Annotated in this window: 105 protein-coding genes, 9 tRNA genes and 2 pseudogenes (1 of these 116 only partly in view); 74 read left to right on the forward strand and 42 right to left on the reverse strand. The window is 59.1% G+C overall.

Annotated features, from left to right (window positions below; genetic code table 11):
- From ltaE to IEQ42_RS17295, 8 genes are all read left to right on the forward strand, one after another.
- Positions 1-470, forward strand: the final stretch of a protein-coding gene (ltaE, locus tag IEQ42_RS17260; protein ID WP_210704269.1) for a low-specificity L-threonine aldolase. It extends 535 nt beyond the left edge of the window; 470 of the gene's 1,005 nt are visible here — the last part of the coding sequence; its start codon lies off the left edge, out of view; it ends in the stop codon at positions 468-470.
- A gap of 146 nt (positions 471-616) precedes the next feature.
- Complete coding sequence (alaS, locus tag IEQ42_RS17265; protein WP_210704270.1) at positions 617-3,235, forward strand: alanine--tRNA ligase; 2,619 nt, start codon at positions 617-619, stop codon at positions 3,233-3,235.
- Positions 3,236-3,325: 90 nt separating this feature from the next.
- Positions 3,326-4,567, forward strand: a complete 1,242-nt coding sequence (locus IEQ42_RS17270) for an aspartate kinase (RefSeq protein ID WP_042560536.1) — start codon at positions 3,326-3,328, stop codon at positions 4,565-4,567.
- A gap of 187 nt (positions 4,568-4,754) precedes the next feature.
- Positions 4,755-4,943, forward strand: a complete 189-nt coding sequence (gene csrA, locus IEQ42_RS17275) for a carbon storage regulator CsrA (RefSeq protein ID WP_002554426.1) — start codon at positions 4,755-4,757, stop codon at positions 4,941-4,943.
- Between the two features lie 62 nt (positions 4,944-5,005).
- Positions 5,006-5,096 (forward strand) — tRNA-Ser (locus IEQ42_RS17280).
- A gap of 107 nt (positions 5,097-5,203) precedes the next feature.
- Positions 5,204-5,280: transfer RNA gene (locus tag IEQ42_RS17285), tRNA-Arg, on the forward strand.
- A gap of 71 nt (positions 5,281-5,351) precedes the next feature.
- Positions 5,352-5,428 (forward strand) — tRNA-Arg (locus tag IEQ42_RS17290).
- Between the two features lie 72 nt (positions 5,429-5,500).
- A tRNA-Arg gene (locus IEQ42_RS17295) sits at positions 5,501-5,577 on the forward strand.
- Positions 5,578-5,596: 19 nt separating this feature from the next.
- Here the strand turns inward: IEQ42_RS17295 and IEQ42_RS17300 are convergent.
- Complete coding sequence (locus IEQ42_RS17300) at positions 5,597-6,115, reverse strand: cell envelope protein SmpA (RefSeq protein WP_210704271.1); 519 nt, start codon at positions 6,113-6,115, stop codon at positions 5,597-5,599.
- A gap of 321 nt (positions 6,116-6,436) precedes the next feature.
- On the opposite strand from IEQ42_RS17300, the gene mgtE reads away from it, so the two are divergent.
- Positions 6,437-7,879, forward strand: a complete 1,443-nt coding sequence (mgtE, locus tag IEQ42_RS17305) for a magnesium transporter (protein WP_210704272.1) — start codon at positions 6,437-6,439, stop codon at positions 7,877-7,879.
- Between the two features lie 121 nt (positions 7,880-8,000).
- Here mgtE and IEQ42_RS17310 read toward each other — a convergent pair whose 3' ends face one another.
- Positions 8,001-8,327, reverse strand: coding sequence for an Arc family DNA-binding protein (locus IEQ42_RS17310; RefSeq protein ID WP_003178899.1), 327 nt, complete (start codon positions 8,325-8,327; stop codon positions 8,001-8,003).
- Positions 8,328-8,396: 69 nt separating this feature from the next.
- Here IEQ42_RS17310 and IEQ42_RS17315 point away from each other — a divergent pair, with 69 nt between their 5' ends.
- Both IEQ42_RS17315 and phnN read left to right on the forward strand, forming a co-directional pair.
- Positions 8,397-8,594, forward strand: a complete 198-nt coding sequence (locus tag IEQ42_RS17315; RefSeq protein ID WP_210704452.1) for a hypothetical protein — start codon at positions 8,397-8,399, stop codon at positions 8,592-8,594.
- 120 nt (positions 8,595-8,714) lie between these two features.
- Positions 8,715-9,284 carry a phosphonate metabolism protein/1,5-bisphosphokinase (PRPP-forming) PhnN gene (gene phnN / locus IEQ42_RS17320; protein ID WP_210704444.1) on the forward strand — a complete coding sequence of 190 codons (570 nt, stop codon included), beginning with the start codon at positions 8,715-8,717 and terminating at the stop codon, positions 9,282-9,284.
- On the opposite strand, the gene IEQ42_RS17325 is transcribed toward phnN, so the two are convergent.
- Complete coding sequence (locus IEQ42_RS17325) at positions 9,259-9,438, reverse strand: PA3371 family protein (protein ID WP_042560533.1); 180 nt, start codon at positions 9,436-9,438, stop codon at positions 9,259-9,261. The two genes, phnN and IEQ42_RS17325, sit on opposite strands and share 26 nt — an antisense overlap.
- Before the next feature lie 20 nt (positions 9,439-9,458).
- Positions 9,459-9,695 carry a hypothetical protein gene (locus IEQ42_RS17330; protein WP_210704273.1) on the reverse strand — a complete coding sequence of 79 codons (237 nt, stop codon included), beginning with the start codon at positions 9,693-9,695 and terminating at the stop codon, positions 9,459-9,461.
- Positions 9,696-9,990: 295 nt separating this feature from the next.
- Here IEQ42_RS17330 and IEQ42_RS17335 point away from each other — a divergent pair.
- Both IEQ42_RS17335 and IEQ42_RS17340 read left to right on the forward strand, forming a co-directional pair.
- Positions 9,991-10,067 (forward strand) — tRNA-Arg (locus IEQ42_RS17335).
- A gap of 140 nt (positions 10,068-10,207) precedes the next feature.
- A complete protein-coding gene (locus IEQ42_RS17340) occupies positions 10,208-10,594 on the forward strand; it encodes a c-type cytochrome (protein WP_210704274.1) in 387 nt (128 codons plus the stop codon).
- 66 nt (positions 10,595-10,660) lie between these two features.
- On the opposite strand, the gene IEQ42_RS17345 is transcribed toward IEQ42_RS17340, so the two are convergent.
- A complete protein-coding gene (locus IEQ42_RS17345; protein WP_210704275.1) occupies positions 10,661-12,037 on the reverse strand; it encodes a lysozyme inhibitor LprI family protein in 1,377 nt (458 codons plus the stop codon).
- Positions 12,038-12,246: 209 nt separating this feature from the next.
- Between IEQ42_RS17345 and IEQ42_RS17350 the strand changes: the two genes are divergently transcribed.
- From IEQ42_RS17350 to IEQ42_RS17365, 4 genes are all read left to right on the forward strand, one after another.
- Complete coding sequence (locus IEQ42_RS17350; protein WP_115146189.1) at positions 12,247-13,851, forward strand: tetratricopeptide repeat-containing response regulator; 1,605 nt, start codon at positions 12,247-12,249, stop codon at positions 13,849-13,851.
- On the forward strand, positions 13,848-14,540 hold the full coding sequence (locus tag IEQ42_RS17355) for a sensor histidine kinase (RefSeq protein WP_210704276.1): 693 nt from the start codon (positions 13,848-13,850) through the stop codon (positions 14,538-14,540). The genes IEQ42_RS17350 and IEQ42_RS17355 overlap by 4 nt, the downstream gene beginning before the upstream one ends.
- Positions 14,541-14,740: 200 nt before the next feature.
- Positions 14,741-15,982: a glutamine synthetase family protein gene (locus IEQ42_RS17360; protein WP_210704447.1), complete on the forward strand. Its 1,242-nt coding sequence runs from the start codon at positions 14,741-14,743 to the stop codon at positions 15,980-15,982.
- A gap of 69 nt (positions 15,983-16,051) precedes the next feature.
- A complete protein-coding gene (locus tag IEQ42_RS17365) occupies positions 16,052-17,446 on the forward strand; it encodes an MFS transporter (protein ID WP_210704277.1) in 1,395 nt (464 codons plus the stop codon).
- A 65-nt stretch (positions 17,447-17,511) separates the two neighbouring features.
- On the opposite strand, the gene IEQ42_RS17370 is transcribed toward IEQ42_RS17365, so the two are convergent.
- The 4 genes from IEQ42_RS17370 to flgA form a co-directional block, all read right to left on the reverse strand.
- Positions 17,512-18,258: a flagellar brake protein gene (locus IEQ42_RS17370; RefSeq protein ID WP_115146191.1), complete on the reverse strand. Its 747-nt coding sequence runs from the start codon at positions 18,256-18,258 to the stop codon at positions 17,512-17,514.
- A gap of 92 nt (positions 18,259-18,350) precedes the next feature.
- Positions 18,351-18,818 carry a flagella synthesis protein FlgN gene (locus IEQ42_RS17375; protein ID WP_210704278.1) on the reverse strand — a complete coding sequence of 156 codons (468 nt, stop codon included), beginning with the start codon at positions 18,816-18,818 and terminating at the stop codon, positions 18,351-18,353.
- 48 nt (positions 18,819-18,866) lie between these two features.
- Positions 18,867-19,193, reverse strand: coding sequence for a flagellar biosynthesis anti-sigma factor FlgM (gene flgM, locus IEQ42_RS17380; RefSeq protein WP_042560523.1), 327 nt, complete (start codon positions 19,191-19,193; stop codon positions 18,867-18,869).
- A 161-nt stretch (positions 19,194-19,354) separates the two neighbouring features.
- Positions 19,355-20,116 (reverse strand): flagellar basal body P-ring formation chaperone FlgA, encoded by a 762-nt coding sequence (flgA, locus tag IEQ42_RS17385; RefSeq protein WP_210704279.1) that lies wholly within the window; start codon positions 20,114-20,116, stop codon positions 19,355-19,357.
- A gap of 81 nt (positions 20,117-20,197) precedes the next feature.
- Between flgA and IEQ42_RS17390 the strand changes: the two genes are divergently transcribed.
- The 6 genes from IEQ42_RS17390 to flgE all read left to right on the forward strand — a co-directional run bounded on the left by IEQ42_RS17390 (position 20,198) and on the right by flgE (position 25,340).
- Complete coding sequence (locus IEQ42_RS17390) at positions 20,198-21,130, forward strand: chemotaxis protein CheV (protein WP_042560522.1); 933 nt, start codon at positions 20,198-20,200, stop codon at positions 21,128-21,130.
- Positions 21,131-21,176: 46 nt separating this feature from the next.
- Complete coding sequence (cheR, locus tag IEQ42_RS17395) at positions 21,177-22,004, forward strand: CheR family methyltransferase (protein WP_210622761.1); 828 nt, start codon at positions 21,177-21,179, stop codon at positions 22,002-22,004.
- 369 nt (positions 22,005-22,373) lie between these two features.
- Entirely contained in the window at positions 22,374-22,784 is a 411-nt protein-coding gene (gene flgB, locus IEQ42_RS17400; RefSeq protein ID WP_042560520.1) for a flagellar basal body rod protein FlgB, read from the forward strand.
- A 3-nt stretch (positions 22,785-22,787) separates the two neighbouring features.
- On the forward strand, positions 22,788-23,231 hold the full coding sequence (gene flgC, locus IEQ42_RS17405) for a flagellar basal body rod protein FlgC (RefSeq protein ID WP_042560519.1): 444 nt from the start codon (positions 22,788-22,790) through the stop codon (positions 23,229-23,231).
- Between the two features lie 15 nt (positions 23,232-23,246).
- Positions 23,247-23,975, forward strand: coding sequence for a flagellar hook assembly protein FlgD (flgD, locus tag IEQ42_RS17410; RefSeq protein ID WP_210704287.1), 729 nt, complete (start codon positions 23,247-23,249; stop codon positions 23,973-23,975).
- Between the two features lie 30 nt (positions 23,976-24,005).
- Positions 24,006-25,340 (forward strand): flagellar hook protein FlgE, encoded by a 1,335-nt coding sequence (gene flgE, locus IEQ42_RS17415; protein WP_200612072.1) that lies wholly within the window; start codon positions 24,006-24,008, stop codon positions 25,338-25,340.
- Positions 25,341-25,737: 397 nt separating this feature from the next.
- Here flgE and IEQ42_RS17420 read toward each other — a convergent pair whose 3' ends face one another.
- Positions 25,738-28,632 (reverse strand): ribonucleoside-diphosphate reductase subunit alpha, encoded by a 2,895-nt coding sequence (locus IEQ42_RS17420; protein ID WP_150604258.1) that lies wholly within the window; start codon positions 28,630-28,632, stop codon positions 25,738-25,740.
- A 771-nt stretch (positions 28,633-29,403) separates the two neighbouring features.
- Here IEQ42_RS17420 and IEQ42_RS17425 point away from each other — a divergent pair.
- Together IEQ42_RS17425 and IEQ42_RS17430 are read left to right on the forward strand one after the other, a co-directional pair.
- The gene (locus IEQ42_RS17425) at positions 29,404-30,126 is read left to right on the forward strand and encodes a response regulator (protein ID WP_150597780.1); all 723 of its coding nucleotides are present in this window, start codon (positions 29,404-29,406) and stop codon (positions 30,124-30,126) included.
- Complete coding sequence (locus IEQ42_RS17430) at positions 30,123-31,733, forward strand: ATP-binding protein (protein ID WP_210704289.1); 1,611 nt, start codon at positions 30,123-30,125, stop codon at positions 31,731-31,733. Before IEQ42_RS17425 ends, IEQ42_RS17430 begins: the two co-directional genes overlap by 4 nt.
- A 202-nt stretch (positions 31,734-31,935) precedes the next feature.
- Here the strand turns inward: IEQ42_RS17430 and IEQ42_RS17435 are convergent, their stop codons facing one another.
- Both IEQ42_RS17435 and IEQ42_RS17440 read right to left on the reverse strand, forming a co-directional pair.
- Positions 31,936-32,661: a 4'-phosphopantetheinyl transferase family protein gene (locus tag IEQ42_RS17435; protein WP_210704291.1), complete on the reverse strand. Its 726-nt coding sequence runs from the start codon at positions 32,659-32,661 to the stop codon at positions 31,936-31,938.
- 149 nt (positions 32,662-32,810) lie between these two features.
- Positions 32,811-33,602, reverse strand: a complete 792-nt coding sequence (locus IEQ42_RS17440; protein WP_210704293.1) for a dienelactone hydrolase family protein — start codon at positions 33,600-33,602, stop codon at positions 32,811-32,813.
- 140 nt (positions 33,603-33,742) lie between these two features.
- On the opposite strand from IEQ42_RS17440, the gene IEQ42_RS17445 reads away from it, so the two are divergent.
- The 3 genes from IEQ42_RS17445 to IEQ42_RS17455 all read left to right on the forward strand — a co-directional run bounded on the left by IEQ42_RS17445 (position 33,743) and on the right by IEQ42_RS17455 (position 36,520).
- The gene (locus IEQ42_RS17445; protein ID WP_210704295.1) at positions 33,743-34,348 is read left to right on the forward strand and encodes a hypothetical protein; all 606 of its coding nucleotides are present in this window, start codon (positions 33,743-33,745) and stop codon (positions 34,346-34,348) included.
- 151 nt (positions 34,349-34,499) lie between these two features.
- Positions 34,500-35,177: a response regulator transcription factor gene (locus IEQ42_RS17450; RefSeq protein WP_042560510.1), complete on the forward strand. Its 678-nt coding sequence runs from the start codon at positions 34,500-34,502 to the stop codon at positions 35,175-35,177.
- Entirely contained in the window at positions 35,174-36,520 is a 1,347-nt protein-coding gene (locus IEQ42_RS17455; RefSeq protein ID WP_210704297.1) for an ATP-binding protein, read from the forward strand. Before IEQ42_RS17450 ends, IEQ42_RS17455 begins: the two co-directional genes overlap by 4 nt.
- A gap of 576 nt (positions 36,521-37,096) precedes the next feature.
- Here the strand turns inward: IEQ42_RS17455 and IEQ42_RS17460 are convergent.
- Together IEQ42_RS17460 and IEQ42_RS27770 are read right to left on the reverse strand one after the other, a co-directional pair.
- Entirely contained in the window at positions 37,097-38,161 is a 1,065-nt protein-coding gene (locus tag IEQ42_RS17460) for a S8 family peptidase (RefSeq protein ID WP_210704299.1), read from the reverse strand.
- Between the two features lie 299 nt (positions 38,162-38,460).
- Positions 38,461-38,553 (reverse strand): annotated as a pseudogene (locus tag IEQ42_RS27770) (hypothetical protein); the annotation flags it as partial.
- 221 nt (positions 38,554-38,774) lie between these two features.
- On the opposite strand from IEQ42_RS27770, the gene IEQ42_RS17470 reads away from it, so the two are divergent.
- Positions 38,775-39,233 (forward strand): hypothetical protein, encoded by a 459-nt coding sequence (locus IEQ42_RS17470; RefSeq protein ID WP_210704301.1) that lies wholly within the window; start codon positions 38,775-38,777, stop codon positions 39,231-39,233.
- 220 nt (positions 39,234-39,453) lie between these two features.
- Here the strand turns inward: IEQ42_RS17470 and IEQ42_RS17475 are convergent, their stop codons facing one another.
- A complete protein-coding gene (locus tag IEQ42_RS17475) occupies positions 39,454-40,452 on the reverse strand; it encodes an AraC family transcriptional regulator (RefSeq protein ID WP_210704302.1) in 999 nt (332 codons plus the stop codon).
- A 349-nt stretch (positions 40,453-40,801) separates the two neighbouring features.
- Between IEQ42_RS17475 and IEQ42_RS17480 the strand changes: the two genes are divergently transcribed.
- Together IEQ42_RS17480 and IEQ42_RS17485 are read left to right on the forward strand one after the other, a co-directional pair.
- Positions 40,802-42,136: a dicarboxylate/amino acid:cation symporter gene (locus IEQ42_RS17480; protein ID WP_115146197.1), complete on the forward strand. Its 1,335-nt coding sequence runs from the start codon at positions 40,802-40,804 to the stop codon at positions 42,134-42,136.
- A gap of 144 nt (positions 42,137-42,280) precedes the next feature.
- Positions 42,281-43,462: a CaiB/BaiF CoA transferase family protein gene (locus tag IEQ42_RS17485; RefSeq protein WP_210704303.1), complete on the forward strand. Its 1,182-nt coding sequence runs from the start codon at positions 42,281-42,283 to the stop codon at positions 43,460-43,462.
- A gap of 134 nt (positions 43,463-43,596) precedes the next feature.
- On the opposite strand, the gene IEQ42_RS17490 is transcribed toward IEQ42_RS17485, so the two are convergent.
- Positions 43,597-44,091 carry a SprT family zinc-dependent metalloprotease gene (locus IEQ42_RS17490; protein ID WP_115146199.1) on the reverse strand — a complete coding sequence of 165 codons (495 nt, stop codon included), beginning with the start codon at positions 44,089-44,091 and terminating at the stop codon, positions 43,597-43,599.
- Between the two features lie 148 nt (positions 44,092-44,239).
- Entirely contained in the window at positions 44,240-44,842 is a 603-nt protein-coding gene (locus tag IEQ42_RS17495; RefSeq protein WP_042560502.1) for a Yip1 family protein, read from the reverse strand.
- A 272-nt stretch (positions 44,843-45,114) separates the two neighbouring features.
- On the opposite strand from IEQ42_RS17495, the gene ttcA reads away from it, so the two are divergent.
- The gene (ttcA, locus tag IEQ42_RS17500; RefSeq protein ID WP_150592982.1) at positions 45,115-45,939 is read left to right on the forward strand and encodes a tRNA 2-thiocytidine(32) synthetase TtcA; all 825 of its coding nucleotides are present in this window, start codon (positions 45,115-45,117) and stop codon (positions 45,937-45,939) included.
- Between the two features lie 134 nt (positions 45,940-46,073).
- Positions 46,074-46,748: a DNA-3-methyladenine glycosylase I gene (locus tag IEQ42_RS17505; RefSeq protein WP_210704304.1), complete on the forward strand. Its 675-nt coding sequence runs from the start codon at positions 46,074-46,076 to the stop codon at positions 46,746-46,748.
- Between the two features lie 113 nt (positions 46,749-46,861).
- Here the strand turns inward: IEQ42_RS17505 and IEQ42_RS17510 are convergent, their stop codons facing one another.
- From IEQ42_RS17510 to arsC, 3 genes are read right to left on the reverse strand one after another with little or no spacing between them, the layout of a single operon-like run.
- The gene (locus IEQ42_RS17510; RefSeq protein ID WP_042560499.1) at positions 46,862-47,287 is read right to left on the reverse strand and encodes a DUF2069 domain-containing protein; all 426 of its coding nucleotides are present in this window, start codon (positions 47,285-47,287) and stop codon (positions 46,862-46,864) included.
- 1 nt (position 47,288) lies between these two features.
- A complete protein-coding gene (wrbA, locus tag IEQ42_RS17515) occupies positions 47,289-47,885 on the reverse strand; it encodes an NAD(P)H:quinone oxidoreductase (RefSeq protein WP_210704306.1) in 597 nt (198 codons plus the stop codon).
- The gene (gene arsC / locus IEQ42_RS17520) at positions 47,882-48,235 is read right to left on the reverse strand and encodes an arsenate reductase (glutaredoxin) (RefSeq protein WP_042560497.1); all 354 of its coding nucleotides are present in this window, start codon (positions 48,233-48,235) and stop codon (positions 47,882-47,884) included. The genes wrbA and arsC overlap by 4 nt, the downstream gene beginning before the upstream one ends.
- Positions 48,236-48,348: 113 nt before the next feature.
- On the opposite strand from arsC, the gene IEQ42_RS17525 reads away from it, so the two are divergent.
- Complete coding sequence (locus tag IEQ42_RS17525) at positions 48,349-48,816, forward strand: TlpA disulfide reductase family protein (protein ID WP_210704307.1); 468 nt, start codon at positions 48,349-48,351, stop codon at positions 48,814-48,816.
- 206 nt (positions 48,817-49,022) lie between these two features.
- On the opposite strand, the gene IEQ42_RS17530 is transcribed toward IEQ42_RS17525, so the two are convergent.
- Together IEQ42_RS17530 and IEQ42_RS17535 are read right to left on the reverse strand one after the other, a co-directional pair.
- Complete coding sequence (locus IEQ42_RS17530) at positions 49,023-49,427, reverse strand: META domain-containing protein (protein ID WP_047302660.1); 405 nt, start codon at positions 49,425-49,427, stop codon at positions 49,023-49,025.
- Entirely contained in the window at positions 49,427-49,861 is a 435-nt protein-coding gene (locus IEQ42_RS17535) for a hypothetical protein (RefSeq protein WP_210554061.1), read from the reverse strand. The genes IEQ42_RS17530 and IEQ42_RS17535 overlap by 1 nt, the downstream gene beginning before the upstream one ends.
- A gap of 133 nt (positions 49,862-49,994) precedes the next feature.
- Between IEQ42_RS17535 and IEQ42_RS17540 the strand changes: the two genes are divergently transcribed.
- On the forward strand, positions 49,995-50,441 hold the full coding sequence (locus IEQ42_RS17540; RefSeq protein ID WP_210704309.1) for a hypothetical protein: 447 nt from the start codon (positions 49,995-49,997) through the stop codon (positions 50,439-50,441).
- Positions 50,442-50,453: 12 nt separating this feature from the next.
- Here the strand turns inward: IEQ42_RS17540 and IEQ42_RS17545 are convergent, their stop codons facing one another.
- Both IEQ42_RS17545 and IEQ42_RS17550 read right to left on the reverse strand, forming a co-directional pair.
- Positions 50,454-51,443 (reverse strand): 2-hydroxyacid dehydrogenase, encoded by a 990-nt coding sequence (locus IEQ42_RS17545; protein ID WP_210704311.1) that lies wholly within the window; start codon positions 51,441-51,443, stop codon positions 50,454-50,456.
- An 81-nt stretch (positions 51,444-51,524) separates the two neighbouring features.
- Entirely contained in the window at positions 51,525-54,278 is a 2,754-nt protein-coding gene (locus IEQ42_RS17550) for a response regulator (RefSeq protein WP_210704449.1), read from the reverse strand.
- A gap of 219 nt (positions 54,279-54,497) precedes the next feature.
- Here IEQ42_RS17550 and IEQ42_RS17555 point away from each other — a divergent pair, with 219 nt between their 5' ends.
- From IEQ42_RS17555 to IEQ42_RS17585, 7 genes are all read left to right on the forward strand, one after another.
- Positions 54,498-55,220: a response regulator transcription factor gene (locus tag IEQ42_RS17555; RefSeq protein WP_200616890.1), complete on the forward strand. Its 723-nt coding sequence runs from the start codon at positions 54,498-54,500 to the stop codon at positions 55,218-55,220.
- Positions 55,207-56,631, forward strand: a complete 1,425-nt coding sequence (locus IEQ42_RS17560; protein WP_210704313.1) for a sensor histidine kinase — start codon at positions 55,207-55,209, stop codon at positions 56,629-56,631. Before IEQ42_RS17555 ends, IEQ42_RS17560 begins: the two co-directional genes overlap by 14 nt.
- Before the next feature lie 195 nt (positions 56,632-56,826).
- Positions 56,827-57,729, forward strand: coding sequence for a cysteine synthase CysM (gene cysM / locus IEQ42_RS17565; protein ID WP_200616896.1), 903 nt, complete (start codon positions 56,827-56,829; stop codon positions 57,727-57,729).
- Positions 57,729-59,129 carry a 23S rRNA (uracil(1939)-C(5))-methyltransferase RlmD gene (gene rlmD / locus IEQ42_RS17570; protein ID WP_210704321.1) on the forward strand — a complete coding sequence of 467 codons (1,401 nt, stop codon included), beginning with the start codon at positions 57,729-57,731 and terminating at the stop codon, positions 59,127-59,129. The genes cysM and rlmD overlap by 1 nt, the downstream gene beginning before the upstream one ends.
- A 76-nt stretch (positions 59,130-59,205) precedes the next feature.
- Entirely contained in the window at positions 59,206-61,449 is a 2,244-nt protein-coding gene (gene relA, locus IEQ42_RS17575) for a GTP diphosphokinase (protein WP_042560488.1), read from the forward strand.
- Between the two features lie 134 nt (positions 61,450-61,583).
- On the forward strand, positions 61,584-62,417 hold the full coding sequence (mazG, locus tag IEQ42_RS17580; RefSeq protein ID WP_210704450.1) for a nucleoside triphosphate pyrophosphohydrolase: 834 nt from the start codon (positions 61,584-61,586) through the stop codon (positions 62,415-62,417).
- Between the two features lie 25 nt (positions 62,418-62,442).
- Positions 62,443-62,985, forward strand: a complete 543-nt coding sequence (locus IEQ42_RS17585) for a DUF2058 domain-containing protein (protein WP_210704328.1) — start codon at positions 62,443-62,445, stop codon at positions 62,983-62,985.
- Positions 62,986-63,054: 69 nt separating this feature from the next.
- On the opposite strand, the gene IEQ42_RS17590 is transcribed toward IEQ42_RS17585, so the two are convergent.
- The 7 genes from IEQ42_RS17590 to IEQ42_RS17620 form a co-directional block, all read right to left on the reverse strand.
- Positions 63,055-63,243 (reverse strand): hypothetical protein, encoded by a 189-nt coding sequence (locus IEQ42_RS17590; protein WP_008079144.1) that lies wholly within the window; start codon positions 63,241-63,243, stop codon positions 63,055-63,057.
- Between the two features lie 72 nt (positions 63,244-63,315).
- Positions 63,316-63,615: a hypothetical protein gene (locus IEQ42_RS17595; RefSeq protein ID WP_210704329.1), complete on the reverse strand. Its 300-nt coding sequence runs from the start codon at positions 63,613-63,615 to the stop codon at positions 63,316-63,318.
- A gap of 21 nt (positions 63,616-63,636) precedes the next feature.
- Complete coding sequence (gene fabB / locus IEQ42_RS17600) at positions 63,637-64,857, reverse strand: beta-ketoacyl-ACP synthase I (RefSeq protein ID WP_042560485.1); 1,221 nt, start codon at positions 64,855-64,857, stop codon at positions 63,637-63,639.
- Positions 64,858-64,868: 11 nt separating this feature from the next.
- Complete coding sequence (gene fabA / locus IEQ42_RS17605) at positions 64,869-65,384, reverse strand: 3-hydroxyacyl-[acyl-carrier-protein] dehydratase FabA (RefSeq protein WP_042560484.1); 516 nt, start codon at positions 65,382-65,384, stop codon at positions 64,869-64,871.
- Between the two features lie 247 nt (positions 65,385-65,631).
- Positions 65,632-67,533, reverse strand: coding sequence for a response regulator (locus IEQ42_RS17610; protein ID WP_210704330.1), 1,902 nt, complete (start codon positions 67,531-67,533; stop codon positions 65,632-65,634).
- A complete protein-coding gene (locus IEQ42_RS17615) occupies positions 67,530-68,462 on the reverse strand; it encodes an ABC transporter substrate-binding protein (RefSeq protein WP_210704331.1) in 933 nt (310 codons plus the stop codon). Before IEQ42_RS17615 ends, IEQ42_RS17610 begins: the two co-directional genes overlap by 4 nt.
- Position 68,463: 1 nt before the next feature.
- A complete protein-coding gene (locus IEQ42_RS17620; RefSeq protein ID WP_210704337.1) occupies positions 68,464-70,587 on the reverse strand; it encodes a TonB-dependent receptor plug domain-containing protein in 2,124 nt (707 codons plus the stop codon).
- A 196-nt stretch (positions 70,588-70,783) separates the two neighbouring features.
- Here IEQ42_RS17620 and IEQ42_RS17625 point away from each other — a divergent pair, with 196 nt between their 5' ends.
- The 5 genes from IEQ42_RS17625 (at position 70,784) to IEQ42_RS17645 (ending at position 74,935) form a co-directional block, all read left to right on the forward strand.
- Positions 70,784-71,809 carry an NAD(P)H-dependent glycerol-3-phosphate dehydrogenase gene (locus IEQ42_RS17625; protein ID WP_042560480.1) on the forward strand — a complete coding sequence of 342 codons (1,026 nt, stop codon included), beginning with the start codon at positions 70,784-70,786 and terminating at the stop codon, positions 71,807-71,809.
- Between the two features lie 31 nt (positions 71,810-71,840).
- On the forward strand, positions 71,841-72,188 hold the full coding sequence (locus IEQ42_RS17630; protein ID WP_210704338.1) for a DUF4389 domain-containing protein: 348 nt from the start codon (positions 71,841-71,843) through the stop codon (positions 72,186-72,188).
- Positions 72,185-72,637: a phosphohistidine phosphatase SixA gene (gene sixA / locus IEQ42_RS17635; RefSeq protein WP_210704339.1), complete on the forward strand. Its 453-nt coding sequence runs from the start codon at positions 72,185-72,187 to the stop codon at positions 72,635-72,637. Before IEQ42_RS17630 ends, sixA begins: the two co-directional genes overlap by 4 nt.
- Before the next feature lie 167 nt (positions 72,638-72,804).
- On the forward strand, positions 72,805-74,460 hold the full coding sequence (locus IEQ42_RS17640; protein WP_210704340.1) for an AMP-binding protein: 1,656 nt from the start codon (positions 72,805-72,807) through the stop codon (positions 74,458-74,460).
- Positions 74,461-74,491: 31 nt separating this feature from the next.
- Positions 74,492-74,935, forward strand: a complete 444-nt coding sequence (locus tag IEQ42_RS17645) for a hotdog fold thioesterase (RefSeq protein ID WP_042560476.1) — start codon at positions 74,492-74,494, stop codon at positions 74,933-74,935.
- 30 nt (positions 74,936-74,965) lie between these two features.
- Here the strand turns inward: IEQ42_RS17645 and IEQ42_RS17650 are convergent, their stop codons facing one another.
- Positions 74,966-77,971, reverse strand: coding sequence for an RHS repeat domain-containing protein (locus IEQ42_RS17650; protein WP_210704341.1), 3,006 nt, complete (start codon positions 77,969-77,971; stop codon positions 74,966-74,968).
- A 221-nt stretch (positions 77,972-78,192) separates the two neighbouring features.
- Here IEQ42_RS17650 and IEQ42_RS17655 point away from each other — a divergent pair, with 221 nt between their 5' ends.
- The 4 genes from IEQ42_RS17655 to IEQ42_RS17670 all read left to right on the forward strand — a co-directional run bounded on the left by IEQ42_RS17655 (position 78,193) and on the right by IEQ42_RS17670 (position 81,882).
- Entirely contained in the window at positions 78,193-78,999 is an 807-nt protein-coding gene (locus tag IEQ42_RS17655) for an alpha/beta fold hydrolase (RefSeq protein ID WP_210704346.1), read from the forward strand.
- Positions 78,996-79,850 (forward strand): alpha/beta hydrolase, encoded by an 855-nt coding sequence (locus IEQ42_RS17660; RefSeq protein WP_150593004.1) that lies wholly within the window; start codon positions 78,996-78,998, stop codon positions 79,848-79,850. Before IEQ42_RS17655 ends, IEQ42_RS17660 begins: the two co-directional genes overlap by 4 nt.
- A 115-nt stretch (positions 79,851-79,965) precedes the next feature.
- Positions 79,966-80,772 (forward strand): DUF4892 domain-containing protein, encoded by an 807-nt coding sequence (locus IEQ42_RS17665; protein ID WP_210704348.1) that lies wholly within the window; start codon positions 79,966-79,968, stop codon positions 80,770-80,772.
- Positions 80,773-80,841: 69 nt separating this feature from the next.
- Complete coding sequence (locus tag IEQ42_RS17670) at positions 80,842-81,882, forward strand: AI-2E family transporter (RefSeq protein ID WP_042560472.1); 1,041 nt, start codon at positions 80,842-80,844, stop codon at positions 81,880-81,882.
- A 101-nt stretch (positions 81,883-81,983) separates the two neighbouring features.
- Here the strand turns inward: IEQ42_RS17670 and IEQ42_RS17675 are convergent, their stop codons facing one another.
- Together IEQ42_RS17675 and IEQ42_RS17680 are read right to left on the reverse strand one after the other, a co-directional pair.
- A complete protein-coding gene (locus IEQ42_RS17675) occupies positions 81,984-83,033 on the reverse strand; it encodes an ATP-binding protein (protein ID WP_210704350.1) in 1,050 nt (349 codons plus the stop codon).
- Positions 83,033-83,782 (reverse strand): response regulator, encoded by a 750-nt coding sequence (locus IEQ42_RS17680; protein ID WP_042560470.1) that lies wholly within the window; start codon positions 83,780-83,782, stop codon positions 83,033-83,035. Before IEQ42_RS17680 ends, IEQ42_RS17675 begins: the two co-directional genes overlap by 1 nt.
- A gap of 297 nt (positions 83,783-84,079) precedes the next feature.
- Between IEQ42_RS17680 and pyrF the strand changes: the two genes are divergently transcribed.
- Positions 84,080-84,778 carry an orotidine-5'-phosphate decarboxylase gene (pyrF, locus tag IEQ42_RS17685; protein ID WP_042560469.1) on the forward strand — a complete coding sequence of 233 codons (699 nt, stop codon included), beginning with the start codon at positions 84,080-84,082 and terminating at the stop codon, positions 84,776-84,778.
- Positions 84,779-84,934: 156 nt separating this feature from the next.
- Here pyrF and IEQ42_RS17690 read toward each other — a convergent pair whose 3' ends face one another.
- On the reverse strand, positions 84,935-85,939 hold the full coding sequence (locus IEQ42_RS17690) for an NADP-dependent oxidoreductase (RefSeq protein ID WP_210704352.1): 1,005 nt from the start codon (positions 85,937-85,939) through the stop codon (positions 84,935-84,937).
- Between the two features lie 249 nt (positions 85,940-86,188).
- On the opposite strand from IEQ42_RS17690, the gene IEQ42_RS17695 reads away from it, so the two are divergent.
- The 4 genes and pseudogenes from IEQ42_RS17695 to IEQ42_RS27780 all read left to right on the forward strand — a co-directional run bounded on the left by IEQ42_RS17695 (position 86,189) and on the right by IEQ42_RS27780 (position 90,607).
- Entirely contained in the window at positions 86,189-86,950 is a 762-nt protein-coding gene (locus IEQ42_RS17695; RefSeq protein WP_210704354.1) for an SDR family oxidoreductase, read from the forward strand.
- A 186-nt stretch (positions 86,951-87,136) separates the two neighbouring features.
- The gene (locus IEQ42_RS17700; protein WP_210704356.1) at positions 87,137-88,534 is read left to right on the forward strand and encodes an aminotransferase-like domain-containing protein; all 1,398 of its coding nucleotides are present in this window, start codon (positions 87,137-87,139) and stop codon (positions 88,532-88,534) included.
- A gap of 987 nt (positions 88,535-89,521) precedes the next feature.
- A pseudogene (locus IEQ42_RS27775) lies at positions 89,522-89,746 on the forward strand (HAMP domain-containing protein); the annotation flags it as partial.
- Positions 89,744-90,607 carry a methyl-accepting chemotaxis protein gene (locus IEQ42_RS27780; protein WP_414704701.1) on the forward strand — a complete coding sequence of 288 codons (864 nt, stop codon included), beginning with the start codon at positions 89,744-89,746 and terminating at the stop codon, positions 90,605-90,607. The pseudogene IEQ42_RS27775 and the gene IEQ42_RS27780, both read left to right, overlap by 3 nt.
- Before the next feature lie 634 nt (positions 90,608-91,241).
- Here IEQ42_RS27780 and IEQ42_RS17710 read toward each other — a convergent pair.
- Positions 91,242-92,000: a hypothetical protein gene (locus tag IEQ42_RS17710; protein WP_210704360.1), complete on the reverse strand. Its 759-nt coding sequence runs from the start codon at positions 91,998-92,000 to the stop codon at positions 91,242-91,244.
- 384 nt (positions 92,001-92,384) lie between these two features.
- Here IEQ42_RS17710 and IEQ42_RS17715 point away from each other — a divergent pair.
- From IEQ42_RS17715 to IEQ42_RS17735, 5 genes are all read left to right on the forward strand, one after another.
- A tRNA-Glu gene (locus tag IEQ42_RS17715) sits at positions 92,385-92,460 on the forward strand.
- 2 nt (positions 92,461-92,462) lie between these two features.
- Positions 92,463-92,538, forward strand: a tRNA-Gly gene (locus IEQ42_RS17720).
- A gap of 104 nt (positions 92,539-92,642) precedes the next feature.
- Positions 92,643-92,718: transfer RNA gene (locus IEQ42_RS17725), tRNA-Glu, on the forward strand.
- Between the two features lie 3 nt (positions 92,719-92,721).
- A tRNA-Gly gene (locus IEQ42_RS17730) sits at positions 92,722-92,797 on the forward strand.
- 348 nt (positions 92,798-93,145) lie between these two features.
- Entirely contained in the window at positions 93,146-94,558 is a 1,413-nt protein-coding gene (locus IEQ42_RS17735; protein WP_210704362.1) for a saccharopine dehydrogenase NADP-binding domain-containing protein, read from the forward strand.
- Positions 94,559-94,610: 52 nt separating this feature from the next.
- On the opposite strand, the gene IEQ42_RS17740 is transcribed toward IEQ42_RS17735, so the two are convergent.
- The 3 genes from IEQ42_RS17740 to IEQ42_RS17750 all read right to left on the reverse strand — a co-directional run bounded on the left by IEQ42_RS17740 (position 94,611) and on the right by IEQ42_RS17750 (position 96,739).
- Positions 94,611-95,249 (reverse strand): LysE family translocator, encoded by a 639-nt coding sequence (locus IEQ42_RS17740; RefSeq protein ID WP_210704365.1) that lies wholly within the window; start codon positions 95,247-95,249, stop codon positions 94,611-94,613.
- Between the two features lies 1 nt (position 95,250).
- On the reverse strand, positions 95,251-96,021 hold the full coding sequence (locus IEQ42_RS17745) for a 2OG-Fe(II) oxygenase (RefSeq protein WP_210704367.1): 771 nt from the start codon (positions 96,019-96,021) through the stop codon (positions 95,251-95,253).
- A 91-nt stretch (positions 96,022-96,112) separates the two neighbouring features.
- Positions 96,113-96,739 (reverse strand): alanyl-tRNA editing protein, encoded by a 627-nt coding sequence (locus tag IEQ42_RS17750; RefSeq protein WP_210704369.1) that lies wholly within the window; start codon positions 96,737-96,739, stop codon positions 96,113-96,115.
- Between the two features lie 90 nt (positions 96,740-96,829).
- On the opposite strand from IEQ42_RS17750, the gene IEQ42_RS17755 reads away from it, so the two are divergent.
- On the forward strand, positions 96,830-97,828 hold the full coding sequence (locus IEQ42_RS17755; protein ID WP_042560460.1) for a LysR family transcriptional regulator: 999 nt from the start codon (positions 96,830-96,832) through the stop codon (positions 97,826-97,828).
- Between the two features lie 104 nt (positions 97,829-97,932).
- On the opposite strand, the gene IEQ42_RS17760 is transcribed toward IEQ42_RS17755, so the two are convergent.
- Both IEQ42_RS17760 and IEQ42_RS17765 read right to left on the reverse strand, forming a co-directional pair.
- Complete coding sequence (locus IEQ42_RS17760) at positions 97,933-98,340, reverse strand: PA2817 family protein (RefSeq protein ID WP_150605208.1); 408 nt, start codon at positions 98,338-98,340, stop codon at positions 97,933-97,935.
- An 88-nt stretch (positions 98,341-98,428) separates the two neighbouring features.
- The gene (locus IEQ42_RS17765) at positions 98,429-100,876 is read right to left on the reverse strand and encodes an acyl-CoA dehydrogenase (protein ID WP_210704371.1); all 2,448 of its coding nucleotides are present in this window, start codon (positions 100,874-100,876) and stop codon (positions 98,429-98,431) included.
- 249 nt (positions 100,877-101,125) lie between these two features.
- Between IEQ42_RS17765 and IEQ42_RS17770 the strand changes: the two genes are divergently transcribed.
- From IEQ42_RS17770 to IEQ42_RS17785, 4 genes are all read left to right on the forward strand, one after another.
- A complete protein-coding gene (locus IEQ42_RS17770) occupies positions 101,126-101,785 on the forward strand; it encodes a transglutaminase-like domain-containing protein (RefSeq protein WP_210704373.1) in 660 nt (219 codons plus the stop codon).
- Positions 101,786-101,828: 43 nt separating this feature from the next.
- The gene (locus IEQ42_RS17775; protein WP_210704374.1) at positions 101,829-102,452 is read left to right on the forward strand and encodes a glutathione S-transferase family protein; all 624 of its coding nucleotides are present in this window, start codon (positions 101,829-101,831) and stop codon (positions 102,450-102,452) included.
- A 136-nt stretch (positions 102,453-102,588) separates the two neighbouring features.
- Positions 102,589-103,521 (forward strand): ABC transporter ATP-binding protein, encoded by a 933-nt coding sequence (locus tag IEQ42_RS17780; protein WP_200616882.1) that lies wholly within the window; start codon positions 102,589-102,591, stop codon positions 103,519-103,521.
- On the forward strand, positions 103,518-104,297 hold the full coding sequence (locus IEQ42_RS17785) for an ABC transporter permease (RefSeq protein ID WP_042560454.1): 780 nt from the start codon (positions 103,518-103,520) through the stop codon (positions 104,295-104,297). The genes IEQ42_RS17780 and IEQ42_RS17785 overlap by 4 nt, the downstream gene beginning before the upstream one ends.
- Before the next feature lie 153 nt (positions 104,298-104,450).
- Here the strand turns inward: IEQ42_RS17785 and IEQ42_RS17790 are convergent, their stop codons facing one another.
- Positions 104,451-104,969, reverse strand: coding sequence for a DUF2062 domain-containing protein (locus IEQ42_RS17790; RefSeq protein WP_210704375.1), 519 nt, complete (start codon positions 104,967-104,969; stop codon positions 104,451-104,453).
- A gap of 136 nt (positions 104,970-105,105) precedes the next feature.
- Between IEQ42_RS17790 and IEQ42_RS17795 the strand changes: the two genes are divergently transcribed.
- The 8 genes from IEQ42_RS17795 to murB all read left to right on the forward strand — a co-directional run bounded on the left by IEQ42_RS17795 (position 105,106) and on the right by murB (position 111,961).
- Positions 105,106-107,340, forward strand: coding sequence for a DNA internalization-related competence protein ComEC/Rec2 (locus tag IEQ42_RS17795; protein ID WP_210704376.1), 2,235 nt, complete (start codon positions 105,106-105,108; stop codon positions 107,338-107,340).
- 101 nt (positions 107,341-107,441) lie between these two features.
- A complete protein-coding gene (locus tag IEQ42_RS17800; protein WP_042560451.1) occupies positions 107,442-108,077 on the forward strand; it encodes a MotA/TolQ/ExbB proton channel family protein in 636 nt (211 codons plus the stop codon).
- Complete coding sequence (locus IEQ42_RS17805; RefSeq protein WP_210704377.1) at positions 108,074-108,502, forward strand: ExbD/TolR family protein; 429 nt, start codon at positions 108,074-108,076, stop codon at positions 108,500-108,502. The genes IEQ42_RS17800 and IEQ42_RS17805 overlap by 4 nt, the downstream gene beginning before the upstream one ends.
- Positions 108,502-109,512, forward strand: coding sequence for a tetraacyldisaccharide 4'-kinase (gene lpxK, locus IEQ42_RS17810; protein WP_210704378.1), 1,011 nt, complete (start codon positions 108,502-108,504; stop codon positions 109,510-109,512). The genes IEQ42_RS17805 and lpxK overlap by 1 nt, the downstream gene beginning before the upstream one ends.
- A gap of 22 nt (positions 109,513-109,534) precedes the next feature.
- Positions 109,535-109,720 (forward strand): Trm112 family protein, encoded by a 186-nt coding sequence (locus tag IEQ42_RS17815; RefSeq protein ID WP_003174668.1) that lies wholly within the window; start codon positions 109,535-109,537, stop codon positions 109,718-109,720.
- Positions 109,717-110,481: a 3-deoxy-manno-octulosonate cytidylyltransferase gene (gene kdsB / locus IEQ42_RS17820; RefSeq protein ID WP_210704379.1), complete on the forward strand. Its 765-nt coding sequence runs from the start codon at positions 109,717-109,719 to the stop codon at positions 110,479-110,481. The genes IEQ42_RS17815 and kdsB overlap by 4 nt, the downstream gene beginning before the upstream one ends.
- Positions 110,481-110,945: a low molecular weight protein-tyrosine-phosphatase gene (locus tag IEQ42_RS17825; protein WP_210704380.1), complete on the forward strand. Its 465-nt coding sequence runs from the start codon at positions 110,481-110,483 to the stop codon at positions 110,943-110,945. The genes kdsB and IEQ42_RS17825 overlap by 1 nt, the downstream gene beginning before the upstream one ends.
- Positions 110,942-111,961, forward strand: coding sequence for a UDP-N-acetylmuramate dehydrogenase (murB, locus tag IEQ42_RS17830; RefSeq protein ID WP_210704382.1), 1,020 nt, complete (start codon positions 110,942-110,944; stop codon positions 111,959-111,961). Before IEQ42_RS17825 ends, murB begins: the two co-directional genes overlap by 4 nt.
- Positions 111,962-112,298: the final 337 nt, after the last annotated feature.

Consider the following 112,298-nt stretch of genomic DNA (forward strand, 5'->3'; position numbering starts at 1 on the left):
TGGGCGTTGATGCCCGGGAAATCACCCAGCACTTCGATTCGGTGTCGGTGTGCCTGTCCAAAGGCCTGGGCGCGCCGGTTGGCTCGGTTTTATGTGGTTCGGTCGAGCTGATCGGCAAGGCTCGGCGCCTGCGCAAAATGGTCGGCGGCGGCATGCGTCAGGCCGGATTGCTGGCGGCGGCGGGGCTGTATGCGCTGGATCACAACGTCGAGCGTCTGGCCGAGGATCACGCCAACGCGCAATTTCTCGCCGAAGGCTTGCGTGGTGCCGGTTTCAGCGTCGAGCAGGTGCAGACCAATATGGTTTATGTGCAGATGGGCGACAAAGCTGAAGCGTTCAAGGCATTTGCCGCCGAGCGCGGGATCAAATTGAGCGCCGCGGCACGTCTGCGCATGGTCACGCACATGGACGTCAATCACTCGCAAATCGAACGAGTGATCGCGACATTCGTCGAGTTTTCACGCAAGTGACAGCGTTACCCGTCCAATTGACCGTTTCTATCGTATAAACACGCTGTACCCCGCGCGCAGGGCCGATATAATGCGGCCCTTTGCCGTCGCTTCGTCTGTTGACGTTTCGAACAGGCCTTTGGCCGCAGCCTCCGTGGAAGAACCTAATGAAAAGCGCAGAAATCCGTGAAGCCTTCCTTCGCTTCTTCGAAGAGCAAGGCCACACCCGTGTAGCCTCCAGCTCTTTGATTCCGGGCAACGACCCAACCCTGCTGTTCACTAACGCGGGGATGAACCAGTTCAAGGACTGCTTCCTGGGCCAGGAAAAACGTGCGTACACCCGTGCAACCAGCAGCCAGAAATGCGTGCGTGCCGGTGGCAAGAACAGCGACCTGGAAAACGTCGGTTATACCGCTCGTCACCACACGTTCTTCGAAATGCTCGGCAACTTCAGCTTCGGTGACTATTTCAAGAAAGATGCGATTACCTTCGCGTGGACTTTCCTGACCGGCGTGCTGCAATTGCCGAAGGAAAAACTCTGGGTCACTGTCTACGCCTCGGACGACGAAGCGTATGACATCTGGACCCAGGAAATCGGTGTGCCGGTCGAGCGCATGATCCGCATCGGCGACAACAAAGGCGCGCCTTACGCGTCCGACAACTTCTGGACCATGGGTGATACCGGCCCATGCGGCCCTTGCACCGAGATTTTCTACGATCACGGCGACCACATCTGGGGCGGCCCACCGGGTTCGCCGGAAGAAGACGGCGACCGTTACATCGAGATCTGGAACAACGTGTTCATGCAGTTCAACCGCACCGCCGATGGCGTGTTGCATCCGTTGCCAGCACCGTCGGTCGATACCGGCATGGGCCTGGAGCGGATCAGTGCGGTGATGCAGCACGTCAATTCCAACTACGACATTGACCTGTTCAAGAACCTGCTGAAAGCTTCGGCTGAAGCGATCGGCTGCGAAAATGGCGATCAGTCTTCGCTGAAAGTTGTTTCCGACCACATTCGTTCGTGCGGTTTCCTGATCGCCGACGGCGTAACACCATCCAACGAAGGTCGCGGCTACGTGCTGCGCCGGATCATCCGTCGCGCCTGCCGTCACGGCAACAAGCTGGGCGCCACCGGCAGCTTCTTCTACAAGATTGTCGCGGCACTGGTTGCCGAGATGGGCGATGCGTTCCCGGAACTGAAGAAGCAGCAGAGCAACATCGAGCGCGTCCTCAAGGCCGAAGAAGAGCAGTTCTCCAAGACTCTGGAGCACGGCCTGAAGATTCTCGAACAGGATCTGCTGGAACTCAAAGGCACCGTAGTGCCGGGCGACGTGGTGTTCAAACTCTACGACACCTACGGATTCCCGATGGACCTGACCGCGGACATCGCCCGCGAGCGCAGCCTGACCGTCGACGAAGCCGGTTTCGAGCGTGAGATGGAAGCTCAGCGCGTCCGCGCACGTTCGGCCAGTTCTTTCGGTCTGGACTACAACACGTTGGTTAAAGTTGACGTGGCCACCGAGTTCACCGGCTACGCCGCCACCAGCGGTTCGGCCAAAATCGTTGCCATCTATAAAGAAGGCCAGTCGGTCGACGTACTAAGTGAAGGCGAAGAGGGCGTGATCGTTCTCAACCAGACGCCTTTCTACGCCGAATCCGGTGGCCAGATCGGCGACTGCGGTTTCCTTCAGGCCGGCAACGCACGTTTCGATGTGCGCGACACCACCAAGACTGGCGGCGCGTTCCTGCATCACGGCGTGTTGGCGTCTGGCAGCCTGATCATCGGCGCGCCGGTTGAAACCCACGTTGATGCCGAAGTGCGTCACGCCACCGCGCTCAACCACTCGGCGACGCACTTGCTGCACGCCGCATTGCGTCAGGTGCTGGGCGAACACGTTCAACAGAAAGGCTCATTGGTCGACAGTCAGCGCTTGCGCTTCGACTTCAGCCACTTTGAAGCGATCAAGCCTGAGCAGATAAAAGCACTGGAAGACATCGTCAACGCCGAGATTCGCAAGAACTCCGCGGTTGAAACCGAAGAAACCGACATCGAAACCGCCAAGAACAAAGGTGCGATGGCGCTGTTCGGCGAGAAATACGGCGACAACGTGCGCGTACTGAGCATGGGCGGCAATTTCTCCGTCGAGCTGTGTGGCGGTATCCACGCCAACCGTACCGGCGACATCGGCCTGCTGAAAATCATCAGCGAAGGCGGTGTGGCATCGGGCGTGCGTCGTATCGAGGCAGTCACCGGTGCAGCCGCACTGGCCTACTTGAACGCTGCGGAAGAACAACTCAAGGAAGCGGCCAGCCTGGTCAAGGGCAGCCGCGACAACCTGATCGACAAGCTGTCGGCTGTGCTGGAGCGCAACCGTCTGCTGGAGAAGCAACTCGAGCAGTTGCAGGCCAAGGCTGCCAGCGCTGCAGGCGACGATCTGTCGGCTTCGGCACTGGATGTCAAAGGCGTGAAGGTATTGGCCGTGCGTCTCGACGGTCAGGACGCCAAGGCGCTGCTGGCGCTGGTCGATCAGCTGAAAAACAAACTCGGCCGCGCAGTGATCCTGCTCGGCAGTGTCCATGAGGAAAAGGTCGTTCTGGTTGCAGGCGTAACCAAGGACCTGACTGGCCAACTCAAAGCCGGTGATTTGATGAAACAGGCTGCTGCGGCAGTGGGCGGGAAGGGCGGTGGTCGTCCGGACATGGCGCAGGGCGGCGGTGTCGACGCCGGCGCGCTGGATGGCGCACTGGCGCTGACCGTCCCATTCGTCGAGCAGGGTTTATAAGACGGCCCGCCGAGCCCGCAGTCTAGTGGCGGGTCCGGTGGCTGTTCGAGAAATTATTGGGCGCCCTTCATGGGCTGAGGCGGCTTTGAAATGGCTTTGATCGTACAGAAATTTGGAGGCACCTCGGTCGGTACTGTCGAGAGAATCGAGCAGGTCGCCGACAAGGTTAAGAAGTTCCGTGATGCCGGCGATGACCTGGTGGTTGTGCTGTCTGCAATGAGCGGCGAAACCAACCGTCTGATCGATCTGGCCAAGCAAATCAGTGGTGACGGTCAACCGGTTCCGCGTGAGTTGGACGTGATTGTCTCCACCGGTGAGCAGGTGACGATTGCCCTGTTGGCCATGGCGCTGATCAAGCGCGGTGTGCCGGCGGTGTCGTACACCGGTAATCAGGTGCGGATCCTGACCGACAGCGCACACAATAAAGCGCGTATCTTGCAGATTGATGACCAGAAGATTCGCGGTGATCTGAAGGCAGGGCGCGTTGTTGTTGTCGCCGGATTCCAGGGTGTCGACGAGCACGGCAATATCACCACGCTGGGGCGTGGCGGTTCGGACACCACCGGCGTGGCATTGGCTGCAGCGCTGAAAGCCGATGAATGCCAGATCTACACCGATGTCGATGGTGTCTATACCACCGACCCGCGTGTCGTGCCGGTCGCTCAGCGTCTGGACAAGATCACCTTCGAAGAGATGCTGGAAATGGCCAGCCTCGGTTCCAAGGTGTTGCAGATCCGTGCGGTGGAATTCGCCGGCAAGTACAACGTACCGCTGCGCGTACTGCACAGCTTCAAAGAGGGTCCGGGCACCCTCATTACTATTGATGAAGAGGAAACCATGGAACAGCCGATCATTTCCGGCATCGCTTTCAATCGCGATGAAGCCAAGCTGACCATCCGTGGCGTGCCAGACACCCCGGGTGTGGCGTTCAAGATTCTCGGCCCGATCAGTGCCGCGAACATCGAAGTCGACATGATCGTGCAAAACGTCGCGCACGATAACACCACCGACTTCACCTTCACCGTGCACCGCAATGACTTCCAGGCCGCACAGACCGTGCTGGAAAACACCGCTCGCGAGATCGGTGCCCGTGAAGTGGTTGGCGACATCAAGATTGCCAAGGTCTCGATCGTCGGCGTCGGCATGCGTTCCCACGCAGGTGTGGCCAGCCGCATGTTCGAATCGCTGGCGAAAGAAAGCATCAACATCCAGATGATCTCGACGTCGGAAATCAAGGTTTCCGTGGTCATTGAAGAGAAGTATCTGGAACTGGCCGTGCGCGCCCTGCACACGGCTTTCGAACTGGATGCTCCGGCCCGTCAGGGCGAGTAATTCCGCTTCTTGAAGGGCGCGGTCTGACCGCGCCCTTTATTTTTTGAATGGCGCGAGCCCTGATCTGTTCTTTTGCTCGCGCTGGTCAATACTCAGGCATGTAGGGCTACGATCGCTCTGGTTGTAGGTCGGGTGCCTTTTTTTTGCAGACTGTTGTCCCTGAACTGAATTGCGTAAGGAGAAAGGTATGCTGATTCTGACTCGTCGGTGCGCAGAAAGCCTGATTATCGGTGATGGCGAAATCACCGTGACCGTGCTCGGCGTTAAAGGAAATCAAGTGCGTATCGGCGTCAACGCCCCGAAAGAGGTTGCCGTGCACCGTGAAGAAATTTACCTGCGTATAAAGAAAGAGAAGGACGAAGAACCAAGCCATTAATTTTTATCGATTTTTATGTTTGCAAACGGGGAAGAAGCTGGTTAATATACGCCCCGTGTTGCGGAGAGCTGGCCGAGTGGCCGAAGGCGCTCCCCTGCTAAGGGAGTACACCTCAAAAGGGTGTCGGGGGTTCGAATCCCCCGTTCTCCGCCATTATTTGCTTAGTACGTCGTAATCTGGCTTTTTCGGTAAGTTGTTGAAATTACTAGAAAAAGTGGTTGGAATAGAGATTAGACGGGCTATAATGCGGCGCAACAAATGCACTCGTAGCTCAGCTGGATAGAGTACTCGGCTACGAACCGAGCGGTCACAGGTTCGAATCCTGTCGAGTGCACCATTTAAGAGTCAGTTACAGCAATGTAAGTGGCTTGCTTCAACCAGGTGTGATCTGGTCTAAAAAACACAAATGCACTCGTAGCTCAGCTGGATAGAGTACTCGGCTACGAACCGAGCGGTCACAGGTTCGAATCCTGTCGAGTGCACCATTTAAGAGTTAGTTGCAGCAATGTAAGTAACTCGGTTTCAGCCAGTTGTGGTCTGGTCTAAAAACACAAAATGCACTCGTAGCTCAGCTGGATAGAGTACTCGGCTACGAACCGAGCGGTCACAGGTTCGAATCCTGTCGAGTGCACCATATACCGAAAAGCCCGCGTTTAACGCGGGCTTTTTGCTGTCCGGGATTTGGCTTTTGCCTTCACGCAGCCTCTCTCATCAAAATCGACTTGAGCACTTCGGCCTCGTTTGAGGTCGTATCGATAGCTTGTCGTCGACGTCCGAATATTCACCTTGTCCGGTTTGCCGAGCGCGCTTTCTACATCCTGCTGACTCATGCCGGCAATCACGCGTCGATTGATGATCGCTTCGCGGCGTTGTCTGGCGTCGATCAGATTTCCGCATTTGTCTTGTGTGCGACCAACGATGCCCGGTTCGCTGCCCGTGTTTTTCATACCGGATATTTCTTCGTGGTTGTGCTCCGGCATGATTGCCACGACCGATCCGGGGAGGTAGGGGTTAACCTCCTGAACTGAAAGTTTTTCACCGTTCGCGCAACTCATCGACGTGAACGTGATGCGGCCGTCGGCGGCTTCGCAGCGATGGAGGCTGGTTGCAGCGCCGGCAGGCGGTAGGAAGAGCAGGCTGGTCAGTACAAAAAGGGATGTTTTCGATGGCATTCGACGTCCTCCGTGACGATCTCCGTTCAAGGGTAGTCGCTACAATCTTCCCTGCCGGTGTGTTTTCTTTTCAGGATGAGTCGTCGCATTTACATGGATCAGGATGGCGCTCAGGTTTGTCTCGCAAGCGCTTGTTTCAGCCACGATTTTTTAGCGTGTTAAACCGTTAGGCGGTGTATCATTGCGCCCGTCAGCCCCGCCGGGGCTTATGGAAAACCTCCATGGACTTACCCAGTAGCTACTCAGTACCCCGTTTTTCCAATCATGAATTGACTGATTGATCCTTCCGGCGTGCCCCGCTGCTGGGAGTGGAGTTCGCCTATGTCTGAAATCGAAGTAAAGAAAACACAGGAAAGCCTGCAGGACCGCCTGGCTCAGGTCGTCGAGTTGCTGCAGCGCCAACGGGTCGTCGAAGACCTGACTCACCGCCAGGAAGGCGCGCATCACGACCGGGTGGAAAACCTGATTCACCGGCAAAATCTGGTCGAGCTGCAACGCAAGCTCGATGATCTGCACTCCGCCGACGTCGCCTACATACTTGAAGCGTTGCCGCTGGACGATCGTCTGACGCTTTGGCAACTGGTCAAGGCCGATCGCGACGGCGACATTCTTCTCGAAGTATCCGATTCCGTCCGTGAAACGCTGATCGCCGACATGGACGATCACGAGCTCCTGGCTGCTGCCAAGGACATGGACGCCGACGAACTTGCTGACCTCGCCTCCGAGCTGCCGCGAGACGTCGTTCATGGGCTGATGGAGAGCCTGGATAATCAGCAGCGCGAGCGTGTGCGTTCGGCCCTGTCTTATGACGAGGATCAGGTCGGTGCGCTGATGGACTTCGAGATGGTGACTATCCGTGAGGATGTCAGCCTTGAAGTGGTTCTGCGCTACCTGCGTCGTCTGAAGGAGCTGCCGGGGCATACCGACAAACTGTTTGTGGTCGATTACGACGGCGTGCTCAAAGGCGTGCTGCCGATCAAGCGTTTGCTGGTCAATGATCCGGAAAAGCAGGTTGCCGAGGTGATGGCCAGCGATCCGGTGAGTTTCCACCCGGACGAAGACGCCTACGACGCCGCACAGGCGTTCGAACGTTACGACTTGATCTCCGCCCCTGTGGTCGACAAGACCGGCAAGCTGATCGGTCGTCTGACCATCGACGAGATGGTCGACCTGATTCGTGAAGAGAGCGAAAGCGAAGTTCTCAACATGGCTGGTCTGCGTGAGGAGGAAGACATCTTCGCCTCCGTGTGGAAATCACTGCGCAACCGTTGGGCATGGTTGGCGATCAATTTGATCACTGCGTTCGTCGCCTCTCGAGTGATTGGCTTGTTCGAAGGCTCGATCGAGAAACTGGTAGCGCTCGCGGCGCTGATGCCGATTGTGGCGGGTATTGGCGGCAACTCGGGTAATCAGACGATCACCATGATTGTGCGGGCCATGGCGCTGGATCAGGTGAGCACCGGCAACACTTCACGGTTGATGCGTAAAGAATTGGCAGTCGGACTGATCAACGGTCTGGTCTGGGGCGGGGTGATTGGCGTAGTCGCTTACCTGCTTTATGGCAGTTGGTCGCTGGGCGTGGTGATGACGGCGGCAATGACGCTCAATCTGTTGCTCGCTGCACTCATGGGGGTATTCATTCCCATGACCTTGGCGAAGATGGGCCGCGACCCCGCAATGGGTGCGAGTGTGATGATCACCGCAGTAACGGACAGTGGTGGTTTCTTCATTTTCCTGGGGCTGGCAACAATCTTCCTGCTCTGATCTGCTGCGATTAAACAGCCCGCTAAATTGGCGGGCTTTTTTATATCTGCGAAAACTGCCAGGCCAAATTCCGGGCAAAAAAAAGCCAGCAATAACGCTGGCTTGAGATGTTCGATAGGATTCAGGACGCGTCTGCAGCCATTTCGGCGTCGTGTGCAATCAAGGACACCAGTGCGTTCTGTTGACGGTGAGACAGCTGGCGGAAGCGTTGCAGCAGTTCGCGTTCGTGCAACGACAGCTCGGGGCTGTCCAGGCGCATGCTCAGTTCTTCGCCCAATGCACCTTCCTGAATAAGACTCTGCTCAAGGCGCGCAATGATTTCAGAGTTCATGCTGCGATGATGATTGCGAGCCACCTCGGCAATGCGTTCACGCATTCCGTCTGGCAGACGTACGACAAACTTGTCAGCCGTACGGCTGGAATAAATTGCCTGTTTCAATGGGCGCATATATTTAACCGGTTAGTTCAGGGGAGCGGTTCTCGGGATTGGCCGCAGGATGTGTGGTAGGACACGCATTTGCGCCAAATGGTTCAACCTGAATTGTTAAGAGGCCGCATCATGCCTCAAAATTGCCAGATCATTGGCGTCAATTCTGTGACAAATATTGATCCGGATAAAGGCTTAATGCCAGCACCAATTATCAGAAATGCGGACTGGTTTGAAAACTTTGTCCCGAGTCGCATCGCTGCTCGCTTCCTGACGCACACCAGTTGATGTCCAAAGACGTCAGAAGGTGCATGCTAAGTGGCTTTCGATCCTTATCCCTTATCTATACAGGATAGTGGCATTTTGCCGATTTACTAGCGCTGAAGCATGCCGGAGGGCGTTTTCGAGATGGATGGCAGGCTTATTTATCTGATGGGGCCGTCCGGTTCCGGCAAAGACAGCTTGATTGAGGCTGCACGTGAGCCATTGCGCGCGCTCGGCTGCGAAGTGATACGCCGGGTGATTACGCGATCGGCCGAATCGGTAGGCGAGGACGCGATTGGCGTGACGCCGCAAGAGTTCGAAAGACGTCAGCGCGCAGGAGACTTTTCCCTGGCGTGGCAGGCCAATGGCCTTGCCTATGGCATTCCTGCGCAAATGGATCAATGGCTCAAGGATGGGCGGCACGTGCTGGTAAACGGCTCTCGCGCCAACCTTCGGCAAGCTCTGGAGTGCTATCCGACGCTGTTACCGGTTTTGCTGACAGTCAAGGATGAGGTATTGCGTGAGCGCCTGCTCAGGCGTGGCCGCGAGACGTCTGAGCAAATAGATGCGAGGCTGGCCCGCAACGCTCTGTTCAAGGACCGGCGGTCAACTGACGACGTTGTTTACCTGATAGACAACTCGGGTGACCTGGCTGACGCGGTCAGCCATCTATTGGACTTGGTCCGACTCAACGCAGAACCGGATCGAACTTGAATTTGCGCCCAGCCACCAGTGCCAATACGAACAACACCGCAAATACGCCACAGCCAACCAGAGGCAGGGTGATTTCGGTTTCCTCGAACAGCGAAAAATGCAAAACGCCACTGACTAAGGCGAGGATCAGAAATCCTGCAGCTGACTTGGACATGCTGTACTCCTGAAGATATTTCAAAAAACCAGACGTTCGGTAGCCTGAGCTGGCAATGCCTGCTCAGGCTCGCTGACCGCCTGTGGGACGAAACTGTGCTGATCGCTCAACACCGCTAACTGCGGCGCTTTTTGCACCTGCAAGTAATGTGGCATGCGTTGAGCCACCGACTCTGGCGCAGCTCGCTCCGGGATGAAGTGAAAACCCATCAAAACCGCGAATGCAATTGCGTTTGCAAGCAAGAGAGTGCTGTTCATGGGACGATGCTCCGATTGTTCTTCTATGGAACAGACAAAGCAGCCGTCGTGCCAACAGTCTAACCGCTGTTAAGTCCTTTAAAAACAAGGATTTGAGCGGGTTTGTCGGATGTTGCGGGTTGCAATCTGCAATGCTGGCATTTTTCAGTAGTGCAAAATGCACGGTAAAGCTTCCCGCAGCATTGCGAGGCGCCTGCCTACACTTAAAAAGCCCTACGGACGACATGACAAATCGGAGCCCTGCCGTTAACATGCACGCCGTCCGTCGCGCAGCGTCTGCTGCCGACAACTCAGTGTCTCAGTAGCTCAATTGGATAGAGCATCCCCCTCCTAAGGGGAAGGTTGGCAGTTCGAACCTGCCCTGGGACACCATATATTTCAGGCCTTCTGGCCACTCCTCTGCCAGCCGCATTCCCTGCTATAGCAGCGCGGCAACAGCAGGATAAAATAAAGCCCCTTTCAGAATATTCTGGAAGGGGCTTTTTCGTATTCACGGTTTAAGGATGTTGCCAATGGATGGCCTGAAAACACTGTTCATCGTTTCGCTTGGATGTTTATCGCTGATGCAAACGTCGCGGTCCTTTGCAGATAATGTCAGCGGGAAAAACCTCTACTCACAGCGGTGCGCCATGTGCCACGGGACAGATCTCAAGGCAACAGGGCCATTGGCAGATAAAAGCAATCCACCTACGCCTGATCTGACAACATCCGCTTTCAAACAACGACTGAAGGCCTATCCGGGCGTTATCGTGTCATCAATAATTCTTCGCCCAAACGGGGATTTGATCCCACGGACCTTGCAAGAGAATGGTGTAAAACTGGCGCCGCACGCTTGGACGGTTAAGGATTTTCGCGATTTGAATCAGTACATGAGTGGTGTGATTTCGAAGAGCCGATGATTTCAGATCAGGTAAAGCCCCGCGTAGCGCCGGTTGTCGGGGCTTTTTCATGCGCGGGCATCGAGACTACTCCTCGGCGCCACCTCCGGGTTTGCCGATTGAAGTGCTGATCTCGGTAATGCGCCGACGGCCGTTAACCTTGTAGTCACGTTCTTGTTCTGCTTCGCCCGGTTTGCGCACAGTTATTTGCGCATACAAGCCATCCTTCGCACTGTAGGTGCCGAACCAGTTATTCATCCTCGCAATAAAACACTCGCCACCGATGATCACCGGGAAGTCGGCGACTGGTTCGATGGCGTAATAGCCTGCTCCGTAGCCGTAATACTCCTCGCTGTCTGTGGCGGACTCAGGAATGGGGCAGAGGGGCTTTCTTTCTTGCGCGGTGTCGGGCGTGTGTTCTTCGACGGTAGCCAGGCCTTGGGCAAGTGCATGGTGCAGGTCTGGCTTCAGCTTATAAGTGGTTTTGTGATCATCATCAGACTGAATGCGGGGGATACTGAGTCGATAGCGATAGCGAACCGTCAGCTTCGGCACTTCGCGGTTTACCTGCAACGGACTGGGCAGGTAGACATCATCAATGCCGTACCCGCTGTCGCGATAGGCGGCATAGACCTTGCCGCGAATGCTGATCCAGTTCACGGACTGGTTGGCGCCGCGATCACTAGTGGAATAGAGGACGCCGCCAATTGATTCTCCGTCCGACGCTGGGGTCCTGCGGGTGAACTTATCTCCGTCACGGCGATAAGTTCCAACTGAAGTGTACAGGCTGGTACCGCCGTTATAAGTCTGAACAATCAGGTCACGTTGCCCGTCGCTGTCGAGATCCCGCAGCGTAAAGGATGTCGGGCCCAGTGCGGTGTCAGCCTCGAAATTAGTGGCGCTCAAGGCCTTCCACTCATTCCGCGAAACGCCTTTGGGGATGGTTTTAGGGAAGTGCGTTTTATCAGAATATTGATCGGCGTCCGGCTCTGCAGAAAATGTGATTTCAGTGTTTTTTAACGACAGTGAAACGAGTGCTCGTTCCAGGGCAAACTCCGGATCATTTCTACTGATTGCCCGAATACTGTTTTGCAGATCATCCAATACCTGTTTGTCGACGCCACTCGGCTGATGGGCGACAACTTCTGTCCACTGCGCCTGCAAAACCTTCAGTTGCTCGCGGTAGCGTTGATCCAGGCAGGCGACATCTTCAACGCATCCGTTGCGCACTTTCAACCAAAGCCGCTGAGTACGTTTGAGCTCAGGTCGTGCCTCGACAGAAGCCTTGATCAAATCCCGATAAACCGTCCCCATCTGCGCATCCAGTTCATACAAACCTTTATTCGCGCAGATAGTGTTTTCAACGGCACTCGCCGCGTTGCTGCAGTCCATTGCGTTCGCCATTGCCTGCTGGAGAAGCAGCAGCGCACAGGCGGACACGATGTAGCGTCCTTTGATGTACACGAAGTAAGCCTTGTAGTGAAAGTTGTGCGGGCGCGCAGAGTAATCGCAGTGCGAGGAATCTTGAAGCGCGAGCTTCAGGGAACGCCACTTCTGGCCGATAACACAAACGGTGACTTCAAAGTCGCGTGAAATCGCTTGATAGCATTTTGCCGCCAGCTATCATCTCCGCGCCCGAAATTGCCCTCACTTCAATTGCCTGGAAATCCTCGATGCTGTCGTATCACCAAAAGCGTTTTCTGATCGTCGATGATTTCTCGGATTTTCGCAGTTCCGTGCGCTCGATGTTGCGCGAATTGGGCGTCAAGGACGTGGATACGGCAGACACCGGCGAGCAGGCGCTGAAGATGTGTGCGCAGAAGTCCTACGATTTCATCCTGCAGGATTTTCACCTCGGCGACGGTAAAAAGAACGGCCAGCAAGTCCTCGAAGACTTGATGGTGGAAAAGCTCATCAGCCATGAAGCGGTGTTCGTCATGGTGACCGCCGAGACCAGTCAGGCGATGGTGCTCAGTGCTCTTGAGCATGAGCCGGATGCCTACCTGACCAAACCGTTCAACCGCTCGGGTCTGGCTCAGCGCCTTGAGCGTCTGGAGCAGCGCAAGACGTTGCTCAAGCCGATTCTGCAAGCCCTCGATCGTGGCAAACCGGTCGAGGTGCTCAATGCCTGCATCGCCCTGTGCAAGCAGGACATCCGCTATTCGCCGCTGTGCCTGCGTTACCGCGCCGATGCGCTGCGCGACCTGAATCAGAACGAAGCGCTGGAGCGTTTGTACGACGGCATCATTGCTGATCGGCCGCTGCCTTGGGCATTCGCCGGGCTGGGCAAATTGTTGTTCAAGCGTGGCCAGGTTGCGCAAGCCAAAGGCGTGTACGAGAAAGCCCTGAAAGCGTTCCCGCTGATGCCGTCGCTGTATGACGGCATGGCCGATGTGCTGGTTGCCGAGGGCGATACCAAAGGCGCGCAGCGGGTGCTGGAAGAGGCGATCCGGTTGTCGCCGCTGGCGGTGCGTCGACAGGCGTTGCTGGGCAAACTGGCGATGGCCAACGAAGATTTCGACACCGCCTCGCGCGCTTATCGTCAGGCTGTGGCGCAAGGCGCGCAGTCGCGATTCAAGGACGCGGAAAGCAACCTCGGCCTGGCCCACGCGTTGATCAGCAAGGGCAGCGAGCGCGGTCTCGACACCCGCACACGGCTTGAGATCAACACCACGCTCAGCGCGGTGGCCAAAGAGAACCCGAGCGATCCGGGCCTGCAGATTCGGGCGCGTCTGATGAAGGCCACCAGCCTGCTGCTCAACGATGCCGAAACCGCTGACAAGCTTACCGAGCAGGCAATGATGCGCCTCGACGGCATGGAGCAGTTCATGAGTCCGGAGGCGGCGTTGCTGGTCGCCAAGCAGTTGCAGATGCTCGGTCAGGCCGAGGCGGGTAACTCGATGCTCAAGAGCTGTGCGGAAATCTACGGCGACGATCCGGCGGTGATGAAAGACATCGCCAAGCTCACCGATGACCCGACGATCCTCAGCTCCAGCAACGCTGCCGCCGACCTCAACCGTCAGGGTGTGCGCGTGTACAAGACCGGCAATCTGGTTGAGGCCCGCGAGGTGTTCCGCAAGGCGCTGAAGATGCAACCGAAGAACATCAGTATTGCGCTGAACATGGCCCAGTCGTTGCTGCACGGCACCGACACCAGTGTGCCGTCGGCGGAGCTGGAAGAATGTCGGGCCTGCCTGAAAATGGTCGGCCTGATGCCCGACACCGACGCGCGTCATGCGCGTTATCAGAAGCTGAAAAGCAAGGCGTTTGGCGAATGAACCAAGACGAGCAGGCTCTCGATTTTTCCACGGTGATTGCCTCCACCGTCCACGACATGAAGAACTCGCTGGCCATGCTCATGCAGGCCCACAGCCAATGGCTGGCGCGCTTGCCGCAGGGGCAACGCGAAGGCGCGGAGCAGGGCGTGATCGACTTCGAGTTCGCCCACCTCAATGGCATGCTGGTGCAACTGCTCGGGCTGTATAAGCTCGGCGTCAACCAGATGCCGTTGCAGCCGGCGTACCACGAACTCGATGATTTCATCGAGGCGCAACTGGCGGCGCATCAAGAGGTGTTTGCCAGTCGCGGAATCATCGCGACCTATGAAGTTGATCCGCTGAGCCCGCTGGGCTTCTTCGACCGGGAATTGGTCGCTTCGGTGCTGGGCAACTGCATCAATAACGCCATCCGTTACGCCCGCGAGTCGTTGCTGATTACCGTCAGTGACGAGGCCGGGCAATTGGTCATCAGCATCAACGATGACGGCGACGGTTATCCGGCCCAGATGCTCGAGCGTCAGGCCGACTACGTGCAGGGCATCAATCACAGCAGCGGCAGCACCGGGTTGGGCCTGTATTTCGCCAATCGAATTGCGGCGTTGCATCAGCGCAATGGCGTTGAAGGGCGCACCGAAATCGGCAATGGCGGGCCGCTGGGTGGCGGGGTTTTCAGTCTTTATCTACCGTGACGCGGGATTTTGTTTGACGCTGCTTGATATTGCGAACAGCCGGAGCCTATTTTGTACGGGTCGCCGTTCGCGGCTCGCAAAATAACAAGGATTGCGTCATGACAACCGATGGCCAGCGTTCACTCGCACAGCGACTGACGGGCATTGATGAGATTGAGTGTGTCACGCCGGATTTGAATGGCGTGCCACGGGGCAAGGTAATGACTGCCGAGGGTTTCCTCGAAGGGCGGCGTTTGCAGTTGGCTCGGGGTGTGCTGCTGCAATGCATCATGGGGGGATATCCGCCGGCGCGGTTTTACGGCAGCGATGACGGTGACCTGGCGCTGATAGCCGAGCCAGGCCAGATTCATCGCTTGCCGTGGAGCGACGAACCGCGTGCCCTGGCGATTTGCGATGCTGATGAACTGACCGGCGAAAGCTCCAGCCTGTCGACCCGCGGCCAGCTCAAGGCAGTCATCGCCCGTTACGCGGCGCGCGGCCTGGCACCGGTGGTGGCGACCGAACTGGAGTTCTTCGTGTTCGCGCCTAACACCGATCCAACCCAACCGTTTCGCCCGCCAGTCGGCCTCGATGGTCGCCGCGAGGACGGTTTGTCGGCGTTCAGCGTCAGCTCCAATAACGGTCTGCGGCCGTTCTTCAGCGAAGTGTACAAATGCATGGCGGCCCTTGGTTTGCCGCGCGATACCTTCATGCATGAAATGGGCGTCAGCCAGTTCGAGATCAACCTGCTGCATGGTGATCCGTTGCTGTTGGCCGACCAGACGTTCCTGTTCAAGCATCTGCTTAAAGAAGTCGCGCTCAAGCACGGCTTGACCGTGGTGTGCATGGCCAAGCCGCTGGCGCACACGCCGGGCAGCTCGATGCATATTCACCAGAGCGTCGTCGACATCGCTACGGGCAAAAACGTCTTCAGTGACCCTCACGGCGAGCCGACCGCGATGTTCCGCCACTTCATCGGTGGGCAACAAGCGGGCATGGCCGATTTCACCGCACTGTTTGCACCGAATGTGAACTCGTACCAGCGTCTGTGCCATCCGTACGCGTCGCCGAACAATGCCTGCTGGTCGCACGATAACCGCGCGGCCGGTTTGCGGATTCCGGCCAGTGCGCCGGTCGCTCGTCGGGTGGAAAACCGTTTGCCGGGCGCCGATGCCAACCCCTATCTGGCGATCGCCGCCAGTCTGGCCGCCGGTTTGCATGGCATCGAGCATGAGCTTGAGCCGAGCGAAGCGATCCAGGGCGAGTTCGAGGTGCCGGACAATCTTTCGCTGCCATGTACCTTGCATGCCGCGCTCGAGCGTCTGAAGCGTAGTCAATTGGCGAGGGAACTGTTTGGACAGGAGTTCATCGAAGGCTACATCGCTTCGAAGACCATGGAACTGACCAGCTTCTTTGATGAAATAACTCCCTGGGAACGGCGTGTTCTAGCAGCCCAGGCCTGACGTACCATCGTCACCGGGCTATCGTTCTGGTAGCCCGATCTTCACTGCAAGGAGCCGCTCGGAACGCCGATGCGCCAAATCTGGAAATCCTTTCGAGCGCTGTATTTCGCCTCGCTGATGATGTTGATCGGCTCGGGCCTTTTGTCTACGTATCTGGCGTTGCGCCTGGCGGCCGAGAATGTCGACGGACTGTGGGTCGGTGCGCTGATGGCGGCCAACTATTTCGGTCTCGTGCTGGGCGGCAAGATCGGCCACCGGTTGATCGCCCGCGTCGGCCATATCCGGGCGTATTCCGCGTGTGCCGGGATCGTCGGTGCGGCGGTCCTTGGCCACGGCATGGTCGATTGGTTGCCGGCGTGGCTGGTGCTGCGGACCATCGTCGGTCTGGGCATGATGTGCCAATACATGGTGATCGAGAGCTGGCTCAATGAGCAGGCCGATGCCAATCAACGTGGACTGGTGTTCAGCGGCTACATGATTGCTTCGTACCTGGGGCTGGTGCTCGGTCAGCTGATTCTGGTCATGCACCCGGGGCTGGGTCTGGAACTGCTGATGCTGGTCGCGCTGTGCTTTGCCCTGTGCCTGGTGCCGGTGACGCTGACCCGGCGGATTCACCCGGCGCCACTTCATCCGGCACCGATGGAGCCGCGCTTCTTTATCAAGCGCGTGCCGCAGTCGTTGAGCACGGTGCTCGGTGCGGGATTGATCATCGGCGCGTTCTACGGTCTGGCACCGTTGTATGCGTCGCAGCAGGGGCTGTCGACCGAGCAGGTCGGTCTGTTCATGGGTAGCTGCATCTTTGCCGGATTGCTGGTGCAGTGGCCGTTGGGCTGGCTGTCTGATCGTTATGATCGCGCGCTGCTGATCCGTTGCTTCGCCGGTTTCCTTGCGGTGGCGGCGTTGCCATTGGCGATCATGCCGCAGGTGCCGTTGGAGGTGCTGTTCGTGGTCGGCTTCTTCTGCTCGCTGGTGCAGTTCTGTCTGTATCCGTTGGCGGTGGCGTTTTCCAATGACCACGTCGAGGGGGATCGGCGCGTGTCGCTGACGGCGATGCTGCTGGTCACTTACGGTGTGGGTGCGAGTATCGGGCCGTTGCTGGCGGGTGTGCTGATGAAGTTTCTCGGCAGCCAGAGCCTGTATGCGTTCTTCAGCTTCTTTGCGCTGGTGCTGGTGTGGCGAATCCGCCCGAAAGCGGTGACCAATCTGCATCAGGTCGACGACGCACCGCTGCATCACGTGGCGATGCCGGACAGCATGTCGAGTTCGCCGCTGGTCGCTGCGCTTGATCCGCGAGTGGATGAGCAGGTGGTGCAGGAGCAGATGCAGAATCCGGTGCCGCCGGAACCAGAGCCCGATCCAGCGCCGGAACCAGAGCCTGAAAAAGAACCAGAGCCTGAGCCAGCAACAAGCCCGGATGAGGATAGCGACAGACCCACTCCGGATATCAGTGGCGCCAGACCTTGAAAATCGGTCGCGCATAAAAAAGGGCAGTCCCGTCAAGGACTGCCCTTTTTATTTTTGCGTACGACTCACATATCGTCTTTGTCGAAACGCCGTGCTTCACGTTGCAACTGATAGACGAAACGCTCGACGTTGCGCGCGGCCGGGCCACTGATGTTGTGGAAGCGCAGGCCGGCGAAGGTGATGTTGAGTTTTTCTTCGAAGTGCAGATAGCGCAGTTCGACGGAAATCGGCTGATTGCCGAACAGTGGCGGGGCGATCATGCGGTCGTAGACCTGGCCAAGTTGCAGCCGGTCAGTGATGTCGCCTTCGAAGCGCAGCTTGCAACCGGTGGCGGAAATATCCAGCAGTTTGCCCTGGATCGGCGCCTTGAGCTTTTCGCCACCCAGTTCAACGCTGACCAGATCGGTCAGTTTCAGTGCTGCGCGAAACGCGTTGCGGCGCTGGTGATAAACCACTTCGCTCGGCAGCTCGCCGGTGTAAAAGCGGTCGCCGTCGGATTCTTCGATGTTCAGCGTACCGTTGCATTCCCAAGCGATGCGCACACCATCATGGAAGCCTTCAACCCTGAACGGTTCGCCGGCGAGCAGAAAGCGTTCGCCGTCGCGCGGGATCATTTCGTCGAGAGTAATCGAGGCGCTGTCGCGGTCGACTTTGATCAGGTAGCTCTGGAAGCGCTGGCTGCGTTCATGGAACGTGATGATCAGCGGGTCGTGACTGTCTTGCAGTTGACGCAGGTTGCTGGAGATTTCCAGTGGCGTGGTGAGCACCTTAGGTGGCTGCGGAGCATCATCCGCGCTTAGGGCGTTTGGCACGTTCTCTCAATCTCCAGACAAAATTTGACGATGAATGGCCAGCATTTTGCCAGCATGTTCCGCGTGTTGATAGTGCAGGCTCATCGAATGGCTCACGCCTGGCTGAAGGTGCGCGGCTTGACGGGTCTGGCGAAAGTGCCGCTCGCGTCATACAGCGCTGGCGGTTCGCCCCCGGTGAGGATTTTCAATTGATTGGACGTCGCGGCCTGCTGGATCTGGATCGACTGGCCGTTCTTGGCGTTGGCTGCCTGACACTGGCTGATGAGGTCAGTGAGGGCATCGCCCTGCGTCATCAACTGCTCGCCAATGCTCGACTGGCTGGCCAGTTGCTCGAGCCCTGTGCGGTCAGTCGGCAGGTTCAGGCTGGCGAGGATTTCGCTGCGCTTGCGGCCATGCTGTTCAAGCAGAACGATCAATGCCTGTTTGCGCGCCAGAATTTCTTCCAGCAAGGGCATGTCGCGACCGTGCAAAGCGAGGGCCTCGGTTTGCAGTAACTCCAGCAATTGTTGAGCTGGAGCAAAGTCGTCGTTGATCAGTTGCAGTAAATTAGTGTCGTGCATGGCTGGCCTTGGGTTTTAAGCGTCCAAAAGCCTGGCGCAGGCGAAGGCCTAGCGCTGGGCTTCGAAGTTGAGCAGTTTGCTGGCTACACGGTTGCTGTCGACTTTATAGCTGCCATCGGCAATCGCGGCTTTCAACTCGGCCACACGGGCTTTGTCGACAGCAGGTTGATCGCGCAGCTTGTCAGTGACCTTCTGCAACTGTTGAGCCTCATTGCTGAGGTGTACCGATTCCCCGCTTTTAGCGGTACTGGCCGATTCGGCCGGGGTATTCAGCGGCGCGGAGGTGCCGTTTTCGGCGGTTTCCTTGGCGTTGCTGGTACGCGTACTGCCCGTAAGTGACGAGGAGCTGTTCAAACGGCTGAAATCGATGACCATGATAAAAACCTCTGGGAATTTGGACGCTTGCCATGTTTTCGGCTATCCCCTGGAAAACTTTAGGCCCATTTGCGAATGAGTCTGCATGCGCCGGCGCGTGTCCTGCTGCGGCACAGTTTAGGGAAGCGACGGGGTCCGCGCCAGTTTTCTCACGAGGGCTTCTACATGGCGACTTCCACTTGGCCCGGCGCGGTGACTTGCGCCTTGATGACCCGTTGCGAGTTGAGGTTTTTCACCCGGATCTGTTCTCTCAAGCCGCCATTGGCCAGGGCTTCACCGGGCATGCGCACGGCGAGTGTGCCGCTGCGGGCGATGATGACCACGTGATCGCCTTTGCGCACAACTTCCGCCTGTTCCAGATGCACCAGGGTAATGACCTGATCGGCTACCGTTGGTCGGGTTAATTTCTGCCCGATCGCTTCGTCTACCGACGTCAAAAAACCTTGATTGATTGTGCTGACATCGCGCTCGCGCAATGTCACGTCCTGAGGCTCGATAATTCCAGAGCGCTTGAGTGGCCGGGTAGTGGTCACAATCTCGCGAAACAGGCGGACTTGAGCGGGTACGAACACGGTCCAGGGGGACGCGCCCTCACAGCGAATCTTGACCGTTACCCGGCCCAAAGGGCGTGCCGGACTCTCCAGCGAGGCTGTCAATTCCTTGTCGCACATGGGCATGCGCATGCGGGGATCTAGCTGGTTCACTTCGATTTCGTAGCGGCCTTCCGTTTGACTGGTTGCCAGATAGTCTTCTACGGTGAACTCAAGAAAGCCCTGAGTGACGCCGATAAGCATGTCAGGCATGGTAACCGCATCAGCAATGGCAGGGCTGCCAGCGAAACAGCAGCAAATGGCGGACACCGCGCAAAGCCCTCTGCGGAGGGAAGATGTCAGGCGTCGGAAAAATGTCGTTTGAGCGTTCATACGAGTTAAAAAGCAAGCGCCGTGCCGTTTAGCAATGAATGTGCGTCGCAACAACACTTGGCGTTGGTTTAGGAGTCTGGCATGGCTGGTGTAATGGATTCGGTGAACCAGCGCACGCAACTGGTAGGGCAGAATCGCCTGGAGCTGTTGTTGTTCCGTCTCGACGGTCAGCAGCTCTACGGGATCAACGTGTTCAAGGTTCGGGAAGTGCTGCAATGCCCTTCGCTGACGTTGATGCCCAAGTCCAGTCCTGTCGTGTGCGGGGTGGCAAGTATTCGGGGGGCGACCATTCCGATCCTTGATCTGGCAATGGCGACCGGCTCCGGTGCGTTGAAAGACAAGAAAAACCCGTTCGTGATCATCACGGAGTACAACACCAAGACCCAGGGTTTCCTGGTCCGCTCGGTGGAGCGCATCGTCAACATGAACTGGGAAGAGATTCATCCGCCGCCCAAGGGCACGGGTCGCGATCATTACCTGACCGCTGTGACTCGGGTGGACAATCAGTTAGTCGAAATCATCGACGTCGAGAAAGTGCTGGCGGAAGTCGCACCGACGCCGGAAGCGATTTCGGTCGGCGTCGTCGATGTCGAGACCCAGACCAAAGCGTTGTCGCTGCGGGTGCTGACAGTCGATGACTCGTCGGTGGCACGCAAGCAGGTCTCGCGGTGTCTGCAGACGGTCGGCGTTGAGGTCGTGGCGTTGAACGACGGCAAGCAGGCGCTGGATTACCTGCGCAAGCTGGTCGACGAGGGCAAGAAGCCGGAAGAAGAGTTCCTGATGATGATCTCCGACATCGAGATGCCGGAGATGGACGGGTACACCCTGACGGCGGAAATCCGCAGCGACCCACGCATGCAAAAGCTTCATATCATCCTGCATACTTCGTTGTCGGGAGTGTTCAATCAGGCGATGGTCAAGAAAGTCGGTGCCGATGACTTTTTGGCCAAATTCCGTCCTGATGACCTGGCATCCCGGGTAGTCGACCGGATCAAAGCAGCAGATATCAGCTAGGGGCCTTCTGCCCCTGGCGGTCAACACGATTTAAGAGGCGGCATCATTGTCTACGGGTAATTTGGATTTCGAACAGTTCCGGGTATTCCTGGAAAAAGCCTGTGGCATTTTGCTCGGTGAAAACAAGCAGTACCTGGTCTCGAGCCGTCTCAACAAACTGATGGAAGTGCAGGGCATCAAGTCGCTGGGTGAGCTGGTTCAGCGCATCCAGACCCAGCCGCGCAGCGGTTTGCGCGAACAGGTGGTCGATGCCATGACGACCAACGAAACCCTGTGGTTTCGTGACACCTATCCGTTTGAAGTCTTGAAGAACAAGGTGCTGCCCGAAGCCATCAAGGCCAGTCCCAACCAGCGTCTGCGCATCTGGTCGGCGGCATGCTCGTCGGGTCAGGAGCCGTACTCGCTGTCGATGTCGATCGACGAGTTCGAGCGCAGCAATCTTGGTCAGTTGAAGATGGGCGTGCAAATCGTTGCCACGGACTTGTCCGGTCTCATGCTGAACAACTGCAAGACCGGCGAGTACGACAGCCTGGCGATCGGTCGCGGTTTGTCCGCCGACCGCTTGCAGCGTTATTTCGACCCGAAAGGGCCGGGTCGCTGGGTGATCAAGGCGCCGATCAAGAACCGGGTGGAATTCCGCTCGTTCAACTTGCTCGACAGCTATGCAGCGCTGGGCAAGTTCGACATCGTGTTTTGCCGCAACGTGTTGATCTACTTCTCTGCCGAAGTGAAGAAAGACATCCTGTTGCGCATTCACAGCACGTTGAAGCCGGGCGGTTATCTGTTCCTCGGCGCTTCCGAAGCGCTGAACGGTTTGCCGGATCATTACCAGATGGTTCAGTGCAGCCCGGGGATCATTTACCAGGCGAAGTAACTGGCATCGGCAACACAAGAGCGGGAGTCCTCAGGGGCTCCCGTTTTTTTGTGCCTGGCGTTTAATCCGAAATCACCGCAAAACCCTGTGGGAGCGAGCCTGCTCGCGAAAGCGGTTTCCCAATCAGCATCATTGGTGGCTGATCTACTGCCTTCGCGAGCAGGCTCGCTCCCACATTTGCTCTCTAGTGTTCTTGAGGGCAGGGGCAAGCGGCAGAAAAGCGGCATCTGGCGGAAACCGGTTGCCGCTTTTCTGGCATTGTCGCTTTGCCGATAGCCCGCAAGGCCCCGGTTTACGGGTGTTTCTTGCATTGGCACGCGGCTTGCTAAAGCTCAGTTACGAAAAACCGGTCACCTGAAGGTTCCCGACATGAGCATCAGCTTCGATAAAGCGCTCGGCATTCACGAAAAGGCTTTGGGCTTCCGCGCCCAACGCGCCGAAGTGCTGGCCAACAACATCGCCAACGCCGATACCCCGAACTACAAGGCTCGGGATCTGGACTTCTCCAAAGTGCTGGAAGCACAGACCGAGAAAACCAAAAGCGGCGGCCACTTCGCTCTGAACATGACCAACAGCCGTCACATCGAGGCTGAAGGCTTGGGCAATGGCGACGAATCGCTGCTGTATCGCACGCCGATGCAACCGTCGATTGACCAGAACACCGTTGACGCTCAACTGGAACAGTCCAACTACGCGGAAAACGCCGTGGGCTTCCAGGCCAGCTTCACCCTGCTCAACAGCAAATTCAAAGGGCTGGTTTCAGCCCTGCGCGGAGAGTAATTCATGTCCCTGTCCAGCGTTTTCAACATTGCCGGCAGCGGCATGAGCGCACAAACCACGCGTCTGAACACCGTGGCATCGAACATCGCCAACGCCGAGACCGTTTCGTCGAGCATCGACCAGACCTACCGTGCCCGTCACCCGGTATTCGCCACCATGTTCCAGGGTGGCCAGAGTGGCGGCAGCAACTCGCTGTTCCAGAACCAGGACGCTGCGGGGCAAGGCGTGCAGGTGCTGGGTGTCGTCGAAGACCAGAGCAACCTCGAAGCGCGCTACGAGCCGAACCATCCGGCTGCCGACGGCAAGGGCTACGTCTACTACCCGAACGTCAACGTGGTGGAAGAAATGGCTGACATGATTTCCGCGAGCCGGTCCTTCCAGACCAACGCCGAAATGATGAACACCGCCAAAACCATGATGCAGAAAGTACTGACCCTCGGTCAGTAATCAGGGGCGACTGCCATGAGCGTTACCGATACCACCAACAGCCTCAGCATGAACGACATCCTGGCGAACTCCACGAAGAAGACGAGCAGCACAACTTCGGGCGGCATCGCTTCGGCCACCAACAGCGCCACTGGCGGCCAGGCCTTGGGCAAGGATGCGTTTCTGCAACTGCTGGTCACCCAGCTGAAAAACCAGAACCCGCTCGATCCGCAGGACAACAGTGCATTCGTTGCGCAGTTGGCGCAGTTCAGCAGCCTGGAAGGCATTACCACGCTCAACAGCACCGTTAGCGGGCTGGCCGGCAACTACAACTCTTCGCAAGCGTTGCAGGCATCGTCTCTGGTTGGCCGCAACGTGATTGTGCAGACCAACACCGCACAGCTCGACGATCCGACCAAAGGCATGACCGGTTCCGTAAACGTGCCATCGTCCATCGCCGAAGGCACTGTGACGATCACCGACAAGGACGGCAAAACGGTTCGCACCATCGACCTGGGCAGCCGCGCCGCTGGCGCCGCCAGTTTCACGTGGGATGGCAAGGACACCAGCGGTACCGTGGTGCCCGTCGGTACCTACACCTTCAAGGCCAACGCACCGATCAACGGCGCCGCGACGGACCTGGCAACTTACCTGCCGGCCACCGTCAACAGCGTGACGATCAGCCAGACCGGCGGCGAGCTGATGCTTAACCTGGCCGGCAAGGGCTCCGTCGCCCTGTCCAAAGTACAAACCATTGGTATATAGAGCCGACTAACCGGCACAAAGGAGTGGAATATGTCTTTCAATATCGGCCTTAGCGGTCTCTATGCAGCCAACAAACAACTGGACGTGACCGGCAACAACATCGCCAACGTCGCGACTGCCGGTTTCAAATCTTCCCGTGCAGAGTTTGAAGACGTCTATTCGGCGACCAAACTGGGCAGCGGTAGCAAGGTCATCGGTAACGGTGTGCGTCTGGCCAACGTTTCGCAGCAGTTCACCCAGGGTGACATCAACAACACCGGTAACGTGTTGGACATGGGCATCAACGGCTCGGGTTTCTTCACCATGAGCAATAACGGCTCCATCTCCTATACCCGTGCCGGTACGTTCAAAGTCGACAATGCCGGTTTCATCACCAACACCGATTACACTTCGCGTCTGCAAGGTTACGGTGTGGATGCCAACGGCAAGATCATCAACGGTGTGTTGACCGATCTGAAAATCGACACCTCGAACCTGGCGCCGAAGTCAACTTCGGCCGTTGGGTCGAGCATCAACTTGAACTCTTCGTCCCCCGTGATCGTTGATACTGGCGCCAACGCCGTCATATTCGATCCGTCCAAGGTCGAGACTTACACCAAGTCGTTCAGCACCCCGATCTATGATACGCAAGGCAACAAGCACGACATGGATCAGTATGTGGTGAAGACGGGCGAAAATACCTGGAAGGTGTACACGTTGGTCGACGGTCGTAACCCGGATGCAACGGGTAGCGATCCAAAAACCACTCCGCCAGTGGCATCGACCCTGACCTTTGACTCTGCAGGCAAGTTGACTCAGGTCAGCACACCAAACCCGGCAGATCCGGCCAATCCGATCATCAGCAGCGACCTGAAGATGACAGGCTGGGTGCCGGGTAATGTGATCAACGGTAACTTTGTTCCTAACGGCGCAGCAGCAAACCCGGCGGGTGTGACCATTTCGATGGCCAAGACCACCCAGTACAACGCGGACAACTCGCGTACGATCCCGACTCAGGATGGTTACGCCACTGGCCAAATCACCAATCTGACCATCGACGGCACCGGTACGCTGTTTGCCAACTTCAGTAACAACCAAAGCAAAGCCATCGGCCAGGTTGCATTGGCCAGTTTCACTAACGAGCAGGGTTTGCAGGCTATCGGTGGTACTAGCTGGAAAGAAACCTTTGCTTCCGGTATCCCGGGTTACGACGCTCCGGAAACCGGTACTCTGGGTTCCATCCAGTCCAACTCGCTGGAAGAGTCGAACGTTAACCTGACCAATGAGCTGGTTGATCTGATCAAGGGTCAATCGAACTATCAGGCGAACGCGAAAACGATTTCGACTCAGAGCACGATCATGCAGACCATTATTCAGATGGCTTGATTCTGGGTTTTTGGCTGTAAAGGGAGCCCCTCTTTTTGAGGGGCTTTTTTGTGGGTGGCGTTTTTGGTATCGGGGGGGATATCCGTTGCTGCGGTGATCATTGCTTGAGGTTGCGCCCTGACGTTCGGCCCTCTCCCGAGGGAGAGGGAGCGGACTTGTGGTCTATTCAGAGCTTGAACTCGACTCGGTACTCACCTCGGTATATCTCTCCCAATCACCGCGGTCAGTCCCCTCTCCCTCCGGGAGAGGGTTAGGGTGAGGGGCTTTTGATCTTTTGCCCCTTCGGCAAGCCGAGCGAAGGCGATGCCCCAACCCCCAAAAAACAAAACCCCCGACAAACCAGAAGTCTGTCGGGGGTTTTCATTCAGGCGCCTTTCGACACCTGAACATGCTCAGCTTATTGGCAAGCTTCGCAATCCGGCTCGTCAATCGCGCAAGCCTTTGGCACTGGAGCAGGACCGGCAGGAGCAGCCAGGACCGAATCATCACCGTGGTTGCCGCCGCTGGAAACAGCGTTCAGCTTGCCAGTGTTGATGGTCGACTTCTCGGTGCTGGTCGCGGCCAGGGCACGGAGGTAGTAGGTGGTTTTCAGACCACGGTACCAAGCCATGCGGTAGGTCACGTCCAGCTTCTTGCCCGATGCGCCGGCGATGTACAGGTTCAGCGACTGGGCCTGGTCGATCCACTTCTGACGACGGCTGGCCGCGTCAACGATCCACTTGGTGTCCACTTCGAACGCGGTTGCGTAGAGCTCTTTGAGTTCTTGCGGGATGCGCTCGATCTGCTGAACCGAACCGTCGTAGTACTTCAGGTCGTTGATCATGACCGAGTCCCACAGACCGCGCGCCTTGAGGTCGCGAACCAGGTACGGGTTGATCACGGTGAATTCGCCCGACAGGTTCGATTTCACATAAAGGTTCTGGTAGGTCGGTTCGATCGACTGCGATACGCCGGTGATGTTGGCGATGGTTGCGGTCGGTGCGATGGCCATGATGTTGGAGTTACGAATGCCTTTCTGTACACGGGCGCGAACCGGTGCCCAGTCCAGGGATTCGTTCAGGTCAACGTCGATGTACTTCTGGCCACGTTGTTCGATCAGGATCTGTTGCGAATCCAGCGGCAGGATGCCTTTGGACCACAGCGAACCCTGGAACGTCTCGTAAGCGCCGCGCTCGTCAGCCAGGTCGCAAGAGGCCTGGATGGCGTAGTAGCTGACCGCTTCCATCGACTTGTCGGCAAACTCGACGGCAGCGTCGGAGCCGTAGGCGATGTGCTGCAGGTACAAAGCGTCCTGGAAGCCCATGATGCCCAGACCTACCGGACGGTGGCGGAAGTTGGAGTTCTTCGCCTGCGGTACCGAGTAGTAGTTGATGTCGATCACGTTATCGAGCATGCGCACGGCGGTGTTCACGGTGCGTTGCAGTTTAACGGTGTCCAGCTTGCCGTCGACGATGTGGTTCGGCAGGTTGATCGAGCCCAGGTTGCAGACCGCGATCTCGTCCTTATTGGTGTTCAAGGTGATCTCGGTGCACAGGTTCGAGCTGTGAACCACGCCGACGTGCTGCTGCGGGCTACGCAGGTTGCACGGGTCTTTGAAGGTCAGCCATGGGTGGCCGGTTTCGAAGAGCATGGACAGCATTTTGCGCCACAGGTCTTTGGCCTGGATGGTCTTGAACAGCTTGATCTTGCCCGGGTACTGGGACAGCGCTTCGTAGTATTCGTAACGCTCTTCGAACGCCTTGCCGGTCAGGTCGTGCAGATCCGGTACTTCGGATGGCGAGAACAGGGTCCACGGGCCGTCATCGAAGACGCGCTTCATGAACAGGTCAGGGATCCAGTTGGCAGTGTTCATGTCGTGGGTACGACGACGATCATCACCGGTGTTCTTGCGCAGCTCGATGAACTCCTCGATGTCCATGTGCCAGGTTTCCAGGTAAGCACACACAGCGCCTTTGCGCTTGCCACCCTGGTTAACGGCTACAGCGGTGTCGTTCACGACTTTGAGGAACGGAACCACGCCTTGCGACTTGCCGTTGGTGCCTTTGATGTACGAACCCAGCGCACGGACCGGAGTCCAGTCGTTGCCCAGGCCGCCAGCAAATTTCGACAACATGGCGTTGTCGTGAATCGCGTGGTAAATGCCCGACAGGTCATCCGGCACGGTGGTCAGGTAGCAGCTCGACAGCTGAGGACGCAGGGTACCGGCGTTGAACAGGGTCGGAGTCGAAGCCATGTAGTCGAACGAGGACAGCAGGTTGTAGAACTCGATCGCACGGTCTTCTTTGTTCTTCTCTTCGATCGCCAGGCCCATGGCCACGCGCATGAAGAAGATCTGCGGCAGTTCGAAACGCACGCCATCCTTGTGGATGAAGTAGCGGTCGTACAGGGTCTGCAGGCCCAGGTAGGTGAATTGCTGATCGCGCTCGTGGTTGATCGCCTTGCCCAGTTTTTCCAGGTCGAAGGTGGCCAGCACAGGGTTCAGCAGTTCGAACTCGATACCTTTGGCGATGTAAGCCGGCAGGGCCTTGGCGTACAGGTCGGCCATTTCGTGGTGAGTGGCGCTCTCGGCCACTTCCAGGAAGTTCAGGCCTTCGGCACGCAGGGTGTCCATCAGCAGGCGGGCGGTCACGAACGAGTAGTTCGGCTCGCGCTCGACCAGCGTACGGGCGGTCATCACCAAAGCGGTGTTGACGTCGGTCAGGGCCACGCCGTCGTACAGGTTTTTCAGGGTTTCGCGCTGGATCAGGTCGCCGTCGACTTCAGCCAGACCTTCGCAGGCTTCGGTGACGATGGTGTTCAGGCGACCCATGTCCAGCGGCGCCAGGCTGCCGTCGGCACGGGTGATGCGGATCGACGGATGCGCGTTGACGGCTTCTTCGGCCGGGGCGTGGGCAGCGCGTTCTTTCGAACGACCGTCGCGGTAGATCACGTAGTCGCGAGCGACTTTCTGCTCACCGGCACGCATCAGGGCCAGTTCGACCTGGTCCTGGATTTCTTCGATGTGGATGGTGCCGCCCGAAGGCATGCGACGCTTGAAGGTCGCGGTGACCTGTTCGGTCAGGCGGGCAACGGTGTCGTGGATTCGCGACGAAGCGGCAGCGGTGCCGCCCTCAACTGCGAGAAACGCTTTGGTGATAGCGACGGTGATCTTGTCATCGGTGTAAGGAACGACAGTGCCATTACGCTTGATCACGCGCAGTTGACCAGGCGCGGTGGCTGCCAGATCCGAATTCGAATCAGCGGCCTGCGGCAAGGTGCCCTGCGGGTTCTCGCGAGTTGTGTCGGTTTGCATGAGGGATTGTCTCCACATTCTCTATGTTTGTTTGGGCACCATCATGGTGCTCACCGTTCTGTCCCGAAGCACTACAACCGACGAGAGTCGGCATTCACAACTTCGGAGCAGTAGGAAAAAGGCTACGACGCCGCATCCTTGCCGAAGTTTTTGGTTGCGAGCACATGCTCGAACCGGATTCCTTTCGGATGACAGTAATGACTGCAACACCCATACCGTTTTATCCGTTCGGGGCTATAAAAACGGTGCCATCCGCCAGTGCGGTCTGGTCTTCGAAAAACTTGCTGCGTTCAAGCTGAAACTCGCCATAAATCGCTTGAGTTTCAGTTCTGAAATGTGGTTGGCCTTTTAAGGCAAAAACCCTACATGTAGGGTCTCTGTTTTCGCCGTGCTACAAGATAATGCGTTTTAAGGGGTGTTGCAACGTACGGACTGTGGATAAACCTGTGCGTAAATTGTGTAAGAAACCTTGAATTCCCGTGTAGGCCGCGAACCTGCTGACCTAGACCGTTTGTCACTGTTTTTCCGCCGACAAAATCGCTTCAGCGGTTTTTTAAGGGCGCGAACCCTATCACAAAATCTGGCCTTGTCCGAACGCATTTACCGACTTGTGTTCTGGCTGTACGCCGTTTATACAATCGGCCCATGCACAGGCATTCTTATCCTCCCAGGACATGACAAATGAACGGGAGGATTCAGAAAAATTTAGGACCGAGCCTGGCAGGGCATCGCCTTCCTTCTATTAATAAAAACAGCAAGCAGAGGTCACCGGTGGAGCAACAAGCCTTTCAGATATTGATAGTCGAGGATGATCAACGTCTGGCCGAACTCACTCGGGACTACTTGCAAGCCAATGGATTGCGCGTGGAGATCGAAGGCAACGGCGCACTGGCTGCGGCGCGGATCATCACCGAGCAGCCGGATCTGGTGATCCTCGATCTGATGCTCCCCGGTGAAGATGGCCTGACGATCTGCCGCAAGGTGCGCGACCGTTATGACGGGCCCATCCTGATGTTGACCGCGCGCACCGACGATGCCGACCAGATCCAGGGGCTTGATCTCGGCGCCGACGATTACGTGTGCAAACCGGTGCGTCCGCGACTGTTGCTGGCACGCATTCAGGCATTGCTGCGACGCAGTGACACACCCGAGCCGAGCGCGGAAAAAAGCCGTCGCCTGCAATTCGGTCCGCTGGTGGTCGACAACGCCTTGCGCGAGGCCTGGCTGAGCGACAACGGCATCGAGCTGACCAGCGCCGAATTCGACCTGCTTTGGCTGCTGGTGTCCAACGCCGGGCGCATCCTGTCGCGGGAGGAAATCTTCACTGCGCTGCGTGGCATCGGTTACGACGGCCAGGACCGTTCGATCGATGTGCGTATCTCGCGCATCCGCCCGAAAATCGGTGATGACCCCGATCACCCGCGCCTGATCAAGACCATCCGCAGCAAAGGCTATCTGTTTGTCCCTGAAGCCTGCGTAGACCTGACGCTGTGAACTCGATCTTTCTGCGCATCTACGGCGGCATGTGCGCAGCGCTGATTCTGGTGGCGGTGCTCGGGGTCTTGGCGCTGAACCTGCTCAATCAGGTGCGCAGCGAGCAATATCGCGAGCGTCTGGCCCACGGCACGTTCTCGCTGATGGCTGACAACCTGCAGCCGATGAACGAAACCGAGCGCCATCGTGCGCTGCTGGTGTGGGAGCGACTGCTGGGGATTCCGCTGGCCCTGAAGACATTTGCCGAAACCGATCTCGATCTGTCTCAGCGCGCGCGGGTGCAGCGCGGGCAGGCACTGGTCGAACAGACCGGGCCGCACGCGGCGAAAGTTTATCGACTGGTCAGCAACAAGGAGCAAATCGTCCTCACCGGCGAAGTGCAGCAGATCAGCGAGCAACTGGCGCGGGCGACGATTTATCTGCTGGCTGATGAGCTGGTGCGCGTGCCAGTGGCCGAGCAACCGAAACGGCTGGCGCAGATAAAGAAAGACAAGGGTTTTGGTTTTGACCTGCGGCTGGTCACGATCAATGACGCCGACATGGACGAAGACCAAAGCCGGCGCGTGTCCGAGGGCGATACGGTGATGGCGCTGGGCAAGGGCGGCGATTCGATCCGGGTCTTTGCCGGCATGGTCGGCACGCCATGGGTGCTGGAAATCGGCCCGTTGTATCAGATGAATCCGTACCCGCCGGAGTGGCTGGTGCTGATCGCCGCGCTCGGCCTGAGTTTGATCGGCCTCATCGTTTATCTATTGGTGCGTCAGTTGGAGCGGCGTTTGCGCGGTCTCGAGGCAGCGGCCACGCGCATCGCCAAGGGCAGCCTGGAAACCCGCGTGCCGGCGCGCGGTGCCGACTCGGTCGGGCGCCTGGCCTCGGCGTTCAATGGCATGGCCGAGCACTTGCAGCAGTTGCTGGCGATCCAGCGCGAACTGGTGCGCGCGGTGTCTCACGAATTGCGCACGCCGGTGGCGCGCCTGCGTTTCGGCCTGGAGATGATCGGCTCGGCGACCACCCCGCAAGCACTGGAAAAGTACCGTGAAGGCATGGATCACGACATTGAGGACCTCGATAAGCTGGTCGATGAAATGCTCACCTATGCGCGGCTGGAGCAGGGTTCGCCGGCGCTGACGTTTCAGCGCATTGACCTCGACGCGTTGGTTGATCAGGTGATCGAAGAGCTGGCGCCGTTGCGCGCCGAGGTCACGGTGCAGCGTGGGTTGTGCCTGTCGGCTGCCGACAACGATGATGCCTGGGTCGAGGCTGAGCCTCGGTATCTGCACCGCGCCCTGCAAAATCTGGTGGGTAACGCGATGCGCCACGCGCACTCGAAGGTCACAGTGAGTTATCAGGTCGGGCAATTGCGTTGTCGGATCGACATCGAAGATGACGGGCCGGGCGTGCCGGAGGTGGCGTGGGAACGGATTTTCACGCCGTTTCTACGTCTGGACGACAGTCGCACCCGGGCGTCGGGCGGGCATGGCTTGGGGTTATCGATTGTGCGGCGGATCATCCACTGGCATGACGGCCGGGCGATCATTGGCAAAAGCAAAAGCCTGGGTGGGGCTTGCTTCAGTTTGAGTTGGCCGAGGAATCAGGAGCGCCGCTGAGTCATGAGGTGGCCGAGCTGGCCCCATCGCTGGCAAGCCAGCTCCCACAGGTATGAGGTGGGATCATAAACTCAGCCACAGGTGTGAGGTGGGCCCATGAGTTCAGTCACAGGTTTGAGGTGAGTCCACAATATCTGTGTCTATCACCGACACTGTGGGAGCTGGCTTGCCAGCGATGAGGCCCCATCAGGCAACAATGATCTCAGGCCTTGATGCTGACCAGACTCAACAACTGACCATCCTGCACCCCGAACTGGGCATCCAGCTCCGTGCCGTTGCGCCACTCAGCCGACAGATCGGTCAACAAGCGCAACCGGACGGATCCCGCCTCGGTCCACTCCAGCACCTCGGCGTGCTCAAAGTAAAAGCGCTTCTGCACGATCGGGTAGAGCGCCTTGAACAAACTTTCTTTCACCGAAAACGTCAGTGTCACCCACAGGGCCGTTTGATCCGGCGATGCCGCAGCCATGCGCTGCATTTCCGGCGCGGTCAGAATTTCTCCGGCCAGACGCTCGGCGCGTTCGCGGTTGAGCAGGTTTTCCAGGTCCATGCCCAAACCGCGCCAATGCTGCTTGTTGGCGACAATCGCAGCCGCCCGCCCGGTGCTGTGGGTGATCGAGCCGCAGATGTGTGCCGGCCAGACCGGTGCGCGATCTTCGCCAATCGGCGGAACCACGCCACTGCCTTGCAGTTGCTGTAACGCTGCGCGGGCGCAGATGCGCCCCGCGAGAAACTCCGCCTGACGCTTGGCCACCGAACGCTGAATACTCGGCGGCGGCTCGATGGCGCTGCGCTGGAAGTCATTGCCAAGCAGTTGTGACGGATCGAAATGGGTGCTGAGCAGCACCGTGTCGGGCAATACCGTCGGCAACGGCCAGTGAGCATCGAGCGGGGTGCAACAGGCGGGGAGGGCTGGACTTGGATTCATGACAGGCATTTTGCCGGTTAGTCGGGACAAGGTCGAGATCAGTGGCGCGGCTTTCGCGAGCAGGCTCGCTCCCACAGAGAATTTGTGATCAACGCAGATTCAAAGTGGGAGCGAGCCTGCTCGCGAAGGCCGCGCCGCGGTCTTTCTGATCAGCCAAATATTTTTTGGAAAAACGCTTTCATGTCCGCCCAGGATTTTTCATCGGCGGCCTTGTTGTAGCCGATATCCGGGCCACCGTGCTCGCCATGACTCAAGCGATCAGCATCCGGATTGCTGAAGCCATGCTTGGCACCTTCAAGGCTGACAAATTTATAGTCAGCGCCGGCCTTGTCCATTTCTGCTTTGAAGGTGCTGACGTTGTCCGGTGTGACCATGCTGTCGAGCGCGCCATGTTCCACCAGGATTTTCGCTTTCACACTGCCAGGCGTGGCCGGGGTTTTGGTTGCCAGTGCGCCATGGAAACTCACCACGCCCGCCAATGGCACACCCTGACGCGCTGCGTTCAAAACCACCGCACCGCCAAAGCAGTAACCGATGGCCGCCAGTTTGTTCACGTCGGTCTGCGGCTGTTTCTTCAGCAAATCCAGCCCGGCTTCGAAACGCTTGCTGGCCGCCGCCGCGTCCGCGGTCGCTGCCTGCATGAACGCCATCGCATCTTTCGGGTGCTCGGTGTTCTTGCCTTCGCCGTACATATCGATCGCCAGCGCGCTGTAACCGAGTTCGGCCAGATCCCGCGCGCGGCGCTTGGCGTAATCGTTCAGGCCCCACCACTCATGCACCACGACAATCCCCGGGCGTTTGCCTTTGATGGCGTCGTCATAGGCGTAGTAGCCGATCAGCTTGGTGCCGTCGGCGCTCTGGTAGGGGATTTCCTCAGTCTTGATCGCAGCCTGGGTGAGGCTGCTGACAGCGAGCAACGTGAGGGCGAGGAACAGGCGCATGGTCGGTCTCCTTTGATAAGTGGTCAAAACAGCCTAGTCGATTTGGTTCAGGTCAGGTTCAGAGAGCGTTCAGGATCGGTACAGGGGAGGGTCAGTAATCTTGCGCCATACCCAAACAGCACTGTGAAAGAGGAAATACCATGACTCGTTTAAACAAACTGCTGCTGGCATTTACCGTAATGAGCGCCAGCATCGCGGCCCATGCCGACACCACTTCCAACTTCGCCGGCCTGACTTTCGGCCAGACGAGCGACAAGATCAAAAAGTCCCACGCACTGAACGATAACCTTGATCACCCGAACGCCACTGGCGCGATCGACGGCAACAACACCTACGGCGTACGCCTCGGTCAGCAAAACTCGCAAGGTCGCTACTACGCCACCTACGACAATGTGTCCGGTTCGCACAATGGCATTAAACTGCGTCAGGAAAACCTGCTGGGCAGCTACGATCTGTTCTACCCGGTGGGCAGCAGCACCAAACTGTTCGGCGGTGCGACGGCGGGTCTGACCAAGCTGACTCAGGAATCCCCAGGCTTTAGCCGTGACAGCGACATCGGCTATGCAGTCGGCGGCCAGTTCGGTGTGATGCAGCAAGTTTCGCAAAACACGTCGGTGGAACTCGGTTACCGTTACCTGCGCAGCAATGCCAGCACCGAGATGAGCGAACGCGGTGGCAGCAAGCAAGGCTCGCTGGACCTGACCAGCAGCGCGCAGACGTACTTGTCGACCAACTACTTTTTCTAAGGAGTTGCCGCCAGGCGAAATGTGGGAGCGAGCCTGCTGGCGAAGCGATGTGTCAGTCGACAATCTTCATTGACTGATCCAACGACTTCGCGAGCGGGCTCGCTCCCACAGGTGTGTTTTTGGAGATTTCTGATTTGCCCGGGAGAGCGTCATGAAGCTATTGGTCGTCGAAGATGAAGCGCTGTTGCGCCATCACCTGCAAACCCGCCTGACGGAGAGCGGTCACGTGGTTGAGTCCGTGGCCAATGCCGAAGAGGCGCTGTACCAGACCGGCCAGTTCAACTTTGACCTGGCGGTGATCGATCTCGGGCTGCCGGGCATGGGCGGTCTCGACCTGATTCGTCAGTTGCGTTCAGGCGGCAAGACCTTTCCGATCCTGATTCTCACCGCGCGCGGCAACTGGCAGGACAAGGTCGAAGGCCTCGCCGCCGGCGCCGATGATTACGTGGTCAAACCGTTCCAGTTCGAAGAACTCGACGCGCGCCTGAATGCCTTGCTGCGCCGTTCCAGCGGCTTCACCCAGTCGACCATCGTTGCCGGCCCGCTGTTGCTTGATCTCAATCGCAAACAGGCGAGCCTCGATGAGCAACCGCTGGCGCTGACCGCCTACGAATACCGCATCCTCGAATACCTCATGCGCCATCACCAGCAAGTGGTGCCCAAGGATCGCTTGATGGAGCAGCTCTATCCGGACGACGACGAGCGCGATCCAAATGTGATCGAAGTGCTGGTCGGCCGCTTGCGCCGCAAACTCGAAGGCCCGGCCGGGTTCAAGCCGATCGATACCGTGCGTGGCCTCGGTTACCTGTTCAATGAGCGCTGCACTTGATTCGTTCCCTTCGCGTTCGGCTGATGCTCGCCGCCACCACGTTGGCGGTGTTGTTCATGCTTGCCCTGCTGCCGGCGATGCAAGGCGCATTCAGCCTTGCCTTGCAGGATTCGATCGAGCAACGCCTGGCTTCGGACGTCACCACGCTGATCTCTGCTGCGCGCGTTGAAAACGGGCGACTGATGATGCCGTCGCAGTTGCCCGATGAGCGTTTCAACCTCACCGACTTCCGTTTGCTCGGTTATATCTACGACCGTGAAGGGCACCTGGTCTGGCGTTCCAGAGCGACTCAGGAAGAACAGATCAACTACAAGCCGCGTTACGACGGACTCGGCAATGAGTTCGCGCGGATACGCGAAGCCAATGGTCAGGAGTTCTTCGTTTACGACGTTGAAGTCAAACTGCTCGGCGGCAAAAGTGCGGCATTCAGCATCGTCGCCCTGCAACCGGTGCGCGAGTACGAAACCACCCTCGAAGGCCTGCGCGAAAATCTCTATCTGGGCTTCGGCGCAGCCTTGCTGGTGTTGCTGGCTCTGTTGTGGATCGGCCTGACCTGGGGCCTGAAAGCCCTGCGCCAACTCAGTCAGGAACTCGACGAAATCGAGACCGGCGCCCGCGAAAGTCTCACCGAACAACACCCGCGTGAACTGCTGCGTCTGACAGGCTCGCTGAACCGTTTGCTGCTGAGCGAGCGTCAGCAGCGCAGCCGTTATCGTGACTCACTGGATGATTTGGCGCACAGCCTGAAAACGCCGTTGGCGGTGTTGCAAGGCGTCAGCGAGGACATGGCTCAGCGGCCTAAAGACGTCGATCAGGCCTGGGTTCTGCAGAGCCAGATTGAGCGCATGAGTCAGCAGATCAGTTATCAGCTGCAGCGGGCGAGTTTGCGTAAAAGTGGGCTGGTGCGGCATCAGGTGCGGTTGCGTCCGGTGCTGCAAAGTCTTTGCGATACGTTGGACAAGGTGTATCGCGACAAGCGTGTGCGGGTGACGTTTGATCTGCCGGAGCATTGTTATGTGCCGATCGAGCAGGGCGCCTTGCTGGAGATGATGGGGAATTTGCTGGAGAACGCTTATCGGCTTTGTCTGGGTGAGGTGCGCATCAGTGTGCGTGAGAGCCTGACCGGAGTTGAGTTGTGTGTTGAGGATGATGGGCCGGGTGTGCCGCCGGACCAGCGGGCGCGGATTCTTGAGCGTGGTGAGCGCCTGGATCGGCAGCATCCGGGGCAGGGGATCGGGTTGGCGGTGGTGAAGGATATTATTGAGAGCTATAACGCCAAACTCGCGCTGGGCGATTCGCCGATGGGCGGGGCGGCGTTCAGGATTCACTTTCCTGCGGTTTGAGTTTTGACCGGGGTTTTGGTTTTTGGGTTGGGGTTGGGGTTGGGGTGTATATCCGTTGCTGCGGTTATGGCTGCTTAGGGTTTCGCCCTTACGGCGAGTCACCTTTTCCAGACGCCGAAAAGGTAACCCAAAAGGCTTTGCCCTGACGTTCGGCCCACTCGCTGGGGCTCGGGGTTCCTTCGCTCCGGGATCCATCCGGGGCATCGATTCCGGTTTGCTTCGCTGCACCTCCTTTCGATGTCTTCCCCGGATGAACCCCTACACTCAGCCTGCCGACGGGCCTTTTAGATCAAGATCAACAGCTGCACTCGAGCTAACGCTCATTGTGTTGAGTGGTGCAGAGACCGGGCGGTGTGCGCTTTGCATTGAGTTCAAAATTGTGGAAGCTGGCTTGCCAGCGATGGCGGGCTGCCAGCCGGCAGTTTTTTGCGTGTACTCGGTTCAACTGTAGGAGCTGCCGGAGGCTGCGATCTTTTGATCCTGATCTTTGCGGTGCTTTTCTGGATGCGAGCCCGGTTCGATATACCGCGGGTGCGTATTTCCCCCTAACACCTCTGTCAGTCCCTCAAAACTGCATCAATCAATGCTGGAGTCCGGCGCTTTGCGTGAGGCGGCTTCCAGGTCCAGCAGTCCTTGTCCGTAGGCTTCACTGTTGGCGTAGATGCCTGTCCGGTTGGCTGTGGCCAGCAGGTGTGCGCGGACTTGTTGTGGCGTGAGTTCGGGATAGCGACTTTGCAGCGCTGCCATGGCGCCACTGACCAGTGCTGCCGCGGGAGACGTGCCGGCAGTCTGCACGTATTGACCATCCTTGTTGGTGGTCAACAGACCTTGGTCAGCACCTGAGTCGCCGCCCGGTACGGCGATGCACCAGGCTGCTGCCACGCCGCAGTAGTTGGACTTGGCATTGATGGCGCTGCCATCGTTTTTCAGTGCAACCACAGCGATCCAGCCTTTTTCAAGTTCAGGCAGGGCGAGCGGCAAGCCAGGTTCGGCCAAGGGTTCTCGTTTCAACTCGTTGCCGGTCGGGAAGACGAATACCGCGCCGTCCTGAACCAATTTTCGGGCAGTTGCCAGCGACTCCGGCATGACCTGCTTGTAGCGTGCTTCATTGATCTCGGTCGCCGGGATGGCATTGGCCCACGAGTTATTGAGGATCAGTGCGCCTTTGTCGAAACCGGCCTGCCAGGATTGGGCAATCTCGCTGTCGAAGAAAAACGGCTCATTGTCGTCACCGAAACGAAACGGGATCAGCTGTGCGTTGAACGCGACGCCGTGCATGCCCTGGTCGTTCTTGTTGGCGGCGAGAATGCCCGCCATCTGGGTGCCGTGACCGATCCGGTCAAAGGTGCCGACGCGGTTTTCGACATGATCAAACCCCGGATCACGCAGCCGTCCCTGAAATTCCGGCACGTTGCTGTTCAATCCCGAGTCGATCAGTGCGACGGCCACGCCCTGACCGGTGCCGCCACGGGCATATAGAGATGAAGCATGAATAATCGCCAAGCCTTTCTGGGCTTGATATTCCGGGGTCTCGAACGGCGTCGGATCGATAGCGGGTTGTACGGGGTTTGTCAGGCATCCGGTTAACAGCAGCGGCAGCGCAAGCGCGGGGATGATTGAGATATTGGCTATTTGAAGCATGATCGTTCCTTGATAAGGCTCCGTGCACGGCAGGCTTTCTGGCCTGTGCAAATGTCGCGGAGGATGTTTTTTTTGAAGCGGGAACCTTACCGGTGAGAAGCGGTGAAACGTCATGGAAGCAAAGTGCCCCGTCTGTTTCAAAGGATGGCGAATGGAACGGTTTGAAGTATCGAAGTTTGAGGCGAGGGGGCGCAGCGCCCGGATTTACTTACCGGACCTGCCTGAATCACTTTCAACGAAGGGGTTCAACCGACATCTGCAGACATGCTTTCACTACACATCGAGACCAATCAGCGTTTTCAATGCTCTTGAGCGCGATAGGGCCCCGGCGTCAGCCCCGTCCACTTCTTGAACGCCCGATGAAACGCCGCCGGTTCGAAAAAATCCAGTTTCACGGGTCAGATTATCTTTTTATGTGAATAAAAGGTAATGCCGATGAAGGCTATTTGATTTATATCGAAGTTCGAGGTTTGGCAGAATTTTTAGTCGTTATTGTTATTAAAACCTGTCAGTTCTTACAGGTGTCAGTTGGGCGGTCCGACGTTATCGTGCCGCACCGGAACCTCGTTTGAAGAACCGGATTTCCACTGTGGTGAAACATGAGGGACTCAAAGTGAACGACAAAACAGATAATTTCGATGATTTTACGGATTTCAAGAACTTCGATTTTAACGGGTGGGAGGGGAGTGAAAGCAAGGTTCATATCGTTAACATCAAAGGATCTTTCTTTTTGGAAGCGCTGCCGTTACAAGGTACTCAGGCTTTCACCAGAGTTCATAAAAGCTTCGTAGATTTGCCTGAGGGAAAGGCCTACCAGGTTACCTTTACTTATGAATCTCCCTATCCTGGCTTTGTGAAGCTTCAATATGATACCGGCCGGATTGAAATGCCCCTTGCTGCTACGGAGGGCATCCTGAAAGAACATCACGTATTTATAAATTCCGGAGGCCTTCAGCAAGCATTGGAGCTGTACGTGTACACCGATAGCAGAATCGGTTATTCCAATGTCAAGTTGGGGGAAATCCGAGTGCGTCAGATTACTCAAAAATATATTGATAGTCTGGCAGGCTGAGGCCACGCAATACAATGTGCATTCATCGAGTCATTGAGCGATGAATGCACACCAACCGCTGGCACGGTTATGAGGTCGCTATTAATCCCATGCAAGTCGACCATGCTTCATGGGGTAACAAGCTCACAATTAACGGCGGGCAAGATCCGTGGCAACGAAACAATCTTCGGTTTCTCGCCTCAGGTAATTAATGATTGGGTTTTTTGGTCAGGCGAGCGTCTCACAACTCCTGCGCCCGATACGCCCCCGGCGTCAGCCCAGTCCACTTCTTGAACGCCCGATGAAACGCCGACGGCTCGGAAAAACCCAGCTGTTCAGCGATCTGTTGCAACGACAGATCCGCGCGGCCCAAATGGTAGATGGCGATATCCCGCCGCAGCTGATCCTTCAACTCTTGAAAACTGGTGCCTTCCTCCCGCAAATGCCGGCGCAGGGTTTGCGGACTGATGTGCAGATGCGCGGCCACGGCGTCGAGATCCGGCCAGCGTGTGCTGTCGCGGCTGAGCAAGCGGCGCAGGCGGCTGCTCAGGCTGTCGCCGTCGTCGGGGCGTGACAGCAAATCAGCGGGGGAGCGTTCGAGGAAGTGTTTGAGGGTGCGTTCATCCTGCAACAACGGCATGGGCAGGTAGCGGCTGTGGAACAGCAGGCTGCTTCGACCTGCTGAAAACACCAAGGGGCAGGGGAACAGCAGGTCGTATTCGGCGCCGTGCGCAGGTTTCGCATAGCTGAATGTCGCCTGCTCCAGGCGGATTCGCTGGCCGATCAGCCAACTGCCGAGACGATGCCAGATCACCAGCAGGCTTTCGCTGAGGAAGTGATCCGGGTCCCACAATTGCGAATCGTCGAGGCTCAGGCGCACCCATTCGTCCTCGCGACTCAGGGTCAGGCGCGGTGCGTCGGGGAACAGGCTGTAAAACAGCAGGCCGCGTTGCAGGGCCTTCTCCAGGTTGCGGCAGTGAATCGAGGCGTGGCACATCATGGCGAAGCTGCCGGGTTTGCTCGCGGCCTTGCCGAAGCCCAGGTATTCGTCGTCCAGTGCCAGCCACAGGCTCTGGATCAGGCGGGTGAACTGTTCCGGGGCGATGCGCGCACGGGGCTCGTCAAGCAGTTCGGGGCTGATCCCCAGTTGCAACAGCAGATCCGAGTAATCGAACCCCAGGCGGCGTGCGCCACCCAGTGCGGCACGGGCGAAATGACTGGCAACGGTGCGTTCGCGCATAAGCGGCAGATCCTTCCTCAGGCGTCGGATGGTAGCCGGGGGGTGGCAGGCGGACAAGGCGGATTTCCGCCAAATTGTAGGACGAGAACCGGCGAGTTGGCGGATATCCGCCACCTTCGAGTAACCGAGTTGTGACCATAAAAACCTGTAACCCCTGATATCAAAAGGCTTGTAGCCATCTGCACCAAAGTGGCACGACGTTTGCGATATGAGCGATAGAAACGTGCATTGAGCCTGTGCGCAAAGTGCCGTTCCAACAACAAATCCCTCCAGTGCAGGAGGGTTCGCAATTCAGGTGTCGCGGTCAACAGATGGATGCTGCCACGCGGGACTCTTGAGGAAACTTGCAATGACGACTCGTCAGCCAATTTACAAATCCCTGTATTTCCAGGTGATCGTTGCCATCGCTATCGGCATTCTGCTCGGTCACTTCTATCCGCAAACCGGTGTGGCCCTCAAACCGCTGGGTGACGGGTTCATTAAACTGATCAAAATGGTCATCGCCCCGATCATCTTCTGTACCGTTGTCAGCGGCATCGCTGGCATGCAGAACATGAAATCGGTGGGCAAGACCGGCGGCTACGCGCTGCTGTATTTTGAAGTCGTTTCCACCATTGCCTTGCTGATCGGCCTGATCGTCGTCAACGTCGTGCAGCCGGGCGCCGGCATGCACATCGACGTGACCACTCTGGATGCCTCGAAAATCGCCACCTATGTGACGGCCAGTAAAGACCAGAGCATCGTCGGTTTCCTGCTCAACGTGATCCCGAACACCATCGTCGGCGCGTTTGCCACAGGCGATATCCTGCAAGTGCTGATGTTCTCGGTGATCTTCGGCTACGCCCTGCATCGTCTGGGTTCGTATGGTCGTCCGCTGCTGGACATGATTGATCGCTTCGCTCACGTGATGTTCAACATCATCAACATGATCATGAAACTGGCGCCGCTCGGTGCGTTCGGTGCCATGGCTTTCACCATCGGTGCTTACGGTGTCGGCTCGCTGGTGCAACTGGGCCAGTTGATGATCTGCTTCTATATCACCTGCGTGCTGTTTGTGTTGGTGGTGTTGGGTGGGATCTGCCGCGCGCACGGTTTCAGTGTGTTGAAACTGATTCGCTACATCCGCGAAGAGCTGCTGATCGTACTGGGCACTTCGTCCTCCGAATCGGCACTGCCACGCATGCTGATCAAGATGGAGCGTCTGGGTGCGAAGAAATCGGTAGTCGGTCTGGTGATCCCGACCGGTTACTCGTTCAACCTCGACGGTACTTCGATCTACCTGACCATGGCTGCGGTGTTCATTGCTCAGGCGACCGACACCCACATGGACATCACCCACCAGATCACTCTGTTGCTGGTGCTGCTGTTGTCCTCCAAAGGTGCGGCGGGTGTGACCGGTTCGGGCTTCATCGTGCTGGCGGCTACGCTGTCGGCGGTAGGTCACCTGCCGGTGGCCGGTCTGGCGCTGATCCTGGGTATCGACCGTTTCATGTCGGAAGCTCGCGCACTGACCAACCTTGTTGGTAACGCGGTTGCGACCATCGTTGTCGCCAAGTGGGTGAAAGAGCTGGACACCGACGTGCTGCAATCCGAGCTGGCCTCGGGCGGTCGCGGTATCTCCGACCAGCGTGAAGAAGACGACCTGGGTGTGGCTGAAGGCCCAACCCCGGTCAATGTGAAGTAAGCATTGCTTGTAGGAAAAACCCGCTTCGGCGGGTTTTTTCATGCCCGCAATTTGAGCGTAACGGTCACGGCTGGTGACACTTACGGTGATTGCTGTACCGGCCATCGCTGCCTAGGCTGAAGGCATCGTCCAAGGAGTTCGCCCATGTCCGCACCGCTGGCCTCATTGAAAATTCTCGATTTCTCGACGCTGCTGCCGGGGCCGTTTGCTTCGCTGTTGCTGGCGGACATGGGCGCCGAGGTGTTGCGCATCGAATCGCCGACGCGCATGGATCTGCTGCGAGTCTTGCCGCCGCATGATCAGGGTCTGTCGGCCAGTCACGCTTATCTGAACCGCAACAAGCGCAGTCTCGCACTCGACCTGAAACAGCCCGAAGCGCTGGAGCTGGTCAAGCAGTTGCTGGCCGATTACGACATCGTCCTCGAGCAGTTTCGCCCCGGCGTGATGGAGCGTCTGGGCCTGGGGTACGAGGCCCTGAAGGCGATCAACCCGAAGCTGATTTACGTGTCGATCACCGGTTACGGCCAGACCGGCCCGTACAAGGATCGCGCCGGGCATGACATCAACTACCTGGCGCTGGCCGGCCTTGCCAGTTACACCGGCCGCGCCGACAGCGGGCCGTTGCCGTTGGGCATGCAGGTTGCGGATATCGCGGGTGGTTCGCTGCACGGGGTGATTGGTCTGCTTGCTGCGGTGATCGCCCGTCAGCAAACCGGGCTGGGCACGCATCTGGACGTGAGCATGACCGATTGTGCATTCAGCCTGAATGCCATGGCCGGTGCCGGTTTTCTCGCCTGTGGTGCAGAGCCGGGTTGGGAAGACCAGATGCTCAATGGCGGCAGTTTTTATGATTATTACCGTTCACGGGATGGCCGCTGGATGTCGGTGGGCAGTCTGGAGCCGGCATTCATGCAGCCATTGTGCGCGGCACTGGGGCGGCCGGAATTGGCGGCGCAGGGCTTGTCGCCCAAGCCCGAGCATCAGCGAGCGCTCAAGGAAGCCTTGAAGGTCGAGTTTGAAAAGCATGACTTTGCCGAGCTGTGCGAGTTGTTTGCCGGGATCGATGCGTGTGTCGAGCCGGTGTTGAATCTCGGCGAAGCAACCGAGCATCCGCAATTACAGGCGCGGGAGCTGGTGACGCAAGTGCCGCGCGGGGATGGCTCGACGCAGGCGCAAATGGCATGCCCGCTGAAGTTTTCCCAAGGGTTGCCGGCGCCACGGCATGTCGGGGCGGTGTTGGGGCAGCATACGGATGAGGTGTTGGGAGAGTTGGGGTTGAGTCCTTCGAAAATTGAAGAGCTGCGCCGGGCCAAAGTCATTCTTTAGTGCCTGTTCTGGCTTCATCGCTGGCAAGCCAGCTCCCACAGGTTTCGGAGTTGTACACAGAATCTGTGGATACCTCGAACACTGTGGGAGCTGGCTTGCCAGTGATGGGGTCAGTCAGGGCAACACAACACTGACTATTCAACCCGCATCTCACCGCTGAACACCAAAGTGTTGCGGCATCTGCGGCACAGATACCGCCGCCCTTGCCGCACCAGGCTATGGCGCTGCGCCGAAAACGGAAAATCACTTTCCGCACATGGGCATTTGTAGATGTAGCGGGTCACGCTGCGGCGTTTGACTGCATAAGTGTGGCAGCGATCCGGCGGCAGTTCGTAAACGCCGCGCATGATCAGTTGCCACTCTTCGCCGTGGGGCTGGATGCGGTCGCCGAACAGCTGATGGGCGATCAGGTGCGCAACTTCGTGAGCCACGGTTTGCTTGAGGAAGTGTTCGGCGTTTTCCCGGTAGAGCTGAGGGTTGAAGCGCAGCAGGTTCTCGTGCAGATGCGCGACCCCGGCTTTTTGTCCGCGCAGCTTGAGACTCACCACGGGGCGTTGGAAATGACGTTTGAAAAAGGATTCAGCGAGTTGGTAACAGTCTTCGACGCGAGTATTGAGTTGCTCGGGCATGCTTGATGGATCTCCAGAGGCGTCAAGTATGCCGTAACCCTCAAGCGTTGCGAATCGCCGAACCGCCGAATGGTCATCCTCCACACGAGAAGGCCGCCTTGCGGCGGCCTGTATTGGCAGATCTTGTTTTTCTCGGAGAGTCATTGCGTCAGTTGGTATAGACGGGGCCTACGCCCAGTCCCCAGACAATCACGGTGAACGCCATGATGGCTACCAGCACCACCAGACCCACCGCCAATACCGAGCTGGAAAACAGAAAACCTTCGTCCGACGGAATATTCATGAACGTCGGTAGCCCCACGTACAACAGGTACACCGTGTAGCAGATGGCCGCCGTACCAACGATCATGCCTAGCCACATATGCGGATACAGCGCCGCCAGCCCGCCGACAAACAGCGGCGTCGCGGTGTAGGTGGCAAACGCCACGCAACGCGCCAGGCTGGGGTTGGCGTCATAAGTGCGGGCCATCCAGTGCACAAAGGCACCCATGACCGCGACCCCGCCGAGCATCGCCAGGTATGACATGACCGTCATCCACGCCGCACTTTCTACGGTGAGCATGACCGGCGCGCGATTACCAATGACCCAGCCAACCTGGGTGGTGCCGATAAACGCCGAGACAGCGGGGATCGCCGCCAGAATCAGCGTGTGCGTCAGGTACATGTGGCTGATGCTTTCCTCTTGGTCGCCACGGATTTCCTTCCATTCCTGATCGGGGTGGGTAAAAAGTCCCACTACGTGATGGATCATGCCATTCACTCCTCTTGTTATTGCCATCGCCCCCCAACGGAGCGCCTACGGGCCAAGGTGGCCGAGCAAAATCAGGTCTTCAGATGTGTGCGACCTTACGTCGCAGTATAGAAAGGTCTTAACCGCACGGGCACTAGGGGCTTAGAGCAAATTGCGCTGTAAACACGGGGCTTAATCGCGGTGGGGTCTTGCCGCGGCCCGACGGCCCTTCGCCCTCACGATTTTTTTGCGTAAAATGCCGGCCTTTCGTCACACCTCACGGATTTCGCGTCATGGGCACTCTCACGGTCAACCAGAACAAGCTGCAAAAGCGCCTGCGCCGTCTGGCGGGCGAAGCTGTCGCCGATTTCAACATGATTGAAGACGGCGACAAGGTCATGGTCTGCCTGTCCGGGGGCAAGGACAGCTACACCATGCTCGACGTGCTGATGCACTTTCAGAAGGTTGCGCCGATCAGGTTCGAGATCGTCGCCGTGAACATGGACCAGAAGCAGCCGGGCTTCCCCGAGCACGTGCTGCCGGCCTACCTCAAAGAGCTGGGCGTCGAGTATCACATCGTCGAAAAAGACACTTATTCGGTGGTCAAAGAGCTGATCCCGGAAGGCAAGACCACCTGCTCGCTGTGCTCGCGTCTGCGTCGTGGCACGCTATACACCTTCGCTGACGAAATCGGCGCGACCAAAATGGCCCTCGGTCACCACCGTGACGACATCGTCGAGACGTTCTTCCTCAACATGTTCTTCAACGGCAGCCTCAAGGCAATGCCGCCCAAGCTGCGCGCCGACGACGGTCGTAATGTTGTGATTCGTCCGCTGGCCTACTGCAGCGAGAAAGACATCCAGGCCTACTCGGACCTCAAGCAATTCCCGATCATCCCGTGCAACCTCTGCGGCTCGCAGGAAAACCTGCAGCGCCAAGTGGTCAAGGACATGCTTCAGGAATGGGATCGCAAGACCCCGGGCCGCACTGAATCGATTTTCCGCAGTCTGCAGAACGTGATCCCGTCGCAACTGGCCGACCGCAACCTGTTCGACTTCACCAGCCTCAAGATTGACGAGACCGCCGCTTCGCGCTTCGTCAACGTCGTTAACCTGTAAATACCTTCAAATGTGGGAGCGAGCCTGCTCGCGAAGAGGGAGTATCAGTCAACAAATCAGTTGAATGACACACCGCTTTCGCGAGCAGGCTCGCTCCCACATTGGTTTCTTCGCTTTATTCAATAGGAGAGGGCATGCGCGATTACAAGTGGCTGCACGAATTCTGTCTGAACCGTTTCGGTTCGGCGGCTGAACTGGAAGCCCATCTGCCCGTCCCCAAGACTGCGGCACAATTACGCAAGATCAGCGACGACCGCTACCTCTCGACCATGGCCCTGCGCGTGTTCCGCGCCGGCCTCAAGCACAGTCTGGTAGACGCCAAGTGGCCGGCCTTCGAAGAAGTGTTTTTCAAATTCGACCCGGAAAAAGTCGTGCTGATGAGCGCCGAACACCTTGAACGGTTGATGCAGGACGCGCGGATTATCCGTCACTTGGGCAAGCTCAAAAGCGTGCCGCGCAACGCGCAGTTCATTCTCGACGAGGAAAAAGAACGCGGCAGCTTTGGTGCGCTGATTGCCGACTGGCCGGTGACCGACATTGTCGGTCTGTGGACGTACCTGAAAAAGCGTGGCCATCAACTGGGTGGGCTGTCGGCGCCACGGTTTTTGCGCATGGTCGGCAAGGACACGTTTGTGCCGAGCTATGACGTGGTGGCGGCGCTGAATGCGCAGAAAATCGTCGACAAAGTGCCGACCAGTCTGCGTGATCTGGCGATTGTGCAGGACGCGTTCAATCAGTGGCATGAACAGAGTGGCGGGCGGGCGATGAGCCAGATTTCGATGATGCTCGCGTACACCGTCAATCATTAAGGCCGCGTCGCCCCATTCGCTGGCAAGCCAGCTCCCACAGATTTTGCGTCGATCACAAATTAGTGTTCCAACACAGATCCTGTGGGGGCTGGCTTGCCAGCGATGGCGTCAGCTCAGGCGACTGAGATTTCACCCTCGCCAGCCAATTTGCGATTCAACTGATACCGCCAGCGCACATACAACAGCGCCGAGCAGAACACTGCCAGGCTTGCCGCCATCTCCAGCACGCCAAACCACTGTCGGTTCGGGTCATACGCGGCCAGTGCGCCTTTGATGAAATACAGATTCACCACAAAGCACATCCATGAATGCCCGCGGGCGCTGCCCATGATCATCGCCGGGGCGAGGATCAGCCACGGGACCAGTTCGACCAGCAGAATCACCCACGGCCGCGCACCATGCAGGTCGGCGAATATCAGGTAATAGACGGCGAGCAATCCGGCCAGGGCGAAAAAGCTCAGCAGACTGATGATCCGCATCGCCTTCACGCGCGGCTCCAGCCACTCGACAGAGGGCAGGACTTTCGGCTTCTTGGCCACCTCAGTCCTCCAGTTTCTGCGCGGTTTTGGCCAGGCGCAGACCGAGGGCGCGACACAGCGCCACTTCGTGCTGATCAAGACCTCTTTTGCCATCCGCGCCGGCGTGGTGGCTGGCACCATAAGGCGTGCCGCCGCCTTGGGTTTCCAGCAGCGCCGACTCGCTGTAGGGCAGGCCGGTGATCAGCATGCCGTGGTGCAGCAGCGGCAGCATCATCGACAACAGGGTGGTTTCCTGACCACCGTGCAGGCTGGCGGTGGAGGTGAACACGCCGGCCGGTTTGCCGACCAGCGCGCCGGTCAGCCAAAGGTTGCTGGTGCCATCGAGGAAGTACTTGAGCGGCGCGGCCATGTTGCCAAAACGCGTCGGGCTGCCCAGTGCCAGACCGGCGCAGTTTTTCAGGTCGTCGAGGGTGGCATAGAGTGCACCTTCGTCCGGGATGTCTGGCGCTACGGCTTCGCACTCGGTGGAGATCGCCGGCACGGTACGCAGGCGCGCTTCGAGGCCGGCCTGTTCTACACCGCGGGCAATCTGCCGCGCCATCTCGTTGGTCGAGCCGTTGCGGCTGTAATAGAGGACCAGAATGTACGGCGCGCTCACGGCAGCAACTCCAGAATATTCTCCGGTGGACGACCGATGACGGCTTTGTCGTCGGCTTCGAGAATCGGCCGTTCCATCAGTTTTGGATGTTCGGCAATCGCGGCGATCAACTGCGCTTCGCTGAGGCTGTCGTCAGCGAGCTGAAGCATTTTGTATTCATCTTCCCCGGTACGCAGCAATTGCCGCGCGCTGATTCCGAGCTTGCCGAGCAGGGCCTTGATTTGCGCGGCATTCAGCGGGGTTTCGAGGTAGCGCACGACGTTTGGCGTCAGGCCGCGGGCTTCAAGAAGCTCCAGCGCACCGCGGGATTTCGAGCAGCGCGGATTGTGATAAAGCGTCAGATCGGTCATGTCGGGTCGCTTCTGGCGTAGAGTGGCGGCTATTCTAACTGTGCAGCGCGCAATCCAGAACCTTCAGAGGCGATGGGTCGCAGGCGTTTTCAAATTTTCACAAGGAACAGGACATGACACGGCGATTGGCAGCGGCATTGACGATAATCGGGGCGTTGATGCTGGGGGGTTGCGGCAACGATTACGGGATTGACCAGAACGGTCAGAAGGTCGCATCCGAGCGCCTCGACAAGCAATGGGTAATCGTCAACTACTGGGCTGAATGGTGTGGCCCGTGCCGAACCGAAATCCCGGAGCTCAACCACTTGGCTGAAGAGCTCAAGAGCAGGAATGTCGGTGTGTTCGGGGTCAACTTCGACAACGTGCAGGGTGAAGAGCTGAAGAGCGCCAGCGAAAAACTGGGCATCAAGTTCACCGTGCTGGCGCAGGATCCGGCGGAGTTGTTCGAGCTGCCACGCAGCGAAGCGCTGCCGGTGACGTACATCATCGACAACAAGGGCAAGGTGCGGGAACAGCTGATGGGCGAGCAGACGGCGGCCGGGGTGATGGCGAAGCTTGAGGCGTTGCAGGCTGCGAAGTAGCTTTCAAAAGCCCCTCACCCCAGCCCTCTCCCGGGGGGGAGAGGGAGCTGACCGAGGTGTCTGGCGTCTTACATCGACCTGAAAGATCTGGTAGATTCTGGATTCAGCGAACCAATATCAGGTCGGCGGACCTCTCCAATATCCCCCAATCAGTCCCCTCTCCCTTTGGGAGAGGGCTAGGGTGAGGGGCTTGGCGATTCAAGCGATCAACCCTCTTCCAGCCACCAGCGCAACGGTTTGCCCTGCGCCGGCCAGAAGCGCATCTGCTCGATTGGCGAAATGTCCCAGCGCTCGACATGTTCCAGTGCTTCCAGGAACCGTTGTTCCTGTTCCATCAGTGCCGGTGCACACAGTTTGCGGGTCTTGCCGATCTTGCCGAAGGTCAGCTTGTCGCCATCCAGGGTGTACGGCGCGAACCAATGGTTGCAGCCGCCGTTACCGTAGGCGCGACCATCATCGCCAAGGGTCACGGTCAGATGGCTGTAATCCATCAATGGCCGCTCGCCGATCCATTCCAGAATGTAGCTGCGGTTCTGTTGCAGTTGCACAGGCTCGGCGGCGCAGCCCGCGAGGCCAATACCTACCAGAGCGGCCAGGGCAAAGCGTTTCATCACGCAGGCTCCTGGCATTTCGGGCACAGGTGCTTGTCGCCAACAGCCTTCCAGCCCAACTCGGCGATGCGTGCGGTGGCGGCCGGTTTTTCTGCCGTTTTGCCCAGCTTGGCGTCTACTGCAAACTCGAAATTCAGCTCTTTGGCGCAGCTGTCGCAATTGACCTGCCACGTGTGGATCGCCAGTTCGCCGAACACCGGGCCTGTGGTCATCGCGGTCCATTGGCCCGGCGGGTTGATCAGGTGGCGGACGGTTTCAACGGTCAGGCGCATGGACAAATCCTTGCTGCCTTTGAGGGTGACCAACAGCGCGTCACCGATGCGGATCGAGCCACCGTTGCCGGTGACCTGATAGCGGCCCGGTACGAGGGCGCGGCATTCGGTGAGGGTGTGTTGCGGGTTCATCAGGTTGTAGCGGAAATCGTGTTCGACCATGGGTCCTCCAAATATGCGCGACATGCTAGCACGGGCTACGTTGCAGAATGATGCGCGCGTGCGACCTTCGATCAGGTTCAAATCGACCTGCGAGCATGGCAAACTGCCGCCCTCGACTCTGAAGGAACGGAACATGGCGCTGATCGAATGTTATGAATGCAAGCGGAGCATCAGTTCCGAGGTCAAAGCGTGCATTCATTGCGGGGCTCCGATGGCGGAGCACCGGGCCCACGCGCAAGCGCAGACCGCAGGCGCACCGGCTCAGGCTTCGACGATTTCTTTCGGCAGTCTGCCGCGTAACAGCGCGGTTCCTGAGGCCGCGGTGTTGCCGCAAGCTTCGCAGGGTTTACCGAAAGTCATGCCGGCTGCGGCGGGGCGTCGGCGTCGACAACAGGCCGCACAAGCCGCGCAGATCAATGAGGATGGCAGCCGCCCGGTGGAAGGCTGGCTGAAGATCATGGTGTTCCTGATTCCGTGGATTTTCGTCTGGTTCCTGCTGCGCAGCGGCCATTCGGCGAAACAGCGGTTGTTCGGCTTCGGCTGGCTGGCGTTGCTGATTCTGGCGTCGTCGCTGAAATAAGCGGTCAAGCGATCAACCTTCGACCTGATTCTGCGGCGATCCCGCCGCCCAGGTCGCGATATTGTGCAGGGTGGTCGCGGCAATCGCGCCCAGCGCCTCTTGCGTCAGGAACGCCTGGTGCGCGGTGATGATCACGTTAGGAAAGGTCAGCAGACGCGCCAGCACATCGTCCTGCAACGGCAAGTCGGAACGATCCTCGAAAAACAGCTGCGCTTCCTCTTCATACACATCCAGCCCCAGATAGCCGAGTTGACCGTCCTTGAGGGCGTCAATCAGCGCCGGTGTGTCGACCAGCCCGCCGCGACCGGTGTTGATCAGCATGGCGCCTGCTTGCATGTGCGCCAATGAATCGCGATTGATCAGGTGTTTGCTCTGCTCGTTCAGCGGGCAGTGCAGGCTGATGATGCGCGACTGCGCGAGCAAGTCCGGCAGGCTCAGATAACGTGCGCCGAGTGCCAGAACATCGGGATTTGGATACGGATCGTACGCCAGCAATTCACAGCCGAAACCGTGCATGATTTTCGCGAAGGTGGCGCCGATCTGCCCGGTGCCGACGATGCCGACAGTCTTGCCGACCAGATCGAAACCGGTCAGGCCATGCAGACTGAAATCACCTTCGCGGGTGCGGTTGTAGGCGCGGTGCAGGCGACGGTTGAGGGCGAGGATCAGCGCCACGGCATGCTCGGCCACGGCATGCGGCGAGTAGGCCGGAACCCGCACGACGGCCAGCCCCAGACGTTTGGCCGCGAGCAGATCGACATGGTTGTAACCGGCCGAACGCAAGGCAATCAGCCGGGTACCGCCCGCCGCCAGACGTTCCAGCACTGCGGCGCTGAGGTCGTCATTGATAAAGGCGCAGACCACCTCATGCTGGTCGGCCAATGCCGCCGTATCGAGACTGAGCCGGGCCGGTTGAAAATGCAGTTCAATTTCTGCCGGGCAATCGGCATCGAGGAAACTCTCGCGGTCGTAGGTCTGGCTGCTGAAAATGATCGTGCGCATGAAATCCTCCTGGAGCATCACCGGGGCTGCATCACCCGAGTCCACTTTAGCCGTGACGGCGTTGACCGGCATTGCGCTGGATCAGGCGCTGATCTTCGCCTGCGCGGCCAGTCGGTTGATCGCAAGTTCCAGCTCATCCAGCGCCATCGCTGCTTTCGGGTCTTCCTGTTTGAGCAGGGTTTCACTGCGCTGGCAGGCTGCGCGCAATTGCGGTACGCCGCAGTAACGCGTGGCGCCATGCAGGCGATGCACGCGTTCAATCAGTGCATTCTGGTCGTGGTTGTCGCGCGCGCTGCGGATGGCTTCGCGGTCGGCCTCCAGTGAAGCCAGCAGCATCGCCAGCATGTCCGCCGCCAGATCTTCTTTACCGGCAGCCAGACGCAAACCTTCCTCGTGATCAAGCACTGGCAGTTCGTGATTGCCCGCAGCACCTTCGCTGCCTCGCTCCGGTGCCTGATTGCGCAGTGCCAGACCGGTCCATTTCAGCACCACTTGCGCCAGTTGCCGCTCGCTGATCGGTTTTGTCAGGTAGTCATCCATGCCGCTTTGCAGCAACGCACGTTTTTCGTTGGCCATGGCATGGGCGGTGAGGGCGACGATCGGCAGCGGTGTGCAATGCCGCTCGCTTTCCCACTGGCGGATGGTTTCGGTGCTCTGGCGACCGTCCATGCCCGGCATCTGCACGTCCATCAGCACCAGATCGAACGATTCGGTCTGTACCGCTTTGACCGCGGCATAACCGCTTTCCACGGCCAATACCTTGGCGCCCATGTCTTCGAGCAAGGTCTGCACCAGCAACAGGTTGGCCGGGTTGTCGTCGACACAGAGCACTTTCGGCGCGCGACTCGACAGCGGTTCGCCGGGTTCGTTGCGCGGTTGACGCGGGTTGGCCAGGTCCGACAGGGCGCGGCGCAGTTTGCGCGTGCAGGCCGGTTTGGCCTGCAGCTGGCTGTGCGGGTTGGGCACCGACAGATGGAACAACGTCTGCTCGGTGGTCGGGCACAGCACCAGCACTTTGCAGCCCAGGTGTTCGAGGTCCCAGATATGCTGGTTCAGACGTTCGGGCAGCATGTCGTTACTGGTGATGCCGATCACCGCCAGATCAATCGCCTGATCGGTCTGGTGTGCGCCGGTAACGCCATTGGTCAGGCTTTCCAGGGTATTGAAAGGGGTGACGATAAGCCCGCAGTCCTCCAGTTGATGCTGCAAGGCCTGACGCGCCAGTTCATGGTTTTCCAGCACGGCGACCCGGCGGCCGAGCAGCGGCGCCGAGGGCAGGTCTTCGGCATCGTCGCGGGCCTTGGGCAGGCTCAGGCTGATCCAGAATTCCGAACCTTCGCCCGGCGTGCTGTCGACGCCGATCTCGCCGCCCATCTGTTCGATCAGGCGCTTGGAGATCACCAGGCCCAGTCCGGTGCCGCCGGGCTGGCGCGACAGCGAATTGTCTGCCTGGCTGAAGGCCTGGAACAACGCGCGCACGTCCTGATTCGACAGGCCGATGCCGGTGTCCTGAATGCTGATGCGCAGCTGCACGCTGTCATCGTGCTCTTCTTCCAGCATTGCACGGGCAACGATGGTGCCCTCGCGGGTGAACTTGATGGCGTTGCTGACCAGGTTGGTGAGGATCTGCTTCAGGCGCAGCGGATCACCGACCAGCGACAGCGGGGTGTCGCGGTACACCAGACTGACCAGTTCCAGCTGCTTGGCGTGAGCGGCGGGGGCGAGGATCGTCAGGGTGTCTTGCAACAAGTCGCGCAGGTTGAACGGAATGTGGTCGAGCACCAGTTTGCCGGCCTCGATTTTCGAGAAGTCGAGAATCTCGTTGATGATCCCGAGCAGGCTGTCGGCGGACTTTTCGATGGTGCCTAAATAGTCGAGCTGGCGCGGGGTCAGTTCGCCTTTTTGCAACAGGTGGGTGAAGCCGAGAATGCCGTTGAGCGGCGTGCGGATCTCGTGGCTCATGTTGGCGAGGAATTCGGATTTGATCCGGCTCGCCTCCAGAGCCTCTTTACGCGCCAGATCGAGTTCGATGTTCTGAATCTCGATGGTTTCGAGGTTCTGGCGCACGTCCTCAGTGGCTTGATCGACGCTGTGCTGCAATTCTTCCTGGGCGTTTTGCAGGGTGCCGGCCATGCGGTTGATGCCCGACGCCAGTTCGTCCAGTTCCTGACTGCCGAGGGGTGGCAGACGGGTTTCCAGGTGACCGTCCTTGAGTTGCGCGACGGCCTGTTTGATCTGGCTCAGCGGCCGATTGATGGTGCGGCCCATGCGCAACGCGAGCAGCGCCGCACCGGCGAGGCCTGCGGCGATCAACAACAGGCTGGCAAACAGGCTGCGATACCCGCGCAGCAACATGCCGTTGTGCGACAGCTCGAGTTCAACCCAGCCGAGCAGGCGCTCGGATTCTTCCGGGATCAGTTCGCCGGCGAGGTTGCGGTGCTTGCCGAAGACCGGCATCAGGTAACGGGTCGCGTCATTGCCGCTGCGTCGTTGCAAGTGCGCGCTGTCGCCGCTCGGCGCTTGATTGAGCATGGTCGGGCCGGCGTGGGCCAGTGGCGAGCGATCCGGCGCGAGAAAGGTCACCGCGCGCACGTCCGGTTGTTCGAGGGACTCAGTGGCAATGCGTTCGAGCAGTTCGCCATTGCCGTGGCCCATCGCCGGCGCCACCAGGGGGGCCAGTTGCTCGGCGATCATTTCGCCACGCTGGAGCAATTGGGTCTGCAGGTCGGACTGCTGCGTCCAGGTGAAATAACCACCCAGTACCAGCGCCATCAGGCTGGTCGGCAACAAGGTCAGCAACAACACACGACCTTTGATTCCCAGTTTCTTGAGCACGCCTATCTCCTGCATCCCGCTGATCTGTTGACTCATGCGTGCATCCGGCACGCGACATGGGCGCAGTGTAGCGATTTGCTCGCGGGCAATCTCCGGAAAAATACGGGCGTTGTCGTTCGGCCTGGCAAGGCGCGTTTGTCCGACAGTGCAACCTTGGGTTGCCCGGTGTCCGCCAATCTTGAATAATCGCGCCTAACTGAGAATTACTTGCAGATACTCATGACTCCTGTTTCCGTTGGCCAGCCACGCATTCTTTCCATCGAGGACGATCCGGTCCTGGGTGCCTATGTTCATGAACATCTGGGTCGCAGCGGGTTTCAGGTGACCTGGTGCCAGAACGGCCAGGAAGGCCTGAACATCGCCCAACGCCAGCCGTTCGACGTGGTGTTGATGGACATCCTTTTGCCGGGGCTGGACGGTCTGAACGTGCTCACTCAACTGCGCCAGAGCCATTCGACGCCAGTGCTGCTGATGTCGGCGCTGGGTGCCGAAGCCGATCGCATCAGTGGCTTTCGCCTGGGCGCCGACGATTACCTGCCCAAGCCGTTCAGCATGGCCGAACTGCATGTTCGCATCGAAGCGATCCTGCGCCGGGTCGCCCTTGATCGGCGTCCTCCAGGGCGCTCGGCGCAGGTGGCGACCGGCACGCTGCGCTTCGACGATGAACAGTGCGACGTGTATTGGCGCGAGCAACCCGCCGGCCTGACCCGAAGCGAATTCCGTCTGCTGGAAACCCTCAATCGCAATGACGAGGAGGTCCTGAGCAAGGCCTTCCTTTATCAGCACGTTCTGCAACGCGGCTACGCCGCGCACGATCGCAGCCTCGACATGCACATCAGCCAGATCCGCCGCAAACTCAAAGCCATCGGCTACACCGAGCGCGAAGTGCGCACCGTGTGGGGCAAGGGCTACGTGCTCAGTGGTGCCGATGAAAGTGTCTGAGCTACCGGGGCGTCATTCGCTGTTCTGGAAACTGGCCTGTTTGCTGGTCGCGTTCTGTCTGCTGATGATCTGGCTGAGCTGGTCGTGGGGCCGTTATATGGAGGAGCGTAATCAGTACCTCTCCGACGAGGCTCGCGGCACCTTGGCGCGTTATTCCGGTGAGGCCGAGCGGGCGTGGCAGCAAGGTCGGCGTGATGGCGTCGATAGTTGGCTGCAGAGCATGGAATTGCGCGAGGCTGGCTGGGTCGGCGTGATTGACAGCAATTTGCAGTCGCTGGGCAATGATCCGCTGAACGAGCAGGAAATCCAGCGCCTGACTTTTCTGCGCGGGCTCGATTGGCCGATTCATAAAAAGGGCCGGCCCGGGCTGCGTGTACCGTTTCCCAAGGATCCTTCCGCCGGCAGTCTGGTGATCGAGTTGCCCGAGCGTTTCCTGCCGGGCAAATATCGACTGTTTTGGCGGGTGATCACCAACGGGGTGATTCCGGGGTTGTTCACCTTGCTGCTGTGCGTGGGGCTGTATCGCCTGCTGGTGGTGCCGCTGAACAATCTGCGCGAACAAGCCAATGCCTGGCGTGCCGATCAATTGAATGTGCGGTTGTCCAGCGGCATCACTCAGCGTCCGGACGAGCTCGGTGAACTGGCCCGGGCGTTCGACTCGATGTCCGAACGGCTGCAGTCCACCGTCGCCCTGCAACAGCAACTGCTGCGAGACCTGTCTCATGAACTGCGCACGCCGCTGAGCCGATTGCGGGTAGCGAGTGAAAGCGAGCAGGGCCTGGTGCAATTGCGCGAACGTATCGGCCGTGAGGTCGACGGCATGCAACGACTGGTCGAAGACACGCTGCAACTGGCGTGGCTCGACACCGAACGCTCACCATTGCCCGACGAAGCGATCCAGATTCAGGCGCTGTGGGAAATGCTCACCGACAACGCCTGTTATGAAAGCGGCTGGCCGAGCCTGCAGTTGCAGTGCTCGGTGCAGGCTTCTTGCTGGGTGCGCGGTAATCTCAACACCTTGGCCCAGGCGCTGGAGAACATTCTGCGCAACGCCATTCGTCATTCGCCTGAAGGCGGGATTGTGCGTCTTGATGGACGCCGGAATGGCGATAACTGGCATCTGTGGCTGGACGATCAGGGCGGCGGGGTGGCTGACGAGGATCTTGAGCGGATCTTTTCGCCGTTCACTCGCCTCGACGGCTCGCGGCCCGGTGATGGTGGGTTTGGGCTGGGATTGAGCATTGCCAGGAATGCGGTGCAGCGGCAGGGCGGGAGGTTGTGGGCGGAGAATAGCGGAACTGGGTTGCGGCTCAATCTGCGTCTTATCGCTGATGACAGCGCCGTCAGTTCCGACGCCATCGCTGGCAAGCCAGCTCCCACAGTGAATTTCTGTCAGACACAAATCGTATGAACGCCTAAGACCCTGTGGGAGCTGGCTTGCCAGCGATGAGGCCAGCCGCATCGCCTTAACTCAAAAGTCGCACCGCTGGCGCGACTTTTAATCCCTTATTCCCATAAACCATAAGCACTGCACTTTGCGTGATATGGCCTTCGCGGGTTTGCCGGTATGATAGGCGCCCCCGCACGTCTGGATTGCGAATACGCCATGACCCTGCAGTACCCAACCATCGCCGATTGCGTCGGCAACACTCCGCTGGTGCGTTTGCAGCGCCTGCCCGGTGTCACCAGCAACACCTTATTGCTCAAGCTCGAAGGGAATAACCCGGCGGGTTCGGTCAAGGACCGTCCGGCGCTGTCGATGATCACCCGTGCCGAGTTGCGCGGGCAGATTCACGCCGGCGATACGCTGATTGAAGCGACCTCGGGCAACACCGGAATTGCGTTGGCGATGGCCGCCGCGATCAAGGGTTACAAGATGATCCTGATCATGCCGGACAACTCGAGCGCCGAGCGCAAAGCGGCGATGACCGCTTATGGCGCCGAGCTGATTCTGGTCAGTCAGGAAGAGGGCATGGAAGGCGCTCGCGATCTCGCCCAACGCATGGAGGCCGAAGGTCGTGGCAAGGTGCTGGATCAGTTCGCCAATGGCGACAATCCTGAAGCGCATTACACCAGCACCGGCCCGGAGATCTGGCGTCAGACCGAGGGCACCATCACTCACTTCGTCAGCTCGATGGGTACCACCGGCACCATCATGGGCGTCTCGCGCTACTTGAAAGAGCAGAGCGACAAGGTGCAGATCGTTGGTCTGCAACCAATGGAAGGCTCGGCCATTCCGGGTATTCGCCGCTGGCCGCAGGAATACCTGCCGAAGATCTATCAGGCCGATCGCGTTGATCGCATTGTCGACATGGCGCAAAGCGAAGCCGAGGACGTCACCCGTCGTCTGGCCCGCGAAGAAGGCATCTTCTGCGGCGTGTCCTCGGGCGGTGCGGTAGCAGCGATGCTGCGTCTGTCCCGGGAAGTTGAAAACGCGGTGATCGTCGCGATCATCTGTGACCGTGGCGACCGTTATTTGTCGACCGGCATTTTCGACGCGCCCAACTGATGGCCAAGCAAGAGAGAGGCCTGCGCTTCCAGCCCACTGGCGGCAGCAAGACCCCGCAAATCCCGACTGGCAAGAAGCAGCGCTTGAACATCGAGCGCCTGGCGAATGACGGGCGCGGTATCGCGTTTTTCGAAGGCCGTACCTGGTTCGTGCTCGGCGCGCTTGCCGGTGAAGAGGTCGAAGCGCGCGTGCTCGGCGCCCACGGCAAAGTGGTCGAGGCGCGCACCGAACGCGTGTTCAAGGCCAGCGAACTGCGCCGCCCGACGCCGTGTCAGCATGCCGGTCGCTGTGGTGGTTGCAGCGTTCAGCACTTGCCCCACAGCGAACAGCTCGCCCTGAAACAGCGCATGCTCGCCGAGCAATTAACGAAGGTTGCCGGTGTCGAACCGCAAGAGTGGGCAGCACCGTTGACCGGCCCCGAGTTCGGCTATCGCCGTCGCGCCCGCGTCGCCGTACGCTGGGACATGAAGGCGAAGAAACTCGAAGTGGGTTTTCGCGCCGCCGGCAGTCAGGACATTGTCGGCATTAATGAATGCCCGGTGCTGGTACAGCCCTTGCAGCCGATCATGACCCGTTTGCCGGAGATGCTCCGTCGTTTGAGCAAGCCGCAAGCGTTGGGCCATGTCGAATTGTTTGCTGGTTCGTCGCTGGCAGTGTTGCTGCGGCACATGGCGCCGTTGTCCGAAGCAGATCTGACGATCCTCAAGGACTTCTGCCAGTTTCATGAAGCGCAGTTGTGGTTGCACGGCGAAGACGGGCCGCAACCGGTCGATGCCACGCAGTCGCTCAGTTATCGCCTGGAGCAGTGGGATCTGGATCTGGCTTACCGGCCCGGGGATTTCATTCAGGTCAACGCGGGCGTCAACGAAGCGATGGTTGCGCAGGCACTGGACTGGCTGAAGCCGACCAGCGAAGAGCGCGTGCTGGACCTGTTCTGCGGGCTCGGCAACTTTGCTTTGCCACTGGCCAGAACGGTGCGCGAAGTGGTGGCGGTGGAGGGTGTGCAGACCATGGTCGAACGTGCCGCTGCGAACGCCGCCAGTAACAATTTGCATAACACAAAGTTTTTTCAAGCCGATTTATCCCAGCCTTTGAGCCATGCTCAGTGGATCGGCGATGGCTTTTCTGCGGTACTCTTGGACCCACCGCGTGACGGTGCTTTCGAGGTGGTGCGCAAGCTGGCGACCCTGGGTGCGAAGCGGTTGGTGTATGTGTCGTGCAACCCTGCAACGCTGGCGCGCGACACGGTCGAATTGATCAAGCAGGGCTACCGGTTAAAACGTGCCGGGATTCTCGATATGTTTCCTCAGACGGCACATGTCGAGGCCATGGCGTTATTTGAAGCGAGCCAGGATGGCTCGTCTGATCCGTCTGGTCCGTCCGTACAGCGCTCGCTTTAGCCCCACGAGTGCAAACGGGCAACGAAGGTCAGCGATTTGACGCATTGAATCTGCGTCGTAGGGAAGGTAAAGCAAGATGGTACAGGTGAGAGCACACCAGCCGATCAACACTGACGGCAGTATCAATCTCGAGGCTTGGCTCGATCACGCGGTCAGTGTCGATCTGGCACTGGATCGCGAAGCCTTGAAAGAAGCCTGCGAGTTTGCTCGCGAGGCCGAACAACAGTCCAATGCTGCAAAAAACCTCTGGGCCGAGGGCTCCGGGAGTTTCAGAACCGGCCTTGAGATCGCCGAGATTCTCGCCGACCTCAAGCTTGATCAGGATTCGCTGGTCGCCGCGGTCCTGTACCGCGGTGTGCGCGAAGGCCAGATCGAATTCGCGGCGGTCAGCCAGCGCTTTGGTCCGGTGGTGGCCAAGCTGATCGACGGCGTGCAGCGCATGGCCGCGATCAGTGCCAGCCTCAGCCCGCGCCAGTCCATGGTCATGGGCACGCAAGGGCAGGTGGAAAACCTGCGCAAGATGCTCGTCGCCATGGTCGACGACGTACGTGTTGCCCTGATCAAACTGGCCGAACGCACCTGCGCCATTCGTGCGGTGAAAACCGCCGACGACGAGAAGCGTAACCGTGTCGCCCGGGAAGTCTTCGACATCTATGCGCCGCTCGCGCACCGGCTCGGCATCGGTCATATCAAATGGGAACTGGAGGACTTGTCCTTCCGTTATCTGGAGCCTGATCAATACAAGCAGATCGCCAAGTTGCTCCATGAGCGACGGCTTGATCGCGAGCGTTTCATCGCCGACGTGATGACCCAGCTCAAGGATGAATTGCAGGCCACCGGCGTCGACGCCGATATCAGCGGTCGGGCCAAACACATCTATTCGATCTGGCGCAAAATGCAGCGCAAGGGTCTCGAGTTCAGCCAGATCTACGACGTGCGTGCGGTGCGCGTGCTGGTCCCGGAAATGCGCGATTGCTATACCGCGCTGGGTATCGTCCACACACTGTGGCGGCACATCCCGAAAGAATTCGACGACTACATCGCCAACCCGAAGGAGAACGGCTACCGCTCTTTGCACACGGCCGTGATCGGCCCGGAAGGCAAAGTGCTGGAAGTGCAGATTCGTACGCACTCGATGCACGAAGAAGCCGAGCTCGGGGTTTGCGCGCACTGGCGTTACAAGGGCACTGACGTCAAATCCGGCTCCAATCACTACGAAGAGAAAATTTCCTGGCTGCGTCAGGTGCTCGAGTGGCATGAAGAGCTGGGTGATATCGGTGGTCTTGCCGAACAGCTGCGCGTTGATATCGAGCCGGATCGGGTCTACATCTTCACGCCCGACGGTCACGCCATCGACTTGCCGAAAGGCGCAACACCGCTGGACTTCGCCTACCGCGTACACACCGAAATCGGTCACAACTGCCGTGGCGCCAAGATCAACGGGCGCATCGTGCCGCTCAACTACAGCCTGCAGACCGGCGAGCAAGTCGAGATCATCACCAGCAAACACGGCACTCCCAGCCGAGACTGGCTGAACTCGAACCTCGGTTACGTCACCACTTCGCGGGCGCGGGCGAAGATTGTTCACTGGTTCAAGTTGCAGGCCCGTGACCAGAACGTCGCCGCCGGTAAAACCCTGATCGAACGCGAGCTCACACGCCTCGGCTTGCCGGCGGTGGATTTCGACAAGTTGGCCGAGAAGGCCAACATGAAAACCGCTGAAGACATGTTCGCCGCCCTCGGTGCCGGTGACCTGCGCCTGGCGCAACTGGTCAACCTGGCGCAGCAACTGGTCGAGCCGGAGCGCGGTAACGAACAGCTGGAACTGATCCCGCGCAAAGCGACTGGCTACAAGCCGGGCAAGCGCGGCGACATTCAGATTCAGGGCGTTGGTAACCTGATGACGCAAATGGCCGGCTGCTGCCAGCCCTTGCCGGGCGATGCGATCGTCGGTTACATCACCCAGGGCCGTGGCGTGAGTATTCACCGCCAGGACTGCGCCTCGGTGCTGCAACTGGGCGGACGCGAGCCAGAGCGGATCATTCAGGTCAGTTGGGGGCCGGTACCGGTGCTCACTTATCCGGTGGACATCGTCATCCGCGCCTACGACCGTTCGGGTCTGCTGCGTGACGTTTCGCAGGTGCTGCTCAACGAGCGGATCAACGTGTTGGCGGTCAACACCCGCTCGAACAAGGAAGACAACACTGCGCTGATGTCCCTGACCATCGAGATCCCGGGTCTGGATGCACTGGGGCGGTTACTGGGACGGATTTCGCAGTTGCCGAACATCATCGAGACACGGCGTAATCGCACCCCGTGACGCAATTGATTGTTCCCTGTGGGAGCGAGCCTGCTCGCGAAGAGGGCGTGTCAGTCAACATCTTTGTTGCAGACACACCGCTTTCGCGAGCAGGCTCGCTCCCACACGGGTTTTGTGGTGAGACAGAAAACATGATGTACAGCCTTGAAGACCTGCTCCATCTCATGAGCCGTCTGCGCGATCCGCAGTACGGTTGCCCGTGGGACATCAAGCAAACCTACGCAACCATCGTCCCGCACACTCTAGAAGAAGCCTACGAAGTGGCCGACGCCATCGAGCGCGGCGATTTCGATCATTTGCAGGGCGAGCTTGGCGACCTGTTGTTTCAGGTTGTCTATTACAGCCAGTTGGCGCGCGAAGAAGGGCGCTTTGAGTTTGCCGGTGTGATCGACAGCATCACCCGCAAGCTGATCCGCCGTCATCCCCACGTTTTCCCCACCGGCGACCTGTACGCGCCGCTGGACGTGCCGCGTTTGAGTGAAGAGCAGGTCAAGCAGCGCTGGGAGGAAATCAAGGCCCAAGAGCGTGCCGAGAAATCCGCCGCGCCGCAGCAACTGTCACTGCTTGATGACGTACCGGCCACGTTGCCTGCATTGTCGCGCTCAGCCAAGCTGCAGAAGCGTGCGGGGCAGGTGGGGTTCGACTGGCCGGACGCTTTGCCGGTGTTCGACAAAGTGCGTGAAGAGCTCGATGAAGTGCTCGAGGCGATGTCCGAAAACGATCCCGCAGCGGTGGCTGATGAGATCGGTGATCTGCTGTTTTCCGTGGTCAATCTGGCCCGGCATCTGAAGGTTGACCCGGAAACTGCACTGCGTGGCGCCAACGGCAAGTTTGAAAGACGTTTCCGTTTTATCGAACAGGCATTGCGCGACACCCACCGTCCCATAGAAGATTGCACCCTCGAAGAGTTGGACGCCCTGTGGGGTGAAGCCAAACGTCAGGAAAAGAATTTGCCCAGCTGTGGCTGAGCAACTGCCCAAGTGAGTAAGCACCATGAGTATTTCCCTTCGCGATCAGTTGCTCAAAGCAGGCCTGGTCAACCAAAAGCAGGCCAAGCAGGTCAGCAAGGACAAGCAGAAGCAGCAGCGTCTGGCCCACAAAGGTCAGATCGAGCTGGACGACTCCCAGCAGCGCGCCGCCCAGGAAGCCATGGCCGAGAAGGTCAAGCGCGACCAGGAGCTGAACCGTCAGCAGAAAGAGAAGGCCGAAGCCAAGGAGCGCGCCGCGCAGGTCAAGCAATTGATCGAAGTCTCGCGTCTGCCGAAGCTGACCACCGAGGACTACTACAACTTCGTTGACGACAAGAAGGTCAAGCGCCTCTCGGTCAACACGCTGATGCGCAACAAGCTCAGCAGCGGTTCGCTGGCGATCGTGCATCATGCCGGCGGCTATGAAGTGATCCCGCGTGAAGCTGCCCTGAAGATCCAGGAGCGCGACCCACAGCGCATCGTGCAACTCAACGTGCAGACCGAAGAGGTCAACGCCGAGGACGATCCGTACGCGGCCTATCAGATCCCCGACGATCTGATGTGGTAAATCGCCAAGCCGTAACAACGACAAACCCCGCTGATCGCGGGGTTTGTCGTTTTCAATGCTGTGGTTGATTCAGGCGGATCGTAAATCCCGTTGCTGCTCTTGCACTTCCAGTTCGGCCTTGTAGTTGTGGGCGTCAATCTCGTTGTGGAACATCCCGACCAGCAAGTCTTGTTGATGCACATCCCAGATCCGGATACCGGCGGCTACGCCTTCATGGGACATGTGTGAATCGTCGCGTTCAGTTACTTTTACAGTCATCTGCTAGCTCCAAATCTCAAGTTATCTGCAGCAAGGCGTGTGCAGGACTCTTTTATAGAATTTGTTAGGCAGCTAAGTAAACGGCTTATTCGCGTAAGGTGTTGTTGCGTTTTTTGCAACAGTGCTGCAGGCCGCTGAATCCGCGACATTCGGTCGCAGGGCGGTAAGTTTCATGACAGAAGTTTCATTTTCAGGGCATGCATTGAACCCTGTGGGAGCTGGCTTGCCAGCGATGACGTCGGCACAGTAAGGATCTTCGTTACCTGACACTCCGCTATCGCTGGCAAGCCAGCTCCCACAGGGATCATCGGTGTCCCGGTTATTTTGTTCAAACGAAAAAAAACGCCCCGAACCAGTCGGGGCGTTTTTCATGTGTGGCTCAAGCCTTGGGAATTACTTGCCTTCCCAGCGCTTCATCACCAGCGTGGCGTTGGTGCCGCCGAAGCCGAAGCTGTTGCTCATCACGGTGTTGATGGTAGCGTTTTCGCGAGTCTTGGTCAGAATCGGCATGTCGGCCACTTCCGGGTCCAGTTCGTCGATGTTGGCGGAACCGGCAATGAAGTTGCCTTCCATCATCAGCATGCAATAGATCGCTTCGTGAACGCCGGCAGCGCCCAGGGAGTGACCGGACAGGCTCTTGGTCGAGCTGATCGCTGGAGCCTTGTCGCCGAACACTTCACGCACACCTTTCATTTCCGCGACGTCGCCGACCGGAGTCGAAGTGCCGTGGGTGTTCAGGTAGTCGATCGGGGTATCAACGGTGGACATCGCCATCTGCATGCAGCGGATCGCGCCTTCGCCACTTGGGGCAACCATGTCGTAGCCATCGGACGTCGCGCCGTAGCCAACGATTTCCGCGTAGATCTTCGCGCCACGAGCCAGAGCGTGTTCCAGCTCTTCAACCACGACCATACCGCCACCACCTGCGATGACGAAACCGTCACGGTCGGCGTCGTAGGCACGGGAGGCCTGTTCCGGGGTGTCGTTACGCTTGCTGGACAGGGCGCCCATCGCGTCGAACAGGAACGACTGGCTCCAATGCTCTTCTTCACCGCCACCGGCGAAGACGATGTCCTGCTTGCCCATCTGGATCTGTTCCATGGCGGTACCGATGCAGTGAGCACTGGTAGCGCAGGCAGAAGCGATGGAGTAGTTCAGGCCCTTGATCTTGAATGGCGTGGCCAGGCAAGCGGAAACGGTGCTGCTCATGGTCCGCGTTACACGGTATGGGCCGACGCGCTTCACGCCTTTCTCGCGCAGGATGTCCAGCGCTTCCATCTGGTTCAGCGTGGAAGCACCGCCGGAGCCGGCGATCAGGCCGGTACGCGGGTTGGACACTTGCTCTTCGGTCAGGCCGGAGTCAGTGATCGCGTCTTTCATCGCCAGGTAGGCGTAAGCCGCGGCGTGGCCGACGAAGCGAAAGATCTTGCGATCGATCAGCTCTTCGAGGGGAAGGTCAATGGAGCCGGAAACCTGGCTACGCAGACCCATTTCGGCATATTCCGGGTTGAACCGGATGCCAGGGCGACTTGCACGCAGGTTAGCGGAGACGGTCTCTTTGTCATTGCCCAGGCAAGAAACGATACCCAGACCAGTGATAACGACGCGGCGCATGCGGATAACCCTTAGAAGTTTTCAGTGGAGGTAAACACGCCGACCCGAAGGCCTTCGGCGGTGTAGATTTCGCGACCGTCCACAGAGACCGAACCGTCAGCGATAGCCAGGTTCAGCTTGCCCTTGAGGACGCGCTTGATTTGAATGTTATAGGTGACTTTCTTGGCGGTCGGCAGAACCTGGCCGAAGAATTTCACTTCGCCCGAACCCAGCGCACGGCCGCGGCCCGGCAGACCTTGCCAGCCCAGGAAGAAGCCAACCAGTTGCCACATGGCGTCAAGGCCCAGGCAGCCCGGCATCACCGGATCGCCCTCGAAGTGGCAAGCGAAGAACCACAGGTCAGGGGTGATATCCAGCTCGGCGACCAATTCACCTTTGCCGTACTTGCCGCCTTCTTCGCTGATATGGGTGATGCGATCCACCATCAGCATGTTCGGGGCGGGCAGTTGCGCGTTACCTGGGCCGAACAGCTCACCGCGACTGCAGCGCAGCAGGTCTTCCCGAGTAAAGGCGTTTTGTTTGGTCATGCGAGCTCCTCAATAATCCCATGCGGCAGGTGGGGCAAATCTTCCCGACCGTTCGAAGCATTCATGCCTCGAACCGGCAGCCTACTCATAGACTATTGCGTTGTGGTGAAAGTCACAGCACCAAGGACATGAATGTACACTTGTGCACTGAAATTTTTAATCAAGCCTCTTTTGAGGCTCGTTCGGGTGCCTAAGACTGCCGCACTTTCGCTTTTCATGCCAGTCGCAGATGGTCGAAAAGCCGACACTAAGACACCCACCGCTGCAGAATCTGCTGCAGATCATTACGTTTGAACGGCTTGGCCAGATAATCGTTCATCCCCGCCGACAGACAGGTTTCCCGGTCGCCCTGCAAGGCATTGGCGGTCAGCGCGATGATCGGCACGTTGCCGCGTCCGGGCAGGTCGCGGATCTGTCGGGTGGCTTCATAGCCGTCGATGATCGGCAGGCGACAATCCATCAGAATCACTTCGAACTCACTGCCCTGGGCACTGCGCACTGCCTGAGCGCCATCGGTGGCGACACTGACAGTAAAGCCCAGACTGCGCAGCATCGCTTCAATAACCGTCTGATTGACCGGGTTGTCTTCAACCAGCAACACCGTGCGCCCAGCGCCCTGGCCGTCACCGTTCAAGGCACGCGGTGCGACCTGTTTTGGCAATGCCTGCTTACAAAGAGCCAAAGGGATTTCCAGGGTGAACACCGACCCAAGACCTTCCTCACTCTGCGCCCTTAATGTGCCGCCCATGCGTTCGGCCAGTGTGCGCGCGATCGGCAGGCCCAGGCCGGTGCCACCGTAGCGTCGCGAAATCGAGCTGTCGGCCTGCTGGAACGCGTTGAACATCAGCTCCAGGCTCTCGGAGGAAATGCCGATGCCACTGTCGCGCACCGAGCAGGTGAACCACAGCAATTCGTGATCCAGCGACTGCCACTGCGCCTCGATACTAACCCGGCCCTGTTCAGTGAACTTCAAGGCATTGCCGACCAGGTTGACCAGAATCTGCCGGATCCGCGTCGGATCGCCCTGCACCTGCAAGCCGCGCATGTCTTCGGGAATCCGCAGGTTGAGCGCCAGACCACGTTGCACTGCGCTGTGCTGGAACGACTGGGCGCACGCGCCGATCAGTTCGGCGAGGTTGAACGGAATGTGTTCCAGCTCAAGCTCCGAACGCTCGATGCGCGAGAAGTCGAGGATGTCGTTGATGACCTTGAGCAAGTGTTCAGTGGACTCCGAAGCGAGCGCGGCGTACTCGATCTGCTCCTCGGTCATGTCGGTGGTTTCCAGCAATTGCAGCATGCCGAGCACGCCATTCATGGGCGTGCGCAGTTCATGGCTCATCATCGCCAGGAAGTCGGATTTGGCGTTGTTGGCCTTTTCCGCTTCCTCGCGTGTCTGGATCAACTGTGCCATCGCCTGATGCTGTTCACGACTGGCCTGCTCCAGCGCCTGAGCGAGATTGTTGATGTGCTGCGACAGCGCGCCCAGTTCGGTGTCATCGACGATCGGCAGCGGGGTTTTAAAGTCGCCATCCTGGATCGCCTTGACCGCGTTGCCGATATCGCGAATCGGCTGCGACAGGCTGCCGGCCAGACGCCGCGCCAGGACAAACGTAAAGAGCAGGGCGAACAGCGCCATAATCCCGGCCTTGAGCAGAATCTCCTGCTGGCGCTGACTGAAGGCATCGTTGGACAGACCGACGATCACCCGCCCCAGATAATCCTCGCTGGCCGCGCCGCTGCTGACTTTGGCGTCCTGGAAAAAATCATTGTTCAGGGCAATCCGTTGCAGTCGAACCGGCGCCTGGAACACTTCGACCTGATGCGGACGACTGTGGGAATCCGCCGGTTGTTCGACATACACCAGAATCCGGTTGGCGCTGTCCTGTACTTCAAGGAAGCGCACGTTGGGCGTTGCCAGTGTCGCCTTGAGCAGACTTTCCAACACGTCGTTGTTGCCGGAAATCACCCCGTATTCGGTGGCGGGCGCCAGTTGGTTGGCGATCAGTTGACCGGTGTGGTTCAGCTCCTGGCGCAAATCCTGAATGCGCACGAACGTGAAGAAACTGATCAACAACAACGTCAGCAACAGCGCCGGGCCGAGGCTGATCAATTGGGTACGGGTGTTGATGTCCCAACGACGAAAATTCATGGGCGGCTTTCTCCTTCAGCCAACGCGCTGGCGACAGACGCTTCATTCAGCGGTTCGATACCCAAGGAACGAGCGACCTGGGCATTACTTGAGACCTTAAAGCGTTCGGGATAGAGCGATCGCGGCCACTGTATCGGCGGCTGGTCGAGCAACCGGTCGAGAACGCTCAGCCAATCGCTCTGGTCGCTGTAAGTGCTGGCCAGGCTGCCGGCGCGCACGAACGCGGCGTTTGGCCCGACCAGCGCCATTTGCCGGGAATAGCTGCTGAGCAGCAGATTTTTCGCGGTCTTCGGGTTGTACAAATCCGGGTCATCCAGGCCCAGCAGCACGTCACTGTTTTTCAGCACGGCTTGCAGGGGGCGGCTGTCGTGAGTGTTGTCCCAGCGCTGGCTGACCACTTGCAGATTCATCGGCTCGGCTGCCAGAAGCAGTTCTTTGAGGAGGAACTCGCTGTGTTCATCGAACAACACGCCAATCCGGCTCGCCTGAGGCAGGATGCGTCGGATCAATTGCAGCTGGCGGCTCAGTGGCGGATCACTCCAGAGCAAACTCAGGTGCGCTGGTTGCGCCGCGCCGAGGCGTTGTCGGGCTTGCAGACGGCTGATGCGCAGCACCAGCGTCGCCGGGCCTTGAGGTTCTTGCAGGCGCCAGTCGAGGCTTGGCAGGTCGAGCAGAATCAGGCGCAGGCTGGCCGGCAATTTGCCTGGCGCGGGCAGACTGGCCAAGGGCTGGAAACGCACGTTGTCGGTGGGACGCAATTCGCTCAGCGCCTGCACGAAAGCCTGCACGCCGGGGCTTTCTTCGGCGCCGGTCAACAGAATGTCGGCGGCCTGCACCGCCATGCCGTGCAGCCACGCGGTCATAAACAGGCCAAGGCCGGCCAGCCAATGGCCGAGGGTCGGCGTCTTCCTTGGCAGACCGTGGCGCATGCTAGAACTCCAGCTCGGCGCTGACATACATCACGCGGCGTTCGTCGTAATTGTTGTCGACGAAGGTGGTCGGCTCGTGATCGAGGCGCTGCTGCAGCACGCCGGCCAGTTCCAGTTGGGCCTTGCCCAGCGTGATGCGTTTGGCTATTCGGGAGTCGATGCGCTCGAAGCGATAGCCGTTGAGCGCGTTGTCGCCGTAATAGAAGAGGGCGCTGTTCCAGCCGTGGCCCCAGTCGCGCAGCCATCCGGCAGAACCGCTGTGACTGGCGGTAAATTGCTGATCCAGCGGATTGCTCGCTTCGGCGTCGACGTAAGCGTAAGTGAAGCGCAAGCGGTCGACCGTGTTCACGCGCCAGTCGAGTTGGGTTTCGGTGCCGCGAAAACGTGAGCTGTTGGCGTTGCTGGCGATGTACTGATTGTTGCGCAGCGGTTCGCTGATCATCCCGGTGATCTCGTCGTAGAACAGTTTGACGTCGACCGCCAGACCCCACTCGGCGAAGTATCCGTTGTAGCCCAGCTCTCGCGAGCGCATGTGTTCCTGATCGAGATCGCCGGGGCCGCGCGTCTTGACGAAATAGCGCGCCGAAGACTTGCCGTACGCCGAAGGTCGCAGTTTGCTGACCTGATAGCTCCAGTTGACGTTGTTCTCGAACATGTCCGGCGAGCGGATCGCCTCCGAGTACACCGCGCGCAGGCCGTGACGCGGGTTGATCAGGTAATTGATCGCGAAGCGTGGGGTCAGCGAACTGCCGATCAGTTGCGTGTCTTCGAACATCGCACCGCCCTGCAACAGCCAGTGTTCAGTGGCGCGCCACTCCAATTGGCCGAACGCACGATACGTGGTGTCGTCCAGCGTGCCGTTGAAGTAGGTCTCGGAACTGGCGCGGTCGTAACGATAGTTCAGGCCGCTGACCAGACGCAGGCTGTCGGACAGGCTGAGGGTGTCTTGCAGTTCGAGGTCGTAGCGTGACTCGCGGGCGCTTTGGTCGATGTCGCCGCATAACGTCTGACTGGCGCCGTTGCGCCACTGATCGAGCACCTGGTTGGCCAGCGCCATTTCCTGCGGCGTGCCGGGCGCTGCGCCCGGGCCGGTGAAGCGTGTGATGTTGCGCGCTAAACGTTCGGTGTAATTCGGGTTGAGCTGCCACAGCTGTGTCAGCTCCGGGCTGAAGGAGACCTCGGCATCACAGGCGCGCCACACCTGCTGACGATCCCAGTGCTGCGCCGAACCTTGTACATAGAGACTGTGCTCGGGATTGATGTCGAGATTCCAGCGCACCGAGCCGGCATAGTCCTTGGCGACAACGTCGGAATTGTTGCCGCTGTCAGTAATCCCCGAGAACACCGGGCGGTAGGTATAAGGCCGTTGATTGTTGCCGTCCTTCGCGTTGACCTGCCAGTCGAGGCTCTGGTTGTCATTCAGCGTGTGGCTGACCGCGAGGCTGAAGCGGTTCAAGCGGCGGCTGTCACGGTAATCGGCGCCCGTGCGATCGCTGTCGAAACCGTCATCCTCCTGGCCGGACAGCGACAGACGCAGATCACCGCCATTCCATCCGGTGCCCTGGCTGGCATAAAAGTCATTGATGCCGCGCTGACCCCGGGTGATTTTCAGCCGCGTGCCGTGGCTGTCCGCCGGGTGGCGCGTGATGATATTGACCACCGCCATCAGCGCGTTGGCGCCGTAGCTGACGGTGTTCGGGCCGCGAAAGACTTCGATGCGGTCGATGTCCTCCATGGCCACCGGGATATCGCTCCAGTCCACCGTGGCCAGACCTGCGCGGTACACCGAGCGGCCGTCGATCAATACCTGCATGCGCCGCGCTTCGGTGGCGTTGGTGCCGTGGTAGTTGACCGCCGCCTGATTGCCGCTGATGTTGCCGACCATCATGCCCGGCACCAGCCGCAGCAGTTCGCTGATGTCGCGGGCGCCGCTGGCGCTGATCAGTTCGCTGTCGAGTACGGTCATGCTCCCCGGCACTTCCGCCGGCGTCTGTTTTAGCCGAGTGGCCGTCAGTACCTGCGGCAGCGCCTGGCTGTCCATGAACAGGTCGTCCGCCAGCAGCACCGGGCTGAACAACAGCGCCAGCAGCAGGGAAGAACGCGGTGGGGGAGGAGCGAAAAACACGACGCGGCCTATCGAACGAAGAATTGGCGCGCATGTTAACCGAGGACAGCGACTTTTCCAGTTACGTTGCGGGCATTTTCCCAGGTTTTATTGGTCTTCTTCCTATAACTGTCGGTTATTGACGCAGGGGCTGGCCGCGACCGGGTCGCCCCGTATAATGCCGGCATCGCCACTGGTATGGATTAACGGATTGCATATGACTGAGCAGCGCCCGATTGCGGTCCTGGGAGGCGGAAGTTTTGGTACCGCCGTGGCCAATTTATTGGCCGAGAACGGCCATCAAGTCCTGCAGTGGATGCGTGACCCCGAGCAGGCCGAGGCCATCCGGGTCAATCGCGAAAATCCGCGTTACCTCAAAGGCATCAAGATTCTGCCGGGAGTGACGGCGGTCACCGACTTGCAGCAGACCCTCGACGCCTGCGATCTGTGCTTTGTTGCGCTGCCGTCCAGCGCACTGCGCACAGTGCTCGCCGCGCACGCCGAGCGTCTGAGCGGCAAGATGCTGGTCAGCCTGACCAAAGGCATCGAAGCCCAGACCTTCAAGCTGATGAGTCAGATCCTCGAAGAGATCGCCCCGCAGGCGCGCATCGGCGTGTTGTCCGGGCCGAATCTGGCGCGGGAAATCGCCGAACATGCGCTGACGGCCACGGTGGTCGCCAGTGAAGACGAAGAGTTGTGCAAACAGGTGCAAGCCGCGCTGCATGGCCGCACCTTTCGTGTTTATGCCAGCGCCGACCGTTTTGGTGTCGAACTGGGCGGGGCGTTGAAAAACGTTTACGCGATCATCGCCGGCATGGCGGTGGCGCTGGAAATGGGCGAGAACACCAAGAGCATGCTGATCACCCGCGCCTTGGCCGAGATGACCCGGTTTGCGGTGAATCAGGGCGCCAACCCGATGACCTTCCTCGGTCTGGCGGGTGTTGGCGATCTGATCGTCACGTGCTCGTCGCCGAAAAGCCGCAACTATCAGGTCGGATTCGCCCTCGGCCAGGGCCTGAGCCTTGAGGAGGCGGTGTCGCGCCTCGGAGAAGTCGCCGAAGGGGTCAATACCCTGAAAGTGCTGAAAGCCAAGTCCCAGGAAGTCGGCGTCTACATGCCGCTGGTCGCAGGCTTGCACGCGATCCTGTTCGAGGGGCGCACGCTGGAACAGGTCATCGAACTGTTGATGCGGGCCGAGCCGAAAACCGACGTCGACTTTATTTCCACCAGTGGTTTCAACTGACTGCTGTTATTCACGGGTAGGGGAGCTGAACATGAACGAATCAAAATCCGAAGCCAGGTACGAATCCATCCTCCTGCGGGTGTTATGGATGATCATCTACCTGCTGGTCTGGCAAGTGGCGCAGTTCATTCTCGGCGCAGTGGTGCTGGTGCAACTGATCTATCGTTTGATCTATGGCGCACCGAGCGCCAGCCTGATGAATTTCGGCGACAGCCTGAGCCAGTTTCTGGCGCAGATCGGCCGCTTCGGCAGTTTTCACAGCGACCAGAAGCCTTGGCCGTTTGCCGACTGGCCAGCGCCGCGTGCGCCCGAAGGTGAGGCGCCGCATGCCGTGCCGCCAGCACCGCATCCGGTTCGCGATGAGGAACCCAAGCTATGAAACTCTGGGTATTGCGTCACGGTGAAGCCGTGCCTTATGGCTCGTGCCCCGACTCCGAACGGGAGCTGACCGAGCATGGCCGTGAAGAGGCATTGCGCAGCGCTGCGCAGTTGATCGGGCAACCGATTACCGCGATTTACGCCAGCCCGTACCTGCGCGCGCAACAGACCGCGCAGATTGTCCGCGAGGCGCTGGGCTTCGAGCCCGAGATCCGCACGGTCGAGTGGCTGACGCCGGAGGTCGATCCGGACAAAGTCACCGATCAGCTGGTTTCGGTGAGCAATGCGCTGCTGGTCAGTCACAATCCGCTGGTGGGCAATTTGCTCAGCTATCTGCAGCATGGCGCCGGGTATCCGCCGGAAAAGGTCGGCACGGCTGGGTTGGCCGAGCTTGAGAGTGGTGAACTGCTGATTGGCTCGATGACCCTCAACAGCCTCAAGCATCCTTAAAGCAAAAGATCGCAGCCTTCGGCAGCTCCTGCATGGGATCGCATTCTCATGTAGGCGCTGCCGAAGGCTGCGATCTTTTGATCTTGTTTCTTTTAGTAAAAATTCCAACCAAGCACTTGCTTGGTTGACTACGCTTGCTCCAGACCTAAAAAACAGGAGCGAGTCGCATGTCTGCCGCATTCCGTTTGCCGCTGGACGTGTTTTACGAGCGTGAAGCCCGGCATCCACGCCAGCGCTTTCTCGTGCAGCCAATCGGTGGTGGCGAGGTCGAGACGCTGACCTGGGCCGACGTCGGCCATCAGGCTCGCTGCGCCGCACACTGGCTGCGTGCACGGGAGTTGCCGCCAGGTAGCCATATCGCCCTGATCTCGAAAAACTGCGCGCACTGGATCATCGCCGACCTGGCCATCTGGATGGCCGGGCACGTTTCAGTGCCGCTGTATCCCAACCTGACGGCCGACTCCGTCGCACAAGTGCTCAATCACTCGGAGAGCGTGCTCGCATTTATCGGCAAACTTGATGACTGGCCGAGCATGTCGACAGGCGTGCCGGCGGGCTTGCCGACCATCAGCCTGCCGCTGCATCCGCCCGGCGATTTCAGTTTCAGCTGGGCTGAGTTGCAACGCAGTTCGCCGATCCAGGACGACCCCCGTCCCGCCGCCGAGCAACTGGCGACCATCATTTACACTTCCGGCACCACTGGCCTGCCCAAAGGCGTGATGCACAGTTTCGCCAATCTGGGGTTCGCCACCAGCCGTGGCACGCAGCTGTTCGGGCTCAACGAGAACGATCGGCTGCTGTCGTACCTGCCGTTGTGCCACGTCGCAGAACGCATGTTCGTTGAAATGGCCTCGATTTATACCGGGCAGACCGTGTACTTTGCCGAAAGCCTCGACACCTTCATCACCGATCTGAAGCGGGCGCGGCCGACGGCAATGTTCGGGGTGCCGCGGATCTGGACCAAATTCCAGATGGGCGTCTACAGCAAGATCCCGGCGAAACGTCTGGACTTGCTGCTCGGTCTGCCCTTCATCGGTAAGCGGGTCGGGCACAAGGTGTTGGCGGGCCTGGGGCTGGACGCCTTGCGCGTGGCCCTGTCCGGTGCAGCACCTGTGCCGCAGACATTGCTCGCCTGGTATCAGAAACTCGGCCTCGATGTGCTGGAGGTCTACGGCATGACAGAGGGTTGCGGTTACTCGCACATCTGTTTGCCCGGCGAATACAAACAGGGCTGGATCGGCAAACCGTGCCCGGATGTCGAGGTGCGCATCGATGCATCCGGCGAGGTCCAGGTGCGCAGTCAGGCGAACATGCTTGGCTATTTCAAGGAGCCGCAGAAAACTGCCGAGCCCCTCACCGCAGACGGCTTTCTGCGCACCGGCGACAAGGGCGAACAGGATGCCGAGGGACGTCTGCGATTAACCGGGCGGTTGAAGGAGATTTTCAAGACCAGCAAAGGCAAGTACGTGGCGCCGGCACCGATCGAAAACCGTCTGGCGGTGCATTCGCGAATCGAGCAGGTGTGCGTGGTCGGTGATGGCCTGAGTGCGCCGCTGGGCCTGTGCGTGCTCTCGAGCGTCAATCAGGAAGAGCCGCGAGCGAGCCTGCATTCGAGCCTGGAAAAGCTGCTGGAGGAGGTCAACGCCGTGCTCGACAAGCACGAGCAACTGCGCCGGCTGGTGGTGGTCAAGGACAGCTGGGCAGTGGAAAACGGCTTCCTGACACCAACACTGAAGATCAAACGCAACGTCATCGAAGACACCTACGGCGCCCGATTCGAAGAATGGAGCGCGCGCAGCGAGGCGGTGCTGTGGCAGGATTGAGCGACGACTAAAACAACAAAGGAAGTCTGCGATGAGCTTGTGGCGTACCACTCCCAACATCGAGCAGTTGAACGCGATTCAGAAAAACACCATCGGCGAAGTGCTCGACATCCGTTTCGAAGCGTTCGACGAAGAGTCGCTGACCGCGAGCATGGTCATCGACCACCGCACGCATCAGCCCTATGGCTTGCTGCACGGCGGCGCGTCGGTGGTGCTGGCGGAAACCGTCGGTTCGATGGCCAGCTATTTGTGCATCGACGCGAGCAAGTTTTATTGCGTGGGGCTTGAGATCAACGCCAACCATTTGCGCGGTCTGCGCAGTGGCCGGGTGACAGCGGTGGCCAAGCCGATTCACATCGGCCGCACCACGCATGTCTGGGATATCCGCCTGACCAGCGATGAAGGCAAGGCCAGTTGTGTGTCGCGATTGACCATGGCGGTGGTGCCGTTAGGTGAGCAACCGCCGGCGCGCTGATTGCAGCAGTTTGCTGAGGTTTTGCCCCGGTCAGAACCTCAGTTGTGACCGGGAATACTTCCGTTGTCCAGGACCCGTCTCGCTAACGAAATGCAGGATTTCAGTGGCGGCCGGGTCAAAATCCGGGTTGCTCGAATCAGGTGGGCTGTCTCGGTTAATGGCAGCGCCATACTGGTTTTTCTCTAGATCCCAAGAGGTTTGTCCCAGTTCTGCGCTAAAGCCAGGCTTCGCAATCGTGACAAACGTCGAGCGGATGTCGCCGACGGCGCTGACGACTGCCCGGCTGATTGCTGTTCGAGTGTTCAGGTCCAGGTCGCCGTACCCAGGGATCCGCGCGACGGCCAAATTGGCGAGTTGCCCCAGAGATAAAAAGAAATGGCGGCTGCTGTAGCCGGCAACCGCGTCGTCCTTGTTGAAGGCGGGTTCGCTTTTGCTCGACGGTTTGGTCTGCGTACCTCGCAATCCCCTCGTGACAGAGGCTGCGGCAGCACTGGTCGCCGTTACCGCCGAGACGGAAAGGATGGACTGCAGAGCGTTTCCCGTAGCATCAGCTCCAAACAGCTTGGCACCGCCCAGCCCGGTGAGGCCTGATGCCAGCCCGGCTGCCGCTACACTGGCAGTTCCCGTGAGCAGGTCGACACGACCGACAGAAGGATTCTTTGGGCCAACGTTGGCGAGATATTGGGCCGACATTTCCCTATAAAACGTACCAAAGGCGCTGCCAATCTGACTGGCCGCCGCTGTATTGCCTTTCGGATCGAGCATGCCTAAAAGGGAAGGCGCGGCGCCTAGGGCCGCACCTAATGCTGCACCACCTATTTTCGCCGCCAGAGGCCCCCAGCTTCCCGGATCGTTGTTGGGTATCGCGCTTTGCGCCCAGTTGGCACCGGCATATCCACTCATGCCGCCCGTGATTGCCCCCGCCGCTACACCAGCAATGGTCACCGTTATGTGCGCTGGAGGCAGGAAACCTACGAAAGCCGCTTGCACGGCCGTGGCAATTGCCGCGCTCACAAACTCACGAGCGGCGGTCGCGCCGGCCGCCTTGGCGGTATCGACGCCTGTCAGTCCTTGTTGGTCGAAAAAACGGACTGGATTGCCGCGCACCATCAAAAACAGATTCAGACCATCTGCAACTCCCGCTGGATCGGGACTGATCCAGCGCATCAGCCAAGGCGCGTAGAAGCGTTGCCCGTAGTAATAAAGACCTGTGGCATCGCGCTCCTGGCCAGCATAACGGCGTGTCTTGTAACGCGCTCGAATCAGGTCCGGGCCTGCCCACCACGAGGTCCCACCGTAGGGGAAGTAGTTCTCCTCGCTGATGATCGTGCCCTGATGGTCGAGCACCAGCATGCTCGAGCCCAGATGATTACTGAAGTTGTAGTGATATTGATTGGCTGTCGGGCCCTTGCTCGACCAGTGCAGAACTTCAACCCGGCAACGCCCCGCCTGCACTGAGATGACGTGCAGGGTTTCGTCAGGCCGGGAGCGTATTTCCAGCTCTGGCAAGTAGCGCGTTTCGTGTGTTTGCGCGGCGCCTGCCTGTTGTACAAGGCGTACTTTGCGCTTGCGCTGACCCATGCCATCGTAGACATAGCGTTCGCAGTCATCCGCTGCATTTTTGCGATTGACCTGATCAACCTGACGCAATCGTCTGCCGGCGCTCCAATGCATATTCTGCCCAGGCTGCAGCGTTTTTCTGTTGCCATTGGCATCGAATGCGGCGGCAATTTCACCCTCGTCGGGTAGAGCGCCGCCGACCGCTTGCTCCAGGCCGCGATTGCTATATCTGGAAATTGCCGTGCGCTGTGTCCAGCTCTGGCTCGACGCACAATGAACAAGTGTCGTGAGGTTGCCGGCAGCATCGTACGCGTACGTCTGGCGGTAGTTTTCCAACTGGGCGGAATCTGGAGGGGAAGTAAAGACCGGTTCATCAGGGCCATTAGCCGTATTGCTTCGTTGCCAGCCCGTGGCGCAGATCAATTGGTAAAGGCTGTCATAAGTAAACGTGCTGACCGGTTCGATTCTCTGGTTGCGAAAGAAACGCGTGCGCTGCGCCATGTCTTTGATGCTGAGGATGTTGCCCACCGGATCATAGCCATAAACCAGATGTTGCAGGGGGGGCTGGTTGACTGTCCCGGCAATGATTTCCTCAAGGCGGCCATTCTGCGGATCGTATAGATTCTGGCTGATCACGCCAGTGGCGGCTGTCTGGCGCATCACCTGATCGCACGCGTTGTACTGGATATCGTGCAGTAATAGGCAGTCTTGCGAATCTCCGACGATTTTCAGGCTGATTTGCTCCAGTTGCCCGGCAACGTTCAAATGCAGTTGTTTGGTATTGCCCATTGCGTCCTGCTGGCTAACTGATTCCCCAATAGCGTTGTAGACAATATGAGTTGTCATGCCGTTACCGGGTTCGTGTAACAGGTTTCTTTCAGACTCGGTTTCAGGCCAGTCAGGCTCATCGAGTTCTGCCAGGAAGTGTCGAACACAAGCGTGTTGATCACCGTTCAGTGTGTAACCCGGAAAAAATTCGGTGCCGCTATTGTCATCATGACGGACAATTCGTCCGCACTGATTGCGCGTTGCCGATGACGGCATGCAGTCACCATAAGTGAAGAAGCCGCAGTTTCTGGCATTTCTTCCTTGTTCCTGTTCGACGACTCTGACCGGGCGCATCATGAAGTCGTACTGGGTCAAAGTCTGCGTCAGCAGCCCGTCCCAGTCGATGAGACGTTGTCCTGCGGCGCCCGGCAGTGTCAGCCGAGTTAGCCCATCTACGCTTTCGCTGTTCAGGGAAATGCCTGAGAGGCTGGAAAGCACTTTAAGGTTGGTGCGGGCATCCGGGTTGTTTTCTCGCAGAGCGTGCAGGCGAGGATCGCAGACGTCAGTCAGACGACCGACAGCGTCGAAACGTTGGCGATAAATTCGCGGTTCGGCCGTTCCACCGGGGATGTCACGACAGTAGGACACCGTGGCAATCTTCAGCCCTCGTGAATCCATCACAGCAACTGTAGGTGTTTGAGTGTGCATGAAGGTAGGCGTCCGCAGCTGGTGACCGACCCTAGTTATTCGGCAAGGCAGGTGAGCAGTCAACTGTCAGAAATTACAGGTGCGCAGAGTTTGCGACGACTGGTGCGGTTCACCTATGGATAAAGCAACATTGCCATCATTCCTGGCAGTTACGGTCATTGCCGCCGGGCGCGGTCTTACGGACAATCAACGCCACGTTTCCCGCTCATGGATTTGCCCGTATGTCGCAACCTATCTTTTTCGCCCACGCCAACGGGTTTCCCTCGGGCACCTACGGCAAGTTGTTCGCGGCGCTGGCGCCCGAGTATCGGGTCGCGCATCTGGAGCAGCATGCCCATGACCCGCGTTTTCCGGCGGATGACAACTGGTACAACCTTGTCGACGAATTGATCCACCATTTGCAACAGCAAGATCAGCCCGTGTGGGGCGTCGGTCACTCCTTTGGCGGTGTGCTGCACCTGCATGCGGCGTTGCGTTGCCCTGAGTTGTATCGCGGCGTGGTGATGCTCGATTCGCCGGTGCTGACCCGCACTGACCAATGGGTGATCCGCGCGGCCAAGCGCTTCGGTTTCATCGACAGACTGACCCCGGCCGGCCGCACCCTTGGCCGACGTGAAGAATTTACCGATCTCGCCAGTGCGCGCAGCTATTTCGCCGGCAAGAGCCTGTTTCGCGGGTTCGACCCGGAATGCTTCGACGCTTACCTGCAACATGGCCTGCACAAGGTAGGCGACAAGCTGCGTCTGCGTTTCGACCCGGCCACCGAAATCAGCATTTATCGCGGCGTGCCGCACACCAGCCCCGGCCGCACCCGCCAGTTGCAGGTGCCGCTGGCGGTGGTGCGTGGACACACGAGCCGGGTGGTCATGCGCCATCACACGCGCTTCGTTTCGCGGCTTGCCCAAGGTGAGGCGCTGAGCATGCCCGGTGGGCATATGTTTCCCCTTGAGCGTCCGCAGGACACGGCACGCTTGCTGAAAAACCTGTTTAGCCGCTGGGAAAACCGCCAGGACAAGGAATGCGCATGAGCCCTACCTTCGAAGAAGTGCGCCTGAGCCTGCCGCATATCGAACTGGCCGCGCATTTGTTCGGACCCGAGGACGGTGTGCCGGTCATCGCCTTGCATGGCTGGCTCGACAACGCCAACAGCTTTGCCCGTCTCGCGCCGAAGCTCAAAGGCCTGCGCATTATCGCGCTGGACATGGCTGGGCACGGGCATTCCGGGCATCGGCCGCACGGCGCCGGGTATGCGCTGTGGGACTACGCCCATGACGTACTGCAAGTCGCCGAGCAACTGGGCTGGAAGCGTTTCGGCCTGCTCGGGCATTCCATGGGCGCGATTGTTTCCATGGTGCTGGCGGGATCGTTGCCGGATCGGATCACTCATCTGGCGTTGATCGATGGGGTGATTCCTCCTACAGACAAGGGCGAAAACGCTGCCGAGCGCATGGGCATGGCTCTGCAGGCGCAACTGGATCTGCGCGAGAAGCGCAAACCGGTCTACACCACCCTCGACCGTGCCATCGAGGCGCGGATGAAAGGCCTGGTCGCGGTCAGTCGGGAGGCCGCAGAGTTGCTGGCTCAGCGCGGCTTGATGCCGGTGCCTGGCGGTTACACCTGGCGCACCGACAATCGCCTGACCCTGCCATCGCCGCTGCGCCTGACTCAGGAGCAGGCGATGGCCTTCGTCCAGCGCATCGGTTGCCCGGCGCAATTGGTGGTCGCGGCGGACGGCATGCTGGCCAAACACCCTGAGCTGCTGGAGCGTCTACCCTTTAGCCGGGAACAGCTGCCCGGCGGGCACCATTTGCACCTGAACGACGAGGCCGGTGCGGATCTTGTCGCAGACTGTTTCAATCGGTTCTTCGCCATTCCTTGACTTGCACCGGGCAACTGTCGAGGCTGGGCGGGTTGAAATGGGAGACAACCACGATGGATTTCTATACCGCTACGACCCCGATCCGCCAAGCCATGCCGATCCGATGAGCCTGACTATGCGATCACTTAGTCTGTTGGCGCTGTGCTGCTTCAGTTCCATTTCGTTCGCCGCCGATGTGCTGGGCAGTCAGGACCTGCAGATCGTGCCGCGACTGGCCGACGCGAAAATCGTCGACTATCGCCCTCCGGCAGAGCAGGAGCGGATTTACCCATTGGGCTCGATCCGCAAGATCAGCGGCCAGTTGCGCTTTGACGGTCAGGTCACTGCCCGTGGCCAGACCACCTCGGTCACTTACGAGTTGCCACCCGAACACGCCGCCACCGAAGCCTTCACCGCCGCCCGCGAGGCCCTGCAAAAGCAGGACGCCGAGTTGCTGTTCTGGTGCCAGGCCCGCGACTGCGGCGAAAGCAGCCTGTGGGCCAACGAAGTGTTCGGCAATGCCAAACTGTACGGCGCCGACGAGCAACAGGCGTACTTGTTGCTGAGGCTGGCCGCGCCGCGGGACAACACGCTGGTGGCGCTCTACAGCATCACGCGGGGCAATCGCAGAGCCTATCTGCATGTCGAACAGTTCGAAGCGGCTGCGCCGCTGGGTGAGCTGCTGCCGACCTCCGCGACCCTGTTGCGCCAGCTCAAGAGCACCGGCGAGCTGGATTTCCCCAAACTCGTCAATGACCCGGATGACACGTGGTTGCGCCTGATTTCCCGTGGACTGAATCTCGATACCACGCAGCGAGTGACAGTGTCCGGGCCGAAAGCCGAGGCCTGGCGCCAGGCATTGATCAATCAGGGTGTGCGCGCGGCGCGGATGGAAACCGGGAGTATCGATGGCACAGGTTTGCGCATTGATCTGTTGCGATAAGCTGCATCGGGCGAGCGCGCGCCGCGTGTTCGCCTACTCTTTGCCTGACTGACTTTCTCGAGACCTTACATGCTCAATAACGATCGACTGCTGGTGCAGATCCTGCTGCTGGTGTTGTTTGGCGCCAGCCTGTGGGTGATGGCGCCGTTCTGGTCGGCGCTGTTCTGGGGCGCAGTACTGGCGTTTGCCAGTTGGCCGCTGATGCGTCTTTTGACCCGGCTGCTCAATGGCCGTGAATCGCTGGCGGCGGCGGTTCTGACCCTGGGCTGGATGTTGTTGGTGGCGGTACCGTTGGTCTGGCTGGGCTTCAACCTGGCCGATCACGTGCGTGACGCGACGGCGTTCATCAAGGATGTGCAGGTCGACGGTTTGCCGGAGGCGCCGACCTGGCTCGGCAGTGTGCCGCTAGTGGGCGAACGGCTGGTCGGCATTTGGGACAGCATCGATCAGCAGGGCGCCGCGTTGATGGTGTCGATCAAACCTTATCTGGGGCAGGTCGGTAACTGGTTGCTGGCGCGCAGTGCGCAGATCGGCGGCGGGATTCTCGAGCTGTCACTGAGCATTGTCTTTGTGTTCTTTTTCTATCGCGACGGGCCGCGTCTGGCGGCGTTCGTGCACGGTTTGCTGGAGCGTTTGATTGGCGATCGCGCCGGGTACTACATCGAACTGGTTGCCGGGACGGTGCAGCGAGTGGTCAACGGGGTGATCGGCACGGCAGCGGCGCAGGCGGTTCTGGCATTGATCGGGTTCCTGATTGCCGGGGTGCCTGGGGCATTGGTCTTGGGTATCGTCACGTTTCTGCTGAGTCTGATTCCGATGGGCCCACCGTTGGTGTGGGTGCCGGCCACTGCCTGGCTGGCCTGGAAGGGCGAGTACGGGATGGCGGTGTTTTTGGGGATCTGGGGGACGTTTATCATCAGTGGCGTGGACAACGTGCTCAAGCCGTATCTGATCAGCCGAGGCGGGAATTTGCCGTTGGTGATTGTGTTGCTTGGGGTGTTTGGCGGGTTGATTGCGTTCGGGTTTATCGGGTTGTTTATCGGGCCTACGCTTTTGGCGGTGGCTTATAGTTTGTTGACGGATTGGAGTAAGAGTCAGGCTCGGGTTTAAGGGCGCTTCAAGGTTTTTGGCTTGGGGCATATCCGTCGATCTTGATGTCGACTGTAAAGCCCCCATCCCGGCAGGCTTACGCCTACCGGGATTTTGGCTTTTCAGGCGCGCGGCAGGCGAATGATGGCGGTGAGACCACCGCCTGGCGTTTCCTCCAGATTCAATTGCCCGCCCAGTCGCTGCGCCGCTTCACGGGCGATGGTCATGCCCAGCCCGACGCCACCGGAATTGCGGTTGCGCGATCCTTCCAGACGAAAGAATGGTTCGAACACCGCTTCACGTTTGTCCTCGGCAATCCCCGGCCCATGGTCGATCACGCAGATCAGCAGTTGCTCGCGCTGATCGTGCAATTCGATGCGCGCCTGCCCGGCGTAACGCAGGGCGTTATCCATCAGGTTGTTGAGGCAGGAACGCAGCGCCATCGGTTGCACCGGCAGCGGTGCGCAATGGCCGCTGACGTGTACGTCCGCGCCCTGGTCCTGAGCGTTTTCGCACAATGATTCGACCAGCGCCTGCACGTCCATCAGTTGCAGGGCTTCGCTGGTGCGTTGCTCATGCAGGTAGGTGAGGGTGGCGTCGAGCATGGCGATCATGTCGTTCAAATCCTGCCGCATCTGGCTTTGCAGCTTGTCGTCGCTGATGTTCTCCAGGCGCAATTTCAGTCGTGACAAGGGGGTGCGCAGGTCATGGGACACCGCGCCGAGCATGCGCGCACGTTGCTGGACTTGTTCACGAATGCGCCGCTGCATCAGGTTGAAGGTGTGCGCCGCTTGCCGCGCCTCGCGTGGGCCTGACTCGTCCAGCGGGGGGCTGTCGAGGTCTTCGCTGAGACGTTCGGCGGCGTCGCTCAGGCGTTGGATCGGCCGACTGAGCAACTTGGCGCCGTACCACGCGGCGACCATCAAGGTGATGAACTGAAAAGTCAGCGGCACGATCGGGCCGCCGAACCAGGGGCGCGGTGGGCGGTGCGGGTAGCGAGAATCGTGCGGCGACGGTTGGCCTTCGATATTTTGGGAGAGTTCCGGTGGTGGCGGAGGCGGTGGCGGGCCGTAGAGGCGGAACCAGGTAAAAGCGAGCAAGTGCGCCAGGACGATCGCCACGAACAGCACGCCAAACAGCCGGCCGAACAGAGTGTCGAAGCGCGCCCGCATCAGCCGATGTCTCGGGCGTCGAACAGGTAACCTTCACCGCGTACGGTTTTGATCAACTGCGGGGCTTTTGGATCGTCGCCGAGTTTCTGTCGCAGGCGTGAGACCAGCAAGTCGATGCTGCGGTCGAACGCTTCGATTGAGCGACCGCGCGCAGCGTCGAGCAATTGTTCGCGGCTGAGCACCCGGCGCGGGCGTTCGATAAACACCCAGAGCAGGCGAAACTCGGCGTTGGACAGCGGCACCACCAGGCCATCGTCGGCGACCAGTTGGCGCAGGACGCTGTTCAGGCGCCAGTTGTCGAAGCGGATGTTCGCCCGCTGCTCGGTGCGATCATCGCGCACGCGGCGCAGGATGGTCTGGATACGTGCGACGAGTTCGCGCGGTTCGAACGGTTTGGCCATGTAGTCGTCGGCGCCGAGTTCCAGGCCGATGATGCGGTCGGTGGGTTCGCAGCGTGCGGTGAGCATCAGGATCGGGATGTCCGATTCGGCGCGCAGCCAGCGGCACAGCGACAAGCCGTCTTCGCCGGGCAGCATCAGGTCCAGCACCACCACATCGAAATGCTCGGCTTGCATGGCCTGGCGCATCGCTGTGCCATCGGTGACGCCGCTCGCATGGATGTTGAAACGCGCGAGGTAGTCGATCATCAACTCGCGGATCGGCACGTCGTCGTCGACGATCAGTGCGCGAATGCTCCAGCGCTTGTCGTCTTTTTGCTCATCCGTCACGGTGGTTTGGGTGTTGTGCATGGGGCTGTTCATCTGCCAGTAGGCCGCCAACCACAAAGATGGGCTGCGAGGTGGTGGTTTCAGCATAGGCGTCCGGCGGTGAGGCGGGAAGTGCTGATGTAAGGACGTATTGCGGCTGGCGAGGCTAGCGCGGGCGCGTGTTGGCGACATGTCGGTTGTGTATCGGAGTCGACACAATAGCAGCGAGCGCTATGCTGATCTCGACTGGCACGACGATTTTACCGATCATCGGGTGCCGCGCCGCCGCCGGTTCCGCTACAATGCGCGCCGATTTCGACCTGCCTGAGAGCCCTCCCAATGTCCGTCTGCCAGACTCCTATCATCGTCGCCCTGGATTTCCCCACCCGTGACGCCGCACTGAAGCTGGCCGACCAGTTGGACCCGAAACTGTGCCGGGTCAAAGTGGGCAAGGAGCTGTTCACCAGTTGCGCCGCTGAAATCGTCGGCACCCTGCGTGACAAGGGTTTTGAAGTATTCCTTGATCTGAAATTCCACGATATTCCCAACACCACTGCGATGGCCGTAAAAGCGGCTGCCGAGATGGGCGTGTGGATGGTCAACGTTCACTGCTCCGGCGGCATGCGCATGATGGCGGCCTGCCGTGAAGTATTAGACAAGCGTAGCGGTCCGCAGCCGCTGCTGATCGGCGTCACCGTGCTGACCAGCATGGAACGCGAAGACCTGGCAGGTATTGGTCTGGATATTGAGCCGCAAGAGCAGGTTCTGCGTCTGGCAGCATTGGCCGAGAAAGCCGGGATGGATGGTCTGGTGTGCTCGGCACTGGAAGCCCAGGCGCTGAAAACTGCGCATCCGTCGCTGCAACTGGTGACCCCGGGGATTCGCCCGGCGGGCAGCGCGCAGGACGACCAACGACGCATTCTGACCCCGCGTCAGGCGCTGGATGCAGGCTCCGATTACCTGGTGATCGGCCGTCCGATCAGCCAGGCCGCTGATCCGGCGCAGGCGTTGGCCTCCGTCGTCGCCGAAATCGCCTGATCAGACCCTGCACAAAACCCTGTAGGAGCTGGCGCAGCCTGCGATCTTTTGATCTTTCCCTCAGCTGATATAAATGGCTGCGAGCGGTAAAAAGATCGCAGCCTTCGGCAGCTCCTGCATGGGCTGCCTACAGGCTGAGATCCTTTTGAATGTGCTTTAGACCTTCAACACCAACTTGCCGAAATTCTCGCCGCTGAACAATTTCATCAGCGTCTCCGGGAACGTCTCCAGTCCCTCGACAACATCTTCCTTGCTCTTGAGTTCGCCCTTGGCCATCCAGCCGGCCATTTCCTGCCCGGCGGCAGCGAATTGTGCGGCATGGTCCATCACCACAAAACCTTCCATCCGCGCACGGTTGACCAGCAGCGACAGGTAGTTGGCCGGGCCTTTGACCGCCTCCTTGTTGTTGTATTGGCTGATCGCACCGCAGATCACCACGCGCGCCTTCATGTTCAAACGGCTCAACACCGCGTCGAGAATATCGCCGCCGACGTTATCGAAATACACGTCGACGCCTTTCGGGCATTCACGTTTAAGCCCTGCAACCACGTCTTCACTCTTGTAGTCGATGGCGCCGTCGAAGCCCAATTCATCAATAAGGAATTTGCACTTGTCGGCACCGCCGGCAATGCCGACCACGCGGCAACCTTTGATCTTGGCGATCTGTCCGGCAATGCTGCCCACCGCACCGGCCGCGCCGGAAAGCACCACGGTGTCGCCGGCCTTCGGTGCGCCGACATCGAGCAGGGCGAAGTAGGCGGTCATGCCCGTCATGCCCAGCGCAGAGAGATAAACCGGCAACGGCGCCAGTTTAGGATCGACTTTGTAGAAACCTCTAGGCTCGCCGAGGAAAAAATCCTGCACGCCAAGGGCGCCGTTGACGTAGTCCCCGACTGCAAAGCCCGGATTGTTCGATGCGACGACTTTGCCTACGCCCAAGGCGCGCATGACTTCGCCGATACCGACCGGCGGAATGTAGGACTTGCCTTCATTCATCCAGCCGCGCATGGCCGGGTCGAGGGACAGGTATTCGTTCTTGACCAGAATCTGTCCTGCCGCAGGTTCCCCGACCGGCACTTCCTGATAGGTGAAGGTCTCGCGGGTGGCGGCACCCACCGGGCGTTTGGCGAGCAGGAACTGGCGATTGGTCTGGGAAGTCATGACAGGCACTCAAGTTGAATGAAGCCTTGTTGATAGACCTTCATGGGCGATGCCGCAAGGTTGGCTGATGCGGCGAATGCTCGCCGATCCAATGCAGTGATAGTCATAGGCATGGATTTATCACTGCGACGCATGGGCGCATAAACAGCCCTCTGATAGTGCTGACGTCCGGCAAACCCTTGTCGCTATGCTGCAATTGCGCTGCATGTCTACACAGCCCCCTGCATCTATCCGTTCGAGGACATAACAATGAGCATGACGTTTTCCGGTCAGGTCGCCGTAGTCACGGGAGCCGCCAACGGCATTGGCCGCGCCACTGCCCAGGCATTTGCCGCCGAAGGTCTGAAAGTGGTGGTGGCCGATCTGGATACTGCCGGAGGGGAGGGCATTGTCGCGCTTATTCGTACAGCCGGCGGAGACGCTACCTTCGTCCGCTGCAACGTTACCGTCGAAAGCGAAGTGAAAAATCTGATGGACGAGGTGATCAATACCTACGGCCGTCTCGACTATGCCTTCAACAATGCCGGGATCGAAATCGAGAAGGGCAAACTGGCCGACGGTTCGATGGACGAGTTCGACGCGATCATGGGCGTCAATGTCAAAGGCGTCTGGCTGTGCATGAAATATCAGTTGCCGCTGTTGCTGGCTCAAGGGGGCGGAGCGATCGTCAACACGGCCTCGGTGGCGGGCCTGGGGGCGGCGCCGAAGATGAGCATTTATGCTGCGTCGAAACACGCGGTGATCGGTCTGACCAAGTCGGCGGCCATCGAGTACGCGAAGAAGAAAATCCGCGTCAACGCGGTGTGTCCGGCAGTCATCGACACCGACATGTTCCGTCGTGCCTATGAGGCCGATCCGAAGAAAGGCGAGTTCGCCAATGCCATGCATCCGGTGGGGCGCATCGGCAAGGTCGAGGAAATTGCCAGTGCGGTGTTGTACCTGTGCAGCGACGGTGCTGCGTTCACCACGGGCCATTCGTTGGCGGTGGATGGTGGCGTTACCGCGTTCTGAATCACATGGCTGAACAAACCCGCATTCGTGCGGGTTTTTTTATGGGCTGCGTTGAGTTCACTTAAACCACTAAACAATGTGTATCAAATGATTAGAACAGTCGCTTTTAACGGCGTTGTCGCACAGCCTGTGCGGCGTGGCTGTGATTAACTGCCGCCAGCAAAACGGACAGGAGTTTGCTTGCTCATGGAATTGAGAATTGACCGACAGGCAATGGTGCCCGTCGTACAGCAGATTGTTGACGGGCTGACTGAGTGGATCCTGCAAAGCGGGGTACCGCCAGCCACCCGTTTGCCCTCGGTTCGGCAAATCGCCCGGGGTAATCTGCTCAGCCAGTCGTGTGTCGTCGAGGCGTGCGAGCGGCTGGTTTCGCAGGGCGTCCTGACCACCCGTCAGGGCGCGGGATTTATCGTGGCAGCGTCGCCGTCGACGGCGAGCGCAGAGGATGAGTCGCCCTTCGAGGACCGGCTTGCCTGGTGTGATGCGGTGTGTGGGGCCGCGAGTGGCTTGAAACTTGGCGGCGGCGGTTTGCCGCAGAGCTGGCGCGAGCCTGACGATCTCAGCTATGCGCTGCGGGAGGTGGCGCGCACCGACATGGCCAGCCTGTTCAACTACAGCACGCCGCTGGGCCTTGCGGCATTGCGCGAGCAGATCGTCAAACGCCTGCGACTGTTCGGTATCGAGGCTCGCAGCACGCAGTTGCTGAGCACGAGCGGCGCCAGTCACGCGCTGGACCTGATCGTTCGAACCTTGTTCAAGGCCGGCGACTGCGTGGTAGTCGAAACCCCCGGTTACGCGCCGCTGTTCGACCTGTTGCGGCTGCACGGGGTGCAGATGCTTGAAGTGCAGCGCACACCGAGCGGGCCGGATACCGTCGCGCTCGAGGCGTTGCTGCGCCAGTTTCAGCCCACGGCGTTGTTCATCAACAGCCATCACCAGAACCCGACTGGCAGTTGCCTGACGCCGGCGGTGGCGCAGCGCATCGTGCAATTGAGCAAGACCTACGATTTGCGCGTGATCGAAGACGATGTCTACGCCGACCTGCACACGGGCAACGGTACTCGACTGGCGGCGCTGGACGATGAAGGGCGAGTGATTTATGTCGGCAGTTTTTCCAAGACACTCAGCAGTTCGTTGCGGGTCGGATTTGTTCTCGCCGACAGCGAGATTGTTGCGCGGCTTGCCCAGGTCAAGATGATCAGTGGTCTGGGGGCCTCAAGGTTTTCCGAGGCGGCGCTGGCCAACCTGATGGCGACAGGTGCTTATCGCAAACTGGTGCAGCGCCAGCGGCAGCGTTTGAATGCCGATCGCGCCGCGGCGTTGCAGGCACTGGAAGACGCCGACTGGGAAGTGTTTGGCAAACCGACTGGCGGCTTGTTCATCTGGGCACGTGCGCGGGTGGCGGATCAGACACGAGTGCGTGCACAGGCTCAGCGTTGTGGTGTTTTGCTGTCCGCCCCGGACGCCTTCAGCCCCAGTGGCGAGGGGGGCGACTGGCATCGCATCAACGTGGCTTACGCCTGTGATCCGCGGGCTCGACAGTTTTTTCGGCAGACCGGTTCGGATCGACCTCAAATGTTCTGAAAACGACGCAGGCGTAGCTTTTTGCCATTATTCCGACGCCAGAGACTTGTGCTTGTTCATGGCCATTGCGACTCTTCGACAACTGACTTTGGCAGGGGACTACGCGCAATGATTTCGGCCGTGCAAGGACGTTTTGCCAACCTCGGTATGGCGAAAAAACTGGGTATCGGGTTTGTGCTGGTTTTGCTGCTGACTGCACTGGTGGCGGCGATTGGCGTCTGGTCCCTGCAAACCATCAGCCACCGATTCGACGGACTGAAACAGATGTCCTCGCTCAATAGCGGGTTGCTCAAGGTGCGTTTGCTCGAGCAGGAGTATGCCTTGCGCGGTAATCCGAAAACGGCCGACGCCTTGCGTGAGGGCGTGGATGGCTTGATTGCCCTGGCCAACGAGCTCAAGGCGCAATCGCCGGCCAACGTCCCGGTCATGATGGATGTCGAGCAGTCGCTGGGCGCGTATCGCAAGGCGTTCGACGAGTTTGTCTCGTTGACCCAGACCAAGGATCTGGCGCTGGAAATGGCCAGTTGGTCGGTCTCCAGCGTGGCCAACAACCTCGACGTGTTGCAGGCCGGGCTGGCGGACGACGGTGCCTATACCTTGAAGGACACCGAAGGCAAGGACGGTGCGCAGTTCATCGAACAGGCCAATCAGATCAGCCAGGTGTCGAGGCTGATGCTGCAAGCGATGAATGAGGCGCGGGTTCGTCTGGATCAAAGTCGCAAGGGCGATGACAGTGGTGGCAAGGGCAATATCGAACAGGCCGCGCAAGCCCAGAGCCAGGCCGAAGCGCTGAAGTCCACGGTCAAGGACGATGGGTATCTGACGGTGCTCAATGAAGTCTCGGGGCACATTGCCGGTTTCAACGACAAGCTGGCCGAGTACACCGGATTGCTCGAACAGGAAAAAACTGTCTACGAGCAATTGCATCAGCGCGCGGCACAAGTGATGGAACGGGTGGATCAGGCTTACGTTGCCGAAGACGCCGCCATGCAGGCCGAGCTGAAAAAGAACTCCCTGTTGATTGTGGGTTCTTCGGCATTGGCGCTATTGGTTGGTCTGATTGCGGCGTGGCTGATTACTCGGCTGATCGTCGCGCCGTTGCGCAGTGTGATCAATGTCGCGCAGCGCATTGCGGCCGGTGATTTGAGTGCGACCGTGGAAGTCACCCGCCGTGACGAGATTGGCCAACTGATGCTGGCGATGCAGCAGATGGGCGCGGGGTTGAGCACAATTGTCAGTGGGTTGCAGGCCGGTATCGAACAATTGGCCAGCTCCGCGCAGTCGTTGTCGGCAGTCACCGAGCAGACCAATCTTGAGGTCAGCAGTCAGAAGGAAGAAACCGAACAGGTGGCCACGGCTATGAACCAGATGACCGCAACCGTCCACGATGTCGCGCGCAACGCTGAAGAAGCGGCGTTTGCGGCGCAGACGGCGGACGGCAAGGTCGAGAGCGGTCAGCAGGTGGTGCGCCAGAGCATGGCGCGGATCGAGCAGCTGGCGGATTCGGCGAATTCGGCCAGCTTAAGCATCGAGAGTCTCAGTGCCGAAATCCAGAATATCGGTACGGTGCTGAGTGTGATCAAAAGCGTTGCCGAGCAGACCAATCTGTTGGCATTGAATGCGGCGATCGAGGCGGCGCGGGCCGGGGAGCAGGGCAGGGGATTTGCGGTGGTGGCCGATGAGGTTCGCGCATTGGCTCGACGCACGCAGCAATCGACCGAAGAGATCGAACGGCTGGTCAGTGCATTGCGCTCGGCGGCGCATTCGTCGGTGCAGCAGATTCAGAGCAGCGGTGAGTTGGTGAAGCTCGCGGTGAGTGATGCGTTGCAGACTGAGAGTGCGTTGGGGAGTATCGCGGCGGCGGTTTCGTTGATTCAGCAGATGAATCAGCAGATTGCCGCGGCGGCGGAGCAGCAGAGTTCGGTGGCGGAGGAGATCAATCGCAGTGTGACGAGTATTCGCGCGAGTGCGGATCAGTCGTCGATTGCGATGCGTGGGAATGCGGCTTCGAGTATTGAGCTGGCGCAGTTGGGGAGTGAGTTGCGCGGGATGGTTGGGCATTTTCGGCTTTGACGCTTTTGACTTGGCGGCCTTTGGGCCGACCATGTTGTGGGGGTTGGGGTGAATATCCGTTTTTTTTGGTGTTGCGGCTGGCGGTTTCGCTTTTACAGCGAGTCCCTTTGGCAAACGCCCCAAAGGAACCAAAGGTCTGGGCCCCAACGTTCGGCCCGCTCGCTGGGGCTCGGGGTTCCTTCGTTCCGGGATCCATACGGGGGCATCGCTTCCGGTTTGCTGCGCTGCACCTCCTTTCGATGTGTTCGACTTCGTCGAACGGCGCTACGCGCCAATCCCCCGGATGAATCCCTCCTCTCAGCCTGCCGACGGGGCAGGTGAATCAAGATCAAGAGCTGCAGTCGAGCTAACGCTCATTCTGTTGAGTGGGACGGCTGCGCCGCGGTGGTGCTGCTTGCTGTTTTGCTTGTAGTGGGGACTCCCTGTAGGAGCTGCCGAAGGCTGCGATCTTTTGATTTTGCTGTTGCTCTTTGTGTGAGCTGGCCAATCCCTGGTTGAATGCATCCATTCCAAACTGTAGGAGTGAGTCTGCTCGCGATGGCGATCTGTCATTCACCTTGCTTCTGCAAATGAAACACCAACATGAGCCCACAAAAAAGCCACCTATCGGTGGCTTCTCTTTCAGTATCTGCGATCAGTCGTAGATGACTTTCTTCTTCCAGTCCGCATCGGCTTCAGCATCCTTGAGTCCTGCAGTCAGTTGGTTCTCTTCACCTTCCACCGGAGCGATTTTGTCCATGACCTGGGCGTTGGCACGAGCCAGCAGTTTCTCCAGGTACTCCAGTTGTTCGGCATACATCTGCGGGTCTTGTTGTTTGCGCAGGTATTGCACGCCGCGTTCGAAGGCGAGGCGGGCCTGGCCGGGTTGGTTTTGTTGCAGGGACTGTTGGCCGAGGTTGTTGAAGAACTCGATGTGCAGCAGTACCAGGATGTGGCGGACTTCGCGGATCCATTGTTTGGCTTCGTTCGGTGGCAGGAAGCCGTCATGGGCAGCGCGGGTGATCTGGCCGTGCAAGGCTTCGAGGAGGAAGCGTACGTCTTTGGCTTTGGCTTCGGTCAGGATCGGCGCCGGTGGATTGTTGACCGGGATCGATTCGCCTTGGGCGACCAGTGCATTCAGTTCGGTGATGCGGGCTTTGGTGGCTGCGCTGGTTTTCTCAAGGTTCAGCAGGCGCTGGCAGACGTTGAGTTCCAGGCGAGTCAGCAACAGCTTGAGGGCCGGTGTCATGAACTGGCCGGGGAAGGTCTCGGTCAGTTCACCGCAACGGCGCAGGCGGTCGTTGAGTTCGACTTTGGCACGGGCCTTTTCCAGTTTGTTGTTTTCCACCACATGGTTCATGTAGCCAATGGCGATCAGAATTGCGATCCCGGCTACTACTAGCAGGGTGATCATGAGTGGTGTCACCGGTAAGGCCTCTTTATAGGGTTCGCATGCGAGTGTAGTGGTTGGGCATTTACGCGCCTAGCGCCGTTCGACGAGCTGGCGCGGCGGGTTCTATCTGTATCGGCCATACACCGCTTATATGAATGCTAGCGCATGATGTGCAGATTGCCATCACTGTGCGGTGGACTATAACGTCTTGGCGACTGCCGGAATATAGGCGTCAATCGTCGGGCGACGGAAAAGTCGGATCGGTGCCTTAAAGCAGGTCGAAGTCATTGATTTAAATAAATTTATATCAGGGGGTTGACGACCTCCCAATCCATCCATAGAATGCGCGCCACTTACAGCGTAAAGCACACAGCGAAACGCGGTAGGAAGTGAATGTTGTAGTGTGTCCCCTTCGTCTAGTGGCCTAGGACACCGCCCTTTCACGGCGGTAACAGGGGTTCGAGTCCCCTAGGGGACGCCAATGCGGGAATAGCTCAGTTGGTAGAGCACGACCTTGCCAAGGTCGGGGTCGCGAGTTCGAGTCTCGTTTCCCGCTCCATTTTTAAACAGCACTGCTTTCGGGCGGGGCTGAGTGAAACCAGAACCAGGTCTTCGGACTCGGATCTGGACACCGAAACACACACCATGTGTTCCGGGTAGCGTGTCCCCTTCGTCTAGTGGCCTAGGACACCGCCCTTTCACGGCGGTAACAGGGGTTCGAGTCCCCTAGGGGACGCCATTTGCGGGAATAGCTCAGTTGGTAGAGCACGACCTTGCCAAGGTCGGGGTCGCGAGTTCGAGTCTCGTTTCCCGCTCCAAATTCACAAAAACGCCGATCAGTGATGATCGGCGTTTTTTTTTGTGCGGGATTTGTGGCGCCCACAAGAAAGGACCTTCGCGGTCCTTTTTTGTTGTGTAGTTGAACCCGGCCTCAACCCTCGAGTGCCGAGGGAGTCTTGGAACTTGATCTGTCGCACAGAGATGCAAAATAGGCGCAGAAATGAAACAAGGCGAGCGGATGCCTCAGGAGTCGTGAGAATTGTTCTCAATGACTACCTGTCAATGTTGACAGTAGACAGCTGTTTTCAAGGGGCGCATATAGATGTTGAACCCGGGAACGGGAGTCGGTGCGTCACTGAGTGCAAGCATGCACGGGGAGAAAGGCAATGGACGGTCAATTTCACTTTACAGGAAACTTCGTGTTCGTCGGATTTGGCTCTATCGCCAAGGCAGTGTTGCCGCTACTGCTTAAGCAGTCCGAAATCAACGTCAAAAAAATTGTTGTAGTAGCCCCCGTCCTGGAGGGCACAGAGTGGTTCGAAGCTCACGGGATCACCTTCATCAGGAGCGCCCTGAACCCGGAAAACTACGCGCCGATTCTAGAAAGTTTGCTGGGTGCCGGCGACTTTCTGGTCAATTTGTCCGTGAATGTCAGTTCGATTGATCTGGTGAGCTACTGCGCCGGCGCCGGAGTGTTGTATCTGGATACCTGTATCGAGCCTTGGGAAGGCGGATATGAAGCTCCCTCATTGTCACTCTCCGAGCGCACCAACTACGCAATGCGTCATCAAATGCTGCGCTTGCGTGAATTGCTGGACAAGGGCCCCACGGCGTTTATCGCTCACGGCGCCAATCCGGGGTTGATTTCTCATTTTCTGAAAGAGGCATTGACCTGTTTGGCGCAGGAGTTGAAAACACCAGTGCCGAAGACGCGAGCAGGCGTGGACTGGGCCGGGCTGGCAATGGAAATGGACGTGAAAGTCATCCATGTCGCCGAACGAGATACTCAATGCTCCCGACGCATCAAGGTGCCGGATGAGTTCGTCAACACTTGGTCGGTCGAAGGTTTTTTGAGTGAGGGACGCCAACCCGCTGAACTGTCGCTTGGCACTCATGAGAAAACCTGGCCGGTCGACGCCAAGCGACATCAGTTTGGGTCCGGCAATGCCATATACCTGGATCGTCCGGGCGCGAGCGTGCAGGTAAAAACCTGGACACCTGAAGGCGGAGCGTGTCTGGGATTGCTGATCACCCATCACGAAACCGTTTCGACGGCGGATTTCCTCACGGTAAAAAAGGCGGGGAAAGTCATCTATCGCCCTACTGTGCACTACGCCTACCACCCTTGCGATGATGCTTTGCTCTCGATCAATGAACTGATCGGACAAGGTTGGCGCCCGCAGACCAAGCGCCGGATCATGTGCGCAGAGATCGCCCGTGGAGGAGTTGATGCGCTAGGTGTGTTGTTGATGGGGCACGCAAAAAATGCCTATTGGTACGGATCGCTGCTGACCGTGGATGAAGCAAGAGCGGTGGCGCCTTTCAACACGGCAACCAGCCTGCAGGTGGTTGCCGGCGTGCTGGCCGGGATCATCTGGGCAGTACGAAATCCCGACAGAGGCATCGTCGAGGCAGAGCAAATGGATCACGAAGAAGTTTTGCAACTGGCCAGACCGTATCTGGGCACGCTGACAGGAGTTCAGACTGACTGGCGTCCAACGGACTGTCCGACACATTTGTTGCGCTGCGAGCCCGAGGCGGTCGATCAGTGGCAGTTCGAGCAATTTCGCATCGCGTGATGCCTGGAAACAGCGCCCGCCACACCGACTGTCGGGCCGCGTTTGCGAGGGATTACATCGACAGCATCAAGCGTCCGGCAAACAGAATCAGCACAACGCCCATGGTGCGTTCGAACCAGTGCCCCATGCGCATGAACAACAACCGTACCTTGCTGCTCGAAAAAAACAGCGCGACCACCACAAACCACAGCGCATTCACAAAACACATCCACACACCGTAAAGCGCTTGAATCTTCAGCGGTGTGCTGGCGCTGATGATGGTGGTGAATATCGCGAGGAAGAACAGCGTGGCTTTGGGGTTGGTGGCATTAGTCAGAAAACCGGTACTGAAGGCTTTGAACAACGTTTGTCCGGCGACGGGTTCATCGGCAGTTTTGTCACCTTCGAGTGTCGATTTCGGCTTGCTGCGCAGCAGGCTGATCCCCAGATACAAAATGTAGGCACCGCCAATCACCTTGGCGACCGTCAACAGCCACGGGGTGGTGTGCATCAATGCGCCGACGCCCAGCAAGGTGTACAGCACATGTACGGAAATGCCGGCGCCGATACCCAGCGCCGTGCAAATTCCGACCAGTCGGCCAAAACGCACACTCTGGCGAATGGTGACAGCGAAATCCGGTCCGGGAGCGACCACAGCCAGAAAATGGATGGTGGCCAGCGCCAGAAACTCGCCCAGGTAGTTCGATAACATTTCAGCTCCAGAAGGTCAGGGGTGAAGCATTGCCGCGGTAGCCGACAAAGAAGGAAAGGCTCAAGCGCGGATCGGCCACGCCCGGCGTCACCGAGTGCATGCAGCGCGAATTGAACATGATGAAATCGCCGGGCTCGGGCCGCACTTCCAGGGTCGGCGGGCCGAGCAGTGCCGGATCGATGCCGTAGCTGTCGCCGCGCATTTCGTCGAATTGATCCGGCGTAATGTCGTCATCCCACATTTGCAACGCGCCGCCTTCGGTCGGCATGTTCAGGTAGACGTTGCAGGCAAATTGCGCCTCGAGGCTGCGGGCCTGAAAACTCTCCGGCGCGTCCTTGGCGAAAATGTCGTGGTGGGCCAGGAAGCACACGCCGGGTTTCACCACGCGCGAAAGACCGACATACATTTTGCGTCCGTAGAGGTTTTCCAGATGTGCGCCGGCTGGCCAGGATTCGTCGAGCATGCAGCGCAGCGTGTCGACAGGCGAAGAGTAGGGTGCACAGCGCTGACGAAGTTCGGCGATGTTGCTGGTGGCTCGCTCGAAATAATCCTCGATCAGTAGCGGCTGGTTTTCCGCTTCATAAAACGCCATGCCGATGCGGCCGATACTCGGTGCGTTGATGTAGCCCTCAAAGCCTGGAGCAAGAATCTTGTCGCCAATCTGGATCGCCAGCGGCTCGGGCAAAAAGCCTTTGACGCGGATGGCGAGGACTTCTTCGTTGGCGAGTTTTTTTATGCACGTCTCATCGAGACGCTCGACGTCTAGCATCATTTTCTTTTAGGTCCATCTATCGATAGTCAACGGAATCCGCGCGTGCGGTTCCCCCGCGCCGGCCTCTGCGCGGGGGCAGTGGCCGAAATGCTCAATCCACGCTGTAGTGGACGGACAGCGTGCCTTTCTTCTGCGAAAGGGACGCGATCGTGACTGTGCCCAAATCCTTCAGGCTACGTACGTGGGTGCCGCCGCAGCCATAGGCTGGCAGCTCACCAAAACCGATTTCCCGCGCGCCTTCGCGCAGTGACGTGAGGCGTGGCAGGTCGTGTTCGACCCATTGATCGATACCGAGTTGAACGGATTGCGCGTCGATCTCTTGCGCGTCATCCCCCGGCTTGAATTGCACGCGTCCTTCGTCTGGCCAGTGGTGCGCCTTGATCGGCGTCCAGCCTAGCGCCTGAATGAAATGGCCGATCAAATGCCCCGCCGAGTGCATGCGGGTATTAAAACAACGGCGCTGTTCGTCGATGCGGATGCAGGTCATACCGAGCGGTACCGGTCGGTCAACGAAGTGGATGATTCGATCCGGTTCCTGCACCACGCGCAGCACTAGACTCTCGCCAATCCAGCCGGTATCACACGGCTGGCCGCCACCTTGCGGATGAAACAAAGTGGCGCGCAGCACTACTGCGAATTCGTTCTCTTGGGGCGTGCAGTCGAGGACTTCCACATTGGCCTTGAGGTCATCACTATGGAAAAAGAGGCGAAGCGTCATATTCCATGCCCTGATTAAAGTTTCTATTTTTATTATATGAATCGTGCAATAACGTGATAATCCGTTCAAACATCAAAGGACTTGTGCGCTGTGAGCATCAATCTACCGCTACCACTGCTTGGCGAAATGGCGATTTTCGTCAAGGTCGTGGAGACCGGCAGCTTTTCTGAGGCGGCGCGCCAGCTCGGTTCTTCTCCGTCGGCGGTCAGTCGCAGCATTTCTCGGCTGGAAAAGGCTTTGGCTACGCGGCTGTTACAGCGCACGACGCGCAAGCTGCGGCTGAGTGACGGCGGGGAAGAGGTGTTCAAGCGTTGTCAGGAGATGGTCAGCGCCGCCAAGTCGGTGATGGAGATCAGCGGCCAGTTCACCCATGAGGCCGAGGGCCTGATACGCGTCAGTGTGCCGAAGGCGGTGGGGCGTTTCGTGATTCATCCGCACATGCCCGAGTTTCTGCGCCGTTACCCCAAGGTCGATGTCGAGTTGTTGCTGGAAGACCGGCAGGTCGACCTGATTGACGATCATGTCGATCTGGCGATCCGCATCACGGATCGGCCACCGGCCGGGCTGGTTGGGCGGCAACTGCTGACCATCGATCATTTGCTGTGCGCTTCCCCGCAATATCTGGCCGAGCACGGTACGCCGACGCATCCCCACGATTTGCTCAATCACAGCTGCATTTATCTGGGCGAAACCCCAAGCGATGCGCGCTGGAAATTCAAGAAGGGCACCAAAGCAGTAACGGTGGGGGTGCGCGGTCGCTATGCTGCCAATCACACCGGTGTACGCCTGGGCGCGGTGTTGCAGCACATAGGTATTGGCAGCCTGCCGTATTTCACCGCGCGCTATGCACTGGAGCAGAAGTTAGTGGTGCAGGTGCTGCCAGACTGGACGTTCCTGGCTTCGTACCACGGGGGGCTGTGGTTACTGCATTCGCCAACGCGCTACCTGCCGCCAAAGTTGCGGGTGTTTATCGACTATCTGGTGGCGTGTCTGGAGAAAGAGCCGACGTTGAGTAAGCCGGGGAAATCGGGTGGCGTTATCAACGCAGCGATGGCGTATGAGTTACCGGAAAGCGAGGGGTTGTTGTAGCGCAAAAGCAAAAGATCGCAGCCTTCGGCAGCTCCTACATGGGAACGTACTCTCCTGTAGGGACTGCCGAAGGCTGCGATCTTTTGATCTTCAGCAGATAAAAATCAGTGCTTGCTGTCCTGAGCGGACATCGCCATCAGCTGTTTTTCCTGATTCCAGTCGAACGGCTCATCGTTCTGTTCAGCCTCGAAGCGACGCTCTTCCAGAGCCTGATACATGTCGATCTCTTCATCAGACAGGTAGTGCAGGCAATCGCCGGCAAAGAACCACAGCAGATCCCGAGGAATCAGGTGGGCAATCTGCGGATAGCGGCTGATCACTTGAGTCAGGATGTCCTGGCCCAGGTATTGGCTTTCGATCGGTTCGATTGGCAGTGAAGCGAGCAATTCGTCGAAGCGCTCCAGGAACAAGGCATGGCTTTCTTCGGGAACCTGTTCGGCCTCACCTACGGCGACCAGAATACTGCGCAGATGGTCGAGTAACACAAGATGATCGGCAACGACGTTGGACACGAGATAAGTCCTCAAGAGCAAAACGGGCGCAGGAGTATAAAGCTCCTGCGCCCTTTTTTCACGGCTAACGGTTAGGCGGTAGCGCCGATCAGCGCACTTTGCCCTCAGCCAGCAGCAGTTCTCCTTTGTCGAAGTCATCGACATCGATCACCTTGCGCCGTGCTGCTTCGGCATCGCGCAGGCTCTGCGCTTCAATCGGTTGCAATACACCTGCTTCCAGCGCCGCATCAATGGCGTGTTCGCCCGCCACCGGTTTGACCTGGCCGCTTTTCAACGAAGTGTGCAGTTTTTTGTGCAACGGCTGCGCGGCATTCAGCAGATCGCTGGCATGTTGCAGCGCACCCACAGCATCGTCCGCCGATTGCGGGCGATAGCAGCCGGCAAGCAGTTCTTCCAGCGCCGGGTCACCTTTGGCTCGACCGATTACGCCTGCCACTTCGGCACCGAGTTTGTCCGACGGGCCTTTGTGACGACGACCGAACGGGAACACGATCACGCGCAACAGGCATCCGAAGACCTTGTTGGGGAAGTTGCTGAGCAGTTCATCCAGCGCCCGTTCCGACTGACCAAGGCTTTCTTCCATGGCCCACCTGAACAACGGCTCCATGTAGGCCGGCGAATCCAGGTCGTGATAACGCTTGAGCGAGGCCGATGCCAGATACAGATTGCTCAATACATCACCCAGGCGTGCCGACAGGCGTTCGCGACGTTTCAGTTCGCCGCCCAGCAGCATCATGCTGAAGTCGGCGAGCATGGCGAACGCCGCCGCCTGACGATTGAGTGCGCGGAAGTAACCCTGACTGATCTTGTCGCCCGGTGCTTTTTCGAAATGACCGAAGCCGAGGTTCAGCACCAGCGTACTGGCGGCATTGCCCACGGCGAAGCCGATGTGTTTGAGCAGCAGGCCATCGAACTCTTTCAGTGCCTGATCCTTGTCCTCGCGACCGGCCAGGGCCATTTCCTTGAGCACGAATGGATGGCAGCGAATCGCACCCTGGCCGAAGATCATCAGGTTGCGCGAGAGAATGTTCGCGCCTTCCACGGTGATGAAGATCGGTGCACCGTTCCAGCTGCGTCCCAGGTAATTGTTCGGGCCCATGATGATTGCCTTGCCGCCGTGTACATCCATGGCGTGGCTGATGCATTCGCGACCGCGTTCGGTGAGGTGATACTTGAGGATCGCTGACAGCACCGAAGGTTTTTCGCCCAGATCCACAGCGTTGGCGGTGAGCATCCGCGCGGCGTCCATCATCCACGCGTTACCGCCGATGCGCGCCAGCGCTTCCTGAATACCTTCGAATGCCGACAGCGGCACGTTGAATTGCTCGCGAATCTGCGCGTACTGACCGGTCACCAGGCTGGTGAACTTGGCCGCGCCGGTGCCGACGGCAGGCAACGAAATCGAGCGCCCGACCGATAGGCAGTTCATCAGCATCATCCAGCCTTTGCCGAGCATTTCCTGACCGCCGATCAGGAAGTCCAGCGGGATGAACACGTCTTTGCCCGAGTTCGGCCCGTTCATGAATGCGGCCCCCAGTGGCAAGTGGCGACGGCCGATTTCCACGCCGGCTGTATCGGTCGGAATCAGCGCCAGGCTGATACCGAGGTCGGTCTTGTCGCCCAGCAGGTGATCCGGGTCATAGGCCTTGAACGCGAGGCCGAGCAGGGTGGCCACCGGGCCGAGGGTGATGTAGCGCTTCTCCCAGTTCAGGCGCAGGCCGAGAACTTCCTCGCCTTCCCATTGGCCTTTGCAGATGATCCCGGTATCGGGCATCGCGCCAGCGTCGGAACCGGCCAGTGGTCCGGTGAGGGCGAAGCACGGAATGTCGTCGCCACGGGCCAACCGTGGCAAGTAGTGATTACGTTGTTCGTCGGTGCCGTAATGCAGCAGCAATTCGGCCGGGCCGAGAGAGTTGGGCACCATCACGGTGGAAGCGAGGTCGCCGCTGCGCGTGGCGAGCTTCATGGCCACTTGCGAGTGGGCATAGGCCGAGAAGCCTTTGCCGCCGAATTCCTTGGGAATGATCAGGGCGAAGAATCCGTGCTCCTTGATGTGCGTCCAGGCTTCTGGCGGCAGGTCCATCGACTGACCGATCTGCCAGTCCGTGACCATTGCGCAGAGTTCTTCGGTCGGGCCATCAATGAACGCCTGTTCTTCTTCGCTCAATTGAACCTTGGGATAAGCCAGCAGTTTGTCCCAGTCCGGACGACCACTGAACAGCTCGCCATCCCACCACACGGTGCCGGCATCGATCGCGTCGCGTTCGGTCTGGGACATCGGCGGCAGGGTTTTCTGGAACCAGTTGAACAGCGGCGCACTGAAATGTTTACGGCGCAGGTCGGGCAGCAGCAAGGGGGCCGCGACTACTGCCAGGACGACCCAGAGCACCAGCAGCAGCAAGCCTGGTGCGTGGCTGAAAATCCCCATGGCCACCAGATAAACAGCGACGATGCCCAGCGCGGGCAGCGGGGCGATGCGCCGGTGGGCGAGATACGCCACACCAATGATCAAAACCAGTATCCACAACAACAGCATATTCAGTCCTCCGTGAACCAAGGCAAATCGACCCTCCACAGCTTAGACGGCATCTGCGAAACCGGGTGGTCAGAGCAAGGTGATTGAAATCGTGGGAAACCCCGGATGGTTTTCGTAGGTTCGGTGGGCAACACGTGTGGGAAATCGTTCGCTTATCCCGCGCCTTTGCGTCCAAGTTTGGCCGAAACGTCGTTATCTCTGCGCTTTGGCTATCGCTAGACTCGGCTCTCACCCAGGAGATCTGTCGTCATGCGCGAGTATCTGAGTCCCGGCCGCTTCATCGATAGTGACCACCCGGCGGTGATGGAGTTCGCCGAATTGCATCGTGGTGCCAGCCGCGATCCGCTGGCGCAGGCGATCAGCCTTTATTACGCCGTGCGCGAGGCAGTGCGTTACAACCCCTACACCTTCAGCCGTGATCCGCAAACGTTGTGCGGCAGCTATGCGCTGGCGACGGGGGAGAGTTACTGCGTGCCCAAAGCGACGCTGCTTGCCGCCTGCGCGCGCCATTGCGGTATTCCTGCGCGCATCGGCCTGGCGGATGTCAGAAATCACCTGTCGACCCCGCGATTGCTTGAACTGCTGAAAAGCGATGTGTTCGCCATGCACGGCTACACGGAGCTATTACTCGATGGTCGCTGGGTCAAGGCGACCCCGGCGTTCAACCAGCAGCTCTGCGAGATGTTCAACGTCGCACCGCTGGAATTCGATGGCATCAATGACAGTGTTTTTCACCCGTTCAACCGTGACGGCGCGCAGTTGATGGAGTATCTGGTCGATCACGGCCAGTTCACCGATGTACCGGAAACCTTCTTCTTCGAACACCTGGAAAAATGCTATCCGCACCTGTTCGGTGATCACTTGCCGCCACTGTTGGGCGACATGCAGAGTGATGTCAGGAGACTCTGATCCGGCGTATGCTGCCTGCCCACTCATGTGCAAAGAGGCGGTCATGCTGAAGATCTGGGGACGGAAAAACTCATCGAATGTCAGAAAGCCGCTGTGGGCCGCCGAGGAATTGGGCCTGGATTACGAGGCGCTTGATGCCGGTGGCGCATTCGGCGTGGTCGACACGCCTGAGTACCGGGCGATGAACCCGAACGGTCGGGTGCCGGTGATCGAAGATGACGGTTTCGTGCTGTGGGAATCCAATGCCATCGTCCGCTATCTGTTGGCCAAGCATGCGCCGGCCAGCAACTGGTATCCGGCAGATCCGCAAGCGCGCGCGATTGCCGACAAGTGGATGGACTGGGCTACCGCGAGTTTTGCCGGCCCTTTCCGCACCGTGTTCTGGGGCGTGGTGCGTACTCCGGCGGACCAGCAGGACTGGCCTGCGATTGAGGCCGCGATCAAGGAATGCACCGAGTTGCTGGCCATGGCCGATCAGGCGCTCGCCGACAAACCCTATTTGTCTGGAGACGAAATCGGCATGGGCGATATCCCGCTCGGCAGTTTCATTTATGCCTGGTTCGAGATGCCCATCGAGCGCGCGCCGCAACCGCATCTGCAAGCCTGGTACGAGCGCCTGAAGCAGCGTCCGGCGTACCGCAAAGCAGTCATGACCGCGTTGACTTAATACCTACTATCGACACGCTTGACTGTACTTGTGCGGCGGCGGCACGCACCATTGCGCTCTTGCGCCGCGGTTGAATTCGCCGTCGCGCGCCCTTATTCAGTTCTTTCTTCCCTTCATCATGGTGCGTAAATCAGATATGAGTTCCGCTCTGTCCATCCGGCAGCTAACCAAAACCTACGGCAACGGGTTCCAGGCCTTGAGTGGTATCGATCTGGACGTCGCCGAAGGTGACTTTTTCGCCTTGCTCGGCCCCAACGGTGCCGGCAAATCCACGACCATCGGCATTCTCTCGACCCTGGTGAACAAGACCAGCGGCACGGTGAATATCTTCGGTCATGACCTGGACAAGAACCCTGCGCAGCTCAAGCGTTCGATTGGCGTGGTGCCCCAGGAATTCAACTTCAACCAGTTCGAAAAGACTTTCGACATCGTCGTGACCCAGGCCGGTTACTACGGCATTCCGGCGAAGATCGCCAAGGAACGCGCCGAGCAGTACCTGACCCAGCTCGGTCTGTGGGACAAACGCGATGTGCCGTCGCGTTCGCTGTCCGGCGGCATGAAGCGGCGGCTGATGATTGCCCGCGCGCTGGTGCATGAGCCACGTCTGCTGATCCTCGACGAACCGACTGCCGGCGTCGACATCGAGCTGCGCCGTTCGATGTGGACGTTCCTCACCGAGCTTAATCAGAAAGGCATCACCATCATCCTCACCACCCACTATCTGGAAGAGGCTGAGCAACTGTGCCGCAACATCGGCATCATCGATCACGGCACCATTGTCGAGAACACCAGCATGCGTCAGCTGCTCGGTCAGTTGCATGTGGAAACCTTCCTGCTCGACCTGAAAGGTGATCTGGCTGCCGCACCGCAACTGGTCGGCTATCCGGCGCGTCTGGTGGATGCGCACACGCTGGAAGTCCAGGTCGACAAATCGATGGGCATTACCGCGCTGTTCGGCCAATTGGCGTTGCAGAACATCGAAGTCCTGAGCCTGCGTAACAAAACCAATCGCCTTGAGGAGCTGTTCGTGTCCCTGGTGGAGAAAAATCTGTCGAAGGTGGCGGTATGAGTTCCGAGTTCCGTCCCAACCTCGTCGCCCTCCAGACCATCGTTTACCGCGAGGTCAAACGCTTCACGCGGATCTGGCCGCAGACGCTGCTGCCGCCGGCGATCACCATGGTTTTGTACTTCGTGATCTTCGGCAATCTGATCGGTCGGCAGATCGGCGAGATGGGCGGCTTCACTTACATGGAGTACATCGTGCCGGGGCTGATCATGATGTCGGTGATCACCAACTCCTATGGCAACGTGGTCTCGAGCTTCTTTGGCAGCAAATTCCAGCGCTCGATTGAAGAACTGATGGTATCGCCGGTATCACCGCACACGATTCTGATCGGCTACACCTGCGGTGGCGTGCTGCGCGGGTTGATGGTCGGGGTGATCGTGACCATCCTGTCGCTGTTCTTTACTGATTTGCAGGTGCATCACCTGGGCGTGACCATTCTGGTGGTGGTGCTGACGGCGACGATTTTCTCGCTGCTGGGCTTCATCAACGCTGTGTTCGCGCGCAACTTCGATGATATTTCGATTATCCCGACCTTCGTGCTGACACCCCTGACGTATCTGGGCGGCGTGTTCTACTCGATCACTCTGCTGCCGCCGTTCTGGCAGACCGTGTCGATGGCTAACCCGGTGTTGCACATGGTCAATGCGTTCCGTTACGGCATTCTCGGGGTGTCGGATATCCGCATCGGCATCGCGATCACGTTCATGCTGGTGGCGACGGTGGTGTTGTATATCGGCTGTGCGCGGTTGCTGGTGAGTGGGCGCGGGATGCGTACGTAATGCCCGTGTAGGAGCTGCCGAAGGCTGCGATCTTTTGATCTGGTTTTTAAAGGCAAGATCAAAAGATCGCAGCCTTCGGCAGCTCCTACAGTGGGATTGTTGTCAGTTCAGGCAACACAAAAAACGGCCTCCATTGCGGAGGCCGTTTTGCATTCACGACATGCGTTTTTTCTTGCGCCGCGCCCATTGCCGGGACACCCACCAGCGCCAATACATCATCACGCCGAAATAGGCGATGACGCCAAGCACCAGTCCGACCACTACCGAGCCCAGCAAAAACGGTTGCCACAGCGTCGACAGTTCACCGCTGATCCATTCCCAGGTCAGCTCATCCGGCAATTGCCGCGCCGGCACGTCCATCAACCAGGCGCCGGCCTGATAGGTGCAGAAAAACACCGCCGGCATGGTGATCGGATTGGTCAGCCACACCAGGCTGACGGCAATCGGCATGTTGCCCCGCACCACGACTGCCAGTGCCGCGGCGACCAGCATCTGAGCGGGAATCGGCAGGAAAGCGGCGAACAGCCCGACCGCCATCCCTCGGGCCACCGAGTGGCGATTGAGGTGCCAGAGGTTTGGGTCATGCAACAACTTGCCGAGAAAGCGTAAGGATTTGTGTTCCCTGATGCTCGTCGGGTCGGGCATGTAACGTTTGAATAAGCGCCGGGGCATAAGGCTTCTCGGTCGGTTAAGGCGGCAAGTATGTCTGGATTCCATGAACGGCCCATTCAGACTTTGTGACAATTGTTGACGGCGGTCGTGCCAAATACCCGCTATGCCTAAGTTCGGGACTATCAAGGACGGGCTTATGCGCACAGGGATGATGGCGCTGGCAGTCGGTTTGCTTGCTCCGATATTTATGCCGGCCTTACCGCCGGTCTGGTTGATGGTGTTGCTGGCGGTCGTGGCTTTGATGTTGCTGCCGTTTCGCAGCTATCCATTGGCTTTTCTGCTTTTTGGTTTCACCTGGGCTTGCGTCAGCGCGCATTGGGCGTTGCAGGATCGCTTGCCGGTGGCGCTGGATGGCGAAACCCGTTGGCTCGAAGGGCGCGTGGTCGGGTTGCCGCAAAACAGCGACGGCGTGGTTCGTTTCGAACTGGCGGACGCCCATTCGCGCCACGGCAAACTGCCGTCACTGATGCGCCTGGCCTGGTACGCCGGGCCGCCGGTCAACAGCGGCGAGCGCTGGCGCCTGGCGGTCAAGCTCAAGCGCCCGAGCGGGTTACTCAATCCGGACGCCTTTGATTACGAAGCCTGGCTACTCGCGCAACGCATTGGCGCAACGGGCACGGTCAAGGAGGGTCAGCGCCTTGGCGAGGCGCGATGGGCGTGGCGAGACAACATTCGTCAGCGCTTGCTGGCGGTCGACGCGCAGGGCCGGGGAGGGGCGTTGGCGGCGCTGGTGCTGGGCGATGGCTCGGGCCTGAGTCGCGAGGATTGGCAGACTCTGCAAGACACCGGCACCGTGCATTTGCTGGTGATTTCCGGCCAGCACATCGGCATGCTGGCGGCGGTGATGTATTTGCTGGTCGCCGGGCTGGCCCGATATGGTCTGTGGCCGCTGCGTTGGCCGTGGCTGCCTTGGGCCTGTGGTCTGGCCTTCGCCGCAGCACTCGGTTACGGCTTGCTCGCCGGATTTGATGTGCCGGTGCGACGGGCCTGCGTGATGGTCGGGCTGGTGCTGCTGTGGCGCCTGCGCTTTCGTCATCTCGGCGCCTGGTGGCCACTGTTGCTGGCGTTTAATGGCGTGCTGTTGCTGGATCCGCTGGCCAGTCTGCGCCCCGGCCTCTGGTTGTCATTTGCGGCGGTGGCGGTGCTGATCTTCACCTTTGGCGGGCGTCTTGGGGCATGGCGCTGGTGGCAGACATGGACGCGGGCGCAATGGTTGATCGCGATCGGTCTCTGCCCGGTGTTGTTGGCGCTGAATCTGCCGATCAGCCTCAGTGGGCCGTTGGCGAATTTGCTGGCGGTGCCTTGGGTCAGTCTGGTGGTGCTGCCCCCGGCATTGCTCGGGACCCTGTTGTTGCCAGTGCCGTATGTCGGCGAAGGGCTGTTGTGGCTGGCGGGTGGTTTGATCGGCTGGCTGTTCCAGGGCCTGGCGCTGATCGCCGGGCAGTGGCCGGCGTGGATTGCGCCGTCGCTTCCCGGTTGGGCGTTGGCTATCGGCAGTCTTGGTGCCGTGCTGTTGCTGTTGCCGCGAGGGGTACCGCTGCGTCCGCTGGGCTGGCCATTGTTGTTGATTCTGGTCGTGCCACCTCGGGAGCGGCTGGACGCCGGACTGGCCGATGTCTGGCAACTCGATGTCGGCCAGGGCCTGGCGATTCTGATCCGTACTCGTCATCACGCGCTGCTCTACGATGCCGGGCCGCGGTTCCGCGATTTCGATCTTGGCGAACGTGTTGTCCTGCCGGCCCTGCGCAAACTGAATGTCGAGACACTGGACCTGATGCTGCTCAGCCATGCCGACGCCGATCATGCCGGTGGTGCTTTGGCCGTTGCGCGCCGTTTGCAGGTGAAGCAAGTCATCAGCGGCGATCCGCCGGGGCTGCCAGCCGAACTGAACGCGCAGGCGTGTGAAAGTGGCCGGCAGTGGCAGTGGGACGGTGTCAGTTTTCAACTCTGGCAATGGGCGGACGCTCACGACAGCAATCAGCGCTCCTGCGTGTTGCAGATCGAGGCCAATGGTGAGCGCCTGATGCTGACCGGCGATATTGATAAACACGCCGAGCGAGTCTTGCTGCAAGGCCCTCTGAACGTAGCCACTCAATGGCTGCAAGCTCCGCACCACGGCAGCCGCAGTTCATCATCGATGGCATTGCTCAAAGCGTTGAAACCTGACGCAGTCTTGATATCCCGGGGCCAGGGCAACTCGTTCGGTCATCCGCATCCGACCGTCATTGCGCGTTATCGCCAGCAAGGGCTGCGTATTTACGACAGTGCCGAGCACGGTGCCATTCATCTGCAACTGGGCGCGTTCAAACCACCGTGGACAATGCGCCAGTACCCGCGTTTCTGGCGTGAACCGCCGCAGTCCTCCCATTGAGCGAGGCAAGCGTGGAGGCGACATCACGGTCGTCGGAGCGGCGGGTCTTAATCGCGAACCGGTATGGTAAAGTGGCGCACTTTTTCGAGGGGACTGTCACTGTGTGGGAATTGGTCAAATCCGGCGGCTGGATGATGCTGCCGATCATTCTGAGTTCCATCGCGGCCATGGCGATTGTCGCCGAGCGCCTGTGGACCCTGCGCGCCAGTCGCGTCACCCCCGAGCACTTGTTGGGCCAGGTCTGGGTCTGGATCAAGGACAAGCAGCTCAATAAAGAAAAACTCAAGGAATTGCGCGCCAATTCGCCGCTGGGGGAAATCCTCGCCGCAGGCCTGGCCAACTCCAAGCATGGTCGCGAGATCATGAAAGAGTGCATCGAAGAGGCCGCTGCCCGGGTCATTCACGAGCTCGAGCGCTACATCAATGCACTCGGCACCATCGCCGCCATGGCGCCGTTGCTGGGTTTGCTCGGCACCGTGCTCGGCATGATCGACATTTTCAGCGCGTTCACCGGTTCCGGCATGACCACCAACGCCTCGGTTCTGGCCGGTGGTATCTCCAAAGCGCTGATCACCACGGCTGCGGGCCTGATGGTCGGTATTCCGGCGGTGTTCTTCCACCGTTTCCTGCAACGCCGCATCGATGAGCTGGTGGTGGGCATGGAGCAGGAAGCGATCAAACTGGTTGAAGTGGTGCAGGGCGACCGTGACGTCGACCTGGCTGAGGGCCGCGCGTGAAATTCCGTCGCAAGCCCCGGGAAACCGTAGACATCAACCTCGCGTCGCTGATCGACGTGGTGTTCATCCTCCTGCTGTTTTTCGTCGTGACCACCACATTTACTCGCGAAACCCAATTGCGCGTGGATCTGCCGGAAGCGGTCAGCGGCTCGCCGGCCGAAGATCAGCAACTCAAGCAACTGGATGTCGCCATTAGCGCCGAGGGCGTGTTTTCGGTGAATAACAAGGTTTTGCCGAAAAACGATCTGGCGACGCTGATGGAAGCCATGCAGAAAGAATCCAACGGCGATACCAGCATGCCGTTGTCGATCAGTGCCGATGGCAAGGCTCAGCATCAATCAGTGATCACCGCCATGGACGCGGCCGGCAAGCTCGGTTTCAGCCATCTGCGCATGACCACGGTCGAGGCGGCGCCTAAATCCTGATGAGCCTGTCCGATCGTTTGCTCGCCGCGTGGTATCAGGGGCACCCGGCCCTGACGCTGTTGCGGCCGCTGGAAATGCTCTATCGGCGCGTCGTCATCGGCAAGCGCCAGCGTTTTCTCGACGGTGAAGGCGAAATCTATCAGCCGCCGGTGCCATTGATCGTGGTTGGCAACATCACGGTCGGCGGCACCGGCAAGACGCCGATGATTCTCTGGTTGATCGAGCATTGCCGGCGCAGGGGAGTGCGCGTGGGCGTGGTCAGCCGTGGTTACGGCGCCAAACCACCGCAGTTGCCCTGGCGGGTCGAGGCCGATCAAAGCGCCGACATTGCTGGCGACGAACCCTTGCTGATCGTGCAACGCACGGGCGTGCCGCTGATGATCGACCCCAATCGCAGCGCCGCCGTCAAAGCCTTGTGCGCCAGTGAACCGCTGGATCTGATCCTCTCCGACGATGGCATGCAGCACTACCGACTGGCGCGAGATCTGGAGCTGGTGCTGATCGACGCCGCCCGTGGCCTGGGCAATAAGCGCTGCTTGCCGGCAGGTCCTTTGCGCGAGCCGATCGAACGTCTGCAAAGCGTTGACGGCGTGCTGTTCAACGGTGCCAACGAGGACCGCGACGACGGTTTCGCTTTCCGCCTGCAACCCACCGCGCTGATCAATCTGCGCAGTGGCGAACGCAAGCCGTTTGATCATTTTCCGGTCGGGCAGGCGCTGCATGCGGTGGCCGGGATCGGTAATCCGCAACGTTTCTTCAATACCCTCGAAGCGCTAGACTGGCGGCCAGTCCCCCATGCGTTTGCCGATCACGCCGAGTACAGCGTGCAGGCCTTGAATTTCACACCGTCATTGCCGTTGGTGATGACTGAAAAGGACGCGGTGAAGTGCCGTGCCTTCGCGGCTGCCGACTGGTGGTATCTGGCGGTCGATGCCGTGCCGTCGCCGGCCTTTGTGGCCTGGTTCGACACACAGCTGATACGCCTGTTGCCGGATCGTCTTTTGCCTTAACTCTTTTATCCAGGGAATGTTCATGGACACCAAATTGCTCGACATCCTCGCGTGCCCTATCTGCAAAGGCCCGCTCAAGCTCAGCGCCGACAAGACCGAACTGATCAGCAAGGGCGCCGGCCTGGCGTACCCGATCCGTGACGGCATCCCGGTCATGCTCGAAAGTGAAGCCCGCACCCTGACCACCGATGAGCGTCTGGATAAATGACCACTGCCTTCACCGTTGTCATTCCGTCGCGTTACGCTTCGACCCGGCTGCCGGGTAAACCGCTGCTGGACATTGCCGGCAAGCCGATGATCCAGCACGTCTGGGAACAGGCGAGCAAAAGCAGCGCCACTCGTGTGGTAGTGGCAACCGACGATGCGCGCATCGTCGAGGCCTGCAAAAGCTTTGGCGCCGAAGTGGTGCTGACCCGTGAAGATCACAACTCCGGCACCGATCGTCTGGCCGAAGTCGCGGCGAAACTGGGCCTTGAGCCTGACGCAATCGTGGTCAATGTGCAGGGCGACGAGCCGCTGATTCCGCCAAGCGTGATCGATCAGGTCGCCGCCAATCTTGCGGCCCACACCGAAGCGCGCATGGCCACGCTGGCCGAGCCGATCGAAGACGTGCAAACCCTGTTCAACCCGAACGTGGTCAAGGTCGTCAGCGACCTCAATGGTCTGGCGCTGACCTTCAGCCGTGCAACCTTGCCGTGGGCGCGCGATGCGTTTGCCAAGAGCCGCGAGCAATTGCCTGATGGCGTACCGTATCGTCGCCACATCGGCATTTATGCCTACCGCGCCGGATTCCTTCAGGACTTCGTCAGTTGGGGGCCGTGCTGGCTGGAAAACACTGAATCGCTGGAGCAACTGCGTGCCCTGTGGCACGGCGTGCGGATTCATGTCGCCGACGCGCTGATCGCGCCGCCGACCGGTGTCGACACCGTCGAAGACCTTGAGCGCGTTCGTCGCCTGCTGGAGGCTTGATGCGGGTTTTGTTTGTGTGCCTGGGCAACATTTGCCGTTCGCCCACGGCCGAAGGCGTGTTGCGCCGCAAACTGCGTGAAGCAGGGCTGGCAGGTCAGGTCGAAGTGGCCTCCGCTGGCACCGGTGACTGGCACGTCGGCAATCCGCCGGACAAACGCAGCCAGGCCGCGGCCAAAGTGCGCGGTTATGATCTGTCGGCGCAACGCGCGCAGCAAGTCAGCCGTGCCGATTTCGCCAGTTACGATTTGATCCTGGCCATGGACAACAGCAACCTGCGCAACCTCAAGGCTCTGCAACCGTCCACTGGCAAGGCCGAGCTGGATCTGTTCCTGCGTCGTTATGCCGGTGTCGTCGATGAAGTGCCGGATCCCTATTACGACGGCGACCAGGGTTTCGAGCAGGTGCTGGATCTGATCGAAGCGGCCTGTGACCAACTGCTGATCGAAGTAAAGGGCCGGTTATGAGTTTGCTGGTGCAACCCCGGGTTTCCCTGAAACCGTTCAACAGTTTTGGCGTGGACGTTCACGCGCAGCTGTTCGCCGAAGCCCGCTGCGACGCCGATGTCCGCGAAGCGCTGGCGTATGCCGAGTCTCACGATGTGCCTCTGCTGGTAATCGGTGGTGGCAGCAACTTGCTGCTGACCGCTGACATTGCGGCGCTGGTGCTGCGCATGGCCACGCGCGGTATCCGCGTGATCAGCGATGACGGCAGTCGCGTGGTGATCGAAGCCGAAGCGGGCGAGCCGTGGCATCCCTTTGTGCAGCACACTTTGGCGCAGGGTTTATCCGGGCTGGAAAATCTCAGCCTGATCCCCGGCACCGTTGGCGCTGCGCCGATGCAAAACATCGGTGCCTACGGCGTCGAGATCAAGGATGTGTTCGCCGGACTCACCGCGCTGGATCGCCACACTGGCGAACTGCGCGATTTCAGCCTCGAAGAATGCAACTTTGCCTACCGTGACAGCGTGTTCAAGCAGCAGCCGGGGCGTTGGCTGATCCTGCGGGTACGCTTCAAGCTCGACCGCGCTGCACATCTGCATCTGGAATACGGCCCGGTACGTCAGCGCCTGACCGAGCAGGGCATCGAGCAACCGACGCCCAGCGACGTCAGCCGGGCAATTTGCAGTATTCGCAGCGAAAAACTCCCGGACCCGGCAGTGCTCGGCAATGCCGGCAGCTTTTTCAAGAATCCGTTGGTGCCGGCAGCGCTGGTGGCGCAGATCAAGACGCAGCATCCGGATCTGGTGGCCTACGCCCAACCGGACGGGCAGATGAAACTCGCCGCCGGTTGGCTGATCGAACGTGCCGGCTGGAAAGGTTTCCGTGAGGCCGATGCCGGCGTGCATAAGTTGCAGGCGCTGGTGCTGGTCAACTACGGCGCGGCGACCGGCCTGCAGTTGCTCGACTTGGCGCAGCGTATCCAGAAAGACATTAGCGAACGTTTCAATGTCGAACTGGAAATGGAGCCCAATCGGTATTGAGGCAGCTACAAGCTATAAGCTATAAGCGGCAAGCTACACTGCGTCATGAGTGCCAAACCGCTTTTTCTTGCAGCTTGTAGCTTATAGCTAGCAACTTTGCAGATGTAGCTAAAAGCTCGCAACTGAAAAGCCCTGTCTCAGCAGGGCTTTTTTGTTAATCCTGGGTTAACTTAGCGAGCTAACGATACCGTTCATTTGCTCCACCAAAGGCCCGGTGCAGACCTTCCCGTCGGCACAAGAGAGCCCATTAGCCTGAGTCGATCTGCGCGAAACCACCGCTGACTTTCCGGCGGCAGATTGCTCGACCCCATAACCTCCAAAAATATGCGGGCGTGCC

This window comes from Pseudomonas iridis (assembly GCF_017980685.1).
Taxonomy (GTDB): domain Bacteria; phylum Pseudomonadota; class Gammaproteobacteria; order Pseudomonadales; family Pseudomonadaceae; genus Aquipseudomonas; species Aquipseudomonas iridis.

What these genes read in the sequence shown, in the direction of transcription:
- IEQ42_RS17540 (WP_210704309.1), top strand. Translation starts at nt 49,995, where the DNA reads ATGGCGCTGATCGAATGTTATGAATGCAAGCGGAGCATCAGTTCCGAG.
- IEQ42_RS17710 (WP_210704360.1), bottom strand. Translation starts at nt 92,000, where the DNA reads ATGATCACCCTGCTAGTAGTAGCCGGGATCGCAATTCTGATCGCCATT.
- IEQ42_RS17745 (WP_210704367.1), bottom strand. Translation starts at nt 96,021, where the DNA reads ATGATGCTAGACGTCGAGCGTCTCGATGAGACGTGCATAAAAAAACTC.
- IEQ42_RS17365 (WP_210704277.1), top strand. Translation starts at nt 16,052, where the DNA reads ATGCGCCAAATCTGGAAATCCTTTCGAGCGCTGTATTTCGCCTCGCTG.
- IEQ42_RS17625 (WP_042560480.1), top strand. Translation starts at nt 70,784, where the DNA reads ATGACTGAGCAGCGCCCGATTGCGGTCCTGGGAGGCGGAAGTTTTGGT.
- IEQ42_RS17630 (WP_210704338.1), top strand. Translation starts at nt 71,841, where the DNA reads ATGAACGAATCAAAATCCGAAGCCAGGTACGAATCCATCCTCCTGCGG.
- IEQ42_RS17495 (WP_042560502.1), bottom strand. Translation starts at nt 44,842, where the DNA reads ATGATCCATCACGTAGTGGGACTTTTTACCCACCCCGATCAGGAATGG.
- mgtE (WP_210704272.1), top strand. Translation starts at nt 6,437, where the DNA reads ATGTCTGAAATCGAAGTAAAGAAAACACAGGAAAGCCTGCAGGACCGC.
- IEQ42_RS27780 (WP_414704701.1), top strand. Translation starts at nt 89,744, where the DNA reads ATGGGCGCGGGGTTGAGCACAATTGTCAGTGGGTTGCAGGCCGGTATC.
- IEQ42_RS17300 (WP_210704271.1), bottom strand. Translation starts at nt 6,115, where the DNA reads ATGCCATCGAAAACATCCCTTTTTGTACTGACCAGCCTGCTCTTCCTA.
- IEQ42_RS17670 (WP_042560472.1), top strand. Translation starts at nt 80,842, where the DNA reads ATGCTCAATAACGATCGACTGCTGGTGCAGATCCTGCTGCTGGTGTTG.
- IEQ42_RS17815 (WP_003174668.1), top strand. Translation starts at nt 109,535, where the DNA reads ATGGACACCAAATTGCTCGACATCCTCGCGTGCCCTATCTGCAAAGGC.
- mazG (WP_210704450.1), top strand. Translation starts at nt 61,584, where the DNA reads ATGTACAGCCTTGAAGACCTGCTCCATCTCATGAGCCGTCTGCGCGAT.
- flgD (WP_210704287.1), top strand. Translation starts at nt 23,247, where the DNA reads ATGAGCGTTACCGATACCACCAACAGCCTCAGCATGAACGACATCCTG.
- IEQ42_RS17270 (WP_042560536.1), top strand. Translation starts at nt 3,326, where the DNA reads ATGGCTTTGATCGTACAGAAATTTGGAGGCACCTCGGTCGGTACTGTC.
- flgM (WP_042560523.1), bottom strand. Translation starts at nt 19,193, where the DNA reads ATGGTCATCGATTTCAGCCGTTTGAACAGCTCCTCGTCACTTACGGGC.
- IEQ42_RS17350 (WP_115146189.1), top strand. Translation starts at nt 12,247, where the DNA reads ATGCTGTCGTATCACCAAAAGCGTTTTCTGATCGTCGATGATTTCTCG.
- phnN (WP_210704444.1), top strand. Translation starts at nt 8,715, where the DNA reads ATGGATGGCAGGCTTATTTATCTGATGGGGCCGTCCGGTTCCGGCAAA.
- IEQ42_RS17660 (WP_150593004.1), top strand. Translation starts at nt 78,996, where the DNA reads ATGAGCCCTACCTTCGAAGAAGTGCGCCTGAGCCTGCCGCATATCGAA.
- flgB (WP_042560520.1), top strand. Translation starts at nt 22,374, where the DNA reads ATGAGCATCAGCTTCGATAAAGCGCTCGGCATTCACGAAAAGGCTTTG.
- arsC (WP_042560497.1), bottom strand. Translation starts at nt 48,235, where the DNA reads ATGACCGATCTGACGCTTTATCACAATCCGCGCTGCTCGAAATCCCGC.
- flgC (WP_042560519.1), top strand. Translation starts at nt 22,788, where the DNA reads ATGTCCCTGTCCAGCGTTTTCAACATTGCCGGCAGCGGCATGAGCGCA.
- kdsB (WP_210704379.1), top strand. Translation starts at nt 109,717, where the DNA reads ATGACCACTGCCTTCACCGTTGTCATTCCGTCGCGTTACGCTTCGACC.
- IEQ42_RS17420 (WP_150604258.1), bottom strand. Translation starts at nt 28,632, where the DNA reads ATGCAAACCGACACAACTCGCGAGAACCCGCAGGGCACCTTGCCGCAG.
- IEQ42_RS17700 (WP_210704356.1), top strand. Translation starts at nt 87,137, where the DNA reads ATGGAATTGAGAATTGACCGACAGGCAATGGTGCCCGTCGTACAGCAG.
- IEQ42_RS17310 (WP_003178899.1), bottom strand. Translation starts at nt 8,327, where the DNA reads ATGCGCCCATTGAAACAGGCAATTTATTCCAGCCGTACGGCTGACAAG.
- IEQ42_RS17325 (WP_042560533.1), bottom strand. Translation starts at nt 9,438, where the DNA reads ATGTCCAAGTCAGCTGCAGGATTTCTGATCCTCGCCTTAGTCAGTGGC.
- IEQ42_RS17525 (WP_210704307.1), top strand. Translation starts at nt 48,349, where the DNA reads ATGACACGGCGATTGGCAGCGGCATTGACGATAATCGGGGCGTTGATG.
- IEQ42_RS17530 (WP_047302660.1), bottom strand. Translation starts at nt 49,427, where the DNA reads ATGAAACGCTTTGCCCTGGCCGCTCTGGTAGGTATTGGCCTCGCGGGC.
- flgA (WP_210704279.1), bottom strand. Translation starts at nt 20,116, where the DNA reads ATGAACGCTCAAACGACATTTTTCCGACGCCTGACATCTTCCCTCCGC.
- IEQ42_RS17360 (WP_210704447.1), top strand. Translation starts at nt 14,741, where the DNA reads ATGACTGCCGAGGGTTTCCTCGAAGGGCGGCGTTTGCAGTTGGCTCGG.
- lpxK (WP_210704378.1), top strand. Translation starts at nt 108,502, where the DNA reads ATGAGCCTGTCCGATCGTTTGCTCGCCGCGTGGTATCAGGGGCACCCG.
- IEQ42_RS17590 (WP_008079144.1), bottom strand. Translation starts at nt 63,243, where the DNA reads ATGACTGTAAAAGTAACTGAACGCGACGATTCACACATGTCCCATGAA.
- IEQ42_RS17790 (WP_210704375.1), bottom strand. Translation starts at nt 104,969, where the DNA reads ATGCCCCGGCGCTTATTCAAACGTTACATGCCCGACCCGACGAGCATC.
- IEQ42_RS17450 (WP_042560510.1), top strand. Translation starts at nt 34,500, where the DNA reads ATGAAGCTATTGGTCGTCGAAGATGAAGCGCTGTTGCGCCATCACCTG.
- IEQ42_RS17785 (WP_042560454.1), top strand. Translation starts at nt 103,518, where the DNA reads ATGAGTTCCGAGTTCCGTCCCAACCTCGTCGCCCTCCAGACCATCGTT.
- sixA (WP_210704339.1), top strand. Translation starts at nt 72,185, where the DNA reads ATGAAACTCTGGGTATTGCGTCACGGTGAAGCCGTGCCTTATGGCTCG.
- pyrF (WP_042560469.1), top strand. Translation starts at nt 84,080, where the DNA reads ATGTCCGTCTGCCAGACTCCTATCATCGTCGCCCTGGATTTCCCCACC.
- IEQ42_RS17485 (WP_210704303.1), top strand. Translation starts at nt 42,281, where the DNA reads ATGTCCGCACCGCTGGCCTCATTGAAAATTCTCGATTTCTCGACGCTG.
- IEQ42_RS17675 (WP_210704350.1), bottom strand. Translation starts at nt 83,033, where the DNA reads ATGCGGGCGCGCTTCGACACTCTGTTCGGCCGGCTGTTTGGCGTGCTG.
- csrA (WP_002554426.1), top strand. Translation starts at nt 4,755, where the DNA reads ATGCTGATTCTGACTCGTCGGTGCGCAGAAAGCCTGATTATCGGTGAT.
- IEQ42_RS17640 (WP_210704340.1), top strand. Translation starts at nt 72,805, where the DNA reads ATGTCTGCCGCATTCCGTTTGCCGCTGGACGTGTTTTACGAGCGTGAA.
- IEQ42_RS17390 (WP_042560522.1), top strand. Translation starts at nt 20,198, where the DNA reads ATGGCTGGTGTAATGGATTCGGTGAACCAGCGCACGCAACTGGTAGGG.
- IEQ42_RS17340 (WP_210704274.1), top strand. Translation starts at nt 10,208, where the DNA reads ATGGATGGCCTGAAAACACTGTTCATCGTTTCGCTTGGATGTTTATCG.
- IEQ42_RS17695 (WP_210704354.1), top strand. Translation starts at nt 86,189, where the DNA reads ATGAGCATGACGTTTTCCGGTCAGGTCGCCGTAGTCACGGGAGCCGCC.
- relA (WP_042560488.1), top strand. Translation starts at nt 59,206, where the DNA reads ATGGTACAGGTGAGAGCACACCAGCCGATCAACACTGACGGCAGTATC.
- ttcA (WP_150592982.1), top strand. Translation starts at nt 45,115, where the DNA reads ATGGGCACTCTCACGGTCAACCAGAACAAGCTGCAAAAGCGCCTGCGC.
- flgE (WP_200612072.1), top strand. Translation starts at nt 24,006, where the DNA reads ATGTCTTTCAATATCGGCCTTAGCGGTCTCTATGCAGCCAACAAACAA.
- alaS (WP_210704270.1), top strand. Translation starts at nt 617, where the DNA reads ATGAAAAGCGCAGAAATCCGTGAAGCCTTCCTTCGCTTCTTCGAAGAG.
- IEQ42_RS17440 (WP_210704293.1), bottom strand. Translation starts at nt 33,602, where the DNA reads ATGCGCCTGTTCCTCGCCCTCACGTTGCTCGCTGTCAGCAGCCTCACC.
- IEQ42_RS17615 (WP_210704331.1), bottom strand. Translation starts at nt 68,462, where the DNA reads ATGCGCCACGGTCTGCCAAGGAAGACGCCGACCCTCGGCCATTGGCTG.
- IEQ42_RS17690 (WP_210704352.1), bottom strand. Translation starts at nt 85,939, where the DNA reads ATGACTTCCCAGACCAATCGCCAGTTCCTGCTCGCCAAACGCCCGGTG.
- IEQ42_RS17735 (WP_210704362.1), top strand. Translation starts at nt 93,146, where the DNA reads ATGGACGGTCAATTTCACTTTACAGGAAACTTCGTGTTCGTCGGATTT.
- IEQ42_RS17595 (WP_210704329.1), bottom strand. Translation starts at nt 63,615, where the DNA reads ATGAAAAACGCCCCGACTGGTTCGGGGCGTTTTTTTTCGTTTGAACAA.
- IEQ42_RS17770 (WP_210704373.1), top strand. Translation starts at nt 101,126, where the DNA reads ATGCGCGAGTATCTGAGTCCCGGCCGCTTCATCGATAGTGACCACCCG.
- IEQ42_RS17505 (WP_210704304.1), top strand. Translation starts at nt 46,074, where the DNA reads ATGCGCGATTACAAGTGGCTGCACGAATTCTGTCTGAACCGTTTCGGT.
- IEQ42_RS17610 (WP_210704330.1), bottom strand. Translation starts at nt 67,533, where the DNA reads ATGAATTTTCGTCGTTGGGACATCAACACCCGTACCCAATTGATCAGC.
- IEQ42_RS17330 (WP_210704273.1), bottom strand. Translation starts at nt 9,695, where the DNA reads ATGAACAGCACTCTCTTGCTTGCAAACGCAATTGCATTCGCGGTTTTG.
- IEQ42_RS17775 (WP_210704374.1), top strand. Translation starts at nt 101,829, where the DNA reads ATGCTGAAGATCTGGGGACGGAAAAACTCATCGAATGTCAGAAAGCCG.
- IEQ42_RS17445 (WP_210704295.1), top strand. Translation starts at nt 33,743, where the DNA reads ATGACTCGTTTAAACAAACTGCTGCTGGCATTTACCGTAATGAGCGCC.
- IEQ42_RS17780 (WP_200616882.1), top strand. Translation starts at nt 102,589, where the DNA reads ATGAGTTCCGCTCTGTCCATCCGGCAGCTAACCAAAACCTACGGCAAC.
- IEQ42_RS17795 (WP_210704376.1), top strand. Translation starts at nt 105,106, where the DNA reads ATGCGCACAGGGATGATGGCGCTGGCAGTCGGTTTGCTTGCTCCGATA.
- IEQ42_RS17535 (WP_210554061.1), bottom strand. Translation starts at nt 49,861, where the DNA reads ATGGTCGAACACGATTTCCGCTACAACCTGATGAACCCGCAACACACC.
- IEQ42_RS17765 (WP_210704371.1), bottom strand. Translation starts at nt 100,876, where the DNA reads ATGCTGTTGTTGTGGATACTGGTTTTGATCATTGGTGTGGCGTATCTC.
- IEQ42_RS17750 (WP_210704369.1), bottom strand. Translation starts at nt 96,739, where the DNA reads ATGACGCTTCGCCTCTTTTTCCATAGTGATGACCTCAAGGCCAATGTG.
- IEQ42_RS17680 (WP_042560470.1), bottom strand. Translation starts at nt 83,782, where the DNA reads ATGCACAACACCCAAACCACCGTGACGGATGAGCAAAAAGACGACAAG.
- IEQ42_RS17560 (WP_210704313.1), top strand. Translation starts at nt 55,207, where the DNA reads ATGAAAGTGTCTGAGCTACCGGGGCGTCATTCGCTGTTCTGGAAACTG.
- IEQ42_RS17665 (WP_210704348.1), top strand. Translation starts at nt 79,966, where the DNA reads ATGCGATCACTTAGTCTGTTGGCGCTGTGCTGCTTCAGTTCCATTTCG.
- IEQ42_RS17545 (WP_210704311.1), bottom strand. Translation starts at nt 51,443, where the DNA reads ATGCGCACGATCATTTTCAGCAGCCAGACCTACGACCGCGAGAGTTTC.
- rlmD (WP_210704321.1), top strand. Translation starts at nt 57,729, where the DNA reads ATGGCCAAGCAAGAGAGAGGCCTGCGCTTCCAGCCCACTGGCGGCAGC.
- IEQ42_RS17740 (WP_210704365.1), bottom strand. Translation starts at nt 95,249, where the DNA reads ATGTTATCGAACTACCTGGGCGAGTTTCTGGCGCTGGCCACCATCCAT.
- cysM (WP_200616896.1), top strand. Translation starts at nt 56,827, where the DNA reads ATGACCCTGCAGTACCCAACCATCGCCGATTGCGTCGGCAACACTCCG.
- IEQ42_RS17555 (WP_200616890.1), top strand. Translation starts at nt 54,498, where the DNA reads ATGACTCCTGTTTCCGTTGGCCAGCCACGCATTCTTTCCATCGAGGAC.
- IEQ42_RS17460 (WP_210704299.1), bottom strand. Translation starts at nt 38,161, where the DNA reads ATGCTTCAAATAGCCAATATCTCAATCATCCCCGCGCTTGCGCTGCCG.
- IEQ42_RS17645 (WP_042560476.1), top strand. Translation starts at nt 74,492, where the DNA reads ATGAGCTTGTGGCGTACCACTCCCAACATCGAGCAGTTGAACGCGATT.
- IEQ42_RS17585 (WP_210704328.1), top strand. Translation starts at nt 62,443, where the DNA reads ATGAGTATTTCCCTTCGCGATCAGTTGCTCAAAGCAGGCCTGGTCAAC.
- IEQ42_RS17480 (WP_115146197.1), top strand. Translation starts at nt 40,802, where the DNA reads ATGACGACTCGTCAGCCAATTTACAAATCCCTGTATTTCCAGGTGATC.
- IEQ42_RS17475 (WP_210704302.1), bottom strand. Translation starts at nt 40,452, where the DNA reads ATGCGCGAACGCACCGTTGCCAGTCATTTCGCCCGTGCCGCACTGGGT.
- IEQ42_RS17375 (WP_210704278.1), bottom strand. Translation starts at nt 18,818, where the DNA reads ATGCACGACACTAATTTACTGCAACTGATCAACGACGACTTTGCTCCA.
- IEQ42_RS17490 (WP_115146199.1), bottom strand. Translation starts at nt 44,091, where the DNA reads ATGCCCGAGCAACTCAATACTCGCGTCGAAGACTGTTACCAACTCGCT.
- IEQ42_RS17655 (WP_210704346.1), top strand. Translation starts at nt 78,193, where the DNA reads ATGTCGCAACCTATCTTTTTCGCCCACGCCAACGGGTTTCCCTCGGGC.
- IEQ42_RS17355 (WP_210704276.1), top strand. Translation starts at nt 13,848, where the DNA reads ATGAACCAAGACGAGCAGGCTCTCGATTTTTCCACGGTGATTGCCTCC.
- IEQ42_RS17435 (WP_210704291.1), bottom strand. Translation starts at nt 32,661, where the DNA reads ATGAATCCAAGTCCAGCCCTCCCCGCCTGTTGCACCCCGCTCGATGCT.
- IEQ42_RS17650 (WP_210704341.1), bottom strand. Translation starts at nt 77,971, where the DNA reads ATGCACACTCAAACACCTACAGTTGCTGTGATGGATTCACGAGGGCTG.
- fabB (WP_042560485.1), bottom strand. Translation starts at nt 64,857, where the DNA reads ATGCGCCGCGTCGTTATCACTGGTCTGGGTATCGTTTCTTGCCTGGGC.
- murB (WP_210704382.1), top strand. Translation starts at nt 110,942, where the DNA reads ATGAGTTTGCTGGTGCAACCCCGGGTTTCCCTGAAACCGTTCAACAGT.
- IEQ42_RS17825 (WP_210704380.1), top strand. Translation starts at nt 110,481, where the DNA reads ATGCGGGTTTTGTTTGTGTGCCTGGGCAACATTTGCCGTTCGCCCACG.
- fabA (WP_042560484.1), bottom strand. Translation starts at nt 65,384, where the DNA reads ATGACCAAACAAAACGCCTTTACTCGGGAAGACCTGCTGCGCTGCAGT.